This is a genomic window from Pseudonocardia oroxyli (genome assembly GCF_900102195.1).
GTDB lineage: Bacteria > Actinomycetota > Actinomycetes > Mycobacteriales > Pseudonocardiaceae > Pseudonocardia > Pseudonocardia oroxyli.
Window position 1 is genome coordinate 111,114 of record NZ_FNBE01000012.1, and the last position, 106,178, is coordinate 217,291.

A 106,178-nucleotide genomic window follows, 5' to 3' on the forward strand; every position below is an offset into this window, starting at 1 on the left:
GACATCTGCACCCGGGACTCGCTGCGCGAGCTGGCCACCCCCGGCCTGCTGGCGATCTTCGCGCCGATCGCGGTCGGCTTCGGCCTGGGCGTCGGCCCGCTCGCGGGCTACCTGGCCGGGGCGATCGCCTGCGGCACCCTGATGGCGATCTTCCTCGCCAACTCCGGTGGTGCCTGGGACAACGCGAAGAAGCTCGTCGAGGACGGCAACCACGGCGGCAAGGGCTCCCCGGCCCACGAGGCCACGGTCATCGGCGACACCGTCGGCGACCCGTTCAAGGACACCGCGGGCCCGGCCATCAACCCGCTGATCAAGGTGATGAACCTGGTCTCGGTGCTCATCGCGCCCGCCGTCGTGCTGTTCAGCGTCGGCGACAGCGCCTCGGCACCGGTGCGGATCATCATCGCGCTCGTGGCCGTCGCGGTGATCGTCGCGGCGATCACGGTGTCCAAGCGGCGCACCTCCTCCATCCAGGAGACCCCGGCGGACAGCCCCGTCGCCTAGGCGGATCACACCTGCCCGTTCGGCGACCGATGAGGCCGCTCGTCCCGCTTCGGGGCGGGCGGCCTCGTTCGTCCGGGTCGCCCCCGCTACCGTCCGGGTGCCGAACAGCGGGGGGCGGACTCGGAGGACGGATGACGACACGGTGGGCCCGTAGGACCGCGACGGCGGCGGTGGTCGCCTGTGGTCTGCTGGTCGCGGGCTGCGGCGGCGCGGACGAGCAGGCGACGATCGACTGGACGAACGGCCTGTGCGGCTCGTACGCGACGTTCCGGGAGGCCGCGCTCGTCGGGCCCGCCCCGGCGACCGATCCGGAGGGCCAGGCCCGCAGCCTCGCGGCCTACCTCGGCGACACGGCCTCGGCGCTGGACACCTCGCTCGCGGACCTCGACGGCCTCGGCGCCTCCCCCGTCGAGGGCGGGGACCAGGCGGTCACGAAGTTCCGCGACCAGCTCACCCGCTACCGGGACGCGTTCCGCCAGGCGCACACCCAGGTCCAGGGACTGGACCTGGACTCGCGGACGCTGCCGCGGGACATGGAGGGCGCGGTCGCGCCCGTCCTGGCGTTGCAGGACACCGATCAGGACCCCCTCGCCGGCCTGGACTCGGCGGTCACGAACGCCGCGGCCAAGGCTCCCGCCTGCCAGGACCTCTCCCGGCTCAGCGGCAGCTGAGCCGACGGGCGCTCGCGAAGGCCGCCCGCCGTGGCCTAGTGTCGGGCGGCCCACTCGTCACCGGAGGTTCTCGTGCAGCGCCCGTCCCGGCTCGTCGCCGCAGTCCTGCTCGGCGGACTGCTGTCCGTCGGCGGGTGCGCCAGCGCCGTCGCCGGTGTGCCCCGGGCCGATCCGGCCCCCCAGCCGACCGCGGGCCGCGGGGCCGATCCCGTGGCCTGGGTGGACAAGGTGTGCGGCGCGGTACTCACGTTCACCGGGCCGGTGCTCGCCCAGCCGAACTTCGACGGGGCCGACCTGCCGGGCATCAAGCAGCGGCTGTCGGACTACCTCGCGGGCGCCGAGACCGGCCTGCAGCAGAGCCGCGACCAGCTCGGGCAGGTCGGGTCGGCGCCGGTCGGCGGCGGCGACGACATCGTCGCCCGGGCCACGGCGGGCCTGGAGAAGCTGCAGAGCGACATCAGCGCCGCGAAGGCCAAGGTCGACGCGTCGGACCCGAACAACGTGCCCGCCTTCCAGGCCGCGCTCGGCGAGACCCAGACCAGCCTCGCGCAGGTCACGGCGCCGGACGTGCTCGGTGACCTGCGCACCTCCCCGCGGCTGGCCAAGGCCGTCGACCAGGCCCCGGCCTGTGGGCAGCTGCAGGCGGCCAGCACCCCCCGGTAGCGCTCGTTCGAGCGAGTCCCGCGACACGGATCGAACAGATGTTCTAGTCTGCGCGACGTGTCGCAGCTGTCGCTGTTCTCGGCGGAGGCCCGGCCGACGTCGCTCGCCGACCTCGGCGGGCTGCTCTGCGGGCCGGCGCGGGTGCTGCGGTTCGGCGGTGGGGTCACCGCCCGGATCAGCCTGGACGCCGCCGACCCCGGTCGGGAGCGGGCGCTGCGCGCCGCGGCGGCGCCGTTCGGGCTGACGTTCGAGGCGGGCGGGCACAGCTGCGTGGGCCGTGAGCTGCGGACCGCCTACCGGCGCGACCTCGCCGGACTGGCCGGCGCCTGGACGGACCCGACGGGCCCGGACCACAAGCGGGTGCCTGCGGACTTCCAGCTGGACGGCACGGCGCTGCGGCTGTGGGTGCTGGCCGCGGGGCGTCCCGACGGGCGCGGCGGCTATCTCCTCCCGCTCGACGGCGGAGCGCCCGGCACCCACGACCGGCTGATCGCCGGGACCACGCGGCTCGGGCTGCCGCCCGCTCGCGTCCAGCTGCCCCGGTGCCCGGCCTGCACGGCGCGCGCGGACGCGGAGAAGGAGCCACCCGAGGAACCGGTCGAGCGGGTCCCGCCCCCGGCTCCCGTGCGCCGGGAGCGGCGGGATCCGGCGGACCCGGACACCCTCCTGGATCCCGACGACCTCCCCGTCGTCGATCTCCACGACCTGCACGATCTCCCCGAGCTCCCCGGCCCCGAACCCGTCACGATCTGCCGGACCCACCACCGGACGGGGGAATGCCGGGCGGCCGGACCGGCGTTGCGCATCACAGGAGCCCGGAGGATGCACCGCCTGGTGGAGCTGGTCGGCCCCCCGCCGGAGGGCGTCGATGCGGCCGAATGGCCGCGGTACTGGGGTCGAAGCCGCACTTGACCATCGGGCTACGCTCCGCTCGCTCCCCGACACCGCGGGAGGGTGTGAGGGATGCGACAGCGGTCGTCGATGTGCGACCGTGGCGGCGCGGGGCCGACGGAGAGCAATACTGTCGGCCCAGGGTCGAACCGGGAGTTACCGTAGGTGACGCTCCGGACATGACAGACCCGGAGGACGGTGGCGGCCGGTACGAGACCGGCGGCGCTGCCGGAGGGATGGAGTAGGACCAACGTGGCAACCGGAACGACGAGCACCGAGACCGACGAGCCGACCGAGAAGAAGGCCGCCGGCACCTCGACGCGTCGCAAGAGCGCCGCGGCCGGGGGTGGTCGTCGCAACGGGACGGGATCGACCACGGCCGCGGGCGGCCGGGTGCGCCGCCTGGTGATCGTCGAGTCGCCGACCAAGGCGAAGAAGATCCAGCCCTACCTCGGCAACGACTACGTGGTGGAGTCGAGCGTCGGGCACATCCGTGACCTGCCGCGCGGCGCGGCGGACGTACCCGCCAAGTACAAGGGCGAGCCGTGGGCCCGCCTGGGCGTGGACGTGGACAACGAGTTCCACCCGCTCTACATCGTCACGCCGGAGAAGAAGTCGAAGGTCTCCGAGCTCAAGGACCTGCTCAAGGACGCCGACGAGCTCCTCCTCGCCACGGACCCCGACCGCGAGGGCGAGGCGATCGCCTGGCACCTGCTGGACACCCTGCGCCCGAAGATCCCGGTCCGCCGGATGGTCTTCCACGAGATCACCGAGCCCGCGATCCGCGCGGCCGCGGAGAACACCCGCGAGCTGGACCAGGACCTGGTCGACGCACAGGAGACCCGGCGCATCCTGGACCGCCTCTACGGCTACGAGGTCTCCCCCGTGCTGTGGAAGAAGGTCATGCCGCGGCTCTCGGCGGGGCGCGTGCAGTCGGTGGCGACCCGACTGATCGTGCAGCGCGAGCGCGAGCGGATGGCGTTCGTCTCCGCGGGCTACTGGGACATCGCCGCGACCATGGACGCGGGCGCGGACGCCACGCCGCGCCAGTTCGGCTCGCGGTTGGTCAGCGTGGACGGCAGCCGCGTCGCCACCGGACGGGACTTCGGGGCCGACGGCAAGCTCAAGGGGCGTGACGTCACCGTCCTCGACGAGGCCGGCGCCCGCCGGCTGGCGGAGAGCCTCGAGGGCCACGACCTGACCGTCGCGTCGGTCGACTCCAAGCCGTACACCCGCAAGCCGTACGCCCCGTTCATGACGTCGACGCTGCAGCAGGAGGCGGGCCGCAAGCTGCGGTTCTCCTCCGAGCGCACCATGCGCAGCGCGCAGCGGCTGTACGAGAACGGCTACATCACCTACATGCGTACGGACTCGACCACGCTGTCGGAGTCCGCGATCCAGGCCGCCCGCGCGCAGGCCCGGGAGCTCTACGGCGACTCCTACGTGCCCTCGGCCCCCCGGCAGTACACGCGCAAGGTCAAGAACGCGCAGGAGGCCCACGAGGCGATCCGCCCCGCGGGCGACACCTTCCGCACCCCGGGCGAGATCGCCCGCGAGGTCGACGGGGACGACTTCCGGCTCTACGAGCTGATCTGGCAGCGCACCGTCGCCTCGCAGATGGCGGACGCGCGCGGCACCACCGTCTCCATCCGGATCAACGGCACGGCGGCCACCGGCGAGGAGGTCGTGTTCGCCAGCTCCGGCCGCACGATCACCTTCCCCGGGTTCCTCAAGGCCTACGTCGAGACCGTCGAGGAGAGCTCGAACGAGCAGGCGGACGACGCCGAGTCCCGGCTGCCGAACCTCACCGAGGGCCAGGCGCTCACCGCGGCCGAGCTGAGCCCGGAGGGGCACTCCACCAACCCGCCCGCCCGCTACAGCGAGCCGAGCCTGGTCAAGCAGCTCGAGGAGCTGGGGATCGGGCGGCCGTCGACGTACGCGTCGATCATCAAGACCATCCAGGACCGCGGGTACGTCTGGAAGAAGGGCTCCGCGCTCGTCCCGAGCTGGGTCGCGTTCTCGGTGGTCGGGCTACTGGAGCACCACTTCGGCAGGCTCGTCGACTACGACTTCACCGCCGCGATGGAGGACGAGCTCGACGCCATCTCCTCGGGCAACCTCACCCGCAACGCCTGGCTCACCGGCTTCTACTTCGGCGACGGCACGTCCGCCGAGGGGTCGGTGGCGCGCGAGGGCGGGCTGAAGAAGCTCGTCGGCGTCAACCTCGAGGAGATCGACGCCCGCACGATCAACTCGATCCCGCTGTTCACCGACAGCCAGGGCCGCGAGGCGGTCGTGCGCGTCGGGCGGTACGGGCCGTACATGGAGCGTCCGACGGACGAGACGGACGCCGAGGGCAAGCCGAAGACCCAGCGCGCCAACCTGCCCGAGGACCTCCCGCCGGACGAGCTCACCGAGGAGATCGCCGAGAAGCTGTTCTCGGTGCCGCAGGAGGGCCGCACGCTGGGCACGGACCCGGTGACCGGGCACGAGATCGTCGCCAAGGAGGGCCGCTACGGCCCCTTCGTCACCGAGCTGCTGTCCGAGGAGGAGGCGGCCGCGGCGAAGAAGGCGAAGACCAAGCCGCGCACCGGGTCGCTGTTCAAGGACATGTCGGTGGAGACCGTCACCCTCGACGACGCGCTCAAGCTGCTCAGCCTGCCCCGGATCGTCGGGACCGACCCGGAGTCCGGGGAGGAGATCACCGCGCAGAACGGCCGCTACGGCCCGTACCTGAAGAAGGGCACGGACTCGCGCTCGCTGACCAGCGAGGAGCAGCTGTTCACGGTGACCCTCGACGAGGCGCTGGAGATCTACAAGCAGCCCAAGCAGCGCGGCCGCCGCACCGCCGCGGCCACCCCGCCGCTGCGCGAGCTGGGCAAGGACTCCGCCACGGACAAGCCGATGGTGATCAAGGACGGCCGCTTCGGCCCCTACGTCACCGACGGCGAGACCAACGCCTCGCTCCGCAAGGGCGACAGCGTCGAGGAGATCACCGACGAGCGCGCCAGCGAGCTCCTCGCCGAACGCCGCGCCAAGGCCCCGGTGAAGAAGGCCCCGGCCAAGCGCAAGGCCCCCGCGAAGAAGCCCGCGGCGAAGAAGGCCCCGGCCAAGTAGCCCGTGCGCGGCGATGGTCGCCCTGGCGACCATCGCCGCTCACGAGTTCACAGCAGGGACCGCACCGCGGTGCTCAGGCGCTTGCCGTCCGCGCGACCGGCTGCGGCGGCGGTGGCCTTCTTCATGACCAGGCCCATCTGACGCGGCCCGGGGGTCTCGCCGGTCTCCGCCGTCACCTCGGCGACGGCGGCGGCGGCGATCTCGCTCAGCTCCGCGTCCGTGAGCTGCGTGGGCAGATAACCGGCCAGGACCTCGCCCTCGGCGCGCTCCTGCGCGGCCTGCTCGGTGCGCCCCGCGGCCGCGAAGGCCTCGGCGGACTCCTCGCGCTTCTTCTGCTCCTTCGCGATGACCTTGAGGACCTCCTCGTCGGACAGGTCGCGGTGCTCGGTCCCGGCCACCTCGGCGTTGCCGATCGCGGTCAGGGTCAGCCGCAGGGTTGCCTTGACCAGCTCGTCGCGGGCCTTCATGGCCGCGGTCAGGTCGCTGCGCAGCCGCTCCTTCAAGGTGCTCACAAGGCAGCAACGTACCCTGGCCGCCGTGCATCCTCTCGCGCGTTTCGCCCTGGGCACCGCCACCACGGGCCTGGCGGGCGTCGCCTATGCCGCCGGGTACGAGTCGCGTCGGTGGACCCTGCGCGAGGCCGCGCTGCCGGTGCTGCCGGAGGGCAGCAGGCCGCTCCGGATCCTGCACGTCTCCGACCTGCACCTCACACCGGGGCAGGAGAGCAAGAAGCGGTGGGTCGCCGAGCTCGCCGCGCTGGAGCCGGATCTCGTCGTGAACACCGGGGACAACCTGGCGCACCCCAAGGCCGTGCCCGCAGCGCTCGCCGCGCTCGGCCCCCTGCTGGACCGGCCCGGGCTGTTCGTCTTCGGCAGCAACGACTACTTCGGCCCCACCCCCAAGAACCCGGCCCGCTACCTGCGCCCCTCGCAGCGCCGGATCCACGGAGCGCCGCTGCCGTGGCGGGACCTGCGCGCCGGGTTCGTGGAGCACGGCTGGCAGGACGCGACGCACCAGCGCCTCTTCCTCGACGTCGACGGGCGCCGGATCGGCGTCGTCGGCGTGGACGACCCGCACCTCTCGCTCGACCGCTACTCGAGTGTCTCGGGTCCCATGACGGCGGACCTGCGGCTCGGGCTGACCCACTCGCCGGAGCCGCGGGTGCTCGACGGCATGGCAGCGGACGGCGTCGACCTCGTGCTGGCCGGTCACACGCACGGTGGTCAGCTCCGGCTGCCCGGCTACGGCGCGATCGTCACCAACTGCGGTATCGACCGGTCCCGGGCGCGCGGGGCGTCGCGCTGGGGCACACACACCTGGCTGCACGTGTCCGCCGGGATGGGCACCTCGCCGTACACGCCGGTCCGGTTCGCCTGCCCGCCGGAGGTCAGCCTGCTGACCCTGCTGCCCCGCCCGGCGGCCCCCGCGCGGTCGAAGGCCACCCCCGCGCAGGCGTCGGAAACGGTCGGGTAGAGTTCTCCACGGTTCATCGGGGTGTGGCGCAGCTTGGTAGCGCGCTTCGTTCGGGACGAAGAGGTCGCAGGTTCAAATCCTGTCACCCCGACCATCACAGAAGGCCCAGGTCGCTCCGACCTGGGCCTTCTTGGTGTCCGGGTGCCCGGCCATCCGAGCGGCGTCGGACCCGGTGGGGGCTCCACCCCACGTGGCTCAGGTTCCAGACCGTCCGGATCCCCGACCATCCGAAGGGCGTTGGACCCGACAGGGCCTCCACCCCACGTGGCTCAGGTTCCAGATCGTCCAGGCTGCGGACCATCCGAGAGACGCAGGGGCCGACGGGGGCTCCGCCCCGCTCAGCTCAGGTTCCTGATGGTCAGGCAGCCGGGCCATCCGAACAGCGCCGGACTTGAAGGAGGCTCCACCGCGGGTGGCTGAGATTCCTGATTATCCAGATCCCCGACGATCCGAGCGGCGCCAGACGCGACAGGGGATCCCCGGCGTGGCTCGGGTTCCGGATGATCCGGGGCCCGGATCATCCGGAGTCGCATCCTTCGAGCACCTGATCATCAGGAAACTGAGCCACGCACGCCGGCCCGCCCGCCAAGTCGGAGGGGCGCCGGATCGCCCGGCCACCGGACCGTCAGGAACCTGCGCCATGCACGGCGACCCGGTCTCCCGGTCCTGCAGCCGCCGGATGGCCCGCCCACCTGACCATCAGGAACCTGAGTAGTGCGCCTCGGGACGTACCGGGCGGCCCGTCGTCCGACCTACTCGCAGGCGATGCCGTCGCCGTCTCGGTCCAGCTTGGTGCTGTAGCCCGGCTCGCCTCGGTGGAGCGGGGCGGCGCCTGCGTTCCGTGCCTCGGTGCAGTTCTTGTAGGACGCACCGCTCGACGACGACGCCGGGGCGGGGTCCGCGGCCCGCGGGGCGGGGGCCACCAGGGGCTGCGGGGCGCGGGCGGCGGGTGCCTGGGCCGCGGGTGCCCGGGTGCCCGGGGCCACGGCGGCGGGTGCGGGTGCGGGTGCCGCGGCGGGCACCGCGGGGGCGGGCGCGACGACCGGCGGCTCGGCCGCCTCGCCCAGCGTGATCGGGTCCGTGGCCGAGGCCCGCGCACCGGTCCCGGGGAGCTGTGCGGTCACGGTCCCGGCCGCGACCCCGGGCTGCGCTCCGGTGGACGGGCCCATCACCACGGTCGAGAAGCCCGCGGCCCGGAGGGTGTCGCGAGCCTGCACGTCACTCATCCCGACGACGTTGGGGACGACCAGCAGGACCGGCGCGGGCGGAACAGCGGCGACCGGGGCGGGAGCGGCGACCGGCCGCGGCTCCGCCGAGGCACCGCCCGCGATCGCGACGACGGTCATCACCACGCAGATCGCCGTGCCGACGACGCCGAGCACCATCCCCGCCGTGCTGCGGCCTGCCGTGTCCGCGGCTCCGCTGCGGAAGCGCCGGCGGCCGGTGCGGGAGATCAGCAGCGCGGGCACCGTCACGATCAGCCCGACCACCGGGATCCAGCCCGCGACCAGGCCCAGCACACCCAGCACGAACCCGGTCGTCGCCGGCCGGTTGCCCGTGGGCTGGGTGGGCGGGACGGAGGAGGTCCAGTGCTGCGTGGCGGTCATCGGTTCCCCTCGTGGCGGTTCAGTGAGCTGAACGGCCTATCGGAGGGACGTCGACGGCATTACCCGGCATCGTCAGTTCTGACGAGCGGGCACCGGGATCCGGCCGGTGAGGATCAGCAGGAGGTCTCCGATCGGGGCCTCGACGGGCTCGCCGGCACCCCGTCGCCACTCGACGTCCGTGGCGACCAGTTCCCGGCCGCGCACGCGGTCCCGGGCACGGAAGGGGAAGGCGCGGCGCCACACCAGATCGGCGGCGACGGTGGCGGGCTCGGCCGGGATCGCGATGTCGAGGCCGAGGGGGCGGGCGATGTCCTGGGTGTGGACCAGCACGTCGTTCAGCGGGTCGGCGGGCACGGTGCCGGGCGGGCGGCGGCGGACCCCGACCAGGCCCCGCACCTCGTCGGCGAGCTGCGACGTGGGCACCGCGGCGTGCGCCCTGGCGGTCGCATCGACCATGCGGTCGAACCGGAACCCGCTGCGCACCATGGCGGCGACCTGTGTCAACGGCGACTCCGCGGTGAGCGCGACGTGCGCCGCCACCTCCCGCACCCGCCAGCCCGCGCACAGCGACGGCTGCTCCCACTGCGCGGGGGTGAGTCCCGCGAGCAGATCGGCCAGCTCGGCGCGGGCGGTGTCGATCCAGGCATCCATCACGGCCCCCAGTTAGTCAGCTTCCCTGACCAATAGTAGTCAGGAAAACTGACTACACTCAACCCGTGAACGTCGGAAACCTGCTGTTCATCCCCTACCGGGCGATGGAGACCGAGGTGATGCACGCCCTCGCCGAGGCGGGCCACGGCGTGCTCACCCTGGCCCAGGCCCGGGTGTTCCAGCGGATCGCGCCCGGCGGCAGCAGGCTGACCGACCTCGCCGACCAGGCGCAGGTCACGAAGCAGACCGCGGGCGTGCTCGTCGACCAGCTCCAGCGCGCGGGCTACGTCCAGCGCGTCCCGGACCCCTCCGACGGCCGCGCCCGGCTGGTCACCTTCACCGACCTGGGATGGCGGGCGTGCGTGGTGGCGAACGACACCGTCGCCCAGATCGAGGCGCGCTGGGCCGACCACCTCGGCGACGACATGCCCGCCCTGCGCCGAGCGCTGACCCGTCTGCGCGAGATCACCGATCCGTACGCGACCTGAGCTCCGAGAGACCTCAGGCCAGCGGGAAGCCCTTAACCCACTTCGCCACGCGGTTGCGCGGCCCGACGACGCTCACCGCGAGGTAGTCGGGTTCCTCGGTCCGGCCGATCTCGTCGACGTACTCGTCGTAGACGCGCAGCCGCTGCCCCGCCCCGGGCATGTCGGCGACGAACACGTCCTCGGCCGCACCCGCCCGACCGCGCAGGACGGCGAGATCGGCCGCGGACGCCGTCAGCACGGTGCACCCGCTCCAGTGGAGACCGGGATGCACCGCGCCGGTCGAGTCCTTCACCTCCGGCCCGAGCAGACCCTCGACCTCGCACGGCGGACGAACCGGGACATCGCGGCGGCGGTCGGGGTCTCGCCGACGACCGCGTTGGACCGCACCCGGGCCCTGCGGCGCCGCGGGGTGATCCGCGGCGCGCGGCTCGACCTCGACCTCGCCGCCGTCGGACGCCCGGTGCAGGCGCTCATCGCCGTGCGCGTCCGGCCGCCGAACCGGCGGGTGATCGAGACGTTCCGCAACTGGGCCGTGCGGCTGCCGGAGACCCTCGGCGTCTTCGTGACGACGGACACGGAGGACTTCCTGCTCCACATCCCCGTCCCGGACAACGAGGCCCTCTACTCCCTGGTGATCGACAAGCTGACCCAGCGCCCGGAGATCGCCGACGTGCGCACCACGGTGGTCGACGAGCACCTGGTGTCCGACGTCATTCCGGACGCCCGTCCCAGACGCTCGTCTTGATCTTGCGATGGGTTAGGGTCGCCGCCCATGGGACATCGCGAGGACCTGCTGGACGGCGCCGCCGACTGCCTGTACACCAAGGGTTTCGGCCGGACGACCGCCCGGGACGTCGTCGCCGTGTCCGGCACCAACCTCGCCTCGATCGGCTACCACTTCGGGTCGAAGGACGCGCTGCTGACCGAGGCCGCCGTGCGCAGCGCGGGCGAGTGGGCGGGGGTGCTCGACGCCGCCCTGGGCCGGGTGGACCCCACCGCCACGCCGGACGAGCGGGTCCAGCAGACCTGGAGGTCCGTCGTCGACCTCTTCCACAGCGAGCACAAGCTGTGGATCAGCTACGTCGAGTCGCTGGCCGAGGCCGCCCGCTCGCCCCGCCTGCACGACGCGCTGGTCGGCGCCCAGCGGGACACCCGCGAGGAGCTCGCCTCGATGTTCCACGCGCTGCCGGACGACCCGCGCGAGGCCGACCACCGCAGCCGCGTCCTCGGCGGCTTCTACCAGGCCCTGCTCACCGGCCTGATGGTCCAGTGGGTGGTGGACCCGGACACCGCGCCGACCGGTGACGACGTCGCCGAGGCCCTCCGGATGCTCGTCGGCTCCGCCGAGCTGGCCTGATCAGTCCCGCTTCGGGCGCCCGATCCCGAAGGCGTACAGGGTGCCCAGGACGGCCAGGGGCGGCACGCCCGTCCACAGGAACCAGGGGTAGACGGCCTCGCCGTTCGTGATCGTGACCAGGCCCCAGACCACCAGGTTCACCACGGCGATCGAGGTGAAGACGATCGTCAGCACCCGCATGGCGGTGCCGCCGCCGGTGTCGGCGAAGACGCCCGGCCTGCGCGCCTCGACGGCCGCGGGGACCGCGGGGAGGTCCCGGACCAGCCGGTCCAGCTCTCCCCGGGTCGTGGCGGCGTAGAGCGCGCCGGAGCGGGTGTCGAACTCGCCGAGGTCCAGCAGGCCCTCGCCCTGCGCCCACTGCAGGTGCCGGGCGGTGACCGCCCGGTCGGCGTCGGAGACCCGCATGTCCTCGGGGCGGATCGGCTCGGTCACGACGCCCATCGTGCCGGCCGCCACGGTGCGGCGGATCCGGGTCATCCCCGATAGTGCCTGCATGCCCACCCTGGCCGAGTTCAACGCCCTGCCCGACGCGGTCGCCGTCCTCCTGCCGGTCTGCGCCTCGACCACCTGGGCGGAGGCCGTCGCCGCGGGCAGGCCCTACGCCGACCTCGACGCGCTGCTGGCCGCCGCCGACGCCGCCCCCGTCGACCTGGCCGACGCGCTGGCGGGGCATCCGCGCATCGGCGACCGGGTGCACGGCGGGTCGTCGGCGAAGGAGCAGGCGGGCATGGCCACCGCCTCGGACGCGGTGCGGGCCGCGATGGCGGAGGGCAACGCCGAGTACGAGCGTCGGTTCGGTCACGTCTACCTGGTCTGCGCGTCCGGCCGCAGCGCCGACGACCTGCTCGCCGTCCTGCGGGAACGCCTGCAGAACTCGGCTCAGGAGGAGGCCGCGCGCACCCGTCACGAGCTGACCGCGATCAACCGTCTGCGGCTGACCGGGCTCATCGTGCAGGATCGGTGAGGTGAGCACGCACCCCGCCGCGGCAGTCCCGGAGACCCTGTTCGACGACGAGCGCGAGCAACGCTGGCGGGCCCGGTTCACCGCAGTGCGGATGTCTCGGCCGCACTGGGCGCTCGATGCCCCGGACCGCTGCGTCTACACCTCCAACGCCAGCGGCACCACGCAGATCCACCTGTGGGACCGGGCCTCCGACGAGCACCGACAGCTCACCGACCGCGCCGCGGGCACGTTCCTCGCGACCCTGTCCCCGGACGGCGAGGACGTGTGGTGGTTCGCCGACACCGACGGCGACGAGTTCGGCCACTGGGTGACCCAGCCGTTCACCGGCGGCCCGGTCGGCACGCCGCTGCCCGCCGTCGAGGACGGCTACTCGGCCGGTCTGGACATCGGTCGCGAGCACGTCCTGGTCGGCACGTCCACGGACGAGGGCACCACGATCTGGCTGGACGAGCAGGTCCTCTACCGCCACCCGGAGGACGCGGGCGTCGGCGGGCTCAGCGAGGACGAGACGCTGGTCGCGATCAGCCACTCCGAGCACGGCGACTCCCGCCACCCGGCGCTGCGGGTGCTCACCCGGGACGGCGAGACCGTCGCCGAGAAGTGGGACGGTCCCGGGAAGGGCCTGGGCGCCATCGCCTTCTCCCCGGTCCGCGGCGACCAGCGACTGCTGGTCGGGCACGAGCGCCGCGGCCGCGAGGAGCTGCTGCTCTGGGACGTCGCGACGGACACCGAGACCGAGCTCGACCTCGACCTGCCCGGCGAGCTCGAGGCGGACTTCTACCCCGACGCCTCGGCCCTGCTGGTCTGGCACACCCACGCCGCCCGCACCCGGCTCCACCGCTACGACCTCACGACGGGCGAGCTCGCCGAGCTGCCGACGGCGCCGGGTTGCATCGGATCGGCGGACGTCCGACCGGACGGCGTCCTCGAGTACACGGTGACATCCGCCGCGCACCCGTCGTCGGTCCGTGCGCTCGGCCCGGACGGCGACCGCGTACTGGTCAGCCTCGGCGCGCCCGCGCCGGACTCGGTCCCGGTTCGGGACCTCTGGGTCGGTGACGTGCACGCGCTCGTCGCCGCGCCCGCGCAGACCGGCCCCCTCCCCACGATCTTCACGCTCCACGGCGGCCCGCACGCCGCGGACGAGGACCGCTTCTCGCCCGTGCGCGCGGCGTGGGTGGACGCCGGTTTCGCCGTGGTCGAGGTCAACTACCGCGGCTCGACGGGCTACGGCTCCGCCTGGCGGGACGCGATCGAGGGCAGGCCGGGGCTCACCGAGCTCGAGGACGTGGCGGCCGTGCACTCCGCCGTCGTGGCGTCGGGGCTCACCGATCCCGCGCGGTGCGTCGTCGAGGGGTGGTCCTGGGGCGGCTATCTCGCACTGCTCGCGGCGGGCACCCAGCCCGAACGCTGGGCCGCGGCGATCGGCGGGGTGCCGGTCGCGGACTACGTGGCCGCCTACGAGGACGAGATGGAGCAGCTGCGCGCCTTCGACCGCGCCCTGTTCGGCGGGTCGCCCGAGGAGGTGCCGGAGACCTACCGGGTCGCCTCGCCGCTCACCTACGTCGACCGGGTGCGGGCGCCCGTGCTGATCCTCGCGGGCGAGAACGACCCGCGCTGCCCGATCCGGCAGGTCGACACCTATCTGGACGCCCTGGCCGACCGGGCGGACCTGCCGTACGAGGTCGCCCGCTTCGACGCGGGCCACGGCAGCCTGGTGGTCGCGGAGACCCTGCGCCACATGGCCACGGAGATCGACTTCGTGCGGCGGAGCCTGGCGCGGATCACAGTTCCCAGCACCTAGGCGTCACCTCCGCGTAGCGATCCCGTAACGCGGCGGGGCCAGTGTGGGTGAGGACTCGGGCAAGGAGGCGGTCATCGTGGCGCTCTGGCGCGTGCACGTGGAGCTGGAGGATCGGCCCGGCCGGCTCGGCGAGCTGGCCACGGCGGTCGGCCGCTCCGGGTGCAACATCCTCTCGCTGCACGTGGTGGGGGAACCGGCGGACGACGGGTCGGTCACCGACGAGCTGCTGGTGAAGGTGCCGGAGGGGATCGAGCCCGCGGGCATGGTCGCCGCGGTGGAGCAGGCCGGGATCCCGTGCTCGCTGCTGGTGCGGGCGGACGCCACGGAGCTCGCGGACACCGCCACCACCGCGTTGGCGTTGGCGCGGATGGTGGCCGCGGACCCCGGCAGCGCGCCGCAGGCCGTCGCGACCCTGCTGCGGGCCCGGATCGTCGAGCCGGGCACCCCCGGCGTGCACACGCTGCGGGTCGGCACGGCGCAGGTGCACCTCACCCGCACCTGGCCGTTCACGGCGACCGAGCTCTCGCGGGCCGCGGCGCTGCTCGAGCTGGCGGCGCAGCTGTCGCTGGCCGGGGCCCCGTCGCCGACGGCGTCCCGGCTGGACCCGATCCTCCTGCTGCGGGACGGGTCCGAGGTCCGGCTGCGTTCGGCCACCCCGGCGGACGTCCCGCTGATCGCGGCCATGCACGCCCGCTCCTCCCCCGAGAGCCGCAGCGCGCGGTTCCTCACCGCGGCCCGCAGGCTGGAGCCCGAGGAGCTCGACGAGCTCACCGGCCCGCACTCGGTGCTGGCCCTGACGATCGACGGCGGCAGCGCCGTGGGGATGGTCAACCTGTCGCGTCGGTCCGCGTTCGCGGTGATCGTCGAGGACGCCTGGCAGGGGCGCGGCCTGGGCACCGCCCTGGTCCGGCGCGTCGCCGACCTGGCGGCCGACCAGGGCGCCTCCGAGCTGACGGCGGTCACCCACACCCAGAACATGAAGGTCACCCGGCTGCTCCGCCGGGCGGGCCTGCGCCCGACCGCCGAGATCAGCGGCGGCATGCTCCACGTCCGCGCCCCCCTGACCGCGACGCACGCCACCCTCTGACTGCGCTAGTCGAGTAGGTCGAGGACCGCCTCGGTGGGGCGGCCTACTGTGGCGCGGTCGCCCCGGATCACGATGGGGCGCTCGATCAGGATCGGGTGGGTCGCCATCGCGTCGAGCAGGGCGCCGCGGTCCGCGGTCGCCAGGCCGAGCTCCGTGTACAGCTTCTCGCCCTTCCGCACGATCGCCCGCGGGTCGTCGGTGCCGAGCTTCACCAGCACCGCCTCCAGGGTCGCCCGGTCGGGCGCGGCGTCCAGGTAGCGCACGACCTCCGCGTCCACGCCCTCGGCCTCCAGCAGCGCGAGGGCCTGCCGGGACTTGGTGCAGCGCGGGTTGTGCCAGATCGTGACGTCGCTCATGCGCTGCAGCCTAAGCCCCGCGTCGGACGTCGTCGGGCGCGATCACGAGCCGGACCAGCGGCTCCGCGACCATCGCCGCCAACGCCGCCGCCTTGTCGGGCTCGGCGAGGTCCCAGTACGTCGCGGCGAGGTCGCGGGCCAGGTCGGCGGCCCCCTCGGCCTGCACCGTGACGGCCCCCGAGACCGCGACCCAGCGCTCGGCCTCGCCCTCGGGTGCCGCCACCACGAGCGACGCCCACGGGTCCTCCTGCACCCGGCGCACCTTCGGCGAGCGGGCGAGGCTGAACACCTCCACGCCCGCGTCGGTGAGCCCGAACCAGACCGGCCGGGTCACCGGGCGCACGCCCGGGCGGGGTGCCACGGTCAGGTAGCCGTGCAGCGGGCGGCGCAGCAGGTCCCGGTCCTCGTCGGTCAGCATGGCTCCTCCTCGACTTGGTCACTTGACTGTGATCGGCCGGCGCGCGGAAGTCCGGCGTCCGCTCCGCCCAGGCCTGGAGCTCGAGCTGGGCGGCCTGCAGCCCCGGCTCGGCGGCGGTCCAGTCCCGGAACAGCCCGCCTCCTCCGCGATCCGACGCGTGGTGGCCCGGGCCACCCCCTCCCGCGCGATCACCCGGATCGCCGCCGCGACGAGCTGCGGTCGGCGTTCCTCCTGCGGGACGTGGGGCACGGGACGACACTAGGCCCGTGACCGTCCCGACCTCCGGCGTCCTCGTGTTCGACGGCGAATGCGGCTTCTGCACCCGCGCGCTCGGCTGGCTGCGGCTGCTCGACCGCGAGGCCCGGCTCGTCACGCTCCCGCTGCAGGGCCCCGGCGTGCCGGCCCGGGTGGGGGCCACGCCCGCGGCCTGCAAGGAGGCACTGCACTTCGCGGCGGACGGCCGGGTGCGGACCGGCGCCGCCGCCGTCAACGGGGCGCTGGCGGTGGCCCTGCAGCGGCGGTTCCCGGAGTGGATCTACGCGCGGACGGCGCGCACGCAGGAGCGGGTCTACGAGTGGGTGGCGCGTCACCGCGGCCTGCTCCCGGGCATGACCCCCTGGTGCGAGCGCTACCCGGCGGCCTGCGCCCCGACGGCCGACCCCCGGAGCTGAAGCCACGCTGAGTGACGCGGCCGGGTGCGCCCCGCGCTCGGGCAGACTCGTCCTCGATGAGCATCGAGCCCCCCACCGAGCGCCTCCCGGTCGTCCCCCCGCCACCGGCCGCGCGGCGTCCGCGCGGTCTGGCCGGGCGGATCGTCGGCGCGGTGGCGTTCGCCCTGATGGTGTCGGTGTTCCTCCTCCCGGACCTGTGGTTCGGGTTGGACCGCTGGAGCCCGTTCACCCAGCTGATCGCCTTCCGGCCGGTCCTGGTGGTCGGGGTGGCGGTGGTCGTCGTCGTGCTGGGGCTGGTCACCCTGGGCATGCGACGGGCCTGGCCGTTCCCGGTGGCGATGCTCGTGGTGCTCGGGATCGGCGTGTCGATGCTGGTGCCGCGGATGCTGGCCGACCCGCTCCCGACGGGCGGCGAGGCCCTGAAGGTCCTGTCGTTCAACGTCTACACCGGAGACGCGGACGTGAACGCGCTCGCCGACACGATCCGCCGCGAGCGCCCCGACGTGGTGTCGCTGCCGGAGGCGGGCGAGCGGTACCGGGCGCGACTGATGCCGCTGATCGAGGATCTCGGCTACACGAGCCGGGCGTCAGTCGGCGAGCGCTCCCAGGACGTCAACGGCGTGGTCGCGCTGGTCTCACCCCGCTTCGGCGACGTCGACTTCACCGTGGGTCGGGTCGACGAGAACTCCCCGTTCCCCTACGTCGTGGTGACCGGCGGCGGTCTCGGTGACCTGCGCTTCGTCGCCTTCCACTCGGTGGCGCCGACGGCGGGTTCGGTGTCGCAGTGGCGGACCGACCTCGCCGGGGCGGGCGGGTGGTGCCGCGGCGACACCCCGACCGTGGTCGCGGGCGACTTCAACGCGAGCCTCGACCACTCCGTGCTGCGGGAGGCGATGGCGTCCTGCGGGGACGCGGCCTCGCAGCGCGGATCGGCGCTGACGGCGACGTGGCCCACCTCGCTGCCGCGCTGGCTCGGGTCGGAGATCGACCACGTCTTCTCCACCACCGGCACCGCCGAGTCCTTCGAGGTCCTCGACCTGCCCGGCAGCGACCACCGCGCGGTCCTGACCACCCTGCGGCTCGCCTGAACGGCGCGTTCGCTCACCCAGGTGTGAGCGGACGCGCCGTCCGTCGGCAGGGTCAGACGGGGTCGAGGGCGAAGGTGTCCAGGTCGAGGACGAAGCCCTTGACCTCCATGTCCGGCACCGTGAACGGGCTCTCCCGCAGCCGCGCCACGCCCGCGCGCACGCTGTCGGCGGGGTCCGCGAAGGAGCCGGGGGCCCACTCCGGGGTGGCACCGCACTCCGACTCCAGCTTGGCGACGAGCTCGGGGTCGGTGAAGGTCGCCATGCCGCAGCCCTTGTGCTGCACCACGTAGACCGTGCGGGTGCCCAGCTCGCGCTGGCTGATCGTCACCGATCGCACCACGTCGTCGGTCACGATGCCGCCCGCGTTCCGCAACACGTGGGACTCGCCGGGCTTGATCCCGAACAGCGCGACGGGATCGATCCGGGCGTCCATGCAGGTGACGATCAGGGTGTGCAACGAGGGCGGCGCCGGAAGACCCTTGGCGGCCTCGGCAGCCGAGGCGGCGCCCCCGTCCTGATGGCGAATGAGGAGTTCGTCGGTCACGAGGCGAATTCTCCCGCGATGGTCTCGGCGATCTCGTAGGTGTTCAGCGCGGCGCCCTTGCGCAGGTTGTCGCCGCAGAGGAACAGATCGAGTGTGTTCGGGAAGTCCAGCGCCTGCCGGATGCGCCCGACGTGCGTGGCGTCCTTGCCCACCACCGCGGCGGGGGTCGGCCAGACCCCGGCGGCCGGGTCGTCGTCCAGCTCGATGGTCGGCTGCGCGGCGATCACCTTCTGGGCCGCCTCGACCGACACCTCCTGGGCGAAGGTGGCGTGCACCGCGAGCGAGTGGGTGGTGACCACCGGGACGCGGACGCAGGTCGCGGACACCTTGAGGTCCGGCAGGCCCAGGATCTTGCGGGACTCGTTGCGCACCTTGAGCTCCTCGGACGACCAGCCGTCGTCCTTGAGCGAGCCGGCCCACGGCACCACGTTCAGGGCCAGCGGCGCGGGGAACGGCGAGTCGTCGCCCAGCGGCGCGACCGCGGCGGCCACGTCCCCGGACACGGCCCCCAGGTCCTTGCCCGCCACCGCGGACAGCTCGGCCTGCAGCCGGTCGACGCCGGCCTGCCCCGCCCCGGACGCGGCCTGGTACGAGGCCACGACGAGCGCCTCGAGCCCGAACTCGCGGTGCAGGGCACCCATGGCCGCCATCATCGACAGCGTGGTGCAGTTGGGGTTCGCGATGATCCCCTTCGGACGGTCGGCGGCCTTGTCCGCGTTCACCTCGGGGACCACCAGCGGCACGTCCGGGTCCATCCGGAAGGCGCCGGAGTTGTCCACGGCGACCGCGCCGCGCGCCGCCGCGATCGGGGCCCACTCGGCGGAGACCTCGTCCGGGACGTCGAACAGGGCGATGTCCACGCCGTCGAACGCCTCGGGCGAGAGGACCTGGACCTCGACGCCGGCGCCGCGGATCTGCAGGACCTTGCCCGCCGAGCGCGCGGACGCGATGGGCCGGATCTCCGCCCACGGCACCGTCTCGCGGGCGTTGATGATGTCGATCATCGTGGTGCCGACGGCGCCCGTGGCGCCGACGATCGCCAGAACCGGAGCCATCGCCTACCGTCCCGTCCCGGCCGCGACCACGACCTCTTCCTCGGAGTCCAGCTCGAAGGCCTCGTGCAGCGCGCGCACCGCGTCGTCCAGCTGGTCGGACCTGCAGATCACGGAGATCCGGATCTCGGAGGTGTTCATGGTCTCGATGTTGATCCCGGCGTCCGAGAGGGCCTCGCAGAACTTGGCCGTGACGCCCGGGTGGTTGCGCATGCCCGCGCCGACCAGCGAGACCTTGCCGACCTCGTTGTCGTAGATGAGCTCGGTGTAGCCGATCTCGGCCTTCGAGCGCTCCAGCGCGGCGACGGCGGCGGGGCCGTCCGCGCGGGGCAGCGTGAACGTGATGTCGGTCTTCTTGTCCGCGGCGTTGGAGATGTTCTGCAGCACCATGTCGATGTTGATCTCGGCGTCGGCCACGACGCGGAAGATCCGGGCGGCCATGCCGGGGGTGTCCGGCACGCCCGTCACGGTGATCTTGCCCTCGGACCGGTCGTGCGCCACCCCCGTGATGATGGGGTTCTCCAACGGAATCTCCTCGATCGAGCCGGCCACGAGCGTGCCGGGCTTGTCGTTGTAGCTGCTGCGGACGCGCAGGGGGACGTTGTAGCGGCGGGCGTACTCGACGGCCCGCAGGTGCAGCACCTTGGCGCCGCACGCGGCCATCTCGAGCATCTCCTCGTAGGTCACGGTGTCCAGGTGCCGTGCCTTCGGCGCGATGCGCGGGTCCGCGGAGTAGATGCCGTCCACGTCGGTGTAGATCTCGCAGACGTCCGCGTTCAGCGCGGCGGCCAGCGCGACGGCGGTGGTGTCCGACCCGCCGCGGCCCAGCGTGGTGATGTCCTTCGAGTCCTCGGACATCCCCTGGAAGCCCGCGACGAGGACGATCTGCCCCTCGGCCAGCGCGTTCTTGAGCCGGTACGGGTTCACCTCGACGATGCGGGCGTCCCCGTGCTTGCTCGTGGTGAGCATGCCCGCCTGCGAACCGGTGAACGAGCGCGCCTCGGCACCCAGCGAGTGGATCGCCATCGCGACGAGCGCGTTCGAGATGCGCTCGCCCGCGGTGAGCAGCATGTCCATCTCCCGCGGCGGCGGCGCCCCCGTGGAGACCTGCTCCGCCAGGTCCGTCAGCTCGTCCGTGGTGTCACCCATCGCGGACACGACCACGACGACGTCGTGACCCTCCTTGCGGGTTCGGACGATGCGCTCCGCGACCTTCTTGATCCGCTCCGCGCTCTCGACCGACGATCCGCCGTACTTCTGCACGACGAGGGCCACTCCGACCTCCTACTGCCTTCGGCTCTCTGTGGTCGGAAGTCGAGGCTACCCGGACCGAGCTGCCGAGTTAACCCGTTTGACCGACACCACAGGGGTGTTTAGGGATCGAGCCGTTCGGGCAGGGCACCCGCCCGTCGCGGTCTCGCGTCACGGGAGGATGACGCCGCTGTCGCCGGAGCGCGGATCCGCGGGGGTCGGTGTCGACCCGCAAGCTGCACGCGACCTACCAGGGCGCCGACCTGACCTACGCGCAGACGGTGCTCGCGATGCGGGTGACCGGCTGCGCGCGCGATCTCGCCGCGGACGACCGGAGCTCGTTGAGCGACCTCGCGGCCCGGCGGGGGTTCAGCGACCTCTCCCACATGAACCGGGTGTTCCGCGCCCACCGCGGCTGCCTGCCGTCCGAGTACCGCGCGGGTCGCGCAGGACGCGCCGAGGGGCGGCGGGGCCCCTCCCCCTGACGGGGCCGCGCCCGGGGTCAGCCGATGCGGCGCACCAGCCGCACGACCACGGCCGTGATGATCAGCCAGATGATCGCGGCGGTGCCGTAGTTCAGGGTCACCGCGAGCTTGGGCTCCGCGGGCAGGAACAGGTTGTCCAGCCCCAGGTTGAAGTAGGTCGCGAGATCGCGGACGAACTCCGTGAGGAAGTTGGCCGGGTTCGCGTCGAGCAGGGTGAGCACGATGTGGACGACCAGGACCGCCACGATCAGCATGCCGACCAGGTTCAGCACCCGGGCCAGCAGACCCGCACCCCGCCGCACGTTCGTCCCCACCGCCATGTTGTCCTCCACGACCCCGCAGTTACCGAGGAGTATGGCATCGACCGGCCCGGCCCACCGGGTCCCGCGCCGCGCCCGAACGAGTGGCGGTTGCGGGGGACCGGGGTCGGGGGGTTAGAGTCGAGGGATGGCGCGCCTGCTCCTTCGCCGCCGCGGCGGGGTCTGACCGACCGGCCCCTCGTCGCGGGTTTCTGGCGTGCGCCGGTCTCACCCTGAAGACCACGCTAGGAGCACCGTGATGTCCCTGTCTCCCGACGCCTACACCGCCTCGTCGTCGTCGAAGATCCGTACGCCCTCGGTACCCGCGCCCGCGGGCCAGGCGCCGTGGAACCGCCAGCAGGGCAGCCATATGCCCTTCGGCCGGTACAAGCCCTTCCACGAGCTGGTCGAGCCGGTGTCGCTGCCGGACCGCACGTGGCCGGACAAGCGGATCACCACGGCGCCGCTGTGGTGCGCCGTCGACCTGCGAGACGGCAACCAGGCGCTGATCGACCCGATGAGCCCGCAGCGCAAGCGCCGCATGTTCGACCTGCTGGTCCGCATGGGCTACAAGGAGATCGAGGTCGGCTTCCCGGCCGCCTCGCAGACGGACTTCGACTTCGTCCGCGAGATCATCGAGCAGGACGCCATCCCCTCGGACGTCCGGATCCAGGTGCTGACCCAGGCCCGTCCGGAGCTGATCGAGCGCACCTTCGAGGCGTGCGAGGGCGCGCACAGCGCGATCGTCCACCTCTACAACTCGACGTCCGCGCTGCAGCGTCGGGTGGTCTTCCGCCAGGACCGGGCGGGCATCACCAAGATCGCCACGGACGGCGCCGAGTTCGTGCAGCAGGTCAGCGAGAAGTACCCGGACACCGACTGGCGCTTCGAGTACTCGCCCGAGTCCTACACCGGGACCGAGCTGGAGTACGCGGTCGAGGTCGTCAACGCCGTCTCCGCGATCTGGCAGCCCACGCCGGAGCGGCCGATGATCGTCAACCTGCCCGCCACCGTCGAGATGGCCACGCCGAACGTCTACGCGGACAGCATCGAGTGGATGCACCGCAACCTGGCCCGCCGCGACGGGATCATCCTGTCGCTGCACCCGCACAACGACCGCGGCACCGGCGTCGCCGCCGCCGAGCTGGGCTACCAGGCGGGCGCGGACCGCATCGAGGGCTGTCTGTTCGGCAACGGCGAGCGCACCGGCAACGTCGACCTGGTCACCCTGGGCATGAACCTGTTCACCCAGGGCATCGACCCGCAGATCGACTTCTCGGACATCGACGAGGTCCGCCGCACCGTCGAGTACTGCAACCAGCTGCCCGTGGCCGAGCGGCACCCGTGGGGCGGCGACCTGGTCTACACGGCCTTCTCCGGCTCGCACCAGGACGCGATCAACAAGGGCTTCGACGCCATGCGGGCGGACGCCGAGGCGGCGGGCCACGAGGTGGACGAGCACCCGTGGGAGGTGCCGTACCTGCCGGTGGACCCGAAGGACATCGGCCGCACGTACGAGGCCGTGATCCGGGTGAACAGCCAGTCCGGCAAGGGCGGCGTCGCCTACATCATGAAGACCGAGCACGGCCTGGACCTGCCGCGTCGGCTGCAGATGGAGTTCTCCAAGGTCATCCAGGAGGTGACCGACACCGAGGGCGGCGAGGTCTCCCCCAAGGAGATCCGGGACGTCTTCGAGACCGAGTACCTCAGCCGCGAGACCCCGCTCAAGCTGATCCGGCACCGGCTGACCAGCGACGGCGAGGGCCGGGACGAGATCGTCGCGACCGTCCGCGTGGAGAACGACCTGCACGAGATCACCGGCAGCGGCAACGGCCCGCTGGCCGCGTTCGTGGACGCGCTGGCCGGCATCGGCTTCGACGTCCGGGTCCTCGACTACCACGAGCACGCCATGGGCGGGGGCGACGACGCCCGGGCCGCGGCCTACGTCGAGTGCACCGTCGAGGACAAGGTGCTCTGGGGTGTCGGCATCGACTCCTCCATCGTCTCCGCCAGCTTCAAGGCCCTGGTCTCGGCCATCAACCGGGCTCTGCGCTGACGCACCCGTGCGTGGTGAGTGGTGCCAGAGCACCACTCACCACGCACGAGCGGCGGAGCTGCCCGCCTCGAAGAACGTCCGCAGGGTCGCCTCGTCCGTGAGCTCGTGCACGGCGCCGAAGTCCGCGTTCCAGAACGGGCCGGACCGCGGCGTCCACGGCCCCACGTAGGCGTAGGGCTCCGGGTGGCCGGCGTCCCCCGGTGACACGCCGTAGTTCACCTCGTCCTTCGCGATCGCGAGATCGAAATGCTCGGGCCACAGCACGGGCTCGCTCTCCGGCGCGAACGCGCGCAACGCCCGCTCCCCGGTGCCGAACCAGCCGAGGAGCAGGTGGGTGGCCGCCTCGTCGACGACGATCTCGTCGTCGAGCGCGGCGCCCGAGTGGTCGGAGTACACCCCCTCCGGCACCCCGGGCTCCACTCCCGCCCGCGCCGCCAGGTCGCGGTAGTTGCCGCGCAGCGGCGCCCGCCCGCCCTCCCACACCAGCTCGGTCCCCGAGACCCGCAGTGACCCGCTGACCTGGCCGAACCCACCCGGCACCACGCGCAGCCGGATGGTCCCGGCCGCCCGGAACTGCGGGCCCGCGAGCAGCAGCTCGGCCACCCCGTGCAACGCGTGCCTGGTCCCGCTCATGCGGCACCGAACGCGGTGAACGCGGTGTGCAGGACCAGGCCGTGCGGGTCCTCGACGTCCACGGCCGCGCGGGCCGCGTGCACGGCGTCCGCCATCGTCGCACCGCGGGCCAGCGCCCGGTGCAGGTCGAGGGAGAACCCGACGGTCACCGCGTCCCCGATCGGCGCGATGCTGGCCGCCACCGCGGCCGCCCCGCGGGCCATCAGGGCGCCGACCAGGCCCAGCACCTCATCACCCTCGACGGGCACCCCGGCCGCGGACTCGCAGACCGCGAGCACCGTGCGGCGCGGGGCGGCACCGAGCAGGTCGAGGCGGTGCACCGTCATGTCCCCGTCGGCCAGGCGCACCGCGGAGAAGATCGGGTTGTCGGCCCGGACGAGCCCGTGGCAGGCGAGGTGGGCGAGCTCCGCCCCCGCCAGGGTCGCCGTGACGGCGGCGACGCTCGCCACCGGCGGCACCAGCACGTCGGCGTCCGGGTGGAGTCCGTGCAACCGGGTCACCTCCTCGACCGCGCCGGGCAGCCCCGGCCCCGCCACCAGGACGGTCCGGCCGCCCGCGGCCGGGGTGCCCGCCGTCCGCGCCCACAGCGACATCGAGGGTGCGGCGGAGACCGGCCCCGGGTGCAGGGCCGACCACGGCACCTCCCGGGTGGTCGGGTCCGGCACCACGACGACGGGGGCCTGCGGATCCAGCCCCAACGGCGCGACGAGCAGCTCCCGCAACCGGCCCACCGCGTGCCGGGCCGCGGCGGGAGCGGACCGCGAGGGCCTGCCGGGGCGCCCCAGCCTGCGCAGCGCGGCACCGAGCGCCTCCGCCTCGACCGCCACGTCCGCCCGGGCGCCCAGGCCCACCAGCTCGGTGCGGCGGGGCCGGACCACGACCGCGAAGACCCGGCCCCCGTCGGTCCCGTAGGCGACGAGCGGGCGCCCGGCCAGCAGCCGTCGGACCTCGGAGAGGGAGGCGGTGCCACCCCGCCCCGGCTCGGCCGCACGACTGCGCCAGGCCGCCTTGCGCACCCGGACCTCCAGGGTGGCCTGCTCGGCGAGCAGCGTCGCGGGTTCGGCCGCACCGTCTCGCCGCAGCTGGGCGAGCTCGGCCTGCACCGCCGCCAACGCGGCGCGCGGCGCGCGGACCTCCTCCTCCAGCGGCGGCGCCGAGGTCAGCAGGGCCGCCGCCCGGATCCGGTCGAGCCACCGCAGCACGTCCGCGGGCGGTGCCGACCGCAGCAGGGCCCGCAGGCCGAGCCTGCCGAGCTCCACGCCGTGCCCGGAGGCGAGGGCGCGCAGCTCGGTCGAGCCGAGGGTGTCGCGGTGCCGGTTGAGGTCCAGCAGGCCGCCGCGGGCGTGGCGGACGACGCCGGCGTCGTCTCCCTCGGTGTGGGCGGCCAGCGCCCCGGCGAGCCGGGCCTGCGCCCTGACCAGCACCGATCCGCGTCTCCCCTCGGTCAGCGCGGCGGCCAGGTGGGCGCGGGCGACGGGCCGCCTGCTCAGGGCCAGTGCGGCGCGGCCTGCGGCCAGGTGGCCGTCGACGAGCGCGGCACGCTGCCCGTTCGCGGCGAGGGTGCGGACGGCGCGGCGGGCCGCCGCCAGGTCCACGGGCTCGACCCGGCCGACCGCGAGCAGCGCCGTCACCCGGACGATCTCCGCCCGGGCCACCCAGGCCGGGCGCCGTTGGGCCCGGAACGCGGCGGTCGCCGCGGCGGCCGGGGCGAGCGCGGCCTCCGGGTCCCGCCCGCGGGCCTCCACGTGCGCGAGCCGGAGCAGGGCCTCGGCCCCCATCAGGCCCGCCCCGCCCGCCGCGAACGACTCCTGGGCGCGCCGGGCGGAGGTGCGCGCCTCGGCGGTCAGCCGCAGGTCGAGGAACGTGTCGAGCTGTTCGAGGTGGAGCTCGCCCTCGGCCAGCCCGACCGCGCGGTAGCGCTGCTCGGCGGCGTCGAAGGCGCGCAGGCTGTCCGCGAGGCGGCCCGCCCGCGCGAGGACCCACCCGCGGGAGCAGGCCACGAGCGCCCCGAGTGCCGGCCCGGCGAGGGCGTCGGCGCGGTCGAGCAGGCCCAGCGCGACCTCCGGGCGCCCCAGCTGCGCCTCGATCATGGCCAGGTTGTTGGCCACCTTCGCCTCGGTCTCGCGGGTGGTCCGGGGGTCGGCGAGCACGCGGCGGCAGATGCGGGCGGCGTCGGGCAGCCTGCCCACGTTGTAGAGCACGGACGCCCGCTGCAGCTCCAGCTCGGTGTCCCCGCCCGGCGCCGCCTGCGCGGCGGCGTCGAGATCGCGCGCGGCGGGCGCGAACCGGCCCCGCTCCAGCTGGACGACGGCGCGGGACACCAGGACCTCGTGCAACCGCTCGGCCAGCCCGGCCGCCCTGGCCAGCCGGACCGCCTCGTCGAGCAGCCGTTTCGCGGAGTCGTGCGCGGTCCGGGACCGCTCGTAGGCGGCCTGCGCCCGCAGCGCGACGACGAGCGCCTCCCGCGCCACCGCGGCCCGGCGGGCCTCCGCGACGAGCGCGGGCACGGCCGGACCCGCGCTCCGCGGGTCCGCCACGACGTCCGCGTGCAACGCCACAGCACGTATCACGAGATCAGTGGACACGTCCTGATTCATGACACCGCCTGCCGCCCCGGGGTGGAGGCAGGTTACGACGGCGCGCACGCAGGAGGCACCCATGGCTTGGGGAAAAGAGTTCGCGATCGCGGACACCGACACCGGATACGTCCGGACGGCGGAGCAGCGGTTGGTCGACCGGCAGGGTGTCACCGCCCAGGCGGCCTACTTCGCGAGTCCCGGCGCGGAGGCCTACCAGAACGCGCTGCTACGGGAGATCGACGAGCGCGCGGGCGAGCGGGGGCCGTGCACCTGCACCGTCCGCCGGGGGGACCGCTCGGTGCTGGCCGCGCCGGACGAGCTGCTGGTCCGCACCACCCAGCTGGACGCCAACGTCCGCGCGCTGCTCACCGAGCTGGACTTCGAGGCGGGTGACACCGCGCTCGACGGCCGGGTGACCCGGCTGCGCTCGCTCGTGTCGAACCTGCCAGTCGAGCGGCTCGACGAGGTGCTGCTGGTCCTGCAGAGCCGCGGCGTCCCGGCCTCGCTGAACCACCTGACCCCGCTCGGCCCGTGGGCGAAGGGGCAGGGCGGACCCGAGAACACCACGGGTCGGGTGCAGCCGCCGCCTGCGCCCGTCGACGACCGCCCGCTGGTGGCGGTGATCGACACCGGGGTGAACACCGACGAGCGCACCGACGGCTGGCTGTCCCGCCTGGAGCTCGCCGAGAAGGACCTGCTGACCGAGTTCGGCAAGGACCGCACACTCGGGTTCGCCGCCGGGCACGGCACGTTCGGCGTCGGCGCCCTGCTGCAGGTGGACCGGGGGGCGCGGGTGCGGGCCTACAAGGCGCTCAACTCCGACGGGATCGGCACCGAGGTGGAGGTGGCCGAGGCCATCGTCCGGGCCGCCGCGGACGGCGCGACGGTGATCTCCCTCTCCCTCGGCACCCGCACGCTCGACGACCAGCCCCCCGTGGCGATCGACGTCGCCCTGGAGTCGCTGCCCGCCGAGGTGGTCGTGGTCGCCGCGGCGGGCAACTACGGGGACGAACGCCCGGTCTGGCCCGCCGCCTTCAGCCGCGTGGTGTCGGTCGCGGCCCTGACCTCGACCGGCCACGGCGCGCCCTGGTCCACCCGCGGCTTCTGGGTGGACTTCTCGGTGGTGGGCGAGGGCGTCGTCGCGCCCTACCCGGTGGGGACGGAGTCGGCGTTCATCGACCCGGAGCCGGACACGTTCGGCCCGAACGCCTGGGCCGTGTGGAGCGGGACGTCCTTCGCGGCGCCCCAGCTCGCCGGGCTGATCAGCCGGCTCACCCCGCAGTGCGGCGGCAGCCCGCACGCGGCGCTGGCCGAGATCACGCGCCACGCGGTGCGGCTGCCCGACTACGGCCGTGCGCTGCAGATCCTGCCCGGTACCTAGTGGCCCGGGACTAGACCGCGATCCGTCCGCTCACGATCACCCGGCCGCCCGGCAGGGTGATCGTGAGCGACAGCGCCACCGTCTCCACGGGCAGGTCGGCGGCGAAGCGGCCCAGCTCGTCCGCGGTCAGGGCGAGCGACTCGCCCCCCAGGACCAGCTCCACCGCGGCCCCGCCGCCGGGCGCGAGCTGCCCGACGAGCCGCCTGCCGTCCAGCCCCGGCACGACCTCGATCTCGATCTCCACGTCGCCCGCCTCGAAGGCCAGCGCGCGCGGTCCGGCGGCTCCGCGCACCACGCCCTCGAGCCCGTCGACCAGGGAGTCGTAGGTGAGCGCGGCGAGCTCGGCGTCGACGGTCCGCCACGCGAACAGGCCCTTGGCGGCCTCCACCACCTCGCGGGGGGCCCGGCGGTCGGCGAGGGCCGCGGCGAGCTCGGCGGCCAACTCGTCGTCAGTCATCGCTGCCCACCCCCTCCGGCAGCAGCGCGCGCAACCGGTCCAGGCACCGCGCCCGGGTCGGCCCGATGCTGCCGATCGGCATGTCCAGCACCGACGAGACCTGCGCGTACGGCAGCGCGAGCACCACGACCAGCTCCAACAGCCGGGCGCAGCGCTCGTCGAGCGCCTCGAAGGCGGCCCGGACCAGGCGGGCCCGCTCCCCGTCGAGCGCGCGCTCCTCCGGCCCCGGCTCGGTCGCCGGGGCGTCGGGCTCCGTCTCCGTCGGCGACTCCCGACCGGCCCGCCGGGCCAGCCGCCACGCCTCCCGACGGGCGGTGGTGGCCAGCCAGCCGCCGATCGCCTCGGGTTCGCGCAGCGTGCCCAGGTTCTCGACCAGCCGCAGGAACGTCATCTGCACGGCCTCGCCCGCGTCCGGCCTGCCCAGACCCTGCCGCAGGGCCACCGACCAGACCAGCGAGGAGAAGTCCTCGACCAGGCGGTGCCAGGCCGACTCGTCCCCGTCCGCGGCGCGACGGACGACGTCCGCGACGTCCTCTCGGTCCACGCTCGCCCGTTCCTCCTCGGTCACCCCATGTGGTGAGGAGGAACCTATCCGACCCAGTGCCGACCATCCCAGACCTTCCCCGACGCGCATCTGTCGTGAGGAGGCGATCCGGGCCCGGGGCGATACGACTCCGACCGGGCGACGGCGGGTCACCCGCAGTGACCGGGCTGCGGGGTCGCGTACGGTCGAGCCGTGGTGTTGCCCGTGGCTCCCCTCGCCGCCTACCTGTTCCTGCTGTGCTGGTCGGCGATCCCGTTCGCACCGGCGGAGCCCGTGCTCCTCGCGGGTGGCGCGGTCGCCGGGGCGGGTGGCCTGCTGCTGCCGGTCGCGATCGGCGCGGCGGCACTCGGGTCGCTGGTCAGCGACCTGGTCAAGTACGCGCTGGGGCGCAGCGCCGGTCCGGCCCTGCTGCGCAGGCTCTCCCGCTACCCCGCGGGGGCGCGGGCGGTGCGGTGGATCGAGTCGCGCATGCTCGCGTCGGGGGCGTGGGTGATCGCGCCGTCGTACTTCGTCCCGTTCGGGGTCGTGACGGCCACGCTGCTGTCCGGCGCCCTCCGGCTGCCGTGGCGCAGCGTGGTCCTGGCCTCCGCGGTCGGGGCGCTGGTCTGGGCGACGGTGTTCCTCGGACTCGGCTTCGTGGGCACCGCGGTGACCGGCAACCCGTGGTTCGGCCTGGCGATCGCCGCCCCGGCCGCCCTGGTCATCGGCCTGCTGGCCAAGCGCCGCGTCGCCCGGGACTGCACCTGCGCCCCGGAGGCACACGAGTCCCCCTGCCCCCTGGCCGCCTGACTCCCCGCGTCCCTCCGCATTGTGGAGCCACCACTGTCGAATCCGGTCCCGTTATCGGCCGAGGATCTCCTGGACGCTGCTCGCGTGGTCGGGCCCGTCCACCGGGAACCCCGCGGCCTCGTCCACCAGGGTCGCGTCCACCTCGTGCGGGCGGATCGTGCCCGCCTTGATCGCCTCGGCGTGGTGGCAGGCCACCCGGTGCCCGGCGGGTGCGCCCTCGAGCTGCCGCAGCTCCGGGCGTTCGGTGGCGCACCGGTCCGCCTGCCTCCACGGGCACCGCGTGTGGAAGCGGCAACCGCTCGGCGGGGCGGCGGGCGACGGGAGGTCACCGGCCAGCAGGATCCGCTCGCGCCGGTCCTCGGCCTCGGGGTCCGGCGTCGGGACGGCCGAGAGCAGCGCCTTCGTGTACGGGTGCTGCGGGTCCGCGTAGAGGTCCCCGGCGGGCGCCTCCTCCACGATCCCGCCGAGGTACATGACCCCGACCCGGTCGCTGACGTGCCGGACGACGGCCAGGTCGTGCGCGATGACCAGGTACGTCAGGCCCAGCTCGGCCTGCAGCCGCGACAGCAGGTTGAGCACCTGGGCCTGGACCGAGACGTCGAGCGCGGAGACCGGCTCGTCGGCCACGATCAGGTCCGGCTCCACGCACAACGCGCGCGCGATCCCGATCCGCTGCCGCTGCCCGCCGGAGAACTCGTGCGGATAGCGGCGCAGCGACCCCTTCGGTAGCCCGACGGCGTCGACCAGCTCCTGCAGCCGGGCGTGCCCGCCGGTCAGCCCGTGGGCCTTCATGCCCTCCTGCAGCAAGGACTCCACGGACTGCCGCGGGTCGAGCGAGGACAGGGGGTCCTGGAAGACCATCTGGAAGCGGCGCCGCGCCTTGCGCAGCTCCTCGCCCTTCAGCGCGGCGACGTCCCGCCCGTCGAACCGCACGGATCCCCGCGTCGGCTCGGTGAGCTTGAGGATCGCCCGGCCGAGCGTCGACTTGCCGCAGCCCGACTCCCCGACCAGCCCGTACGTCTCGCCCTGCTCGATCGTCAGCGAGACCCCGTCGACGGCGTAGACGTGCCCGACCGTCCGACTGACGAGCGTTCCCTGCGTGATCGGGAAGTGGACGGCGAGATCCTCGACCTCCAGGAGACTCATCGCTCTCCCTCGCTGCGCGAGCTCGGCGCTTCGCTCGGGCGCTGTGTCGACGGTTCGCTCGCAAGCTCGCTCACGACGCCCCCACCGGGTTGTGGCAGCGGAGGAAGCGGCCGTCCTCGACCGGCGCGGGCGTCACGGACGTGCACACCTCCAGTGCGTTCGGACACCGCGGCGCGAAGGCGCACGCGGACGTCCACGGCAGGTTGTCGTTGACCGAGCCCTTGATGGCGGCGAGGTCCTCGCCCGGCGGGCCGTCCAGCCGAGGGATCGAGCCGAGGAGCCCGTGCGTGTACGGGTGGCGCGGGGCGCGGAAGAGCTCGTGCCGCTCCGCGCGCTCCACGATCCGGCCGCCGTAGAGCACGTTGACCCGGTCGCACAGCCCGGCGACGACGCCGAGGTCGTGCGTGATCATCACCAGCGCCGTCCCGGTCTCCGCGACGAGCTGTTTGAGCAGGTCCAGGATCTGCGCCTGGATGGTGACGTCCAGGGCCGTGGTCGGCTCGTCGGCGATCAGCAGCCGGGGCGAGCAGGCCAGCGCGATCGCGATCAGCGCCCGCTGGCGCATCCCGCCCGAGAGCTGGTGGGGGTAGGCGTCGAGCCGCCGCCGCGGGTCGGGGATCCCCACCCGGTCCAGCAGCTCGACGGCCTCGGCGCGCGCCGCCTTCTTGTCCATCCCCCGGTGCCGGGTCAGCACCTCGGTGATCTGCAGGCCCACCGTGATCACCGGGTTCAGCGAGCTCAGCGGGTCCTGGAAGATCATCGACAGGTCCCGGCCCCGGCGTTCCCGGAGCTGGCCGTCGGACAGGGCGGTCAGCTCGTCGCCGTCCATGCGGATCGAGCCCGTCACGCGGTTCCCACGCTCCGGCAGCAGCCGCATGATGGCCAGCGAGGTGACCGACTTGCCGCAGCCGGACTCCCCCACCAGCCCGACGATCTCGCCGGGCTGCACGTCGAAGCTCACCCCGTCCACGGCCACCGAGTCGGGCTCGCCGCGGCGGGTGAAGGCGACCTTGAGGTCCTCGACCTCCAGCAGCGCACTCATGTCACCGCCTCCCCTTCGGATCGAGCGCCTCGCGCAGTGCCTCGCCGAGCAGCGTGAACCCGAGCGCGACCAGGATGATCGCGATCGCCGGGTAGAACGCCAGCGCGGGCCGGACGTCGAGGTAGGACTGGGCGTTGGCGAGCATGAGCCCCCATTCGGCGCGGGCGGGGTCGCCGTCCCCGAGCCCGAGGAAGGACAGCGCGGCGGCGTCGAGGATGGACGTCGCGAGGGTCAGCGTGGCCTGAACGATCACCGGCCCCATCGCGTTCGGCAGCATGTGCCGCACCACGATCGCACCTCGCCGCACCCCCAGCGAGGTCGCGGCGAGGACGTGGTCGGACTCCCGCTGGGCGAGCATCGCCCCGCGCAGCAGCCGGGCGAAGATCGGCACGTTCACCAGCGCCACGGCGATGATCACCGTGGTCTGACTGGGCCGCGCGGCCAGCGCCGCGATGGAGATCGCGAGCAGCAGCGACGGGATGGACAGCAGCACGTCGGTGACGCGCATGAGCACCGTGTCCACCCACCCGCCGAAGGCCCCGGCGATCGCCCCGATCAGCACGCCGAACACCAGCCCGATGAGCGTGGCGAAGACGCCGACGAACAGGGTCTGACGCGAGGCGAGGAGCAGCCGGGAGAAGAAGTCCCGGCCGTTCTGGTCCGAGCCGAGCGGGAAGCCCGGCAGGGCGCCGGGGATGGAGTCGGGCCGCAGGTTGCGCTGCAGCTCCGGGAACACCTCGGCCGGGCCGTGCGGGGCGAGGAGCGGCGCGAAGATCGAGACCAGCACGAACAGCCCGACGATCACCGCCCCGACGATCGCCACCGGGTTGCGGCGCAGCCGGATCAGCGCGTCGGCGGTCAGGGAGCGCCCGCCGAGGTCGTCGATCTTGTCCCGACGGCGGGTCAGCAGGCTCGTCATCGCACCCTCACCCTCGGGTCGATGATCGCGTAGGAGAGGTCGACGAGCAGGTTGACCAGGACGTACACCAGGGCACCGAGCAGCACGACGGCCTGCAGCCGGGGATAGTCGCGGCGCTCGATCGCCTGCGCGAGCAGGGTCCCGAGCCCGCCCCACACGAACACCTTCTCGGTGAGCACGGCGCCCGCCAGGAGCAGACCGGTCTGCAGGCCGATGGTGGTGGAGACGGGGAGCAGCGCGTTGCGCAGCACGTGTCGCTGGCGGACGGTGCCGGGGGCGAGGCCCTTGGAGTTGGCCGTCCGGACGAAGTCGGAGCCCATGACGTCGAGCACCGACGCCCGGGTGATCCGGACGATCACGGCGAGGGGGATCGTGGCGAGGGCGATCGCCGGCAGCACGAGATGGGTCAACGCATCCCAGCTGGCGTCGAACTCCCTGGTCAGCAGCCCGTCGAGGACGGCGAACCCGGTGACGTGGGTGGCCTCGATGTCGACGGCCTGCCTGCCGGACGGCGGGAACCAGCCGAGGTCCACGGCGAACCACTGCTTGAGCAGGTAGCCGAGGAAGAACACCGGCACCGCGACACCGACGAGCGTCCCGATGATCGTGGTGGTGTCCAGCGGGCGGCCGCGGTAGCGGGCGGCGAGGTAGCCCAGCGGGATGCCGAGCACGACGGCGATCAGCAGGGCCGCGACCGACAGCTCGATGGTCGCGGGCAGCGCGCGGGCGATCTCGGTGGTGACGGGCTCACCGGTGATCAGCGAGTTCCCGAAGTCGCCGGTGATCGCCCGGCCCAGGAACTTCACGTACTGCACCGGGATGGGCTGGTCGAGCCCCAGGACGGTGTTGAGCTCGGCGATCTTCTCCGGGGTCGCCTTGTCCCCCAGCAGCGCCGCCGCGGGCCCACCCGGCAGCGAACGCAGCCAGGCGAACAACAGCACGGACAACAGCAGGAGGGTGGGGACGACCTGGATCAACCGCCGCACGATGAAGCGCAGCATGGTGGCCTTTCACCCCGCCCCCCTGAGCGCATTATGGAACCTTAATGCGCTCAGGAGGGCGGTTTTCGCGCATTATGGTTCCATAATGCAGCTTCGGGCGGGTCAGCTCTGGGTCTTGCTGACGGTGTTGAAGCGCTCGTCGGTCAGCGGACTCGGCACCAGACCCTGGATGCTCGGCCCCACGACGATCGCGGGCGGGCTGCTGCTGATCGGCACGGCCGGCAGGTACTTGGCCATGATGTCCCGGTTGGCCTGCTCGTACTGCGCCTGTTTCTGCGCCTGGTCCGGGTTGGCGTCCGCGGCGTTGATCTCCGCATACATGGCCGGGTCCTCCGCGCCGAACTCCGGCTTCTCGCGACCGAAGAAGGTCCCGATGAAGTTGCCGGCGTCGTTGTAGTCGCCCGTCCAGCCGAGCAGGTGCAGGTCCTGCTTGCCCGCGGTCTGCACGTCGTCCTTGAAGCCGCCGTTCCACGGCCGCGGCACCGGGTTGACCGTGATCCCCACCTGACGCAGGTTCTCCGCGATCAGCTGGAAGATGTCGGTCGGGTTCGGCATGTACGGCCGGGAGACCTCGGTGGGGTAGTAGAAGTTCAGCGTCAGGTTCGACGCGCCGGCCTGCGCCAGCAGGTCCTTCGCCTTCTGCGGGTCGTACGGGTACTGCTGCACGTCGGCGGCGTAGCCCGCGACCGTCTGCGGCATGAACTGGGTGGCGACCTCGGCCCCCTCGGGCAGCTTGGTCTGCACCAGCGCCTGGCGGTCGATGGCGTAGGCCAACGCCTGGCGCACCCGGAGATCCCGCAGCGCCGGGTTGTTCTTGGTGTTGATGCCCATGTAGAGCACGTTGAACGGGTCGCGGATCAGCACCTGCTGGCCGGACGACTTCAACGACGCGTAGTCCGCCGGGCTCGGCAGGTCGTAGCCGTCGATCGTGCCCGCGGTCAGCTCCTGCTTACGGGCGTTCTCGTCCGGGATCACCCGGAAGACCAGCTTGTCGAGCTTGGCCTTCTCACCCCAGTACTGGTCGTTGCGAACCAGCGTGATGGTGTTGGCCGTCCGGTCGTAGGACTCGAACTTGAACGCACCGGTGCCCGTCGGGTGATCGGTGGCGTAGGCCGGGTAGGAGAACGAGTCCCCGGACTGCGTGACGTTGTCCGCGTCGTACTGCTTCAGCGCCGTCGGGCTCGAGATCGAGAACGCGGTGAGGCCGAAGGCGGCCGGGAACGCGCCCTTGTTCTTGGTCAGCGTCATGACGGCGCTGGTCGGCGAGGCCGCCTGGCAGCTGTCGTAGATCCCGCCGTTGCCCTTGAAGCCCTCGAAGACGTCCGCGTAATAGATCATGTTCGACTGCGCGGCATCGCCCTGCATGTTGGCCCAGCGATCGAAGTTCGCGCAGACCGCGGCGGCGTCGAGCGGGGTGCCGTCGGTGAACGTGACCCCCTCACGGATCGTGAAGGTCCATTGCTTGCCGTCCGGCGTGGACTCCCAGGCGGTCGCGAGACCGGGGGTCAGCTCGGTGGTCCCCGGCTTGTACGTGATCAGCGTGTCGTACATCTGCCGGATCGGGCGGAAACTCTCGCCGTCGTCGTTGAAGATCGGGTCGAAGTTCTTCGGTGCGCCTGCGGCACCGAAGACCATCGTTCCGCCGGTCGCTCCGGCCTGCGCGTCGCCGCCTCTTTCCGAGGTCGCGCACGCCGCGAGCGAGACGGAGAGCGCGCCGGCGGCGATGACGGCGAGCAGACGTCGTGTGGTGGGCATTCCTGTGACACCTCGAGGTCGTCGGGGTTTCAGATGGTGGGACACGCTACGCATCCCACCTACCCACGGGTAGCCCTAGACGTCACGTTTGGGGCACAGCTAGCTCAAGTGGACCTCAAATGCGTGAACCGCACGTAACATGCTCACGCTGTGTCACGGGGTGGGGAAGTCGAACTCCCCCGCCTTCACCCCCGCCACGAAGTCCGCCCACTCCACTCCAGTAAAAGCGAGCCGAGTCACCGGGTCCTTGCTGTCGCGAATCCGGACGGTTTCGCCCGGGCCGTGAGACACCTCGACACAAGACCCCGCGGAACAGAAGCTGCTGCGCAAGAAATTCTCATGATCCACAGATCGTCACCTCGAGACCATGATGCCCGAGGCGTCAGCGTGGGACTAGCCGTCCAGCAATACCAGAGGGCCTTCAGGCGTGGAGGTCGAACTCGCCGTTCTTGACGCCGCTCACGAAAGCGCGCCACTCCTCAGCGGTGAAACTCAGGGCTCCTGCCGCCAGATCCTTGTTGTCCCGGACGAGGACCTGTCCGGACTCGGAGACCGCGACCTCGACGCACGCTCCTGCCGAGCAGTAGCTGCTACGCACGAACTCGGACTTCAACACGCGGGCGACCTCCATGCGCGGGCGTCCCCATCCGGGACGGCATACACGGATGACGACCGACGCGGGCTCAGGTTGCTGAGCCTTGCACCCGATCCCCCGAAAGTGACCCGAAGATCGGCGAGCGCGCCAGAACAGCCGGTGAATGGACGGGCACGGGGGACCGACCGCATCGGGCCCCTGCTTCACCCGCCGATGACGTCACGGATGTAGTCGACGGATTCGACCGGCCCCAGGGTCCGCTCCCGTGCCTCATCGTAGATCGACTTGAACTTCTCTACCCCGAAGTCGCCTTCGAGGTAGGAGTTGCCGGCGTGGTTCTCCACGAAGATCGCGTCCTGGTCCTGCGACTCTTCGAATTCCAAGACCACGAAGTTGCCGAGCGCCGCCCTGACGAAGCCCGCAGACAACGGCAACACCAGCAGATCGACGTTCGGCAGCCGCATTCGCTGGATGAGCTGGTCGACCTGCTCCGCCCTGACCTGCGCCTCGAGCGCTCGCATCCTGAGCAGGACGCTCTCGTCGACGATCGCGTCCACCCGCAGGGGGAGCTCGGCACGGGTCAGGACGCTCTGCCGGCGCATGCGGAACTCGACGAGCTTCGCAATCTCCTCGGGCGAGTGGGCGGGCAGCATGATGTCGAGGATCGCCCGCGCGTAGGCCTCCGTCTGGAGCAGACCGGGCAGAGCGGAGTGGTCGAAGGTGCGGATCGAGGTCGCCCCCGCCTCCAGCGCCGCGTAGCGGTCTGCGCCGTCGAAGACGAAGGGGTCGGACGCGAGCAGGTGCGTGTACTCCTGCCACCAGCCGGCGCGCGCACCCTCCTTCGCCAAGCGGAGAAGCCGTTCGAGACTCCGCTCCGCCTCCTTGCCGTAAAGACGAGCCAGGTCACGGACGTCGCGTTGCTTGGGTAGGCCCTTGCCGGTCTCGAGGCGGGAGATCTTCGACGCGGAGCACTCGAGCGCGGAGGCCGCTTGCTCCAAGGTCAGGCCCGCCTCGTCGCGGAGCCGCTTGAGTTCCGAGCCGAGCCTCCGCCGAGACACCGCCTGCCCCTGGCTCATCCCACTCATCCCCTTGTGCAATTGCACCACGGCGTTGCATCATCGAATTGCGCAGCGCGACAGAGGTGTCACGGAGCGCGGCAGGAACTGGGCGTCCACGTCTGGACGTCGGGAACCGGCACGGAGGCTGTCACAGATGGACAGCGCCCGAACGTAGCCCTTGAAATTGCACGGTGCAAGTCCCTTCGGCATGGCGTGTCGCGGCGACCTCGCGAACCGCCGGAGAGGGCCCGGCATGGCTACCGGTTGGATCATCACGCTCGGACTCGCGGCACTGGTGCTGCTCGGGGTCGGGGTCGGCGTCCTGCAGGCGCATGCACAGCGGCAGGCGTGGCGGTCGATTCTCGGCGAGTCCCCCGCGCCCCGCCGGGAGCGACCGCCGCGGGCCCGCCGCGAGGAGTGCCGCACCTGTCGCACCCTCACCGTGGTGCTCGACGAGCACGTCCGGCGCACGCACTGACCCCGGTCACGCTCCGAAGTTTGAGCAGGATTTGAGTTGCTGCAATTGCACCACGGGAATCCATACCCCACACTGAGTTCAGCGAGACCCCGAGTGGTTCGCCTCACCTCCACCCGGGGTCCAGGGAGAGGAGGGCGCCCGTGACCAGCAGGAACGGCAGCCGCCCCCGCCCGCGTCCGCACCCCGACCCGAATTCTTCGGGTCCACTGCACTCACGGCGAACCGCCGTCGAGGAACACACAGGAAGGTGTCTCCAGATGAGCTCGATTCGAGCTGTTCGGCCTGCCGGATCCGTGTCCAGCAAGGTCGCCCGTCGTCGATCGGGGAGGTGGTCTCCGTGAGTGTCCTGGTTGTCGCCCTGGTCGTCGGGCTGGGTCTGTTGGCCGTCATCGGGGTCGTCGTGGGCGTCATGGACGCCGCACAGGCCCGCGCGTGGCGGCGGGTCGCCGCAGAGCGGCGTCGCAGCTGGGAGGTCCGCCACGGCGGCGGGTACTACGACTCCTGGGGCGACGACGACAGCGACTGACCGCGCAGTGCCGGGGGGTTTCTGCGCCGTCCCCGGCCCGACCACGTAGGGGAGGGACCATGTACGCCGTGATCGTCGCGATCGGCCTCGTCGGGCTGATCGGGCTGTCGGTCTCGATGGGCTTCAGCATCGCTGCGGAGCGCGTCGAGGCCGACCGGAAGAAGCTCGTCGAGCGCGAGTGGACCGTGTGGCTCCGCGAGCACGAGATCATCGGGGTGGCCGAGATGACCGGGTGCCCGTGCTGTGCGCTGCTGCGCGCCCGCGCGGAACTCCAGTCCGCTCCGCCCGCCTGAGAGCGGTACCTCCGGGGAGACCCGGAGGTACCGGTCAGCTCAGGGCGCGGCGCCCCGCCAACGCGCGTCCCAACGTCATCTCGTCGGCGAACTCCAGGTCGCCGCCCATCGGGAGCCCGGACGCGAGGCGCGTCACCGAGAGGCCGGGGAAGTCCTTGAGCAGCCGGACCAGATAGGTCGCGGTGGCCTCGCCCTCGGTGTTCGGATCGGTGGCGATGATGACCTCGCCGATGTCGCCCTCGTCGCTCGCGGGGCCGGTGCCCCCGAGCCGCGCCAGCAGCTCGCGGATGCGCAACGCGTCCGGACCGATGCCGCCCAGCGGATCGAGCGCGCCGCCGAGCACGTGGTAGCGGCCCTTGAACTCGCGGGTGCGTTCCACGGCGAGGACGTCCCTGGGCTCCTCGACCACGCAGACGATCGTGGGATCGCGGCGCGCGTCCGCGCAGTAGCGACAGCGTTCGCGTTCGGAGACGTTGCCGCAGACCTCGCAGAACTGCACGCCCTCCTTCACCTTCTGCAGGACCTCCTGCAGCCGGGTGACGTCCGCCGCGTCGGCTGCGAGCAGGTGGAAGGCGATGCGCTGGGCACTCTTCGGCCCGACCCCGGGCAGCCGCCCGAGCTCGTCGATGAGGTCCTGAACGGGTCCTTCGAACAACTCAGGCGCCCGGCAGGCCCAGGCTGCCGCCGAGGTCCCCGAACCCGCCCGTGAGCGGCCCCATCTTGTCCGCCTGCAGCTGCTGCGCCGCGCGGGCCGCGTCCTGGATCGCGCCGACGACGAGGTCCTGCAGCGTCTCGACGTCCTCCGGGTCCACGACCTTCGGATCGATCGTGACGGCGCGCACCTCACCCGCCGCGGTCTGTGTGACCGTGACGAGGCCGTTGCCCGCCTGCCCCGTCACCTCGGCCTCGGCGAGCTCCTGCTGGGCCCGCATCAGCTGCTCCTGCATCTGCTGCGCCTGCTGCAGGATCATCGCCATGTCAGGCTGACCACCCGGTTGCACCACAAGACTCCTCGCCGTGTCGCCCACTCGAACCCAGCGTAGCCGTGTCAGGGTGGGCGCCGTGTCCGCCCCGCGCCGCGTCCTCGTCACCCTCGCGGCGGGGCTCGTCCTCGTGGCCTGCTCGGCGGGGGGCGTGGCCGCGCCGGCGTCGTCCGCCCCGGTCCCCGTCGCGACGACGTCCGCACCGCTCGCACCCACGCCGCCCGCACCCGCGCTGACCGGACGGACCGTCGTCCTCGATCCCGGGCACAACGGCCGCAACGGCTCCGGCGCGGCCCGCGCCGAGGTCACCAGGCAGGTGCCCGACGGGCGCGGCGGCACCAAGGCCTGCAACACCACCGGGACCAGCACGAACGCCGGCTACCCCGAACACGCCTTCGCCTGGGACCTCGCCCGACGGGTCCAGACCCGGTTGGAGGCCGCGGGCGCGCGGGTCGTCCTGACCCGCCCCTCCGACGACGGCGTGGGGCCCTGCGTCGACGTCCGCGGCCGGGCCGGGCAGGAGGCGGGCGCCGACCTGATGGTGTCGCTGCACGCCGACGGCTCGGCCGCCCCCAACCACGGCTTCCACGTGGCGTACAGCTCGCCGCCGCTCAACCCGTCCCAGGCCGGCCCGGCCGTGACACTGGCGACCGACCTGCGCGACGGGCTGGTCGCAGGCGGCTTCCCAGTCAGCGACTACATCGGCCGCGACGGTCTCTCGCCCCGCCCCGACCTGGCGGGCCTCAACCTCGCCACCGTCCCGGCGGCGCTGGTGGAGTGCGGGAACATGCGCAACGCCGACGAGGCCGCGGTCCTGTCCAGCCCGGAAGGCCGGGACCGGTACGCCGCCGCGATCGCCCACGGCATCGAGCGCTTCCTCAGCTGAGTCAGCGCTGGTCGAGCGCCTTCGCACCGAGCTGGGAGGACAGCAGCTCGATCGCGACCTCCTCGGGATCGCGGCGCACGGAACGTTCGGCCCGGGAGGCGTCCGCCTCGGCGATCATGGCCTCCTCGTCGTCCGGCGGCGGCTCCTCGTCCGGCGGCTCGGGGGGCAGCGGAACGCCCTCGTCGCCGCGGCCGCGACCACCCGAGGGACGGCGGAACCCACCGGACTCGGGCCGGCCCGGACCACGGTCGTCCGCGGGCGGGCGCGGCTGCTCGGCCCGCTGGGGTCGTTGGTATTCGCCCCGCTGCGGGGCCGGCCGCGGCGCCTCGGGCTCGGGCCGCTCCGCCGGGGCCGGGTCCTCACGACGGGAGGGCCGCTGCGGCGCCGGGCGCTGCGGTGCCTGCCGGGGGGCGGCCTGGCGAGCCGGACCCGCTCCCCCGCCCTCGCCGGCCTCCACGCGGACCCGCCACTGCACCCCCAGCACGGCGTGCAGTGCGGCGCTGATGACGTCCGTGTTCCGGGTGTCCTGCAACCGGCGGGCGAGCGGCGGCGACCCGATGGCGAGCACCAGCGTGTCCCCCTCGACCGCCCGGACCGTGGAGTTGACCATCAACGCCTCGGTGCTGCGGCTGCGTTCGCGGGCCGCGGCGAGGATCTCCGACCAGACCCGGCGCACCGCGCTCGCGTCGAGCCCGGCGGCGACGGGCTCCTGCTCCTCCGCCGCGGGCTGCTCCGGCGCGGCGGCGGGCTCGGGCGCAGCGTCCACCGCGGGGCTCTCGGGCTCGGCCGCGAAGGCCCGCTGCGGCTCCCGCGACGGGCGTTCGGCCGCATGCTCGGGCTCTCGCACGGGATCCGGCCGCTGCCCGCGAGCGGTCTGCCCGGACTCCTCGGCGGCCGGCGGCTGCTCGGCAGACCCCGGCGCGCCCGCGGCACCCGAGGCGTCGGCCTGTGCCGCGCGGCCGGCGGCCGACTCCGACCCGTCGGTGGTGGACCTCGGCTGCGCCGGGTCCACGGTGTCCGACGGGGTCGCGACGTCTGCAGCCTGCGGCTCGGCCGCACGACGTTCGGTGGCGGGCTCCGTGCCAGGGCGCTGAGGCGCGTCCGCGGGCGGAGCGGCGCGATCGGCGACAGGGCTCGACGGCCCTGCGGCAGGCTCGGTCGCCTGTCCCGCAGGCTGTTCCGCGGGCTCGGCCGCCGGTCCGGCAGGCTGTCCCGCCGGCTCAGCGACCCGACCCGACGGCGCAGGCTCCGCCACCCGACCCGACGGCGCTCCGGCGGGTTCGGCGACCCGACCAGAAGGCGCCTCCGGACGCTCCGCCACCCGACTCGCGGGCGCTCCGGCGGGTTCGGCGACCCGGCCCGACGGCGCTTCCGCGGGCTCCGCAGCGCGGTCCGACGGCGCAGGCTCGTCCTGTCGCTGCGACGGCCGCACGAACTGCGGCTTCGCCGGTTCCGCCGCCCCCGACGCCCCCGCCGCGAGCGGCTCCGCGGAGATCGCGTTCCGCCGCTCGACCCGCTCCAGCCGCTCGAGCAGCCCGGCGTCCGAGGTGGTGGCCGCGGGCAGCAGCATGCGGGCGCACAGCAGCTCCAACAGCAGCCGCGGCGCGGTGGCGCCCCGCATCTCGGTGAGGCCCGCGTGCACGATCTCGCCGTAGCGGGCGAGCGTGGCGGGCCCGAGCCGCGCCGCCTGCTCGACCATGCGCTCCAGCTCGTCCGACGCCGCCTCGACCAGCCCCTGGCTGCCCGCCTCCGGCACCGCCTGGACCAGCATCAGGTCCCGCAGCCGCTGCAGCAGGTCCTGCGCGAACCGGCGCGGGTCGTGGCCCGCCTCGACCAACCGGTCGACGGCCTGGTAGACGGCCGCGCCGTCGCCCGCGGCCAGGGCGTCCACCACGTCGTCGATCAGGGCGACGTCGGTGACCCCGAGCAGCGCCATGGCGCGCTCGTAGGTGACCCCCTCCGGCCCGGCGCCCGCGAGGAGCTGGTCCATGACCGACAGGGTGTCGCGCGCCGAACCGCCGCCTGCCCGGATGACCAGCGGATAGACGGCGGACTGGACCTGCACGCCCTCGTCCGCGCAGATCCGCTCGAGCAGCGAGCGCAGCGTGCCGGGCGGGATGAGCCGGAACGGGTAGTGGTGGGTCCGCGAGCGGATCGTGGGCAGGACCTTGTCCGGTTCGGTGGTCGCGAACACGAAGACGAGGTGCTCCGGCGGCTCCTCCACGATCTTGAGCAGGGCGTTGAAGCCCTGCGTCGTGACCATGTGCGCCTCGTCGACGATGAACACCCGGTACCGCGACTCGGCCGGCGCGTAGAAGGCCCGGTCCCGCAGCTCGCGCGCATCGTCCACACCACCGTGGGACGCCGCGTCGAGCTCGACGACATCGATGTTCCCCGGCCCCTCCGGGGCCAGTGCGACGCAGGAGTTGCAGACCCCGCACGGATCGGGCGTGGGCCCCTCGACGCAGTTCAGCGAGCGGGCCAGGATCCGCGCCGACGACGTCTTCCCGCAGCCCCGGGGGCCGGAGAACAGGTACGCGTGGTTGATCCGCCCCGCCGCGAGCGCCGTGCCCAGCGGTTCGGTGACGTGCTCCTGCCCGACCACCTCGGCGAACTTCGCCGGGCGGTACTTGCGATACAGAGCCAGCGCCACGGATCCGAGGCTACCCACCGCCCCCGACAGGACCGGGAGGGGGAGAAGAAAGGGGACCCCGCGCACCCGCCAGAGCCCGCTGACCCTTGCTGCCTTCCGGCCCTGGGGGAGTTCACAGGATGGACGCCGCGCGGGATCCGGGGACGAGTGTAGTCACGTCGGCGACCCGGGTCCCGCCTCGGGGGTCCCGAACCCGGTCCCGTAAGATTCTCGCCGGAGGATTCGCCTAGTGGCCTAGGGCGCACGCTTGGAAAGCGTGTTGGGCGCAAGCCCTCAGGGGTTCGAATCCCCTATCCTCCGCTCTCACCGAGCACAGGGAACGCCGGGCGGCATGCCGCCCGGCGTTCTCGCGTTCCGGGGTCATGATCGTCGAAAGTGTGCGCTCAGCGTGGCACCCACGACCCTGAGCGCACACTTTCGGTGATCATGCCGCAGTGAGCGCACGAAACGCGCGGTCACGACCGCCGCCCCACCACCTCCGCGGTCGCGAAGCCGCGGGCGCCGGGGGCGAGCATCGCGAGGGCGGGGGCGACCACGCACACCACCGCGCAGGCGACCAGCACCGGTGAGACGCCGAAGGTCGCGATGGCCGGGGCGATCAGGGCCAGGCCCAGCGGCGCCAGGCCGTAGGAGAACAGGAAGTCCAGCGACGACACCCGGGCCAGCTTGTCCGGCGCCACCTCGCGCTGGACGGCGGTGAACCAGGGGACGTTGAACAGCTCGATCCCGATGCCGCACACCACGTACGCGCCGACCACGACCCACACGGGCAGCTCGGACAGCAGCGCCAGCGGAGCCACGGCGTAGACCGCCAGCCCGGCGAGCGCCGCCCGGCCGGGGGCGCGGGGACGGATCCGCGCGATGAGCAGCCCGCCCAGCAGCGCTCCGACGGTGTACCCGGTCAGCGCGGCGGCCAGGACGGTCGCGCCGCCGTAGACCTCGGCGCTGACCAGCGGCAACGCCACGCCGGTCGCCGAGTACCCGGTCGCGATCACCGCGGTGAGGGCGCCCAGCCCGGCGAGGAACCAGGGGTGCCTGCGTGCCTCGACGAGTCCCTCCCGGAAGTCCGCGAGGAACCGCGCGGTGGCCCTTCCGGCCGAGTCCCGAGCGGCACCCTCGAGACGTTCCGGGTCCCGACTCCGCACGATGCCGCGGGGCGGGACCGCCGCTGCGACCACCCAGAGCAGCGCGATGCCCAGGGCCAGCCAGCCGATCTCGACGACGGTGGCGAGCAGCGCCGTCAGGGCCGGGGCGATCAGTGTGGTGGCGCGGACGGCCACCGTGATCGCCGCGTTGGCGGACTGCCGCTTCTCCTGCGGCACCACCTCGGCGACGAGCGCCTGGAACGCGGGCCTGCACGCCCCCTGCCCGGCCCCGGCCAGCGCCGCGCCGACCAGGAGCACCGCGAGCTGCCCCAGACCGGCGGCGACCAGCACCGTCCCGAGCGCCGCGGCCGCGCCGGACCATCCGACCGTCGCGCGGCGGGAGTACCGGTCCGCCAGCACGCCGCTGATCGGCACCGCCACCAGGAACCCGGCCGTGCGCACCCCCAGCGCGAGCCCGAGCTCCACCGCGGACAGCGACCCGTCGACCACGCCCAGCCCGAGCACGAACGGCAACGCCCAGGTCGCGAGCCCGGACGCCGTCGTCCCGGTCCACAGTCGAGCGAACCTCACGCGAGCCCCCGCAGGTACGCGCCGAAGCGCTCGGCCCCGTCGATGACGCGCGGGCCGCTGATCGCCTCGTTGTAGTCGAGCACGAAGAAGCGGTCGTTCTGCACGGCGGGCACGCTGCGCAGCGCGGGCAGCGACTTCAGGAAGGCGATCTTGTCCTCGGCGCTCTGCGTGCCGTAGTCCATGATCATGATGACCTCCGGTCGGCGTTCGACGACGGTCTCCCAGCCGACGTCGGTCCAGCGGCCGTCGACGTCGGCGAGGATGTTCCGCCCGCCCGCGACCCGCATGATGTCCGTGGGCGGCACCTGGTTCGCCGCCGTGGCCGGGCGTTCGGTGCCCGAGTCGTAGAGGAAGACCGGGATCTGCCCGTCCGGTGCGGCCGCCTCGACCGCCGCGATCCGCGCTCGCATGTCCGTGATCAGCGCGGCCGCCCGCTCGGGCACCCGGAAGATGGCGCCCAGCCTGCGCAGGTCCTCGTAGAGTCCCTCGATCGGCGGCACGCGCTCGGGGAAGCCGGGATAGTTCCAGCAGCTCTCGGTGTGCATGGCCGACTGGATGCCGAGGCCGTCGAGCAGGGCGGGGGTGATGCCGCGCTCGTCGGAGAACCCGGAGCGCCATCCGGCGACGACGAGATCGGCGCGGGCGTCGACGACCAGCTCGCGGTTGAGCAGGTCGTCGCTGAGCATCTCGACCTGCGCGTACTCCGCCGCGTAGGGGGACTCGGTGACCGGTGGGTTGGCAGGCGGCATGACGTAGCCGAGGACGTGGTCGGTCAGCCCGAGCGCGAACAGCTTGTCGGCGCTGCCGCCCTCGTAGGCGACGGCCCGCTCGGGCATCCGGTACTCGACCTGCTCCCCGCACCGGGCCACCGTGACGGTGTCGCCCGCGGGGGCGGCGACCTGCGCACCACAGCCCGCCAGCAGCGGGATCAACAACACGGGAACGAAGCGGCGCAACGGATCTCCTCAGAAGGTGTACAGCAGCTGGGGGCGGCCGGTGGTCGGGTGCGCGACGATCTCCGCCTCGACCCCGAACACCTCCCGCAGGACGGTCGGGGTGAGGACCTCGCGGGGCGGCCCGACGGCGACGAGGCGGCCGTGCGCCAGCACGCCGATCCGATCGCAGACGGCTGCGGCGAGGTTCAGGTCGTGCAGCACGACCAGGACGGTGAGCGCGGTGTCGCGCAGGGCCGCCAGCAGGCCGATCTGGTGGGCGATGTCGAGATGGTTGGTGGGTTCGTCGAGGACGAGGACCTCGGGCGTCTGGGCCAGCGCGCGGGCGGCCAGCGCGCGTTGGCGCTCGCCGCCGGACAGGGTCAGCACGCCGCGGTCGGCCAGGTGGTCCACGCCCACCCGCTTCATGGCCTCGCGCACGATCGTGGGGTCCCGGTCGCCGTGCGGCGCCCGACCCAACGCGACGAGCTCGGAGACGGTGAAGTCGAGGTCCGAGCCGTTGTCCTGGGTCATGGCCGCGATCCGACGGGCGCTGTGCCGCAACGGGAGCGTGCTCAGGTCGGCGTCGTCGAGCCGGACGGTGCCGCGGACCGGCCGCAGGGCCCGGTAGACGCAGCGCAGGGCCGTCGACTTGCCGCTGCCGTTGGGCCCGACGAGCCCGACGACGGTGCCGGTGGCGACGTCCAGGGACAGCTCGCGGACGATCTCCCGGCCGCCGAGCGCGACCGCGATCCCGTGCAGGGACAGCGTCATCGGGTGCTCCCGAACACGTACGCCCGGCGCCGGAGCAGGACCAGGAAGACCGGCACCCCGACCAGCGCGGTGACCACGCCGAGCGGCAGCTCCCGCGGCGCGACGACGGTGCGCGCCAGCAGGTCCACCCACACCGCCAGCACCGCGCCGACCAGCGGGGCGAGCACCAGCACCCGGCCGTGCACGGCGCCGGTGACCATGCGGACCAGGTGCGGCACGATCAATCCCACGAACCCGATCGCCCCGCTGACCGCCACCATCGCGCCGGTCATCAGGGAGGTGAGCAGGAACAGGCGGGTGCGCAGGGCGCGGACGTCGAGCCCGGAGCTGACGGCGGTCTCGTCGCCCAGGGCGAGCAGGTCGAGATCGCCCGCCCACCGCCGCAGCACGACCAGGCCCGCGACCACCAGCACGGCGACGACCGGCAGGGCGCCCCAGGTGGCGGCGCCGAACCCGCCGAGGGTCCAGTAGAGGACGGTCGCGGTCGACTCGCCCTGCGGGACGAGATAGACGAGCAGGGCCATGGCGGCCTGGAACGCGTAGGCGAGGGCGATCCCGGTGAGGACCAGGCGCAGCGGGCTCGCGGTGCGGGCCACGAGATGGACCAGCGCCGCGGCGGTCAGCGCGCCGAGGAAGGCCCCCAGCGACACCGCGTAGACCCCGACGACCACACCCGTGACCAGCACCGTCACCGCGCCGACCGACGCACCCGAGGAGATCCCGAGGACGAACGGGTCGGCGAGGGCGTTGCGCACCAGGGCCTGCACCCCCACCCCGACGGCGGCGAGCCCGGCCCCGACGACGGCCGCGAGCAGCACGCGCGGGGTGCGCAGCTGCCAGATGATCTCGTAGACGGGCACCTCGTCGAGGGCGATCGTGCCGCCGGTCAGCGCGGCGCCGAGGTAGCGCAGCGTGTCCTGCGGCGGGACGGCGGCGGGGCCGAGCCCGATCGCCACGACGATCGAGAGCAGCAACGCGAGGCTCAGCCCGAAGGCGCACTTAGTGAACATGATTGTCATGAACGTCTACCGGACGAACCTCGCAAAAGCCAGCGTGACCGTCGGCACCCTGTCGTCCGCTTAATGAAAATGATACCCATTTAAGCCATGCCCTCCCCCCTGACCGTCCCCTCCGTCGCCGACCTGTTCGCGCAGTCGACCGACCGGGTCGCCACCAGCGTGTTCTGGATCGGCCACGGCACCCGGCTCGCGGGCGGCGCGGTGACCTACCGCAACCACTACGTGCTGGTCCGCTGCGGCCGGGCGTTCGGCGCCGCCTCGGTGCGCGCGGGTGAGCTCGATCCCGCGGCCTGCCAGGACCTCTCCGGCAGCCCGATCACCACGTTGCTCGAGACCGCGCCCCATCCCGTGCGGATCGCCGCCCTGGACGCGCTGCTCGCCGCCGAGCTGCCCTTCCGCGACGACCCGGTGCCCGAACGCGTCACGCTGCCGGACGGGACGCCCGAGGAACGGGCCGTGGCGCGGGACGCCGCCGTCGCGGGCCTGCTCGACGTGCCCGAAGGCGCCAGGGTCGCGCTGATCGGCGTGGTGAACCCGCTGGTCGCGGCGATCCGCGACCGCGGCGCCGAGTGCCTGCCGTGCGATCTCGACCTGCGGACCACGCAGTGGGGAGACGTCGTCTCGGACTCGGCCGAGGAGGTCATCGACCGGGCCGACGCCGTCGTCGCCACCGGGATGACGCTGGCCAACGGCACCTTCGACGGGATCGTCGCGCAGTGTCGGGCGCGCGGGATACCGCTGACGATCTACGCGCAGACCGGCGCGGCCGTCGCGCGGGCGTTCGTCGGCCGGGGCGTCACCGCGCTCTCGGCGGAGCCGTTCCCGTTCTCCCAGTTCAGCGCCGACCCGACCGTGCTCTACCGCTACCGGGCCCAGCCGTGAGCGGGTCCTGTCCGTGTCACCACGGCGAGCTCCTGCAGGGCGCCTTCCGCGGCGCCGACGGCGTGCTCCGCCCCGGCCTGGTCACGCTCCCGTACCCGGGCCGCCGGGTGCACGCCCGCTTCGAGCCGGGGCCGGGCCCGAGCATCACGGTCGGCCCCGGGCACCGTCCCAAGGCGGCACGCGCCGCGGAGCTGACCCGCGCCCGCCTCACCGACGGCGTCGGGGGGCGGGTCGTGCTGTCCGGCGGCGTGGCCCCCGGGCTGGGGATGGGTTCCTCGACCGCGGACGTCGTGGCGACCATCCGGGCGGTGGCCTGCGGCCACGCGGTCGAGCTCGCCGCCGCCGAGATCGCCCGGATCGCCGTGGCGGCGGAGGCCGCGAGCGACCCGCTGATGTTCGACGACGTCCGGGTCCGGCTCTTCGCCCCCCGCGAGGGCCACGTGCTGGAGACCCTGGCCGACGCGCTGCCGCCGCTGCGGGTCGTCGGGTCGATGCTGGGCGGGCCGGTGGACACCCCCGCGACCGCGCCGCCGCTGCGGCACGAGCGCGCCTACGCGATCCTGCTGGCCCGGCTGCGAGCCGCGCTGGACCGCGGCGACGCGGCGGGCGTCGCGCGGGTGGCCACGGCGAGCGCCCGGCTGAACCGCTCCGACCTCGGTCCGCTGCTGCGGGCCGCGGAGCGGGCGGGGGCGCTGGGCGTACAGGTCGCGCACAGTGGGAACGTCGCCGGGCTGCTCCTCGACCCGGCCGACGACCCCGGACCCGCCGCGGCCGCGCTGCGGGCCGAGGGCCTGCCCGTCACCGAGGCGTTCCTGGTCGGCGACCTGGTGCCCGCATGATCGACGACCACGCGGCCGACGCGCTCGGCCGACCCGACCTGATCCGCCTCGCCCCCGACCTGCTCTGCCTGCGCTTCGAGACGATGAAGGTGCTCAGTGCGGACGCCGCCGTGCGGCACCTGCTGGACACCGGCGCGGTCGCCCCCGGGGACGCGGTGGTGGACAGCTCGTCGGGCATCTACGCGGTGGCCCTCGCGCTGGCCTGCCACCGCCACGGGCTGCGCTGTCACATCGTCGGGTCGACCACGGTGGACCGGCCGACGGAGCTCCAGCTCGGCCTGCTGGGCGCCACCCTGGAGCGGATGCCGCGCTCGACGGACCTCAAGCTCGACCAGTCCCGGCGGGTGGCCCGGATCCGCGAGCTCCTGGCCGCCGACCCGCGGCTGCACTGGATGCGCCAGTACCACGACGAGATCCACTACCTGGGCTACCGCGCGGTCGCCGAGCGCGTCCGCGCGGCGCTGGGCCCGACCCCGCTGACGCTGGTCGGCGGGGTCGGGTCGGGCGCCTCGACCGGCGGGTTGGCCTGCTATCTGCGCGAGACCGGGCCGGTCCGGCTCGTGGGCGTGCAGCCCTTCGGGAGCGTGACGTTCGGCAGCGAGAGCGTGGCCGACCCGGACATCCTGATCGCGGGCATCGGCAGCTCGATCCCGTTCGGGAACGTCCGGCACCGCGCGTACGACGTGATCCACTGGACGGGCTTCGGCGCCGCGCTGTCCGGCGTGGTGGCCCTGCTGCGGGAGCACGCGGTGTTCGCGGGGCTGTCGTCCGGGGCGGCCTACCTGGCGGCCCGGTGGGAACGCTCGGCCGAGCGCACCACCGTGTTCGTCTCCCCCGACACCGGCCACCGGTACGTCGAGGCGGTGTTCGCGCGGCACGCCGAGGCGGTCCCGCTGGACCACCTCGCCCCGCACGAGGACCGCCTCGCCCTCCCCTGGTCCCGTCGGGAGTGGGCGGGCGCACCCGCGCCTGACGGCGCCCGTGCGTGGTAAGTGGTGCCAGAGCACCACTTACCACTCACGACCTCGGGTGGCCTCCTTCTCCGCGTCGGCCTGTTCGGCCTGTTCGGTCTGTTCGAACTGCGCGGCCTTGCGGGCCCTGTCCTGCTTGACGCTCGTCATCGTCGCCCGCACCGTGACCAGCACGATCAGGCCGAGGGTGACCCACAGCGCGTACCGGTCCACGAGCAGCACGACGTCCACCGCGTGCTGCCCGATCCCGTATCCGAGCCCGGCGACCAGGCCGGTCATCGCCAGGGCCCCGAGCGCGTCCGCCAGCAGGAACGGGATCACGCGCATGCCGGAGAGCCCGGCCACGGCGAACACGGCGGGTGCGGGGATGCCCGGCAGGGCCGAGGCCGCGACGGCCAGCGGCATCGCCCAGCGCGGCCAGGACCGCACCCGCGCGACGAACCGCTGCGCGAACGCGCCCGGCGCCCACAGCGTGATGATCTTCTCGCCCCAGCGCCGCCCCGCCAACCAGAACAGCCAGTCGAACTTGACCATCCCGAACACGCCCGCCGCGACCACCAGCCACAGGTCGCCCTCGCCGATCCGGGCGAACGCCGCACCCGCGCCGACCGCGGAGAGGCTGCCGGTGACGGCGCTGAGCGCGATGGGGTGCTCCGCGATCAGGAAGGGGCGGAACGGCATCGACCCGAGCATCAGCACGAGGACGGCGAGCGTCGAGAACACGAGGACCTTGTCGCCGCGCGACATCGGGTGGTCCCAGGGCATGGCCTCCCGCCACGCCCGCTTGGCCTCTTCGATCTCCTCGGGCGAGTAGTCCTTGCGCCGCCTTCTCCCCGTCATGCGGACCAGTTCACACCATGCCGCTGCGGCACGGTCAACGAGCGGCCGTCCGTGAACCCAGCGTCGACAGGAGGTCCTCGCTGATCTGCGCCAGGTCCGCGCCGCCCTCGGGCGCCTCGAGCCACTGTTCGTAGGCCGTCAGGAACACCTGGACCCCGACCCGGGCCGCGACCCGCGCCGCGCGCTCGTCGCCCCCCCGCCGCGCGAGGGCGTCGGCGAACCCGAGCGCCATCACGTGCTGCTTGACCAGGTCGCGTTCGAGGAGCTCCGAATTGGCCGCGATGACGGCCTGCCGCTCCCGCAGGGAACGGCGCGGAGCGAGGCCCTCCCAGTCGTGCCGGGCCAGCACCCGGACCACCGCCCGGAGCGGATCCGCGACATCGGGCACCTGCAGGAGCCGCTCCACGAGGGCCGCGCGCAGGCCGTCCGCGTCGGCGAACAGGACCTCGCGCTTGTCGGAGAAGTAGCGGAAGAACGTGCGGTTGGTGACCCGGGCCTGCCGCGCGATCTCGACGACGCTGGTGTCCTCGAACCCCTGCTCGCGGAACAGCTGCAGGGCGGCTGCCCGCAGTCGCTCCTCGCTGCCCTGCTCCCACCTCGGCACGGGTCGACGGTACAGGGTGATGACACACCACGACATCAGCAGTACGGTGATGTCACATCACGACATCACATCCCGCGTGCCTTGTCGCTCGACGATCCTGGGGGTCACCGTGAACTACCTCGTGAAGGCGACGCCGACCGGAGAACTGTCCACGCTGTCCGCCGAGGAACGCGACGAGCTGATGGCGCGGGAGCGCGAGGTCGCGACGGCGCTCATCGGCTCGGGCACGATCGCGTGGCTGTGGCGGCTCCCCGACAGCGGCACCAGTGTGGGGATCTGGAACGCCGAGAGTCCCGAGGCGCTCGATGCGTCACTCCGGACGCTGCCGATCTTCCGCTACCACTCGATCGAGATCACCGCGCTGGCCGCCCACCCGGCGTTCCCGACCTCGCTGCGCGCCACCGCGGGAGCTGCATGACGCGCCGAGACGCAGGACGCCCCTCCTGGGCGCGGACCGAGACCGGAGACGAGAACGCCGGGCGCTCCCGCGTGGGAGGCCCGGCGTTCGCCCTGGCAGGGCTGGCGGTAGCGGTGGGATTTGAACCCACGGAGGCTTGCACCTCACGCGCTTTCGAGGCGCGCTCCTTCGGCCGCTCGGACACGCTACCGCCGACAAGGTTACAAGCCCGGCCGCTCAGTCCCGCAGGCCCCCCGCGAAGAACCCGCGCAGCAGGTCGGCGGCCTCCTCGGCCCGGACCCCGCCCACGACCTCGGGTCGGTGGGTGAGCCGCCGGTCGCGCAGGACGTCCCACAGCGAGCCCGCCGCGCCCGTCTTCGGCTCCCAAGCGCCGAACACCACCCGCTCGACCCGGGCGAGGACGAGCGCGCCCGCGCACATCGTGCAGGGCTCGACGGTCACCGCGAGGGTGCAGCCGGCCAACCGCCACTCCCCCCGCACCGCCGCCGCCGCGCGCAGGGCCAGCACCTCGGCGTGGGCGGTGGGATCGCCGAGGGCCTCCCGGGCATTGGCCGCGGCCGCGAGCTCGCGGCCGTCGGCGTCGACCACCACGGCCCCGATCGGCACGTCGCCACTGGCGAGGGCCCCCCGCGCGACGTCGAGGGCGCGGCCGAGCAGCGCCACGTCGGTCGGGGTGGGGTGCACGCGCCCATGATGCCGCGCGTCCGACTCGCACCGCCCCGATGTCCGACTCGCGTGTTCGAGAGGGGACTCCCGCGTGCGGGAGTCGCGGTCAGCGCCCGACGAGGGCGGCGAGCTGGTCGCCGAACCCGCAGCGGCGGCCGATCACGGCCAGCTGCTCGTCCGGGTAGAGCTCGAGCTCGCCCGCGAGGATGTGCAGCTCCTCGGCGGGCAGGCCGAAGTCGGCGAGGATCGCCAGGTCCCCCTCGGGCCAGGGGTCGTCGTCGAGGGCGTCCTCGTCCGGGGGGAGGTCGATCCGCAGCAGGTCGAGCACGTCCGCGGCCACGTCGTAGTCCAGGGCGGCCGCGGCGTCGGACACCATCAGGGTGACGCCGCCGGGGACCGGGCGCAGCAGCACGAAGAACTCGTCGTCCACGTCCAGCAGGCCGACGACCGCGCCGGTGGAGCGCAGCCCGCGCAGCTCGGTGATCGCCGCGTCGAGGTCGACGAGCGCGTCCGGTTCCAGGCGGACACAGCGCCAGCGCCCCTCCTCGCGGATCGCGGCGACCGCGTATCCGGGCAGCGACGAACCCTTCACCTGGGTCGGCGCCTCGACGCTCTGCACGGGCATGTCCCCACGGTAGGCCGCTTTCCGGTGTGGTACAAACCACAATTCGGGTGGACGTCACCGCGGTGACAGGATCGGGGGATGCCCGACCTCCAGCGCGCGCTGCCGAGTTCACCGGCCGCTCTCCTCGGCGCCGCCCGGGCGTTGCAGCCGCGCACGGTCGCGTTCCGCAGGGCGCTGCACCGACAGCCCGAGCTCGGGCTCCGGCTGCCGCACACCCGCGACCTGCTGATCGCGGAGCTGGCGGACCTGCCGTTGACCCTGCACCGGGGCCGCGACCTCACCTCCGTGGTCGCCGTCCTCGACGGCGCGCGCCGGGGCCGGACGACGTTGCTGCGCGCGGACATGGACGCGCTGCCGGTACAGGAGGGCGCGGGCGTCGCGTTCGCGTCGGAGGTCCCGGGCCGGATGCACGCGTGCGGCCACGACCTGCACGTCGCGATGCTGGCGGGCGCGGCGCGGCTGCTCTGCGAGCGGCGGGAGGAGATCTCCGGCCGGGTCGTGTTGATGTTCCAGCCCGGCGAGGAGGGCTTCCACGGCGCCCGCCACATGATCGACGAGGGGCTGCTGGCGCGGCACGGTCCCGGCGGACGTCCGGACGCGGCGTTCGCGCTGCACGTCAGCGCGACCATGCCGACCGGTGAACTGCACCTGCGGCCCGGCCCGATCATGGCGGCCGCGGACGTCCTGCGGGTCACGGTCACCGGCCGCGGCGGGCACGCCTCGGCCCCGCACCACGCCGTCGACCCGGTCCCGGCGGCCGCCGCGATGGTCGGCGCGCTCCAGACGATGATCACCCGGAAGGTGGACGCGCACGATCCCACCGTGCTCACCGTCAGCCGGATCACGGCCGGGACCACGGACAACGTCATCCCGGAGACCGCCGAGCTGGAGGGCACGCTGCGGACGATGGCCGAGCCCGTCCGACGGGCCGTGTGCCGGGAGATCGAGCGGGTCTGCACCCACACCGCCCTCGCCCACGACTGCACGGCGCAGGTCGCGATCGAGCCCGGCTACCCCGTCACGGTCAACGACCCGGCGGCCACCGCGCGGCTCGCGGACACCGGCAGGCGGCTGCTCGGCGACACCCGGGTGCACACCATGCCGACCCCGATCATGGGCGCGGAGGACTTCGCGTACGTCCTGCAGAAGGTGCCCGGCGCGCTGGCGTTCCTGGGTGCCTGCCCGCCCGGGACCGCGCCGCACGAGGCCGCGCCCAACCACTCCGCCCGCGTCCGCTTCGACGAGTCGGCCATGCCCGCCGGGGTCGCCCTCTACGCCGCCCTCGCCATGGGGTGAGATCGGGGTGTGCTGAGCGTCCGCGATCTGTCCCTGGCCCTGCGTTCCGGGGAGCTCTCCCCCGTCGAGCACGTGCGCGAGACGCTGGCCAGGCTCCGCGACGACCCGCTGAACGCCGTGGTCGCGATCGCGCCGGACGCGGAGCGGGTGGCCGAGGAACGGGCCGCCGAGCTGGCCCGCCACGAGTGGCGCGGCCCGCTGCACGGGGTCGCGGTGGGGGTGAAGGACCTGTTCGACGTCGTCGGGCTGCCCACGCGGGCGGGCTCGGCCGTCACCGCGGACACCCCCGCCGAAGGCGAGGGCCCCGTGATCACCCGGCTGCGCGAGGCGGGCGCGGTGATCGTCGGCAAGCTCGCGACGCACGAGTTCGCCTACGGCACCACCGGGGACGTCTCGGCCGCGGGCCCGACGCGCAACCCGCACGACCCCACCCGGATCACCGGCGGCTCGTCCTCCGGGTCCGCGGCGGCCGTCGCGGCCGGGTACGTGCCGCTCGCGCTCGGCACCGACACCGGCGCCAGCGTGCGCACCCCCGCCGCGCTCTGCGGGGTGGTCGGACTCAAGCCCGAGTTCGGCGTGCTGTCGACCGAGGGGGTGTTCCCGCTGGCCGAGACCCTGGACACCGTCGGGGTCCTGGCCGCCGACACGCACTCGGCCGCGGTCGCGTGGGACGTGCTGTCCCGCCCGGACGGGACCGGCGGCGGCATCCAGCCGCCCGGGATCTCCGGCGCGCACGTCGGCGTGCTGGTCGACGAGTACTGGCACGCCCACGACTTCTCGCTGGACGCCTCGATCCGGCTGCTCGAGAAGGCGGGTGCGGAGATCTTCGAGATCCGGACGCCCTTCGTCGCGGAGCTCGCCGGGGTCTATGCGGACATCGTCAGCGCCGAGGCCTACGCCACGCACCGCCGGTGGCTCGCCGACGGCGCCCCCTACCAGCCCGAGACGGCGGAGCGGCTCGGCGCGGTCGCGGACGCACCCGCCTGGCGGTACGTGGCGGCCCAGCGCACCCGTCGTCGGCTGACGGCCGAGTTCGCGGCGGCCACCGCCGACATGGACGTGCTGATCGCCCCGACGACGCGGCTGCGCGCGACCCCGATCGGCGAGCGGCGGACCCCGCAGGGCCATCCGGTCCGCACGGACCTGCTGGACCTGACCTGCCCCTTCAACCTGACCGGCTGGCCGGCGATCTCCGTCCCGGCTCCGGACGAGGGCCTGCCCGCCGGTGTCCAGATCGTCGGCCGCCGCCTGGAGGAGCGCGGGATCCTGCGCGTCGCGGGCGTGCTCGAACGCTGAGCCAGTGATCGACCTCACCGCGTAACACCGTTGCTGCTGTTGCATTGAGCAACGTTTCGTCTTGCAATCGAGTAACACAGGCGTAACAGATTGCGACGAAAGGCGGCAGGCATGTGCGGCATCTGCGGGTGGGTCGACTTCCGAGCGGACCAGCGCGCGCCGGAGCGACGTGCGGTCCTCGACGCGATGACGGCGACGATGTCCTGCCGGGGCCCGGACGCCGAAGGCACCTGGGTGGACCGGCACGCCGCCCTCGGCCACCGCAGGCTCGCCGTGATCGACCTCCCCGGCGGCGCGCAGCCGATGCGGCTCGACGCGCGCCGGGACGGTGAGCCCGAGCTCGCGATCGTCTACTCCGGAGAGACCTACAACTTCCGCGAGCTGCGCGCGGAGCTCGGCGGCCCGTGGCGGACCGACAGCGACACCGAGGTCGTGCTCCGCGCGCACCGCGACTGGGGTGCCGACGCGGTCCGCCGCCTGAACGGGATGTTCGCCTACGCCGTCTGGGACCCGCAGGCGGAGGAGCTGCTGCTGGTCAGGGACCGACTCGGCGTCAAGCCGCTGTACTACCTGCCCACCGCCGACGGCGTCCGGTTCGGCTCCGAGCCCAAGGCGATCCTGGCCGACCCGGCGGTGGAGCGGCGGGTGACCCGCGACGGTCTGCGCCGGTTGCTGAGCTGGGTCCACGACCCGTCCAACGCCGTGTTCGCCGGACTGCGCGAGGTCCCGCCCGGTCACCTGGTGCGGGTGTCCCGCGCCGGGGTCCGGGAGGAGCGGTACTGGCAGCTGCAGGACACCGGCCACACCGACGACGTCCCGACCACGGTCCGGCGGGTGCGCGAGCTGCTCGACGACACCGCGAAGCGCCAGCTGATCGCGGACGTCCCGCTGGGCACGCTGCTCTCCGGCGGCCTCGACTCCAGCGCCCTGACCGCGCTCGCCCAGCAGTACACCGACGGCGCCGTGCGGTCGTTCGCGGTGGACTTCACCGGCTACGAGGAGGACTTCACCCCCGACGACGTCCGGGGCACGCCCGACGCTCCGTACGTCCGCGAGGTCGCCGAGTACGTCGGGACCGACCACACCGACATCCGCCTGACCACCGACCAGCTGATGGACCCGGCCGTCCGGTCCGCGACGCTGCACGCCCGCGACATCCCGGCGGGCATCGGGGACATGGACTCCTCGCTCTACCTGCTGTTCAAGGCGGTCCGCGCGCAGTCGACGGTGGCGCTGTCCGGCGAGTCCGCCGACGAGGTCTTCGGCGGCTACCGGGACTTCCACGACGCGGACACCGTCGCCGCGGACACCTTCCCGTGGATCGCGGGCCGGATGATGAAGCAGGGCCCGAGCCTGCTGGCGGTGGATCTGGACCTCGACGACTACGTCGATGCGCAGTACCGCCGCGCGCTGTCCGAGGTTCCCGAGCTGACCGGTCCCGCGGCGAACGATCCGCACGAACGCCGGATGCGCGAGATCTGCTACCTCTACCTGACCCGCTTCCTGCCCACCCTGCTCGACCGCAAGGACCGGATGAGCATGGCCGTGGGCCTGGAGGTGCGCGTGCCGTTCTGCGACCACCGGCTCGTCGAGTACGTGTTCGGCACGCCGTGGTCGCACAAGACCTTCGACGGCCGCGAGAAGAGCCTGCTCCGGCACGCCACGAAGGACCTGCTGCCGGAGTCGGTGGTGCAGCGGGTGAAGAGCCCCTACCCGTCCACCCAGGACGAGACCTACGAGAAGGCGCTGCGCGAACGCGCCGCCGACCTGCTCCGCCACGGGTCCCCCGTCGAGCCGCTGATCGACCGGGCCCGGGTCGCCGCCCGCATCGACGGTCCGATGACGGGCACCCACGACATGGGCGCCCGCACCCAGCTCGAACGCGTCCTCGACCTGGACGCCTGGCTCCGCGACTACGACGTGCAGCTCGACCTCACCTGAACCCGTGAGCGGCGGCCGGGGGTCGGCAGCCGCCGGAGGCGGCGGGGTGGGCGAGCGGAGTCGCTAGAGCGACCATCGCCGCTCACGGCTCGATGACGGGTGGGCGCTACGCTGCTCCGCCATGCGGGCGCTGTGTGTCGTCGGGACCGGGCTGATCGGCGGATCGTTGATGCGGGCCGCGGCCGCGGCGGGTCGGGAGGTGTGGGGCGTCGCCTGGTCGACCGGCACGGCGGCCGCCGCGCAGGCGGACGGGTTCGACGTCGACACCGACCTGGACGCCGCGCTGCGCAAGGCCGCGGACGCCGACGCCCTGGTCGTCGTCGCCGTGCCGCTCCCGGCCGTCGAGCAGATCCTGACCCGGGTCGACGCCGTCGCCCCGACGGTCCGGCTCACCGACGCCGTGAGTGTGAAGGTGGCGGTGCAGGACCTGGTCACCACCTACGCCCCGCGGGCCCGGTACGTCGGCGGGCACCCGATGGCCGGAACCTCGGAGTCCGGTTGGGCCGCGGGGGACGGCGCGCTGTTCCGGGACGCCGCATGGGTCGTCATCGCCGACGACGGGGTGGACCTCGAGGTGTGGCGGGACGTCGCCGAGCTGGCCTGGGCCTGCGGGTCCCGGGTCGTGCCCGCGGCGTCCGACGAGCACGATCTCGCCGTCGCGCGGATCTCGCACCTGCCGCACCTGCTCGCGGCGGTCCTGGCGAGCGTCGGCGCCGGGGACCCGGACGACGACCTGGCGCTCGCCCTGTCCGCGAGCTCGTTCGCCGACGGGACCCGGGTGGCGGGCACGCGGCCGGAGCTGACCCTGGCGATGTGCGAGGGCAACCGGCCCGCCCTGCTCGCCGCGGTCGACGAGGCGCTGGGCCGCCTCGGCGTCATGCGCGGGGCGCTGGCCTCCACGGGCGGGCTCAAGGCGACCGTCGAGGCGGGCTACCTCGCGCGGCAGCGCTGGAAGTCCACCCGCGAGCCGCTCGGGCTCGCCGTGTCGCTCGAGGGCCCGAACGCCCTGGCGGAGCTCCGCGAGCTCGGCCGCCGGGGAGACGTGGTCAGCGGCTGGAAGTAGCGGGCTCCCCGCTCGCCGTCACCCGGGCGGTCAGCTCGACGCCGAGCCGCCGCGGGAACAGCCGGTGCAGGTTCGAGGTCACCCGGTTGACCCGACCCGACACCACGCTCGGGGTCGAGCGGCCGTCCAGGGCGTGCAGGGCGGTGGCCACGACCTGCTCCGGGGTCTGCATCGCCGTCGCCCGGCCCGCCGCGGCGTCCCCCGCGACGTCGAGGAACTCGGTGCTGGTCAGCCCCGGGGACAGGCACAGCACCCGCAGGTCGCTTCCCCTGGTCTCGTACCAGAGCGCCTCGGTGAAGCTCAGCACGAAGGCCTTCGACGCGGCGTACACCGCCATGTTCGGGATCGGCTGGTACGCGGCCACGCTCGCGACGTTGACCAGGTAGCCCGTGCCCGCCCGCAGCCGCGGCAGGAACGCTCGGCTCAGGCCCACCAGGGTCCCGACGTTCAGCTGCACCATCTGCTGCAGCCGGTCCGGGTCCTGCGCGTGGACCTGCCCGTGGTCGCCGAACCCGGCGTTGTTGACCAGCGCGGTGACCTCGATGCCGCGCCGGTCGACCTCGGCGAGCAGCTCCGCGGGCGCCTCGGGTCGGCCGAGGTCGAGGGGGATGACGTGCACCGTGACGTCGGACAGCTCGGCGGCGAGGGCCTCGAGGCGCTCGGCCCGACGCGCGACGAGCACGAGGTCCGACCCGCGACGGGCGACCTCGCGCGCGAAGGCCGCGCCGATGCCCGAGCTGGCGCCGGTGATGAGGACGGTCTGGCTGCGGTGATCCATGTGTGCACTGTATGCCCGCCTGACACTGGGTGCCAGGTTGGCATCGTGAGTTACGCTGGGGTCGTGAGCTTGTGGGAGCAGACCCGGCGGACCGTGCAGGACGACATCGCGGCGGCCGCCATGGACCTGTTCGTCGAGCACGGGTTCGACGCGGTGACGATGGACGAGATCGCGACCCGCGCCGGCATCTCGCGGCGGTCGCTGTTCCGGTACTTCGGCACGAAGGAGGACCTCGTGCTGCGCTCCGTCGCGGGCACGGGCGAGAGCATCGCCGCGGCGCTGCGCGCCCGCCCGCGCACCGAAGGGCCGTGGGCGGCCGTGCTCGCCGTGGCGGACGAACTGGAGTCGGCGCCGGAGTGGGACCCCGCGCGGGAGCGGGCCATCGGCCGGATGTGCGTGGAGACCCCGGCGCTGCGGGCCCGGCGCGCCGAGAAGCACCAGGGCTGGGTGGACCTGTTCACCCCGGAGCTGGCGGCCCGCCCGGAGAGCGCGCCGGTGGGCGAGTCGGCGGCGGGCGCGATCGCCGCCGCGGCGCTGGCCTGCCTGGACGTCGCGACCGACCGGTGGGTCGCCGAGGGCGGGGTCCTCGCCGCCCACTTCGCGCAGGCCGTGGCGGCGGTGCGGAGCTGACCCGGGCGGCCGCGCGGGCTACGCCGTGGCCGCGTCCACCCGCTCGCTGGACAGCAGCGCGGCCAGACCGGGGTAGGAGATCACGAAGCCGTCGACGTCCACCGCCAGGTCCGCCGAGAAGTCCTCCCAGGTGAACCCGACCTGCGCCGGGACGTCACCCGCACCCACCCGCAGCGTCCGGTACTCCTGCACGGCCGTGGTGACCGTGAGGTCCGGCAAGGACACGAACACCATCGGCACCTCGACCGCACCCGCCTCCCGGTGCAGGCCCAGCCTGCGGATCGGCAGCGAGTTGAACAGCGGGCTGAACTCCAGGTCCAGGTCCACGGCGCCGTCGAAGTCCGCGCGGGTCGAGCCGGACCCGTCGTCGAGCAGCCAGAAGCCGTCGTCGGTGCGCTGGATCGTGAGGTGCTTCTCGGCGGCCATCGTGGCCGCGGTGACGGACAGCCGCAGGAGCGTGCCGTCCTCGCGCACGACGAGGTTGTAGGAGGCCGTGAGGTCGCCGGAGGGATCCGGGCGCACGATCCGGCCGAGCGCCCGGAACCCGAGCGGGCCGGGACCGAAGTGCACCCGGACCCCCTCGAGGCCCGGCCTGCCCTCGGCCTGCCAGGTGAGCATGGTCGTCATCGACACCACCGTAGGGAGCGGGAGGCCCGGGCGCACCGCCCGGGATCGGCCGAGTGTGGCTAGGACGCGGGCTGGTCGGGGACGAAGTCCTTGATCTTGTCGACGACCGCGTCGACCTGCTCGGCGTGCCCGAACCTCTCCTTGACGATCTCGCCCACCTTCTCGGCACCCTGCTCGATCGCCTCGCCGTGCTCGTTCACCAGCTTCTCGGCCTGACCCTTGAGCGCGTCGAAATCCACCACGGTGGTGCCCCCTTCTCGAGCATTCGTGATCGTGCGCCATCAAACACCCCGGCGCCCCCGAGGCACTAGCCCTCCCGGCGGACCTCCTCCGGCTCGACGTCCGCCCGCACCCCCCGGAAGGCGGGCTCGCGCAGCCTGCCCTCGGCCGTCCAGCCCAGGTGCGCGACCTCCACGGCGACGACCGGCTCGTACCAGTGCACCCCGGCCGCGTCCGCCCGCGGCGGCCGCTCGGCGAAGGGCGCGGACGCCCGCTCACTGCCGCTGAGCAGGTCGGACAGGGTCTGTTCGGCGGTCCGGGCGTCGACCCGGCCGACGTAGGCGAGCGCGTCGCCGTCGGGCACGCCCAGGAGCAGCACTCCCCGCCCCGGCCGCCAGCCGCCGACCAGGCAGGTCTGGGTGTGGCGGTGGGTCACCTTCACCCAGCCGGGGCCGCCGTAGGGCGCGTCGCGCCGCTTCGCCACGACGCCCTCCATGCCGCGCCGCGCGGTCGCCTCCCACAACGCCCGTCCGTCGGTATAGGTCGGTGACAACGCCAGGGTGGGGACGCCCGAGGTGTCGAGCCGCTCGAGGGTCGCCCGGCGTTCGTGCAGCGGACGCTCCTCGATCGGGACCCCGTAGAGCCGCAGCACGTCGAACACCATGAAGGTGACCGGCGTGCGCGGGCGCGGGACCGGCCGGTGCAGCCGGTCGGCCAGGGCCGCGAAGCTCGGCACGCCGTCCTGCAGGAGGACGACCTCGCCGTCGAGCAGCACGTCCGGTGCGACCGTGGTCAGCGCCGCCAGCTCCGGGAAGCTCGCGGTGACGTCCCGCCCGCCCCGGGTGAGCAGGTGCAGGACCCCGTCGGCCACGTCCGCGAGCAGCCGCATGCCGTCCCACTTGACCTCGTAGACCCACTCCGGCCCCGTCGGGAGGGTGCCGGGAGTGGCGAGCATGGGCTGCACCCCGTCATGCTGTCACCATGCGTGCGATGTGGAGCGGTGCCGTGTCTTTCGGGCTGGTCTCCGTGCCCATCAAGCTGTACTCGGCCACGACGAACCACGACGTCCGGTTCCACCAGGTCCACGGCGCGGACGGCGGCCGGATCCGCTACAAGCGCACGTGCACCGTGTGCGGCGAGGTCGTGGAGTACGCGGACATCGTGAAGGGGTACGAGACCGAGGACGGCGAGCTCATCACGCTCGACGAGTCGGACCTCGACTCGCTGCCGGTCGCCTCCGGCCACGAGATCGACGTCATCGAGTTCGTGCCCGCGGACCAGATCGACCCGATGCTGTTCGACAAGGCCTACTACCTCGAGCCCGAGACGAAGGCCGCCAAGCCCTACGCGCTGCTGCGCGAGGCGCTCGCCGAGACCGACCGGATGGCGGTCGTGCGGTTCGCGCTGCGGCAGCGGGAGTCGCTCGCCCTGCTGCGGGTGCGGGACAAGGTGATCGTGCTGCAGACCATGCTGTGGCCGGACGAGGTCCGCGAGCCCGCGTTCGACATCCTCGACCAGGACGTCGACCTCAAGCCGCAGGAGCTCAAGATGGCGTCCTCGCTGGTCGAGAGCATGGGCGCGGACTTCGACTCGGCCGATTTCCACGACGAGTACCGGGACGCGGTGCTGGAGCTGATCGAGTCGAAGAAGGAGCACGGCGACGCCCGCCCCGCCCCCGTCGAGGCGAAGAAGGAGGACGAGGGCGACTCCATGACCGACCTGCTCTCCGCCCTCCAGGCCAGCGTCGAGGCGGCCAAGGGCAAGGCGGGGGCGAAGGCCGACCCGGAGCCCGAACCCGAGCCCGAGAAGAAGCCCGCGCGCAAGCCCGCGGCGCGCCGGAAGAAGGAGTCCTCCGAGGAGGACAAGCCCGCGACGACCCGCAAACGCCGCACCGCCTGACCCCCGTGAGTGGCGATGGTCGCTGGAGCGACTATCGCCACTCACGGGCCGTGGGCGGACTCCGGCGGGGTCTGGTCCTTCTGCAGGCTGTCGAACAGCTGGCTCGCCCGGTCCCGGTCCCACCTGACCACCGACTGGCCGCCGATCGTCGGGGTGCCGCCGACCGGGACCGTGGTGGCGACGCCGCCGTTCGTCACCCCGCGCATGGCCAGGCCGAGCTGCGCGATGTTCCAGATGTGGTCGCTGGAGTCGACCGTGATCAGGCCCGTCATGGCGTCCGCCAGCGGCACGACGCGGAACGGGTTGACCAGCGTGGTGGGGCTCGTGGCCTTCGCGATCAGCGCCGACAGGAACTCCCGCTGGCGCTGCACCCGGTCGAAGTCCGAGCCCGCCGTCGCCCGGGTGCGGACGTAGCCGAGCGCGGTCTGCCCGTCGAGCTCCTGGCAGCCCGCCTGGATGTCCAGGGCCGCCTTCGGATCCTTGATCGCCCGCGGCACGCAGAGGTCCACCCCGCCGATGGCGTCCACGGCGTCGACGAACCCGCCGAACCCGATCTCGGCGTAGTGGTCGATGTGCAGGCCGGTGGCGGCCTCCACCGTCGAGATCAGCAGCTGCGGGCCGCCGAAGGCGTACGCCGCGTTCAGCTTGTTCGTCCCGTGCCCGTCGATCGGCACGTACGAGTCCCGCGGCAGGCTGACCAGCACCGATCCCGAGCTGCCGGAGTGCAGCAGCATGATCGTGTCGGTGCGCTGGCCCGCGGCGTCTCCCGTGCCGAGCCGCTCCTCGTCCTCCGCGGAGAGGTCCGCGCGGCTGTCGGAGCCGACGATCAGCCAGTTCGTGCCGGACGACTCCGCCGTCGACCCCGCGGGCAGCGCCTCGACCCGGTTCATGTTCTGGTCGAGGTACACGCCCCAGCCCACGAGCGCGACCAGCAGCGCCAGCGCGATCCACTTGATCCGCCGCCCCCAGCGGCGGGGCTTGCGCACCTTCGGCGCCCTGGTCTGCACCGGCGGCCGATACTCCTGGCGGGGCGGCGGGCCGGAGGGCATCACCCGGGTGTGGGGCGGCGGCTGGTTCGACGGGATCCGCCGCGTCGGGCCCTCGCCCTGGTACCCGGGCGGCGGGCCGGGGCGGCGGGGCGGCTGGTTCGTCCACCCCGGACCCCCGCCACGGCGCGGCGGCGGGCCTTGGGGTCCGCGAGGTCCGGTCATGGCGCCCTCTCCCGACGTCTGGTGGTCCCGGTGCGAGCCCACGGTAGCGAGACGGCCGTACCCGTCCCTCATCCCTAGGACGCGCGAACCACCCGCCGGTTGCCCGGTGTGTCGGAATCAGCGCCCGCCGGTCCCACGGCTCAGCCGAGCAGCGGCTCGCCCTCGAAGCGACCGAGCTCCTCCCGGTAGAACTCCAGGCCCACCCCGTTGGGATCCCGGATGTAGAGACTGTTGTCCACGCCACGGTCCGGGCCGAGGTACTCGATCCCCGCCGCGTCGAGTCGGGCCTTGGCCTTCTCGAACTCCTCGGGCGAGGTGGACAGCGCGAGGTGCTGCACGGCCCCGATCGTCTCGCTGAACGCCGGGTGGTCGTGGCCGGGGAAGTCGAAGAACCCGAGCAGGTTGCCCGCCCCGATGTCGAAGAAGAAGTGGCTCGACCCCGCGTAGTCCCGGTTCTCCACCAGCTCGACGAGCGGGAAGCCCAGCACCTCCTGGTAGAACCGGATCGTCTCCTCGACGTCCTTGCAGATCAGCGCGATGTGGTGGACACCCTGCACCGTCGTCGGCGCGCGGTCGGCGGGCGCCTGGAGGTACCTGTCGCGCAGGTCCTTGCGCCGGGCGCGGACCGCCTCGAGCTCGGCTCCCTCGGGCTGCGGCATCGGACTCCCCTTTCGGTCGTGGTGTCGTCGTCAACGGTAGTTGCACGCGCAACATTCCGCCCGACGTCGACGACCCACCGTGCCGGCTCGCGCACGAGACCGTCACCCGAGCCCGCCGGATGCGACGATCTCCGCGTGGACCTCCCCCTGCTCGAGGACGACCTGGGCCGCCCCGCCCTGCTCGACCCGCACCGCGTCGTCCCGCGCGGGGTGACCCTGCCCGAGCGGGCGGTGCTCTGCTTCTTCCCCGAGGTCGTCGCGGCCGTGGACCCGGTCCGGACGGTCCACCTGTCCTCCGAGCTCGGCCCGTGGCCGGTTCACGTCGTGGAGGTCGACGGCGCGGAGGTCGCGGTCGTGCAGCCCGGCGTCGGCGCCCCGCTGTCGGTGATCTTCTTCGAGGAGCTGGTCGCGCTCGGGGTGCGCGCCGCGGTGGCGGTCGGCGGCGCGGGGTCGCTCGTCCCGGAGCTCACGGTCGGGCACGCGGTCGTCGTGGGGTCCGCATTGCGGGACGAGGGCACGTCCTTCCACTACCTGCCCGCGGGCCGGGTCGTCGAGGCCGACCCCGCCGGGATCGCGGCACTCGTCGCGGCGCTCGGGAACGTCCCGCACGTCGTGGCCCGCACCTGGACCACGGACGCCGTCTTCCGCGAGACGCGCAGCCGCGTCGAGCGGCGGGTCGCGGAGGACTGCGTGGTCGTCGACATGGAGGCGTCCGCCCTGATCGCCGTGGCCCGCCACCGCGACGTCCGCCTCGCGCACCTGCTCTTCGCGGGCGACTCGCTCGCGGGCGAGGAGTGGGAGCACCGGGGCTGGACCCGCGCCGCGGACGTCCGCGCAGCCCTCTACGGCATCGCCTGCGACGCGGCGACCATCCTCTGACGAGGCATGATGGAGCGGTTACTTGCGGCCGCCTCCGAGCAGGCCGCCGAGGAGATCGCCCAGGCCGCCGCCCAGCACACCGCCGCCCTGCTGGCCGCCGCCCGCACCACCCAGGATCCCGCCGAGCAGGTCGCCCAGGCCGCCGCCCGCGCCGCCCCCGGCGCCGGGCAGGCCGCCGCCGCCCTGCGCGCCGCCCGCCAGCTTCTTGGCCAGGTAGGACATGACGATCGGGGCCAGGATCGGGAGGAGCTTGGCGATCAGCCCGGAGCCGCCCTCGCCGCCGAGCGCGCCCTGCGCCTGGGCGGGCGCGGCACCCGCCGCACCGCCGAGCGGCCCCAGGCCACCCAGCTGGTTGACGACCTGCGAGCGCTGGTCGCCGAACACGTGGCCGACGATCTTCTCGCCGTCCGCGGTGTCGACGTCGGCGAGGTCGACCCCGCCGTCGATCAGCGTGTCGTCGTGCTGCTGGACCGCGGCGGCGAACGAGGCGGCCCGGGCGGGATCGCCCGCGTTGGCCTGGATGCCGCCCAGGAGGGCGGGCAGGGCCGATCGTGCGGCGGACTCCGCGGTCGCCTCGTCGACGCCCAGTCGGGCGGCGAGATCGCCGAGCGACACCTGGCTGAGGATCTCGTCCACAGGGCTCATGAGCAGGACATTAGCGTGTCGATCATGGGGCGAGAAGTCGTATCGTCGACGGCATGGCGTACGAGTCCGCGGTCGAGAAGGCGATCCGCGAGGCAGTCGAGCGGGGCGAGTTCGACGACCTGCCGGGCAAGGGCCGTCCGCTCGCCGGCCTCTCGGACACCTCCGAGGACTGGTGGGTGCGGCGGTACGTCCGCCGCGAGGGCGTCCCGTCGGACGCGCTGCTGCCGGTCGGCCTCCAGCTGCGCAAGGAGCTCGAGCGGCTCCCGGAGACCGTGCGCGACCTGTCGAGCGAGCGCGCGGTGCGCGAGGTGGTGGCCGAGCTGAACGGCCGGGTCGTGGACTACGTCCGAACCCCGCGGGGGCCGGTCCTACCCCTGCGGCGGGCGGACCCCGAGGACGTGGTCGCCCGGTGGCGGGCCGCCGGGTCGGGCGGTCCTGATCTACGGTGACCGGGTGCCACAGCGTTGGGGTATCACGGTGCCGTTGTCCGGTGTCCCGCTGCGAGAGCAGCGCGAGCTGATCCGGGCGCTGCCCGATCTGGGGTACACGGACGTCTGGAGTGCCGAGGCGGACGGGGCCGACGCCTTCACCCCACTCACCCTCGCGGCGGAGTGGGCCCCGACGCTGCGCCTCGGGACCGCGATCGTGCCCGCCTTCACCCGCGGTCCGGCGCTGCTCGCGCAGTCCGCGGCCACCCTCGCGAGCCTGGCGCCGGGCCGGTTCGCGCTCGGGATCGGCACGTCCTCGGACGTGATCGTGGAGCGCTGGAACGGGATCCCGTTCGTGGAGCCCTACAAGCGGGTCAGGGACCTGCTGGACTTCCTGCGCCGGGCCTTCACCGGCGAGAAGGTCACCGGCGAGTGGGACTCCTTCTCCGTGCAGGGCTTCCGGCTCGCCGAGGCCCCCGAGCCCGCGCCGCCGGTGCTGGTCGCGGCGCTGCGGCCGGGCATGCTCACGCTGGCGGGCCGGCACGGCGACGGGGCGATCGTCAACTGGCTGACCAGCGCGGACGTCAAGGCCGTGGCCCCACACGTCCGGGACTACGGCAAGCCGGGGGCCGAGATCGTCGCCCGGATCTTCGTGCTGCCGGACGTGCCCGCCGACGAGGCCCGCGCCATCGCGCGGCGGGCGATCGCGGCCTACCTGAACGTGCCGGTCTACCGGGCCTTCCACGAATGGCTCGGCCGCACCGAGCTGACGCCGATGTGGCGGGCCTGGGCCTCCGGGGACCGGGCCGGGGCGCTCGCCGCGATCCCCGACTCGGTCGTCGACGCCCTGGTCCTGCACGGCCCCGCGGAGTCGGTGCGCGAGCAGGTGCGGGCCTACGTGGAGGCGGGCGTGACCACCCCGGTCCTCGCCCCGCTCGGCGGCAGCGCGGCCCGGGTCATCGAGTCCCTGGCGCCCTGAGCCCGTCCATGATCAGGTCGAGCAGGCGGCCCGCCTGCTCGCGGTCGGCCGTGGTGAGCGTGACCCCGGAGACGGCGGCCAGCACGTCCGCGGGGTCGACGTCCGCCCGGAGCGTGCCCGCCGCGGCGCCCGCGCCCACGAGATCCCCGACGGCCGTGCGCAGCCGGCCCTTGGTCTCGGTGAAGGGGTCCCCGCCGGAGGCGATGATCGCGCGCAGCGTGTCCAGCATGCCGCGCTTGGCGGTCATGTACTCGACGAACCGGTCCATCCAGGCCCGCATCGCGACCTCGGGCGGCGCGTTCTCCAGCAGGCCGGGGACGGCGTCGCAGAGCCGCGCGACCTCGCTGCGGTAGGCCGCCTCGACCAGCGCCTCCCGCGTGGGGAAGTGCCGGTAGAGGGTGCCGATGCCGACGCCGGCGGCCTTCGCGATCGCCTCGAGGGAGACGTCTCGCCCCGGCGTCGAGAAGGCCTCGACCGCCACCTCCACCAGCCGCTCACGGTTTCGGCGTGCGTCGGCGCGGAGGGGCTTGGTCACGGCCTCGTCAGTGTGACCCACGCCACTTCACCACCTCAAACGGAATCGCCTCCGTTTACCCGGGGTTGGGATCGGAGGCAGCTCCGGATGCGAGTCTACGCGCCGAGCGATCTCAGCCCTGAGGAGAAGCGCCATGACCACCTTCCTCACCCCGCCGATCGTCCACCCCAGCACCAGCCGCTTCGTCGGCCCGTTCGACCGCCGCACCACCGCCGCCGAGGTCGTCCGCGGCCTGGACCTGGGCGGACGGCGGGCCGTCGTCACCGGCGCCGCCTCCGGGATCGGGCTCGAGACCGCCCGCGCGCTGGCCGCCGCCGGAGCGTGCGTGACGCTCGCCGTGCGCGACGTCGACGCCGGTGCCGCCGCCGCGGCCGCGCTCACCGCCGCGACCGGCAACGAGCTCGTGTCCGTCGCGCCGCTCGACCTCACCGACCGCACCTCGATCCGGGCCTTCGTCTCCACCTGGGACGGCCCGCTGCACATGCTGGTGAACAACGCCGGCGTCATGGCCACCCCGCTGACCCGCACGGCGGAGCGCTGGGAGCTGCAGTTCGCCACGAACCACCTGGGCCACTTCGCGCTGACCACCGGCCTGTTCCCGGCACTGCTCGCCGCAGGCGACGCCCGCGTGGTGTCCGTGTCCTCCGGCGCCCACCTGCGCGCCCCGGTGGACTTCGACGACGTCCACTTCCACGGCCGCCCCTACGACCCGTGGCTCGCCTACGCCCAGTCCAAGACGGCGAACGTGCTGTTCGCGGTCGAGGCCAACCGGCGCTGGTCCGGCGACGGCATCCACGTCAACGCGGTGATGCCCGGCGGGATCCGCACCGGCCTGCAGCGCCACCTGGACGCGCGCGAGCTCGCCGCGATGGACGCCCGGGCGGGCGACCTCTGGAAGACCCCCGAGCAGGGCGCGGCCACGAGCGTGCTGCTCGCGGCCTCGCCGCTGGTCGAGGGCATCGGCGGGCGGTACTTCGAGGACTGCGCCGAGGCCCTGCCCGCGACCGGCGTGTACGGCCGCGGCGTGGCTCCCTACGCCCTCAACCCCGAGGCCGCCGAGCGGCTCTGGGACTTGTCCGTGGCGACCCTGCGCGCCTGACCCCGGAGGGCTCAGAGCCCGTGGCGGGACAGGAAGTCCAGGGCCCGGTCGGCGACCTCCCGCCAGCTGCTGTCGACGGCGTAGGAGTGGCCCCGGTCCGGGAAGGCGGCCCACTCGGTGACCCCCGGGCTCTTCGCGAGGATCGTGTAGGCGGCCCTGCTGGTGGCCTCGGGCACCGTGCGATCCCGGCCCGCGCCGATCACCAGCACCGGCCCCCGCGCGCGGTGCACGTCCACCGTGGCCTCGCTGTGCAGCGCGAAGTTCGCCAGCGCGGCCTGGAACAGCGGGCGCATGGGGGACGGGACCGCGTAGGAGTCGTACAGCGCGTCCGCCTCCGCGCGCGGCACCGCGTTGGCGAACCCGGCGGCCCACGAGTCCTTCGTGTGGATCCAGCTCTTCGTCCGCAGTCCGGGCCTGCTCAGGACCGGGAAGGCCGTCTTGAGCTGGGCGGGCGGCAGCGCGAGGTTGCCCTTGAACTGCGCCGGCGAGATCGCGACGCACGCCCGGGCGCAACCCTGTCCGATCAGCTTCTCCGCGATCAGCCCGCCGAAGGAGTGTCCGATCACGATCGGCTTCTCCGGCAGCTCCTCGATCAGGGCCGCGTAGTGGTCGGTCACGGCGGAGATGCCCTGCCCGGCCACGGCGTCCGGGTCGGCCCTGGCCGCCTCGGCGGTGCCGGGCTCCCCCGGCCACCCGGGCGCGACGGGCGCGTAGCCCTTCTCCGCGAACAGCTCGACCCACGGGGTCCAGCTCGAGGCGTGCAACCACAGGCCGTGGACGAAGACGACGGGCGTTCCGGGCACGCTGACCTCCACAGGGTTCCGCCGAGTCGAGCGTAGCCGGCGTGTCGATCACCCGAACGCCGCAGCACGCGCGGCCGGCCCCGTGCAGAATGCGGCCGTGGACCAGTTCTACTCGGCCTACCGACACGGCTTCCTGCGCGTGGCGGCGGCGACCATCCGCACCACGCTCGCCGATCCCGCCGCGAACGCCGCCGCCGTCCTGGAGTCGGCGCGCGAGCTCGCGGCAGACGGGGTCGGCGTGGCGGTGTTCCCCGAGCTCACGCTGACCGGGTACTCGCTGGAGGACGTCGTCATGCAGGACACCCTGCTCGACGCCGCCCTCGCCGGGCTCGAGGACGTCGTCGCGGGCTCGGCCGACCTGCTCCCCGTCCTGGTGGTGGGCCTGCCGATCCGGCACCGGCACCGCATCCACAACTGTGCGGCGATCATCCACAGGGGACGGGTCCTCGGCGTCGCACCCAAGTCGTACCTGCCGACCTACCGCGAGTTCTACGAGCGCCGCCAGATGGCCCCCGGGGACGACGTGACCGGCACGCTGCGGATCGGCGACCAGGACGTCCCGTTCGGCCCCGACCTGCTGTTCACCGCCTCCGACGTGCCCGGCTTCGTGCTGCACGTCGAGATCTGCGAGGACATGTGGGTGCCGATCCCGCCGTCCGCCGAGGCGGCGCTGGCGGGCGCGACGGTGCTGGCCAACCTCTCCGGCAGCCCGATCACCGTCGGCCGGGCCGAGGACCGGAAGCTGTTGGCGCGCAGCGCCTCCTCCCGCTGCCTCGCCGCCTACGTCTACGCCGCGGCGGGCGAGGGCGAGTCCTCGACCGACCTCGCCTGGGACGGCCAGACGATGATCTACGAGAACGGGGTGCTGCTCGCCGAGACCGAGCGGTTCCCGAACGGGCCCCGCGCCTCGGTGGCGGACGTCGACCTGGACCTGCTGGCCAACGAGCGGCTGCGGATGGGCACGTTCGACGACAACCGCCGCCACCACGCCCCCGAGTTCCGGTGCGTCTCCTTCGCGCTGTCCCCGCCGTCGTCGGACATCGGGCTCAAGCGCGAGATCGAACGCTTCCCCTTCGTCCCCGCGGACGAGAGCAGGCTCGAGCTGGACTGCTACGAGGCCTACAACATCCAGGTCAGCGGCCTGGAGCAGCGGCTGCGCGCGATCGGGCAGCCCAAGATCGTGATCGGGGTGTCCGGGGGTCTGGACTCCACGCACGCCCTGATCGTGGCCGCGCGGGCGATGGACCGGCAGGGCAGGCCGCGCAGCGACATCCTCGCGTTCACGTTGCCCGGCTTCGCCACCGGCGACCACACCAAGGGCAACGCCTACCGGCTCGGGAAGGCCCTCGGCGTGACGTTCGAGGAGATCGACATCACCGAGACGGCCCGGCTGATGCTGGCCAACCTCAAGCACCCGTTCTCCGCGGGCGAGCCGGTCTACGACGTCACGTTCGAGAACGTCCAGGCCGGGCTGCGCACCGACTACCTGTTCCGGGCGGCCAACCAGCGCGGCGGGATCGTGCTGGGCACCGGGGACCTCTCCGAGCTGGCGCTGGGCTGGTCGACCTACGGCGTCGGCGACCAGATGTCGCACTACAACGTCAACGGCGGCGTGCCGAAGACGCTGATCCAGCACCTCATCCGCTGGGTGATCAGCTCCCGGCAGTTCGACGACGAGGTGGGCGAGGTCCTGCAGTCCGTGCTGGACACCGAGATCACCCCCGAGCTCGTGCCCTCGGACGCGGGCGAGGTGCAGTCGTCGGAGGCCAAGGTCGGGCCGTACCCGTTGCAGGACTTCACGTTGTTCCACTACCTGCGGTGGGGGTTCCGGCCCGCGAAGATCGCCTTCCTCGCCCACCACGCGTGGGGTGACGTCGACCGCGGCGACTGGCCCGTCGGCTTCCCGCCGGAGAAGCGCGGGGTGTTCACGATGGCGGAGATCCGGAAGTGGTCGGAGGTGTTCGCGCAGCGCTTCTTCTCCTTCGCGCAGTTCAAGCGCAGTGCGCTGCCGAACGGCCCGAAGGTCTCCGCGGGCGGGTCGCTGTCCCCGCGCGGGGACTGGCGCGCGCCCAGTGACATGTCGGCGCGGATCTGGCTGGAGGAGATCCGCCGCGAGGTTCCTCAACAATAATGACGATTACTGGGCCGGACGGCGTAACGATTGGCGCTGCGTGACGACATCTCGGGCGAGTAACCCGTTCGAGGGAGCACGCCGTGTCCGACCGTTACGCACCGTTCGGCTACAACGCTCGCGAGCCGTGGGCCCCGCCGCAGTACACCGGTGAGCCGACCGCCGCGGAGCGCGCCCCGGGCGGCACCGCGACCCTGGTCGCCCTGGCCGTGCTCTTCGTGCTGATCGGCGGCGCCGCGTACCTGTATGGCGCCCTCGCGCTGCTCTGATCTGCGGCTCCGCCGCCCGTGAGTGGTAAGTGGTGCTTGAGCACCACTTGCCGCGCACGAGCGCCGGAGGCGCAAGTCGCGCTTAAGCGGCGCCGCGCACAGTGCTGCCATGACCACCACGGAGACCACGCCCGACCTGCTCGGCATGCGCTACGCCCACCGGATGATGCGCTTCGACCTGCACCGCTTCACCGATCTCGCCCGCCGCCTCGCCGCGGGCGAGCCGTGCGACGACCGCCGGGCCGCGGCGATCGTCGCCTGGCTGCGCACGCTGCGCCAGGAGATCCACCACCACCACACCGTCGAGGACGAGCTGTGCTGGCCGCTCATCGAGCGCAGCGCGGGCGCCGAGATCGACCTCGAGGTGCTCAGCGAGGACCACCGCGCCCTCGACCCGCTGCTCGACCAGCTGCACGCCGCGACCAGCGCGTTCGCGGCCGGGCCCGATCGTCGGGCCGCGGCGGGGCCCCTGCTCGCGATCCTGACGACCATCCGGGACGAGCTCGACGAGCACATCGAGTCCGAGGAGGCCTCGGTGTTCCCGGTGGTCGAGCGGTACGTGTCGGCGCAGGACTGGGCGGAGCTGGAGAAGGCGATCCGCAAGGGTGGGCCGCCGATCGGGTTCGTCCTGCCGCGTTTCGAGGCCGTCATGCGGCCCGAGGAGCGTGCGCAGGTCCGGGCCGCGGCGGGTCGGGTCATGTTCGCCCTGCTCGCCCTGCTGCGACCGGGGTTCAAGCGGAAGGAGCGCCTGGTGTTCGGGGGCTGACCCAGCCGACGCGGGCCGCGACCGCCGCGGCCCGCGCGCGATGCTCCGCGGCGGGCCCGCCCAGGAACTGCGCCAGCTCGCCGAGGAAGTGGGCGACCGGACCGAGGGTGAGCGTGCCGCTGCCGAGCCCTGCCATCTCGTCGGCGAACGGGAGGAGCTCGCGGTAGGTCTCCTCGGCGATCTCCCGGTCGTCGAGGGCGATCGCCACCTCGGCCCGCAGCGCCATGAAGATCTGCCAGTAGTAGCTGCGCGGCGGCTGTCGGTCGCGCTGCCACACCGCGCGGGCCTCGTCGACCCGGCCGAGAGCGAGCAGCGCCCGCGCGGTGGGATCGGCCATCCCGTCCGGGACGACCTCGACGGCGAGGTACTCCTCGGCGATGTCCGCCAGCGCGCCCGCGACGTGGCGCACCCCGAAGCGGGCGAACGTGCCCATGACCTCGGCGTTCACCGCGCCCGCCGCCGTCAGCGCCGCCTGCACGGCGGCGTACCCCGCCTCCGCGCCCGCGATGTCCCCGGCGACCAGCCTGCGCAGCGACGCGAAGATCGCCGCCCAGCCCAGGGACTGGCCGAGCTGCCCGTTCGAGGCCAGAGCGATCGCCGAGTCGGCGTGGCGCTGCGCGGCGTCGAGGTCCAGCTGCTCGGCCTCGACCATGAACAGCAGATGGTGGCCCTCGGACTCGTAGCCGGTCAGCCCGGCCCGCGCGGCCGTGTCGATCAGCTCGCGGCCGATGCCCGCCAGCTCGCCGCGCCGGTCCGGGCCCAGCGCCGTGAAGGACCGGGCGTTGAGCGCGACGCACCGCAGCAGCGGGTCCCCCACCTCGGCCGAGAGCGCCATGGCCTCGGCGGTGACCTCGGCGGCGCGGTCGTCGTCCGCGGACTCGACCTCGAAGCACAACGCGACCAGCAGCCGACACCGCGCGACCGGGTCGTGGGTCACGGCGAGGGCCCCCTCCAGCACGGCGACGAGCTCGGCGTCGACCGCGACGTCCTGCCGGATCGTCCACGAGATCGGGGCGTCGTAGCTCGTCAGGGCGGCGACGAGCGCGTCGGTGCCGCGGGCGGCGGCGACCGCCCGCCTGCGCTCGTCGACCGCGGCGCCGACCTGTCCGGAGTGGGCCAGCGCGGACACCAGCGCGCACCGCAGCTCCACCTCCCGCTCGGGCCCCGCGAGGTCCAGCCCGGCCCGCCAGAGCCGGGCGGCCTCGCGGTACCCGCCCGTCGCCACGGCCTCCCGTGCGGCCCGCTCCACGTGCCCCCACGCCACCTCGGGCGCCACCGCGGGCCCGGCCTCCAGGGCGTGGCGGGCCAGGACCGCCGGGTCGGCCGGGCCGACCGCCGTCAACGCGGCGGCGTGCAGCCTCGTGCGGCGCAGCCGGGGGAGGTCGGCGTCGAGGGTGTCGCGGACCAGGGCGTGCGTGAACCGGACGCGCCCGGGGGCCGGTTCGGTCAGCAGGCCGGACAGCACCCCGAGCTCGAGGGCGTCGAGCACGGTGTCCTCGTCCGCGGTGGCCAGGCGCACCACCGTGTCGACGGTGAACTCCCGCCCCAGCACCGCGGCCTGGCCGAGCACGGTGCGCGCGGGCGCAGGGAGCCGGGCGACCCGGCGGCGCAGCACGTCCCGCACGCCCGCGGGGACGGCGTCCGTCGCCGCGGCCGGGCCCTCGACGGCGATGAGCCGGGCGGTCTCGCGGACGAACAGGGGGTTGCCGTCGGTGCGGTCGGCGACCAGGGCGACCGTCGCGGCGTCCGGCTCCACGACGCCGTGTCGCCGCAGCAGGGCGCGGACGTCCGGCCCGGTCAGGCCCGGCAACGGGATCCGGTCGACAATCGGGCCCGCCAGCGCGGCGAGCGTGGCCGCGAGGTCGGGGCCGATCTCCGCGGGCCGCACGGTGGCGACGACCAGCACCGACCCGGCCTCGAACCGGGTGCCGACCACGGCCCGGAGCAGCTGCAACGTCTCCTCGTCCGCCCGGTGCAGGTCGTCGAGCACGAGGAGGACGGGGGCGTGCGCGGCCACGAGCTCGACGACCGCGCGGGACAGCCAGAACGTCTCCCCCACCGCGCGCCGCTCGCCGCGCAGCGGGGCGAGCCTGCCCGCCAGGTCCGAGCCGGGATCCGGCAGCCCGTCGACGATCTCCGACCACGCCCACGCGGGGGGCGCGCCGTCGACCTCCGGGCAGCGACCGACGACCGTGGTCCACCCCGTCAGCTCCGCGCGGAACGCCTCCACCAGGGCCGTCTTGCCGCCGCCCGCGTCCGCCTCGACCAGCACCAGCCCGTGCCCGCGCGCGGCGGCGGCCCGCAGCCGCGCCAGCTCGCGCTCCCGGCCCACGATCGTCGGCGCCGGGGTCGGCGCCGCCACGGCGACGGGTGTGGGGTCGGGTCTGCCCAGGACGTGCTCGGCGTGGCGCAGCACGTCCTGTTCGAGCGCACGCAGCGCGGGGCCGGGGTCGACACCCAGCTCCGCGGCGAGGCGCTTGCGGGCCCGGGCGAGCACGGCCAACGCGTCCGCCTGCCGCCCGCTCCGGTAGAGCGCGAGGGCCAGCAGCCGCACGGCGCCCTCCCGCAGCGGATGGTCGCGCAGCAGCACCTCCAGGCCGGGCACGGCGTCTGCCGGGCGGCCGCGCGCGAGCCGCGCCTCGGCCAGGCGTTCGGTGGCGACGAGCCGGAGCTCGTCGAGCCGCGCGACCTCGGGGGCGGCCCACCGCTCGTCCGCGAACTCGGCGAGCGTCGGCCCGGTCCAGGCGGCGAGGACCTCGACGAGCGCCTCCTCGGTCTGGTCCGACCCGGCCAGCACCGCGGCCACCCGCCTGCTGTCCACCGCGTCCCGCGGCAGCCGCAACGCGTACCCGGGTGGCTCGCTGACCAGGACCGACGCGGGTGTCCGCGGCGCCCGGTCCGGTTCCAGGATCCGGCGCAGGTGCGAGACGTGGACCTGCAGCGCCCCGAGTGCCCGCGGCGGCGGCTCGCCGCGCCACAGGTCGTCGATCAGGGTGTCGGTGGAGACGACCTCCCCGCCCGCGACGGCGAGCCGGGCCAGTACCGCACGCTGTCGGCGACCCCCCAGGTCGGCGGGGGCACCCGCGACCTCCGCCCGCACGGGGCCGAGGACCGCGACCCGGACCGACTGCACCCCGGCAGTATGCCGTGCACCGCCGAAAACAGTCGGCCCTGTCGGGAAGTAGGCTGGGTCGATGGCCGCTCCGATCCCGCCCACCCGGCGCACCCAGGGCGAACGCCGCGCGAGCAGCCACCAGCTCATCCTCGACGCCGCCGTGGAGAGCCTGGTCGAGGACGGGTACGCCGGCGCCACCACGGTCACGATCCAGGCCCGGGCCGGGGTGTCCCGCGGGCGGCTGCTGCACCACTTCCCCTCCCGTTCGGCCCTGCTGGTCGCCGCGGCCCAGCACCTCGCCGTCGAGCGGCTGGTGGACGTGGAGACCTGGCCGCACGCGGACACGACGGGGCCGGAACGCATCGACCGGGCCGTCGAGCAGCTGTGGTCGACCTTCTGCACCACCTACTTCTGGGCGGCCATGGAGCTGTGGATCGCGGCCCGCAACGACGAGGCCCTGCGGGCGGAGCTGCTGCCCCAGGAGCGCGGGCTCGGCGCGGCCATCCAGCGGGTCGTGGTCACCCTGTTCGGCGCCGCGCACGCCGCCCACCCCGCGTTCGACGACGTCCGGGAGCTGTTGTTCACCGGCATGCGCGGCGTCGCGCTCACCTACGCGCTCGACCCGCGGGACCCGCGGACCGACCCCCATCTCGCGCTGTGGAAGCGCACGGCGCGCCGACTCCTGGCTACTCCTGAGTAATCTCGCCGGCATGGACTTCGAGACGCTCACCGTCGAGACGAAGGACGGGGTCGCCCGGCTGCGCCTGAACCGACCTCAGCAGGCGAACGCGCTCGACGCCACGGCGTGGCGCGAGCTCCGCGAGGCCGTGGACGCGCTGGACGCCGACCCGACCGTGCGGGTGGTCGTGCTCGGCGGGACCGGGGCGCACTTCTGCGCGGGGATCGACCTGTCGATGCTCGGCACCCTGCTGCAGGGCCGGGAGGACCGCGCGCGGGCGACCGAGGACCTGCGCCGCACCATCCTGGACCTGCAGGACGTGATCACGAGCGTCGAGCGGTGCCGCGTGCCGGTGATCGCCTCGGTGCACGGCGCCTGCGTCGGGGCGGGGCTGGACCTCGCCGCGGCGTGCGACCTGCGCTACGCCACCGCGGACGCCCGGTTCACGATCAAGGAGATCGACATGGCCGTGGTCGCGGACGTCGGGGTGCTGCAGCGGTTGCCGCGGATCGTCGGCGAGGGCGTCACGCGGGAGCTGGCCTACACGGGCCGCACCGTGTCCGGCACCGAGGCGCACGCGTTGCGGCTGGTCAACGGCGTGTTCGACTCGACCGACGCGCTCGAGGCGGGCGTCACCGAGCTGGCCGCCGCGCTCGCCGCGAAGCCCCCGCTCACCCTGCGCGGCACCAAGTACGCGATCACCTACGCCCGCGACCACACGACGGCGGACAGCCTCGAGCAGGTCGCCACCTGGAACGCGGGCATGCTCGCCTCGCACGAGCTCACCGAGACGCTCACGGCACTGAAGGAACGCCGCCCCCCGGTCTACCGCGACTGACGCCGCATTGTGGAGCCACAACTGTCGGGTCAGGCCCTCCACACGACAGTGGTGGCTCCACACTGCGGTCGGGGGTTCAGCGGGGGTCGCGCCAGGCGATCCACTCCTTGAGCAGCGACAGGTCGTAGTCCGGGCCGCCGTCTTCTTCGCCGATCGCGACGCGGCTGGTGGACTCGGCCCAGGCGCCGAGCATCGTCCAGCGCTCGAAGTGCTTGCCGTCCGGGTCGCCGTAGAGCGGGAAGAAGTGGTCCCAGTTGAAGACCACGTCCACGCCCGCGTCCTCGGCGGCCCGGAGGGCGTCGCGGATCTGGGAGTACTCGGCGTGCTGCGGCTGCAGTTGCAGCCCGATGCGGATGCTCACGCCTCCAGCATCCTCCTACGCGAGGTGGACGTACTCGTACTCGAAGGGCTTGCCGTTGATCCCGTTGGTGGGCGGGGCGATCCAGCCGGCGATCTTGCCGGGCTCGTAGACCGGGCGCATCAGGCTCTGGACGTGGACCTTGTCCGCCTCCGACGGCAGCCAGGAGTCCTTGCGCGCCTCCCACGCGTCCGCACCCACGAGTTCCCCCGAGGGGGTGACGTGGTGCTCGGCGAACAACCCCACCTGCCGGTTGAACCCGACGTGCGGCAGGTAGAGCCGGTCGTCGAAGCCCTGCTTCTCCAGGATCCGGTTCCACCGCTTGAGCCCGGACTGGCAGTCCTTCACGTACTCGTTGCGCAGATCCAGGTTCAGTGCCAGCAACGCGGACACCTCGTCGGTGACCACCCGGCCGTCCTTGACCGTGTCGATGGTGAACGCGTCCTCGGTGAGGCGATGGTCGTCCTTGCGCCGTTCCTCCTGCCAGCGGCCCTTGAGCCCCGCGGTGAAGTAGTTGGCCGCGTTCGTGGACTGCTCGGAGCCGAACAGGTCCAGGGACACCGTGTAGTGGAAGTTCACGTACTTCTGGATCACGTCCAGCGGCACCCCGCCGTGCGGGGCGATGTCCGCGGTGTCGTGTTCGCGCATCAGCTCACAGGTCCGCGTGACCACCCGGTCGATGCCGGTGGTGCCCACGAACATGTGGTGCGCCTCCTCCTTCAACATGAACTCGCAGGTGCGGCTCAGCGGGTCGAAAGCGGACTCCTTCAGCGTGCCGAGCTGGTACTTGCCGTCCCGGTCGGTGAAGTAGGTGAACATGAAGAACGACAGCCAGTCCGGGGTCTCCTCGTTGAACGCCCCGAGGATCCGAGGGCTGTCCAGATCACCGGAGTTGCGGTGCAGCAGCGCCTCGGCCTCCTCGCGGCCGTTGCGGCCGAAGTAGGCGTGCAGCAGGTACACCATCGCCCACAGGTGCCGGCCCTCCTCCACGTTGACCTGGAAGAGGTTGCGCAGGTCGTAGAGCGAGGGCGCGGTCTCCCCCAGCCGCCGCTGCTGCTCCACCGACGCCGGCTCGGTGTCGCCCTGGATCACGATCAGCCGCTGCAGGTCCGCCCGGTACTCCCCGGGCACCTGCTGCCAGACCGGCTCGCCCTTCTGCTCGCCGAACGCGATCCGCCGGTCGTCTCCCCGCTCGGCCAGGAACACGCCCCAGCGGTACTCCTCCATCGCGACGTGCCCGAACTGCGCCCAGCCCTCCTTGCCCACGTCCACGGCCGTGCGCAGGTACACGTCCTGCGTCGGGACGGCTGGGCCCATGGTCTTCCACCAGCTCAGGAAGTTGGGCTGCCAGGACTCCAGCGCGCGCTGCAGCCTGCGGTCGCTCGCCAGGTCGACGTTGTTGGGGATCTTCTCGCTGTAGTCGATCGACATGTCAGACCCTCTTCCGGTCGAACTCGGCCTTGCGTCCCGTGCCGTACCTGCGCAGCGCGCCCGCCTCACCGGAGGCGTTGGGCCGCACGAAGATCCAGTTCTGCCAGGCGGTGAGCCGGGAGAAGATCCGCGACTCCATCGTCTCCGGCCCGACGAACCGGTGGTTGGCCTCCATCCCGGTCAACGCGTCCGGGGAGAGCGAGGCCCGCTCCTCCAGCATGATCCGGATCTCGTCCTCCCAGTCGATGTCGTCCGGGGCGTCGGTCACCAGCCCCATCTCCAGGGCCTCCGACGCCGTGATCCGCCGGTCGGTCTCCTGGCGCAGCTTGGCGACGTGGTCGTCGTCGCCGTAGAACCGGCTCCCCAGCCGGGACAGCCCGTTCGCCATCGGGAACGTGCCGAAATTACTGGCGGACAACATGATCTGGGCCTCGTCGCCCTGCTCGTCACCCTCGATGGTGCCGTCGAGCATGTACTGGCGGTCGCACGCCAGCGCCAGCTCCAGCAGGGCACCCGCGAAGCACGACCCGGGCTCGATGAGCGCGATCAGGCTGCGCGAGGTGACGTCGAGCCGCTTGAGGACCCGCTTGAAGTAGTGCCGGATCTCGTTGACCAGCCAGTCGTCCCTGCTGTGCTGCTCGATGACGCGCTCGAACGCCAGGGCGTCCTCCACGTCGCCCTTCGTCCGGATGATCCACGTGCCCAGCTCGAGCTCGTTGGCGCGCAGCCGCAGGATCAGGTCGTCGAGCTCGCGGGTCATGGCCAGCGGCCAGAACTCGTCACCCAGCTCGTGCACCCGCTCCAGGGACTCCGGGACCCGGCCCTCCGGACCCAGGACGGTGATCTCGACCAGGCCGTTCTGCCGGTCGAGCTCGGCCTTGACGTGCCGGTAGTGGTAGCCCTCGGGGGCCAGCGGCCGCAGGGGGATCCCCCGCTCCCCGGACCGGGTCGACCCGGCGGCCGCCTGCGCGGCCCGCTCGGCCACGGTCTCCGACCACACCCGCTTCGGGACGACCTCGTCGACGAGCTTCCACTCGACGGCCTGCCTGCCGCGGATCCCCTCCGACCGGGTGGCGAACAAGTCCGCCCGGTCCTTGCGCACCCGCCGCTTGTCGATCACCCGGGTCAACCCACCGGTCCCGGGCAGCACGCCCAGCAGCGGCACCTCGGGCAGCGAGACGGCCGAGGAGTTGTCGTCGATCAGCAGGATCTGCTCGCACGCCAGCGCCAGCTCGTACCCGCCGCCCGCCGCGGTGCCGTTCACCGCCGCGATCCACGTCTGGCCGGAGTTCTCGGTCGCGTCCTCGATGCCGTTGCGGGTCTCGTTGGTGAACTTGCAGAAGTTCACCTTCCACGGGTGCGAGCTCTGGGCCAGCATCCGGATGTTCGCGCCCGCGCAGAAGTTCTTGTCCTTGCCGCTGGTCACGACCACGGCCCGGACGCCGGGATGCTCGAACCGCAGCCGCTGGGACGCGTCGTACAGCTCGATGTCCACACCCAGGTCGTAGCTGTTCATCTTCAGCTCGTAGCCGGGGACGATCCCGCCCGCCTCGTCGATGTCCAGGGTCAGGGTGGCGACGGGCCCGTCGACGTCGAGTCGCCAGTGCCGGTACGCCTCCGGCGAGGTGCCGAACGAGACCTCCATCGGTCGCTCCTGTCGTCGCTGTCAAGAGAAGTGGCGGGAGTAGCCGACAGTCTACAACATCAACCACCCGCGTCAACTTTGCGTAGAACGTCAGCCCACCCGACCCGCCCGCCGAAGATCGGCTATCGTCGATTCCGGAATCGCCGTTTCGTCCCGACCGTTTCGGGGCGTAATTGCCATTTGTGAGGCCCGTTCACCGCGCGGAAACGGCGTCGCACTCCTGGGTGAAACAGATCGGCCCGAGCATTCCCGCCACGACGCGACCGAGCGGGAGGCACATCGTGGTGAACACCGGGGACACCGCCTGGGTGTTGGCGAGCGCGGCGCTCGTCATGTTGATGACACCGGGCCTGGCCTTCTTCTACGGCGGCATGGTGCGCAGCAAGAGCGTGCTGAACATGCTGATGATGAACTTCATCTGCCTGGGCGTCGTCGGCGTGCTGTGGGCCCTGTTCGGCTACAGCTGGGCCTTCGGCGACGACGCGTTCGGCGGTCTGGTCGGAAATGGGGAGTTCGCCGGACTCGCGAACACGATCGGACATTTCGTCGGCGTCGGATCCGATTCCGCACCCTGGCCCGGAGGCGACGCGCTCCCCGCGCTCTCCTTCGTGATGTTCCAGCTGATGTTCGCGATCATCACCCCCGCACTGATCTCCGGAGCCATCGCGGACCGCACGAAGTTCTGGGCCTGGACGCTGTTCGTCGCCGGCTGGGTGACGCTGTGCTACTTCCCGGTCGCGCACTGGGTGTTCGCCTTCGACGGCTTCACCGGCGCGGACAACGTCGGCGGCTGGATCGCCAACACGCTCAAGGCCGAGGACTTCGCGGGCGGCACCGCGGTCCACATCAACGCCGGTGCCGCGGGCCTGGCCCTCGCGATCGTGCTCGGGAAGCGGAAGGGCTGGCCGCGCGAGCGGATGCGCCCGCACAGCCTGCCGTTCGTGCTGCTCGGCGCCAGCCTGCTGTGGTTCGGCTGGTACGGGTTCAACGCCGGGTCCGCGCTCGGCTCGAGCGACCTCGCGGCGGTGGCCTTCACCAACACCACGCTCGCCACCTGCACCGCCGTGCTCGGATGGCTGGTGGTCGAGCAGATCCGAGACGGCCGCCCGACCACGCTCGGCGCGGCGTCGGGCGCCGTGGCCGGACTGGTGGCCATCACCCCGGCCTGCGGCTACGTGGACCCCATGGGCGCCTTGGCGATCGGCGTCATCGCCGGTGCCGTCTGCGCCCTCGCCGTGGGCCTCAAGTACCGCTTCGGCTTCGACGACTCGCTCGACGTCGTGGGCGTCCACCTCGTCGGCGGCATCATCGGCACCCTGCTCATCGGCTTCTTCGGCGACAACAGCGTGAACTCCGCGGCCCTGGGCGACAACGGCCTGTTCTACGGCGGCGGGGCGATCCAGCTCGGCAGGCAGGCCCTCGCCGCGGGCGCGGTCCTGCTCTACTCGTTCGTCATCGCGACCGTGCTGGGCCTGATCATCAAGTCCACCATCGGCTTCCGGGTCGCCGAGGAGGACGAGGTCACCGGCGTCGACGAGACCGAGCACGCCGAGACCGGCTACGACTACAGCTCGCTCGGCGGCGGCAGCGGCATCGCCCACGCGAACGCCCCGACCCGGGTGGACGCCCCGTGAAGCTGGTGACCGCCGTCGTCCAGCCGTTCACGCTCCACCACGTCCGAGAGGCCCTGGAACACCTGGCCGTGCTCGGCATGACCATCACCGAGGCCAAGGGCTACGGCCGCCAGAAGGGGCACACCGAGATCTACCGCGGCTCCGAGTACGACGTCGACCTCATCCCGAAGATCAAGATCGAGGTCGTGGTCCCGGACGAGCTCGCGGACAAGGTGCTCGACGCCGTCGCCGCGGCGGCGCGCACCGGCCGGATCGGCGACGGGAAGGTCTGGGTCACCGCCGTCGAGCACGTGGTGCGGGTCCGCACCGGGGAGCGCGGGGCCGACGCGGTGTGATCGCCGGCCCGCTCGCCGTGGTCGAATAGCGACCGTGGCCGAACCGGAACAGCTTCCTGCACCCGAGGCCCTCCTCACCGCACCCGGGTACGTCGCGCGGCGGCTGCACCACGCGTACACCGCCGCGTGGCAGCGCTACGTCGACCCCGTCCTGACCGGCCCACAGTTCGCCGTGCTGACCGCCGTGGACGCCTACCCCGGGGTCGAGCAGGGCTCCCTCGCGCGCGCCGTCGCCCTGGACCGGTCGACGATGGCGAGCATCGTCAAGCGCCTCGAGGACCGCGGGCTGATCCGCCGCGTCACGCCGCCCGAGGACGGCCGCAAGCGCCTCCTGCACCTCACCGACGAGGGCGCGGAGGTCCTGCGGGCCGCCTACGAGAAGACCCGCGAGCTGGACCGACTCCTCATGCGCGACATGGCCGAGACCGACGAGACGACCCTGCTGACCAGGCTGAACGGCATCGCGGAGCACTGGGAGTCACTCGTCGAGGATTGAGGTTTCCGGAGCGTTAAAGCTGCGTGCACCCCTTGCGCTCGGAGATAGTCAGTGTTCGGATTATCTCCGTCGTCATCCGGACGCGGGAGGTTCACGTGGCAAGCCAGTCGTTCACCGTCACCATCGCGGGCGGTGGGCTCGGAGGTCTCACCACCGCGCTCGCCCTGCGGCGGAAGGGTCTGCGGACCGTCGTGCTCGAGCAGGCGCCGCAGCTCGGCGAGGTCGGGGCGGGCATCCAGACCGCGCCGAACGCCAGCCGCATCCTGTTCGGCCTCGGCCTGCGCAGGCAGATGGCCGCGATCCACACCGAGCCCACGGACCAGGTCCGGCGCCGGTGGGCGGACGGCTCGATCATCGCCTCGCTCCCCCTCGCGGACCGGGTGAAGCGCGAGTACGGGGCCCCGTACTGGCACTACCACCGCGCCGACCTGCACCGCATCCTGCTCGCGGCGTGCACCGACCCCGACGGTCCCGGCCCGGTCACCGAGGTGCACACGGACTCCGGGGTGGTCGACGTGGACCGGTCCGAGCCCGACCGCCCGGTCGCGGTCACGGCGGACGGGCGCCGGTTCGCGGGCGACGTCCTGATCGGGGCGGACGGCATCCGGTCGCGGGTCCGCGACGCGTGCGACTTCGACGACACGCTCGTCTTCTCCGGCGAGATGTGCTTCCGCGCGCTGATCCCCGGGGACAAGATCCGGGCCGATCCCACCACGCGTTTCCTGGCCGACCGGTTCCACTCGACGATCTGGTACGGCCCGGACCGCCACCTCGTGCACTACTTCGTCCGCGGCGGGGAGTACCTCAACGTCGTCGCCGTGGTGCCGAACACGCTCGACACCACGGACGCCTGGACCCTGCCCGCCACCGCCGCCGAGCTGGTCGACGCCTTCCCCGGCTGGGACGACCGCGTCGCCGCCGTGCTGGCCAAGGCGGACGACGCGTCGAAGTGGGCGCTGTTCCGCCGCCGTCGGGACCCGGTGTGGGTGGACGGGCGGGTCGCCCTGCTCGGAGACGCCTGCCACGCCATGCTCCCCTACCAGGCCCAGGGCGCGTCCCAGGCCATGGAGGACGCGGCGGTCCTGGCCGAGGAGCTGGGCGCCGCGACCCGGGACGGGATCGACGGCGCGCTGGTCCGGTACGTCTCCCGCCGGGCGACGCACGCCGGGATGGTCCAGGATGCGTCGCTCGAGAACATGCGCTTCTACCACCTGCCCGACGGCCCCGAGCAGCGGGAACGGGACGAGCTCCTCCGGGACTTCCGGGGCGAGTCCGACCTGTCCTACGACTGGCTGTGGGGCGGCTCGCCGCTCCACGACCCCGACACCGAGTCCCTCACCTACCCCTTCGCTCGTTAAGGAGCACCCCATGCGTACTGGCGACCAGGTCGTCCAGGACCTCCCGTGGAAGTGGGGGGTCCAGGGCAGGATCTTCGTCATCGGCGGCCTCGGCTACATGTTCGACGCCTGGGACGTCTCCCTCAACGGGTTCCTCACCCCGCTGCTGGGCACCGAGTTCGGCCTCTCCACCGGCCAGCGCGGCCTCGTCGCGACGGCAAACCTCATCGGCATGGCCGTCGGCGCCATCGCCTGGGGCACCATCGCGGACCGGATGGGCCGCAAGAAGGCCTTCTCGATCACGCTGATGATCTTCGCGTTGTTCTCCGTGCTCGGTGCGCTGTCGCCGAGCTGGGAGGTCTTCCTCGTGCTGCGGTTCCTCGCGGGCGTCGGCCTCGGGGGGTGCATCCCGGTGGACTACGCGATCGTGTCCGAGTTCTCGCCACGCAAGCAGCGCGGCCGGGTGCTGGCCGCGATGGACGGCTGGTGGCCGATCGGCACCACGCTGGCCGGCGTCAGCGCCACGTTCCTGGTCCCCGTCACCGGCAACTGGCGCTGGATGCTGGCGCTGATGGTGCTGCCCGCGATCCTGCTGTTCTGGATCCGTCGTGGCGTGCCGGAGTCCCCGCTCTACCTGGCCCGCACCGGCCGCGAGGCCGAGGCCCGGGCCGTCATCGACGACATGGTGATGCGGACCGGGGCCACCCCGGAGCCCTACGAGATCCCCGCGCCGGTCGCCGTCGAGAAGCAGCGGTCGCGGGGGATCGCCGCCGCGTTCGAGCAGCTCAAGCTGGTGTGGGCGTTCAACCCGCGGATCACCGGGGTGGCCTGGGCGTTGTTCGTCTCGGTCATGGTCGTCTACTACGCGGCCCTGTCCTGGATGCCGTCGATCCTGCGCGCCCAGGGCATGGGCGACGTGGCGGCGTTCGGCTCCACGACCGTCATGAACGCCGTGGGCATCCTCGGCGTGCTCACCTCGGTGCTGCTGGTCGAGGTCGTCGGGCGCAAGTGGGTGATCGGGGTGGCCGCGCCGCTGGCCGCCGTCTCGCTCGTCGTGTTCTCGCTGGTCCTGGGCTCGTCGACGGCGGCGATCGTGATGATCGCGGTGTTCGGCTTCTTCGCCCTCGTCGTCATCCCGGTCATGTACGCCTACGTCTCCGAGCTGTACCCGACCGAGCTGCGGGCCTCCGGCTTCGGCTGGGCCTCGTCGATGAGCCGCGCGGTGACCGGCTTCGTGCCGCTGGTGTTCGGCACGCTGCTCTGGCCGGTGCTCGGCCTGCCGCTGACGTTCGCGCTGATGGCGGTCGTCGTGTTCGCCGCCGTCGCCTACATGGCCTTCGGCGCGCCGGAGACGAAGGGCCGGGAGCTCGACCGGATCGCCGGTGCGGAGGTCCCCGCCGCCGCCGACAAGCAGGTCGTGTGAAGCCCGCCGCCTTCGAGTACCACCGCGCCCGCACGCCCGCGGGCGCGGTGGGGCTCCTCACCGAGCTCGGGGACGACGCCAAGATCATCGCAGGCGGCCAGAGCCTCGTCGCCATGATGAACTTCCGGCTCGCCCGGCCGGAGCACCTCGTCGACATCACCCACGTGGACTCGCTGCGCGGGATCGCGGTGTCGGAGGGCGAGATCCGCATCGGCGCCCTCACCACCCACCGCGAGGTCGAGAAGGCCGGGCTCGGGGTGCTCTCCGCGGCCATGCGTTGGGTGGGACACCTGCCCATCCGCACCCGCGGCACGGTCGGCGGGAGCATCGCGCACGCCGACGCCACCGCCGAGTGGTGCCTGCTCGCCGTCCTCTTCGACGCCCGGATCGTCGTGGAGGGCCCGTCGGGGGTTCGCGAGATCCGGGCGTCGGAGTTCTTCCTGGGTCCGTTCACCACGGCCCTGGGACCCGACGAGCTGATCACCGCCCTGGTCTTCCCCTCTCCGCCGCCCCGGGCCGCGCTCACCGAGTACGCGGACCGCCGCGGCGACTTCGCGCTGGTCGCGGCCGCCGTCGACCTCGACGCGGACCGGGTCGTCCTCGGCGGCGTCGGCGCCGTCCCGACGCTCGTGAGTGGTAAGTGGTGCTCTGGCACCACTTACCGCGCACGGGCGGCGGCAGCCGCGGGGTCGCTGGAGCTGCGGGACGAGCCGGGGATCAGCGCGCACTACCGGCGCGGGCTGGTCCGGACGTTGGTCGAGCGCGCGTACGAGGAGGCCGCGAATGGCTGAACGTTTCCCCAGCTCAGAACCCGTGAGTGGCGATAGTCGCCAGGGCGACTATCGCCACTCACGGGTGGTGGGGGCCTCGGTGCCGCGGCGGGAGGACCCGCGGCTGCTGGCCGGGCGCGGGCGGTTCGTCGACGACATCGCGTTGCCGGGGATGCTGCACGCACAGTTCGTGCGCAGCTCGGAGGCCTTCGCGGAGATCGTGTCCGTCGACCTGTCCGAGGTGCGCGCGGTGCCCGGGGTGGTGGCGGCCTACGCCGCCGCGGACCTGGACCTGCGCGACATCACCGCGCTGCTGGACCGGCCCGCGCACGAGTTCGTGCCGACCGCCATGCCGGTCCTCGCCCGGGACACGGTGCGGTATGTCGGCGAGCCGATCGCGATCGTCGTCGCGACGGACCCGTACGCGGCGGAGGACGGCGTCGAGGCGGCGGTCGTCGAGTACGCGCCGCGGGAGCCGGTGGTCAGCGACCTGGGCGCGCTGGCGGAGGGCGCCCCGCTCGTGCACCCCGAGGCGCCCCGCAACACCCTCGTCGACGTGTCGCTGTTCGCCACCGAGGGGATCGACGCCCTGTTCGAGGCGGCACACACCGTCGTCGAGGTGCACACCAAGACGGGACGGCAGAACGCGCTGCCCCTGGAGACCCGCGGCGTGGTCGCGGACTGGGACGACCGGGACGAGCAGCTGCGCGTGCAGACCTGCACCCAGGTCCCCCACCAGGTCCGCACGGTGCTCGCCGCCTGCGTCGGGCTCGCCGAGAAGCAGGTGCGGGTCACCGTGCCGGACATGGGCGGCGGGTTCGGGCAGAAGTGCGTGGTGGGGCGCGAGGAGATCGTCGCCGCGGCCGCCGCGCTGCGCCTGCGCAGGCCCGTCAAGTGGATCGAGGACCGGCGGGACGCGCTCACCGCGGCCTTCCTCGCCCGCGAGCAGCGGTACGCGGTGCGGGCCGCCTTCTCCGAGACCGGCGAGATCCTGGCCCTGGACGCGGACGTCGTGTGCGACATGGGCGCCTACTCCTGCTACCCCTTCACGGCCGGGATCGAGCCGCTGATGGCGTCCGCCGAGATGCCGTCGGTCTACACGGTCCCCGCCTACCGGGTGCGCGGCCGCGCCGTCACCACGAACAAGGCGCCGACCGCGCCCTACCGCGGGGTGAGCAGGCCGCAGTACGTGATGGTCATGGAGCGGGTGATGGAGAAGGCCGCCCGCGCGCTGGGCCTCGACCCGCTCGAGGTGCGCAGGCGCAACCTGATCACGGTCTTCCCCTACACCGGGGTCAACGCCATCACCTACGACCCGGGCTCCTACCGGGAGTCGCTGGACCTGTGCGAGCAGACGCTGCGGGACGAGGGCTGGTTCGACCGCCGCTCCGACGGGGTGATCGGCATCGGGTTCGCCTGCTTCTCCGAGCGCACCGGCTACGGCTCGGGCGCCTTCGCCCAGCGCCGGATGCAGGTCGTGCCGGGCTTCGACCTCTCCGAGATCCGGATGGACCTGGACGGGACGGTCTCCGTCACCACCGGCACCCTGTCGCACGGCCAGAGCCACGAGACGACGATGGCCCAGATCGTCGCGGACCGGCTCGGCATCCCCTACGACCGCGTCAAGATCGTGCAGGGCGACACGGACCGCATCACCTACGGCTGGGGCTCCTTCGCCTCCCGCTCCATCACCATCGGCGGCAGCGCCGTGGCGGCGGCGTCGGTGAAGCTCGGGGACCAGCTGCGCGAGATCGCCGCACACCTCCTCGGCGGCGACCCCGCGGCCGCGGTCCTCGAGGACGGTGGGGTGCGGCTGGAGGACGGGCGGCTCTCGTTCCCCGAGATCGCGGACGTGGCCTACCTGAGGTCGCACCTGCTGCCGAAGGGCGTCGGGCCGGGACTCGCGGCCACCGCGAGCTTCGACGTCGCCGGGGACGGGACCTTCTCGAACGCGACGCACGGCGTGGTCGTCGAGCTGGACCCGGGGACCGGCGGCGTGGAGATCCTGCGCTACGTCTGCGTCGAGGACTGCGGCGTGGCGATCCATCCGCAGGTCGTGGAGGGGCAGGCGCGCGGCGGGATCGCGCAGGGCATCGCGGGCGCGCTGTTCGAGGTGGTCCGCTACGACGACGCGGGCCAGCCCCTCGCCCCGTCCTTCATGGAGTACAAGGTGCCCACCGCCGCCGAGATCCCGGACGTGCGCATCGAGCACCTCGAGACCCCCTGCGCCTTCACCGAGAACGGGGCCAAGGGCGCCGGGGAGGGCGGCACGATCGGCGCCCCCGCCGCCGTGCTCAACGCGATCAACGACGCCCTGCGCCACACCGGGGTCGAGCTGGACGACACCCCGATCCCGCGCGAGGCGATCTTCCGAGCCCTGGAGGCCTCATGATCCAGCTGGTGGAACTGTCCGTGAACGGCGAGCGCCACGACCTCGCGATCGAGCCGCGGCGCACGCTGGTCGACGTGCTGCGTCACGACCTGCGGCTCACCGGCACGCACGTCGGCTGCGAGCACGGCATCTGCGGCGCGTGCACCGTGCTCGTCGACGGGCAGCCCGCGCGGGCCTGCCTGCTGTTCGCCGCGCAGGTCGAGGGCGCGGACATCCGCACCGTCGAGTCGTTGTCGGAGGGCGGCGCGCTGAACGACCTGCAGCAGTGCTTCTCCGAGCACCACGGCCTGCAGTGCGGCTTCTGCACGCCGGGGATGCTGATGCTCGCCGAGGGCTATCTCGCGGACGAGCCGGACGCCACCAAGGAGGAGATCCGCGAGGTGGTGGCGTCCAACCTGTGCCGCTGCACGGGGTACCAGACCATCGTCGAGGCGATCGACGACTGCGCCTCCCGCCGTCGGGCGGCGCTGCAGGACCGGCTGGACAGGAGTGCGTCGTGAGCGTGCACGGATCGTCGACGGACGCGACCTACGACCAGGCGGGCTTCGGTGCGCCGGTGCGGCGCGGGGAGCGGCCCGCGATCGTGGTCGTGGACCTGACGACGGGCTTCACCGACCCCGCCTTCCCGACGGGCGCGGACCTGACGGACGTCGTGGAGGCGACGACCCGGCTGGTCACCGCCGCACCGGACGTCCCGGTCGTCTACACCACGATCGCGTACACGCCCGCCGAGCTGGACACGGTCGCGTGGCTGTACAAGGCGCCGGGGATGCGGGCGCTCGCGGTCGGCTCCGAGGCGGTGGAGATCGACTCCCGGCTGCCGGTGACGGACGCCGACCACCTGATCGTCAAGAAGGGCGCGTCGGCGTTCTTCGGGACGGGCCTGGCGGCGCTGCTCGCGGCGCTCCGGGTGGACACCGTGATCGTCTGCGGCGCCACGACCAGCGGCTGTGTGCGGGCCACGGCGGTCGACGCCATGCAGTCCGGCTACCCGGTCCTGGTCCCGCGGGAGTGCGTCGGGGACCGGGCGGACGGGCCCGCGGAGGCGAACCTGTTCGACATCCAGGCGAAGTACGGCGACGTGATCTCCCTCGACGACGCACTCGCCTACGTGGGAGGGCTCACGTGACCCGGGTCGTGCGGCAGGACGCCCTGGCCGACCTCGCGGACGTCCCGGCGACCTCGCGCTGGGCCCGCAACGGCGCGGTCCGCCTGCACCTGCTGGACTACGGCGGGGACGGCGTGCCGCTGGTGATCCTCCCCGGGATCACCAGCCCGGCGATCTGCATGGACTTCGTGGCCCGCGCGCTCACCGACCTCGTCCGCCCCGTGGTGGTCGACGTCCGCGGGCGCGGCCTGTCGGACTCCGGCCCCGGGTACACGCTCGCGGACTACGCGGGAGACGCCCTCGCCGTCCTCGACCTGTTCGAGGACCCGCTGCTGCTGGGGCACTCGATGGGCGCCCGGATCGCCGCGGTCACCGCCACGCGCAGGCCCCTGCGCGGCACGGTCCTCGTCGACCCGCCGATGAGCGGGCCCGACCGCGGTCCGTACCCCACGACCCTCACGGCGTTCCTGGGCCAGCTCGACCAGGCCGTGGCCGGCACGACGGCGGACGAGGTCGCGCTGTCCTGGCCGCGCTGGCCCCGCCGGGAGCAGGAGCTGCGCGCGCGGTGGCTCTCCAGCTGCGACCGCGAGGCCGTCGCCGAGACCCACCGGGGCTTCGAGACCGAGGACTTCTTCGCGACCTGGTCGCAGGTCCCCGCCCCCACGACCCTCCTCTACGGTGCCGACTCCCCCGTCGTCACCGCCGCGGGAGCGAAGGAGGCGGCGGAGGCGAACCCCGCCGCGGCGCTGGTGGAGATCCCCGACGCGGGCCACATGGTGTTCTGGGACACCCCGGAGGCCGCACTCGACCTGCTCCGCAAGGCCCTGGTCCCACTTCTCTGAGCGTCGGTCCGGCCGACGGGTGATGGCCGTAACGCTGCGTGGTCGGCGCCGACGTACCTGATGTCTCGCGCTCCCCACGCATCGGAGATGTCATGTCGTCGCGCCCGCCGTCGGACCGCGCCCCGAACCGGACCACCGGGGCCTCTCGAGGTCGTCCCCGTCCCGCCGCCGAGCCCGCCACCGTCCCGTTCGTCGTCGTGCCGCGGCAACGTTCCGCGCCCCCGCCGGTCGGCCGCCCCACCAAGCTCGTCGTGCCCGGCCAGCGAGGGCCGCAGCCCCGCAAGGGTTCCCGACGGCCGGTGCTCGTCATCGGCGCGTGCGTCGCCGCGGCGCTGATCGGGCTCACCGCGGTGACGGGCCTGGTGTCCGCGCTGTCCTCGCCTCCGCCCGTCGTCGCCCCCACCTCCGCGACCACGACCACCGCACCCTGATCACGCGCCGTAGGTGAACCGCCCGGCCGGGCTCCAGGGGCCGCCGTCGTAGTGCCACAGGGCCAGTGCCACGACCCGTGTCTCCACCTCGGGTCGGGAGGCGAGCGCGGCGTGCAGCGCCCGCGCCGCCTCGGGCGTGACCTTGTTCTGCACCGTGACGTGCAGCTCCCGCTTGCCGCGGTCCTGGGCCGTCAGCTGGGCGCCCCACCGCTCGACGGCGGCGGCCCGCCAGCCGAGCACGTCCGGTGCGTCGACCCGGAGGGCGACCCCGCGTCCGAGCAGCCGCGGGGGTCCGACGGACGCGTGCGGCGGATCGCGGCGCACGGCCGCGGCGAGCTCCGCCGCGACCTCGGCTCCGAGCTCGCCCGGCAACGCGTGGAAGACGGTGACGTGCGCGTCGAGGTGGTTGCGCTCCGGCGGGAAGTGCCGGGCGCGCAGGGCGTTCAGCTCGGACTGCACCGGCTCGGCCAACACCGCGGACACCACGAGCGGACGCACCGCCCGAGCCTCCCCCCTCCGCCGCGGTGCCGCACGCTCAGGCCAGGAAGCGGTCGATCTCCGCCGCGGTCGGGCCGGTGGCCGGGCCCGCCTTCGTGACGGCCAGGGCGGCGGCCGCGTTGGCGCGGCGCGCCGCCTCGAGCACGTCCTCGCCGCGGAGGAGGGCGGCCGCCAGGACGCCGCAGTGGGCGTCTCCCGCGCCGTTGGTGTCCACGGCCTCGACCGCGAACCCGGGGACGACCTCGACGGCGCCGCTCCGGGCGACCAGGCACCCCGCGGCGCCGTCTCGGACCAGCACGATCGCGCCCTCGTGCAGCCGCGTGCCCAGCTCCAGCGCCGCCGCGGACAGGTCGGAGCGGCCGGTGAGCAGCCGGGCCTCGCGGGCGTTCGTGCTCAGCACGCAGGTGCGGGCCAGGGCGCGCGACCACGGGTCCGGGTCGATGTCGGCGACCAGCGGGCCCGGGTCCAGCAGCACCGCGCCGCCGGAGACGGCGAGGATCTGCTCGGCCTTCTCCGGGACGAGCAGGCTGTACCCCGAGACGTACAGCAGGTCCGCCGCGCTGACCTGCGGCAACGAGCCGGACACCGCGGTCTCCGCGCCGCTGCCGGTGACGAAGGTGCGCTCGCCGGAGTCGTCCACCAGGACCACGCAGATCCCGGTGTCGACCGCCGAGATCGGCGCCGAGGTCGTCACCCCCTCGGCGGCCAGGGCCGCGCGGGCCAGGTCGCCGTGTGGGCCCGTGCCGTGCCCGCCGGTGTAGACGACCGCCGCGCCGTCCCGCGCGGCGGCGGCCATGACGTTGAACCCGCCGCCCGCGGCGAGCGTGGTCGACGAGGCCATGACGTCCCCGCCCGCGGGCGGGAGCGCGGGGACGCGCAGCACCAGGTCGACCACGACCTGTCCGGTGTGGACGAGCCTGCCGATCACGAGAGCGGGATGGACTCGGTGCGCCGCGCACCGCCCAGGGCCGCGTAGACCCCGGCGGCGACGACGAAGGTGATCACCCAGGCCAGGCCGTTCTCGCCGAACCAGGTGCCCGCGAGCGGGCCGGTGAACCAGGGTGCGGACGACGGGCCCAGCGTGGCGAACAGGTACCCCCCGACGATCGCGAGGAGCCAGGCCAGGAAGGCCCGCGGCTCGACGCCCGCGCGATACCAGTAACCGCTGCTGCGGGAGGTGTCCATCAACGCCACGGGGTCATAGTGGTGCCGGCGCAGCATGTCGACGGCGATCACGCCCACCCATGCGGTGATCGGCACCGCCAGCGCGCTGATGAACGCGATGAAGGGCCCGTAGAAGCCGTCCGCGATCAGGATGAAGTAGATCGCGCCGACGAACGTGACGACGACGTCCACCACCACCGCGTAGACGCGCCGGACCCGGATCCCGAGGGTCAACGTGGTCAGGCCCGCCGAGTAGACCGAGAGGTGGTTGCTCAGCAGCAGCCCGCCGAACGCGGCGATCAGGTACGGCACGGCCATCCACGTGGGGAGCATGGCGCGGATCGCGGCGACCGGGTCGCCCGCGTCCGCCAGGCTCGGGTCGCCCGCGGCGAGCATGCTGCCCAGCGAGATCAGCAGGACCAGCGGGATGCCCGCGCCCGCGGCCGCGCTCAGCACCAGCTGCCCGGCGCGCACCGCCGGTGCCTGGTAGCGGGACATGTCGGCGGACGCGTTGGCCCAGCCGATGCCGGTCCCGGCGGCGATCACGCCGATCCCCGCGATGACGACGCCGATCGGGGCGGGCACGGCCGCGCCCACCGCGGACCAGTCGATCGTCGCCACGAGGAACCCCCCGACCACGATGTTCAGCGCGCCGAACACCCAGGTGGCCCACCGCTGCACGGAGACCAGGAACGCGTGCCCCAGGCCCGCGACCACCACCGTGAGCAGCACGAACACCAGGATGCAGACGATCGTCAGCACCGGGTGGTCCTTGGCCTCGGGGCTGGTCCCGAACAGGATCGTGGCCAGCGAGAGCAGGGCGAACGCCGCCGTCGTGGTGTTGACGGTCTCCCAGCCGAGCCGGGACAGCAGCGAGACGATGGTCGGTCCGATGTTGCCGCGGGCGCCGAAGACCGCCCGGGACAGGGTGAGGCCGGGCGCGCCACCGCGCCTGCCGGTGATCGAGACAGCCCCGACGATCGCGAAGGACCCGACCGCACCGACGACCGCGGCGATCACCGCCTGCCAGACGGTCATCCCCATCGCGACGAGCGTGGCCCCCAGGGGCAGGCCGAGGATCGAGATGTTGGCCGCGAACCAGACCCAGAACAGCTGGGCCGGCCGCCCCTCCCGCTCCCCGGCGGGCACGGGTTCGATACCGCGGGTCTCCAGTGTGGACTCGGACGCCGCCGGGTTCCGGGGCGACCGGGTGGAGGCCGGGGGACGGTCGGCGGCGGAGCCGCCGGGGTGGGTGGGTGGAGTCGCCATCGTCGTTCTCCCTCTACGGTCGAGTGCGCAGGGCGAGCAGGCCGTCGACGACGGGCTCGAGGTCGAGATCGTTGGCGGCCCGGACCTGGGCGAGCAGGTCCGCGGGCAGCCCGGACGCGCCGTGGTGTGCGCCGAGGATCGCGCCGCAGATCGCGGCGACGGTGTCGGTGTCGCCGCCGAGCGAGGCGGCCGTGGTGAGCGCGGTGCGGGGGTCGTCGCCGTAGGCCTCGACCAGCGCGAACGCGGCGATCACGGACTCGTTGGCGGCCACCGAGGTCCCCACCACGTCGGCGATGTCGTCGACGGGCGGGCGGGTCGCGCGCACCCACCGGAGGCGAGCGGCGATCGTGCCGCCCGCCACCCAGTGACCACGCGCGGCTCCGGCCGCGGCGGCCCGCTCGGCGGCGTCCAGCGCGTCAGGGAGCCCCGCGCCGGACACGCCTGCGGACACCGCGGCGGCCACCGCCGCCGCCGCGGCGATGCCGAGGGTCGTGTGGTGGGTGACCACGCTGGACGAGACGACCGCGTCCAGCAGGTGCGGCTCCGCGAAGGCGATCCCCACCGGCGCCACCCGCATGGCCGCGCCGTTGGTGGTGCCGTCCCGCCCCGTCTTCTCGACGGCCTCGCCCTCCCGCAGCCGGGTCAGCGCGCGGCGCGTGGAGGGGCCGAGGAGGTCGAGCGAGCCGCGGCGGATCATGTCCGCCTCCCACTCCTCGAGCGCGGCGGCGAAGGCGTGGGGCTCGACGGTCCCCTCGCCCTCGATCAGCAGCCGCGCCAGCAGCAGCGCCTGCTCGGTGTCGTCGGTGATCGACCCGGCGGGCATGTTCGGGGCGATCGGCTGGTCGGGGGCGCCGTCGAGCAGACGGTCGACCACGCCGTACCGGGCCGTGATCTCACTGCGGGACAACGACTGGGTGGGCATCCCGAGCGCGTCCCCGATCGCGAGTCCCCACAGCGCTCCGAGCGCACGGTCCCTCATGACGAGAACCGCAGGTGGAAGCGGAACCGTTCGGGGTCGAGCAGGCTGGTGACCTGCTCGACGAGGGCGCCGTCCGCCGCCCGCGTGACCCGGACGGCCTGCAGGAACGGCGTGCCGGGGGCGCGGTCGAGCAGCGCGGCGTCCGCGGCGTCGAGCGGCACCACGGAGATCGTCTGCTCGCCCTCGACCCCGCGCAGGCCCGCGGCCGCCAGCGTGGCCGTGATCGAGTCGTCGACGAGTCCGGTCGCGGGCACCGCCGAGGCGGGGATCAGCGCGGTCTCCAGCGAGACGGGCCGCCCGGCCGCGCTGCGGCGGCGGCGGACCACCACGAGACCGTCCGCCTCGGCGAGGTCGATGCCCAACAGCTCCACGGTGGCGTCCGCGCCGCTGTCGGCCAGCGCCCGCGCCCAGCCGATCTCCTGGTCGAGCGGCGCGCCGTCGAACGTGACGAACGAGCCGACCCCGGTCTCGGTGGTGATCAGGTCCTGTTTCTGCAGCTCGGCGAGCGCGCTGCGCACGGTCCCGCGGGACACGCTGTACCGCGCGGCGAGCTGGTTCTCCCCCGGGAGGCGGTCGCCGCGGGAGAGCCGCCCCGAGCGGATGTGCGCGGCGAGGTCGGAGACCAGCCGCGAGCGCTTGGAGTGGCGGACCTGTTCGGGCACGACACTGTTGTACATGAACCTGTTCATACCTGTCTACTGTCAGTGGAGGGATCGGCAGAACGCAGGAGACGAGCCGTCCAGGTCGCGAGGCGAAGGGTGTCTCGAGCACGGCACCTCGCGTCAGTCCTTCTCCGGGCTGCGCAAACGCGCTCGCGAGGAAGGCCCCGCGGCGTGCTCGAGCCCCGCTCCAGGCGGCCGCCTTCGAGCCCGTCGAAGGCGACCGAGCGGGTCAAGGCCCCTGACGGTCGCGGTGCAGGCGACACTGGAGGCGTCCGGGCTCGACCACGACCCGAAGCTCATCACCGACCACTCCCGCTACGCGGTCGCCTTACACGCCGCGCCCGGAGAGACAGCCCGCGATGCGATCACCGTCTTCGACAAGACCGTGGCCGCTCACGGTGTGCCGCAAAGGCCTCTCTCGGACAACGGGCTCGCACTCAACCCGTCGCGTCGCGGCCTGGTCGGACAGCTCGTCTCACAACCCCTGGCCGGCACGTTGCCCCAGATCCAGGCCCGGATCGACGCATCTCACCACATCGACACCGGAAGCCCCCACCAGGGACTCCCGGGCGCACCACACCGGCGACCGCGTGGGAGGCCACCTCGAAGGCCGACCCGCCCCGAGCACGCGTTCGGACAGGTCCTGGTCGTCAGCGACGGCGACCAGCCCGGCGACACGATCATCATCACCGACCTCGACGGCGAGATCCTCGCCGAACGCACCAGACCCGCGGCATCAGCTACGTCGGGAACGGCCGCCCACGCGGCCGCCGCCCGAAGTACCGGAAACCGTCACCGAGGTCCTGGCTCTGGCTCAGAAGCGGTGGTGCGGCGGGTCAGCTGAGCAGGATGTGTCGGTGGAGCAGTGCGAAGCCGGCTCGGCCGTACATCTGTCGCTTGAGCAGTTTGACCTTCGTGTTCGTGCCCTCGATGGGGCCGTTGCTGTAGGGCAGGGTCAACCCGGCGACGACTGCGGGAAGGTCCTTGCGCAGCCCACGGACGAACCCGTGGAGGGCGGGAAGGTCGCTGTCGTCGACGGCGCTCATCCAGCCGTGTAGGTCTTCACCGCGCCGTTCGGTGAGCAGCGCCGCGAAGTCGCGGACGCGCCCGAGCGATGACCATGGTCATGTAGCGGCGGCCACGACACAGCGCCACGTCGTCCACGCTGAGCACCGGCGGGACCGGGCTGGTGGTCTCCGGCAGCGGGAGCGTCATCAGAGTCCGCAGGACCGTCGAGCGGGACACCGTGACCCCGAGCAGGCCCAGCACCGCGGAACCGGCCCGTCCGGCGAGCCGGACCGCGGTCTGCCCGATCATCCCGGTCAACCGGACGGTGCGTCGCGCATAGCGGGCCGCCAGCAGGGGGACCTGCTCCCTGAACGTCCGCTGCGGACAAGTCCGCCCGGTGCAGACCAGCCGCCGCACGCGTAGCTCCACCGCCATCGGTCGACCCGCGACGGGCAGGTCGCTCAGATGTCGGAGCTGCCAGGCGTGCACCCGCCGTGACCGCGTCCCGCAGGACGGGCACGGCGCTTCCGCCCCCGCACTGCGGGCTCGCACCCGCACTACCGCGTCGGCGAGGGCCAACTCCTCGACCACCAGCGAGGACAACCCGGGGAACAGGAGCTCGTCAAGATCACGACCGCACCTGGGCCACACTCACAGACCGTGCCGGTTCACCCGTCCGTGACACGCCACAGGACGCACCACCGCTTCTGAGCCAGACCCGGAGTCCTGACACACCAACCGTCACAGATGTCCTGATGCAGAACCGTCACCCATGTCCTGACACATCCCGACACGACGGGCGGCGACTCGCTCCACAATTCGAACATATGTTCGCTTTAAGCGCTATGAGCTGCTATGATGTCCGCATGACCACGACCCTCGCGGACCCTCCCGCAGCGACAGGCACCATGCCGTCGCGGGAGGAGCGGGCCGCAGGGTTCGGGCGGATCGAGCGGCTGGTCGCGCTGCGGAACCGGATCGACGCGGAGATCGCCGAGGAGGTCCGGGCGGCGGCGCAGCGGGAGGTCGAGGCCCGGCTGGAGGAGGCGCTCGCCGATCCCGAACGGGCCGAGGCGGGCATCGTCGGGCAGGTCGGGCTCGCGTTGCGGGTCTCACCGACCCGGGCGCGCACCCAGTTGCGGCTCGCCCGCGATCTGCACGCCGGGTTGGACAAGGTGCGGGAGGCGTTCTCCGCGGGGGAGCTCGACGAGCGTCGGGTCGCCGCGATCGTCGCGGCCGCCAGACACCTCGACCCGACCCAGCGCGCCGAGCTGGACCGCCGGCTCTCCGCCCACGACCTGCCGATGCTCGGCGTGCGCAAGGTTGCGGACCTCGCCCGGACGGTTGCGGCGGCGGTGGCACCGGAAGCCTTCGCCGAACGCGCCCGTGCCGCCCGCCGCGACCGGCACGTCGCGATCAGCCCGGCCGAAGACGGGATGGCGGTGTTGCGGGCATTGTTGCCGATGGAGCAGGCCATCACCTGCTACGCCGCGCTGCGCAAGGCGGTCACCGAACACTGGGTCGGGGCCGAGCCGGTCACCCGCACCCGCGGACAGATCATGGCCGACACCCTCGTCGAACGCCTCACCGGAGAGTCTGTAGCCACACCGACGCAGGTGGAGATCCAAGTCCTCGTACCGGTCGAGTCCCTCCTCGACCGCGACTCCCCGCTGCCCGCCGAAATCCCCGGGTTCGGGCCCACCACTCTGCTGGACGAGGCCACCTGTGTGGGGTGGCGGCGGCTGGTCACCCGGGACGGCATCGTGATCGGCGGTGACTCCCGCCGTCGCGCCTTCGGTGGGGTGCTGGCCGACTGGATCCGCGCCCGGGACCGCGGCCGCTGCACCGAACCCGGTTGTGACGCCCCCATCGAGCACCTCGACCACCGCAGACGCTGGTCGGAGGGTGGCGCGACGAGCCTGGACAACGGCCGCGGCACCTGCGCGTTCCACAACCAGCTGCGTGAACAACCAGGCTGGCACCTCACCGACCACACCACCACGACCCCCACCGGCCGCCGCTACACCCTCCGCACGTAGACCCGGCGCCGAGAGCGCAAGATCATGCCCAAGCGTCTCGCCCGCGTGCTCCGCGCAGCGGGTTCCGCAGCTGCGTGTACCGCGCGGGCCGGCAACGGCGCCCGCGGGCGACTGGTCCCGCGAGTCCCCGCCGCCTGATCGTGGCGCGCTGGCTCGGTGGTTGGCCCGCGCCCCGTATCGCCGAACAGCTCGGCATCTCCCGGGCCACCGTTCACAAGTGGATCAACCGCTACCGGGCCCAGGGATGGGACGGGTTGGCCGGTCGCTCCTCCCGCCCGCACCACAGCCCCACCCGCACCCCGGGCGAGGTCGAGGACCGGGTCCTGGCCCTGCGCGCCACGGCCCGGCGCGGGCCGGTGTTCCTCGCCCGTGAGCTCGGCATGGTCGCCTCCACCGTCGGGCGGATCCTGCGCCGCCACCAGGTGATGCCGCTACGCGCACTCGACCCGATCACCGGGGCTCCGGTCCGCCGACAGCACCCCGGGCGCCGCTACGAACACCCCCGACCAGGAGATCTGGTCCACGTCGATGTCAAGAAACTCGGTCGAGTCCCCGACGGCGGTGCCTGGCGACTGCACGGGCGCAGCGAGCAGGTCCGCGGCCGCAAGGTCCACGGCCGAGCACTCGGCTACTACTTCCTCCACGTCGCCGTCGACGACCACTCCCGGCTCGCCTACGTCGAAGCCCTGCCCGACGAACGCGACCTGACCTCGGCCGGGTTCCTGCGCCGCGCCACCGCCTGGTCCGCCGGCCACGGCGTGACCGGGCAGCGGGTCTTGACCGACAACGCCCGTGTCTACCGGGCTGGACCCACGCGTGTGTCGAGCTCGGGATCCGGCGGCGTTTCACCCGCCCGCACCGCCCGTGGACGAACGAGAAGGCGGAGCGGTTCAACCGGACCCTGCAAGACGAGTTCGCCTACGCCCGAGCATGGCTGTCCAACACCGAACGCCTCGCCGCACTCGACAGCTGGGTCCAGGACTACAACACTCGACGAGCCCACTCCGCCCTCGGCGGCCACCCACCCATCACCCGGCTCACCACCTGAGCCGGTCGACAACCTGATGGGTCACCACACCTAGAGCCGGCGGACAGGTCGCGGGGTGCGTCGGCGCGCCGAGAGGCGCACCATCGAGCCGTGACCACCACCCTCCCGCAGCTGCCGTTCGATCGTCCGGGGGTGCTGGATATCGCCCCGCTCTACGCCGAGCTGCGCGAACGCGCCCCGGTCACCGCCGTGCGCACCGCGACCGGGGACCCGGCCTGGCTGGTCACCGGCTATGCGGAGTGTCGGGCGCTGTTCGCCGACCCGCGGCTCGGCCGGAGCCACCCGGACCCCGCGAACGCCTCCCGGGTGTCCGGCTCCGCGATCCTCGGCGGCCCGATGATGGGCGACCCCGAGACCGAGCACGCCCAGCACCAGATCATGCGCAAGCTCCTCGCGCCCGCCTTCTCGGCGCGGCGGATGCAGCGGCTGCGCGGGCACGTGGACGCACTCGTCGCCGCGACGCTCGACGACCTGCAGGCCCACGGGTCCCCCGCCGACCTGCACGAGCTCGTCTCGCTGCCGATCCCGATCCTGGTCATCTGCGAGCTGCTCGGCGTGCCCTACGCCGACCGGGACCGGTTCCGCGCCTGGTCAGAGGGCGCCGGGCGGCTCGACGACCCCGCGTTCGCCCAGAAGTCGCTGTACGCGCTGGTCCAGTACGTGCAGGGGCTGATCGAGCGCAAGCGCGCCGACCCGGGCGAGGACGTCCTGACCGACCTCGCCGCCGCGGGCCCCGAGCACGACGGCCGCAGCGCCGGGCTGGCCGCCGCCCTCCTGTTCGCGGGGCACGAGACCACGGTGACCCGCATCGACGTCGGGACCCTCCTGCTCCTGCGACAGCAGCGGTGGGAGCCCGCGGGCCCGGAGGTCGTCGAGGAGATCCTGCGCCTGGCCGCCCCCGGCGGCAGCGGGCTGCCCCGCTACGCGCACGCCGACGTCGAGATCGCGGGCGTGACGATCCGCCAGGGGGACTGCGTGGTCCTCGCCCCCGCCGCGGCGAACCGGGACCCGGGCACCTTCGCCGCGCCGGAGGCGTTCGAGCCCGGCCGGGACACCGCGCACCTGTCCTTCGGCTACGGCCCGCGCTTCTGCATCGGCGCGAGCCTCGCCCGGGTGGAGCTGCAGGCCGTGTTCACGGCCCTGCCCGCCCGCTTCCCCACCCTCCAGGTGGTCCCGGGCGAGCTCCGCCTGCGCGCGGACCTCCTCACCGGCGGCCTGGACGCCCTCCCCGTCACCTGGTGATCAGGTCATCACCACGCCGCCGTCGACCGAGAGGGTCTGGCCGGTGACGTTCGCGGCGCGGTCGGAGAGCAGGAAGGCGACGGCCTCCGCGACGTCCCCGGGAGTCTGCGGCCTGCCCATGGGCACCATCGCGCCCACGAACCCGTCGAAGATCTGCTGCGGCGTCGCGTCCGCGTAGGCGGGGTCGTTCGCGCGCAGCCACTCGCTCGTCGTGCGCCACATGTCCGTCCAGACCAGACCGGGCATCACGCAGTTCGCCCGGATCCCGGTCGGCGCGCCGACGCGGGCGAGGACGTGGGTCAGCTCGATCACCGCCGCCTTCGACGGCCCGTAGTCGGCGAGCATCTCCATGCCGAGCCGCGCCCCGATCGACGCGACCGTGGCGATGGCGCCGGGCCTGCCCGCCCGCCGTCGGACGAACTCCTGGCAGGTCACGAACGTGCCGCGGGTGTTCACGGCGGACGTGCGGTCCCACTGCTCGTCGGACAGCTCGGCGAACGGCACGAAGAGCCCGACGCCCGCCACCGTGGCCACCGCGGTGACCTCGCCGGGCAGCCGGTCGGCCTGGTCGAAGGCCGCGCGGACCGAGGCCCGGTCGCGGACGTCGCAGACGGCGTGGGCGACCGTGGCACCCTCCGCGGCCAGCTTCCCGGCGATCTCGGCGAGCCGGTCGCCGTCGAGATCGGTCAGGAGGACCGGCTGCTCGGTGGCGAGGCGGGCGGCCACGGCGGACCCGAGCCCGCCCGCGGCCCCGGTGACGAGAACGGTCACGGGATCTCCCGCGCGATCTCGGGGGCCAGCAGCTCGGCCGCGCGGGCGGCGGTGATCACGTCGACGGGGTCGACCTCGGTGACCTGGCGGGAGGCCCCGTCCTCGTACACGTGCTCGCCGATCAGCCTGCCGTGCTCGTCGTAGGGCCAGACGAACGCGAGGGTGCGCTGGAGCAGGACGACGTCCCCGCCGGACCGCACCGAGCCGAAGACGCTCTCGCCGAGCATGGCGCTGGGCACGAACTGGCGGAACACGACCTCGCCGGAGAACCCGCGGTCGTTGACCGCGATGTCCTGCTCGGCGACCCACATGACCAGTGCGTCGGCCGCCACGAGGGACTCGTAGAAGGCGGTGACCTCGGCCATGCCGTCGATCACCAGCGACTGGCCGCCCTCGTGCAGGCGGTACACGGGCTCCTCGACGGTCATGGTCGGGGCGAGCAGCTCGTGATAGCGGCCCGCGACCTCGAGCAGGCCGTGCAGCCGGTAGTTCTTCAAGATCGCGCGGTGGCGGGGGTTCTCGGTGTTCTCGAGCTGCTTCTCCAGACCGGCGAACATGGTGGTGAACTCGTGGTCGTAGCGACTCATGCGGGCTCCTCGTCGAGCGTTCGGGACGCCGACCACGGTCGCCCGCCCCTGCCGCCGCGGTCCATGACACGAACCGGCCACAGCGTGAACCGATCGGCTAACGCCGCAGGTCACAGGGTCGCGCTGACGTGACGCGGGCCACTATGCTGGTCGCGATGGACCTCAACCTGCACCAGGCGCGCTACCTCGTCGCAGTGGTCGACGAGGGCCACTTCGGGCGCGCGGCCGAGCGGCTGTTCGTGAGCCCGCCCGCGTTGAGCAAGCAGGTGCGGGCGCTGGAGCGTGCACTCGGCGCGGAGCTCGTCGACCGCACCGCGCACCCGGTCCGACCCACCGCCGCGGGCGAGCTCTTCCTCGCCGAGGCACGCGATGCCCTCGCCGCGGCGGACCGCGCGATCGCCGCGGTGCGCCGACACCGGCAGGAACGGGCGGGCACGCTCCGGCTCGGGTTCATGACGGCCTCGGCCGGACAGGCCGTGCAGCAGGTGCTCGACCAGGTCCGGCGCGCCACCGAGTGCACCGTCCGCCTCGTCCAGCTGGGTTGGTCCGAGCAGGTCGAGGCGGTCCGCGCGGGCCGGGTCGACGCGGCGGTGGTGCGGCCGCCCTTCGCAGACACGTCGGGACTCCGGCTGGACGTGCTCCGGCTGGAGCCCCGTGTCGTCGCGCTGCCCGTCGGGCACCGGCTCGCGGCGCGGGCCTCGGTCCGCCTCGCCGAGCTCGACGGGCTGCCCCACGTCGCGGACGACGAGGTGGACCAGCGCTGGGTGCGATGGTGGGCGTGCGACCCGCGGCCGAGCGGTGTGCCGGTGCGCTACGGGCCCGTCGTGCACACCATGGACGAGCTGCTCGAGGTCGTGGCCGCGGACCAGGCCGTCGCGATCACCGGAGGGTCGGTGCCGGACGGTCACCGACACCCCGGCGTCGCGTTCGTCCCGGTGCAGGACGTGGCCCCCTGCCCGATCTCGCTGTGCACGCGCGCAGGTGACCGGGCGCCGCCCGTGGTCGCGCTGCGCCGCGCGGTGCTGGAGTCAGCCGGCCAGGAGCCGCCCGGCGTTCGGGACGACCGGGGGTAGCCCCAGCTCCTGGAGGATGCGGTAGGTCGTCGCGGTCGCCGCGGAGAGCACGGGCAGGCCGAGCTCGTCCTCCACGGGTTGGATCGAGGGCAGGGACGGCATCTGCACGCAGGCGGACAGGACGAGTGCCTCGGCCCCGCTCAGGTCCAGTCGCGTGTAGTGGTCGCGCAGGTCGGCGGGGTCGAGCCGGGCCACCGCGAGGTTGTCCGAGACCTCCAGCGACAGCGCGTCCACGACCTCGATCCCGGCGTCCGTCAGGTAGTCCACGACCGCCTGCGTGAGCGGCTTCAGGTACGGCGTCACGATCGCGACCCGCCGCGCGCCGAGCGCCTCGATCCCGGCGATCAGCGCACCCGCGCTGGAGATCACCGGTGCCTTCGAGCCCTCGGCCCGCAGCGCCGCCGAGATCGAGTCCTCGGCGGTGCAGTGGTAGCCGGGGCCCTGGGCCATGATCGCGACCAGGCAGGCGGTGGCGACGACGTCCGGGCGGGCGTCGGCGAGCTCGGCCGCCGCCCGCTCGGCCTGCGCGTTCATGGCGCGCAGCTGTTCGGGGGTGACGTGCTGCATCCGGGCCCGGGCGGCGTGGAAGACGAACCGGTCCTCGGGGTGGGCGTCCTCGCGGGCGCGCAACATCCGGGGCAGCTCGGTCTCCATGGTCAGGTTGGAGCTGGGGACGATCATCCCGATGTGATGGTCGGTCATCGCTTCTCCACCGGCTTCATCTCCGGGACGGTGAGCTCGCCCGCGTCGACGATCAGCTCGTCGTCGAGGTAGAGACTGTTGCCCCGCATCGGGATGTCGAAATGACACGCGGTGTCGTTCGGCCCACCCAGCTCGTTGTTCGGGCCGATCGAGAACATCACGTTGCCGTAGAAACTACGCAGCTCCATCCCCATGCCGCCACCGAACTGGGTCAGCCCGTGCCAGTGCGCACGCTCGTCCAGACCCCACCCCACATGCGACATGCCGTAGCCGCGCGGGTCGTCGAACGAGCGGATGTACGAGCTGAGCAGGTCCGCGTCCAGCCCACCCCGGATGTCGCGGATGAACCCCTGCTCGATCGTCAGCTCCACCGGCGCCTGCACATAGGTGTTGAACGGCAACAACACATCCCCCGGCGCCAACACGATCCTCCCGTCCACCCCGTCGTCCGCCCCACCGGTGAACACGAACGCCGCAGGCCAGTGATCCCACCGACCCGGCTGGTCGGTGTAGCCGTACTCCGACAACGTCGGATACACCCCCAACCGGTAGGTCACATCCGTACCGTGCGGACTGGTGATCCGCATCGTCTGCGCCTTCGCCAACAACTCCGCCCCGATCTCCACCCGCTCCCGCAACTCACGAGTGGGCATCAACCGAGCCAACAACGACGCCGGCTCCACCGCGG

114 protein-coding genes, 3 tRNA genes, 1 other RNA gene and 2 pseudogenes (1 of these 120 only partly in view) are annotated in these 106,178 nt (G+C 73.2%); 59 read left to right on the forward strand and 61 right to left on the reverse strand.

Annotation, left to right across the window (positions count from 1 at the left end; translation table 11 throughout):
- The 5 genes from BLS43_RS18635 to topA all read left to right on the forward strand — a co-directional run.
- Positions 1-504 carry the 3' end of a sodium-translocating pyrophosphatase gene (locus BLS43_RS18635; protein WP_093086858.1) on the forward strand. It extends 1,803 nt beyond the left edge of the window, so only the last 504 of its 2,307 coding nucleotides appear in the window; its start codon lies beyond the left edge, outside the window; the stop codon is at positions 502-504.
- Between the two features lie 131 nt (positions 505-635).
- The gene (locus tag BLS43_RS18640; RefSeq protein WP_143030120.1) at positions 636-1,175 is read left to right on the forward strand and encodes a hypothetical protein; all 540 of its coding nucleotides are present in this window, start codon (positions 636-638) and stop codon (positions 1,173-1,175) included.
- Between the two features lie 72 nt (positions 1,176-1,247).
- Positions 1,248-1,838 (forward strand): hypothetical protein, encoded by a 591-nt coding sequence (locus BLS43_RS18645; RefSeq protein WP_093086577.1) that lies wholly within the window; start codon positions 1,248-1,250, stop codon positions 1,836-1,838.
- 57 nt (positions 1,839-1,895) lie between these two features.
- Positions 1,896-2,750 (forward strand): hypothetical protein, encoded by an 855-nt coding sequence (locus tag BLS43_RS18650; protein WP_093086579.1) that lies wholly within the window; start codon positions 1,896-1,898, stop codon positions 2,748-2,750.
- A 372-nt stretch (positions 2,751-3,122) separates the two neighbouring features.
- Positions 3,123-5,846, forward strand: coding sequence for a type I DNA topoisomerase (topA, locus tag BLS43_RS18655; protein ID WP_425438557.1), 2,724 nt, complete (start codon positions 3,123-3,125; stop codon positions 5,844-5,846).
- A 47-nt stretch (positions 5,847-5,893) separates the two neighbouring features.
- Here topA and BLS43_RS18660 read toward each other — a convergent pair whose 3' ends face one another.
- On the reverse strand, positions 5,894-6,358 hold the full coding sequence (locus BLS43_RS18660; protein ID WP_093086582.1) for a GatB/YqeY domain-containing protein: 465 nt from the start codon (positions 6,356-6,358) through the stop codon (positions 5,894-5,896).
- Positions 6,359-6,383: 25 nt separating this feature from the next.
- Between BLS43_RS18660 and BLS43_RS18665 the strand changes: the two genes are divergently transcribed.
- Both BLS43_RS18665 and BLS43_RS18670 read left to right on the forward strand, forming a co-directional pair.
- Entirely contained in the window at positions 6,384-7,319 is a 936-nt protein-coding gene (locus tag BLS43_RS18665; protein ID WP_245707575.1) for a metallophosphoesterase, read from the forward strand.
- A gap of 17 nt (positions 7,320-7,336) precedes the next feature.
- Positions 7,337-7,413 (forward strand) — tRNA-Pro (locus BLS43_RS18670).
- 658 nt (positions 7,414-8,071) lie between these two features.
- Here BLS43_RS18670 and BLS43_RS31230 read toward each other — a convergent pair.
- Both BLS43_RS31230 and BLS43_RS18680 read right to left on the reverse strand, forming a co-directional pair.
- The gene (locus BLS43_RS31230) at positions 8,072-8,926 is read right to left on the reverse strand and encodes an excalibur calcium-binding domain-containing protein (protein ID WP_245707578.1); all 855 of its coding nucleotides are present in this window, start codon (positions 8,924-8,926) and stop codon (positions 8,072-8,074) included.
- Between the two features lie 72 nt (positions 8,927-8,998).
- Positions 8,999-9,577: a maleylpyruvate isomerase family mycothiol-dependent enzyme gene (locus tag BLS43_RS18680; RefSeq protein WP_093086588.1), complete on the reverse strand. Its 579-nt coding sequence runs from the start codon at positions 9,575-9,577 to the stop codon at positions 8,999-9,001.
- Between the two features lie 65 nt (positions 9,578-9,642).
- Here BLS43_RS18680 and BLS43_RS18685 point away from each other — a divergent pair, with 65 nt between their 5' ends.
- Positions 9,643-10,065: a MarR family winged helix-turn-helix transcriptional regulator gene (locus BLS43_RS18685; RefSeq protein WP_218129891.1), complete on the forward strand. Its 423-nt coding sequence runs from the start codon at positions 9,643-9,645 to the stop codon at positions 10,063-10,065.
- A gap of 13 nt (positions 10,066-10,078) precedes the next feature.
- On the opposite strand, the gene BLS43_RS18690 is transcribed toward BLS43_RS18685, so the two are convergent.
- Entirely contained in the window at positions 10,079-10,357 is a 279-nt protein-coding gene (locus tag BLS43_RS18690; RefSeq protein ID WP_176921411.1) for a DUF2000 family protein, read from the reverse strand.
- Between BLS43_RS18690 and BLS43_RS18695 the strand changes: the two genes are divergently transcribed.
- Entirely contained in the window at positions 10,331-10,810 is a 480-nt protein-coding gene (locus BLS43_RS18695) for an Lrp/AsnC family transcriptional regulator (RefSeq protein ID WP_093086869.1), read from the forward strand. The two genes, BLS43_RS18690 and BLS43_RS18695, sit on opposite strands and share 27 nt — an antisense overlap.
- A gap of 27 nt (positions 10,811-10,837) precedes the next feature.
- Positions 10,838-11,422, forward strand: coding sequence for a TetR/AcrR family transcriptional regulator (locus BLS43_RS18700; RefSeq protein WP_093086591.1), 585 nt, complete (start codon positions 10,838-10,840; stop codon positions 11,420-11,422).
- Here the strand turns inward: BLS43_RS18700 and BLS43_RS18705 are convergent, their stop codons facing one another.
- Positions 11,423-11,917 carry a DUF1707 SHOCT-like domain-containing protein gene (locus tag BLS43_RS18705; RefSeq protein WP_093086594.1) on the reverse strand — a complete coding sequence of 165 codons (495 nt, stop codon included), beginning with the start codon at positions 11,915-11,917 and terminating at the stop codon, positions 11,423-11,425.
- Here BLS43_RS18705 and uraD point away from each other — a divergent pair.
- Genes uraD through BLS43_RS31710 form a run of 3 tightly spaced genes read left to right on the forward strand, consistent with a single transcriptional unit; the run spans position 11,916 to position 15,277 of the window.
- Positions 11,916-12,386 (forward strand): 2-oxo-4-hydroxy-4-carboxy-5-ureidoimidazoline decarboxylase, encoded by a 471-nt coding sequence (gene uraD / locus BLS43_RS18710; protein WP_093086597.1) that lies wholly within the window; start codon positions 11,916-11,918, stop codon positions 12,384-12,386. The two genes, BLS43_RS18705 and uraD, sit on opposite strands and share 2 nt — an antisense overlap.
- Before the next feature lies 1 nt (position 12,387).
- Positions 12,388-14,190: a S9 family peptidase gene (locus BLS43_RS18715; RefSeq protein WP_176921412.1), complete on the forward strand. Its 1,803-nt coding sequence runs from the start codon at positions 12,388-12,390 to the stop codon at positions 14,188-14,190.
- Positions 14,191-14,233: 43 nt separating this feature from the next.
- Positions 14,234-15,277 (forward strand): GNAT family N-acetyltransferase, encoded by a 1,044-nt coding sequence (locus tag BLS43_RS31710; protein ID WP_093086600.1) that lies wholly within the window; start codon positions 14,234-14,236, stop codon positions 15,275-15,277.
- A gap of 5 nt (positions 15,278-15,282) precedes the next feature.
- On the opposite strand, the gene arsC is transcribed toward BLS43_RS31710, so the two are convergent.
- From arsC to BLS43_RS32085, 3 genes are read right to left on the reverse strand one after another with little or no spacing between them, the layout of a single operon-like run.
- On the reverse strand, positions 15,283-15,633 hold the full coding sequence (gene arsC, locus BLS43_RS18725; protein ID WP_093086603.1) for an arsenate reductase (glutaredoxin): 351 nt from the start codon (positions 15,631-15,633) through the stop codon (positions 15,283-15,285).
- A 10-nt stretch (positions 15,634-15,643) separates the two neighbouring features.
- Positions 15,644-16,051, reverse strand: a complete 408-nt coding sequence (locus BLS43_RS18730; protein ID WP_093086606.1) for a pyridoxamine 5'-phosphate oxidase family protein — start codon at positions 16,049-16,051, stop codon at positions 15,644-15,646.
- An 18-nt stretch (positions 16,052-16,069) separates the two neighbouring features.
- Positions 16,070-16,300, reverse strand: coding sequence for a TetR family transcriptional regulator (locus tag BLS43_RS32085; protein WP_093086609.1), 231 nt, complete (start codon positions 16,298-16,300; stop codon positions 16,070-16,072).
- Positions 16,301-16,317: 17 nt separating this feature from the next.
- On the opposite strand from BLS43_RS32085, the gene BLS43_RS18740 reads away from it, so the two are divergent.
- Both BLS43_RS18740 and BLS43_RS18745 read left to right on the forward strand, forming a co-directional pair.
- The gene (locus tag BLS43_RS18740; protein ID WP_093086612.1) at positions 16,318-16,722 is read left to right on the forward strand and encodes a thiol-disulfide oxidoreductase DCC family protein; all 405 of its coding nucleotides are present in this window, start codon (positions 16,318-16,320) and stop codon (positions 16,720-16,722) included.
- A 56-nt stretch (positions 16,723-16,778) separates the two neighbouring features.
- The gene (locus BLS43_RS18745; protein WP_093086615.1) at positions 16,779-17,810 is read left to right on the forward strand and encodes an endonuclease/exonuclease/phosphatase family protein; all 1,032 of its coding nucleotides are present in this window, start codon (positions 16,779-16,781) and stop codon (positions 17,808-17,810) included.
- Between the two features lie 52 nt (positions 17,811-17,862).
- Here BLS43_RS18745 and BLS43_RS18750 read toward each other — a convergent pair whose 3' ends face one another.
- The 3 genes from BLS43_RS18750 to BLS43_RS18760 are packed head-to-tail and all read right to left on the reverse strand — an operon-like array spanning position 17,863 to position 20,681.
- Positions 17,863-18,354 (reverse strand): beta-class carbonic anhydrase, encoded by a 492-nt coding sequence (locus BLS43_RS18750; protein ID WP_245707581.1) that lies wholly within the window; start codon positions 18,352-18,354, stop codon positions 17,863-17,865.
- Positions 18,351-19,409 carry an aspartate-semialdehyde dehydrogenase gene (locus BLS43_RS18755; protein WP_093086618.1) on the reverse strand — a complete coding sequence of 353 codons (1,059 nt, stop codon included), beginning with the start codon at positions 19,407-19,409 and terminating at the stop codon, positions 18,351-18,353. The genes BLS43_RS18750 and BLS43_RS18755 overlap by 4 nt, the downstream gene beginning before the upstream one ends.
- 3 nt (positions 19,410-19,412) lie before the next feature.
- Complete coding sequence (locus BLS43_RS18760) at positions 19,413-20,681, reverse strand: aspartate kinase (RefSeq protein ID WP_093086621.1); 1,269 nt, start codon at positions 20,679-20,681, stop codon at positions 19,413-19,415.
- Between the two features lie 197 nt (positions 20,682-20,878).
- Between BLS43_RS18760 and BLS43_RS18765 the strand changes: the two genes are divergently transcribed.
- On the forward strand, positions 20,879-21,142 hold the full coding sequence (locus tag BLS43_RS18765; protein WP_093086624.1) for a helix-turn-helix domain-containing protein: 264 nt from the start codon (positions 20,879-20,881) through the stop codon (positions 21,140-21,142).
- A 17-nt stretch (positions 21,143-21,159) separates the two neighbouring features.
- Here BLS43_RS18765 and BLS43_RS18770 read toward each other — a convergent pair whose 3' ends face one another.
- Positions 21,160-21,462, reverse strand: coding sequence for a hypothetical protein (locus BLS43_RS18770; RefSeq protein WP_093086879.1), 303 nt, complete (start codon positions 21,460-21,462; stop codon positions 21,160-21,162).
- 238 nt (positions 21,463-21,700) lie between these two features.
- Between BLS43_RS18770 and leuA the strand changes: the two genes are divergently transcribed.
- Positions 21,701-23,497 carry a 2-isopropylmalate synthase gene (gene leuA, locus BLS43_RS18775; RefSeq protein ID WP_093086627.1) on the forward strand — a complete coding sequence of 599 codons (1,797 nt, stop codon included), beginning with the start codon at positions 21,701-21,703 and terminating at the stop codon, positions 23,495-23,497.
- A gap of 36 nt (positions 23,498-23,533) precedes the next feature.
- Here the strand turns inward: leuA and BLS43_RS18780 are convergent, their stop codons facing one another.
- Together BLS43_RS18780 and BLS43_RS18785 are read right to left on the reverse strand one after the other, a co-directional pair.
- Positions 23,534-24,130: a hypothetical protein gene (locus BLS43_RS18780; RefSeq protein WP_093086630.1), complete on the reverse strand. Its 597-nt coding sequence runs from the start codon at positions 24,128-24,130 to the stop codon at positions 23,534-23,536.
- Positions 24,127-26,715 carry a CHAT domain-containing protein gene (locus tag BLS43_RS18785; protein WP_143030121.1) on the reverse strand — a complete coding sequence of 863 codons (2,589 nt, stop codon included), beginning with the start codon at positions 26,713-26,715 and terminating at the stop codon, positions 24,127-24,129. The genes BLS43_RS18780 and BLS43_RS18785 overlap by 4 nt, the downstream gene beginning before the upstream one ends.
- A 73-nt stretch (positions 26,716-26,788) precedes the next feature.
- On the opposite strand from BLS43_RS18785, the gene BLS43_RS18790 reads away from it, so the two are divergent.
- Positions 26,789-28,090 (forward strand): S8 family peptidase, encoded by a 1,302-nt coding sequence (locus BLS43_RS18790; RefSeq protein WP_176921413.1) that lies wholly within the window; start codon positions 26,789-26,791, stop codon positions 28,088-28,090.
- A 10-nt stretch (positions 28,091-28,100) separates the two neighbouring features.
- Here BLS43_RS18790 and BLS43_RS18795 read toward each other — a convergent pair whose 3' ends face one another.
- Positions 28,101-28,547 (reverse strand): hypothetical protein, encoded by a 447-nt coding sequence (locus tag BLS43_RS18795; RefSeq protein ID WP_093086637.1) that lies wholly within the window; start codon positions 28,545-28,547, stop codon positions 28,101-28,103.
- The gene (locus BLS43_RS18800; protein WP_176921414.1) at positions 28,540-29,091 is read right to left on the reverse strand and encodes an RNA polymerase sigma factor; all 552 of its coding nucleotides are present in this window, start codon (positions 29,089-29,091) and stop codon (positions 28,540-28,542) included. Before BLS43_RS18800 ends, BLS43_RS18795 begins: the two co-directional genes overlap by 8 nt.
- 192 nt (positions 29,092-29,283) lie before the next feature.
- Here BLS43_RS18800 and BLS43_RS18805 point away from each other — a divergent pair, with 192 nt between their 5' ends.
- The gene (locus tag BLS43_RS18805; RefSeq protein ID WP_093086642.1) at positions 29,284-29,880 is read left to right on the forward strand and encodes a DedA family protein; all 597 of its coding nucleotides are present in this window, start codon (positions 29,284-29,286) and stop codon (positions 29,878-29,880) included.
- Between the two features lie 51 nt (positions 29,881-29,931).
- Here the strand turns inward: BLS43_RS18805 and BLS43_RS18810 are convergent, their stop codons facing one another.
- From BLS43_RS18810 to BLS43_RS18845, 8 genes are all read right to left on the reverse strand, one after another.
- The gene (locus tag BLS43_RS18810) at positions 29,932-31,026 is read right to left on the reverse strand and encodes an ABC transporter ATP-binding protein (RefSeq protein WP_093086645.1); all 1,095 of its coding nucleotides are present in this window, start codon (positions 31,024-31,026) and stop codon (positions 29,932-29,934) included.
- Positions 31,027-31,096: 70 nt separating this feature from the next.
- A complete protein-coding gene (locus BLS43_RS18815) occupies positions 31,097-32,068 on the reverse strand; it encodes an ABC transporter ATP-binding protein (RefSeq protein WP_093086648.1) in 972 nt (323 codons plus the stop codon).
- 1 nt (position 32,069) lies between these two features.
- Entirely contained in the window at positions 32,070-32,987 is a 918-nt protein-coding gene (locus tag BLS43_RS18820) for an ABC transporter permease (protein ID WP_093086650.1), read from the reverse strand.
- Positions 32,984-33,988 (reverse strand): ABC transporter permease, encoded by a 1,005-nt coding sequence (locus BLS43_RS18825; RefSeq protein WP_093086653.1) that lies wholly within the window; start codon positions 33,986-33,988, stop codon positions 32,984-32,986. Before BLS43_RS18825 ends, BLS43_RS18820 begins: the two co-directional genes overlap by 4 nt.
- Positions 33,989-34,090: 102 nt before the next feature.
- On the reverse strand, positions 34,091-35,743 hold the full coding sequence (locus BLS43_RS18830; RefSeq protein WP_093086656.1) for an ABC transporter substrate-binding protein: 1,653 nt from the start codon (positions 35,741-35,743) through the stop codon (positions 34,091-34,093).
- Between the two features lie 153 nt (positions 35,744-35,896).
- On the reverse strand, positions 35,897-36,091 hold the full coding sequence (locus BLS43_RS18835; protein ID WP_093086659.1) for a DUF397 domain-containing protein: 195 nt from the start codon (positions 36,089-36,091) through the stop codon (positions 35,897-35,899).
- A 73-nt stretch (positions 36,092-36,164) separates the two neighbouring features.
- Entirely contained in the window at positions 36,165-36,374 is a 210-nt protein-coding gene (locus BLS43_RS18840; RefSeq protein ID WP_093086662.1) for a DUF397 domain-containing protein, read from the reverse strand.
- A gap of 167 nt (positions 36,375-36,541) precedes the next feature.
- Positions 36,542-37,414 (reverse strand): helix-turn-helix domain-containing protein, encoded by an 873-nt coding sequence (locus BLS43_RS18845; protein ID WP_176921415.1) that lies wholly within the window; start codon positions 37,412-37,414, stop codon positions 36,542-36,544.
- Between the two features lie 235 nt (positions 37,415-37,649).
- Between BLS43_RS18845 and BLS43_RS18850 the strand changes: the two genes are divergently transcribed.
- From BLS43_RS18850 to BLS43_RS18860, 3 genes are all read left to right on the forward strand, one after another.
- Positions 37,650-37,874: a hypothetical protein gene (locus tag BLS43_RS18850; protein ID WP_093086668.1), complete on the forward strand. Its 225-nt coding sequence runs from the start codon at positions 37,650-37,652 to the stop codon at positions 37,872-37,874.
- A gap of 337 nt (positions 37,875-38,211) precedes the next feature.
- Positions 38,212-38,400 carry a hypothetical protein gene (locus BLS43_RS18855; RefSeq protein WP_143030122.1) on the forward strand — a complete coding sequence of 63 codons (189 nt, stop codon included), beginning with the start codon at positions 38,212-38,214 and terminating at the stop codon, positions 38,398-38,400.
- A gap of 59 nt (positions 38,401-38,459) precedes the next feature.
- Positions 38,460-38,693 (forward strand): hypothetical protein, encoded by a 234-nt coding sequence (locus BLS43_RS18860; protein ID WP_093086674.1) that lies wholly within the window; start codon positions 38,460-38,462, stop codon positions 38,691-38,693.
- A gap of 34 nt (positions 38,694-38,727) precedes the next feature.
- Here the strand turns inward: BLS43_RS18860 and recR are convergent, their stop codons facing one another.
- Positions 38,728-39,348, reverse strand: coding sequence for a recombination mediator RecR (recR, locus tag BLS43_RS18865; RefSeq protein WP_093086677.1), 621 nt, complete (start codon positions 39,346-39,348; stop codon positions 38,728-38,730).
- 1 nt (position 39,349) lies between these two features.
- The gene (locus BLS43_RS18870) at positions 39,350-39,670 is read right to left on the reverse strand and encodes a YbaB/EbfC family nucleoid-associated protein (RefSeq protein WP_218129892.1); all 321 of its coding nucleotides are present in this window, start codon (positions 39,668-39,670) and stop codon (positions 39,350-39,352) included.
- Between the two features lie 85 nt (positions 39,671-39,755).
- On the opposite strand from BLS43_RS18870, the gene BLS43_RS18875 reads away from it, so the two are divergent.
- Complete coding sequence (locus BLS43_RS18875; protein WP_093086884.1) at positions 39,756-40,562, forward strand: N-acetylmuramoyl-L-alanine amidase; 807 nt, start codon at positions 39,756-39,758, stop codon at positions 40,560-40,562.
- 1 nt (position 40,563) lies between these two features.
- Here the strand turns inward: BLS43_RS18875 and BLS43_RS31240 are convergent, their stop codons facing one another.
- Positions 40,564-43,215 carry a DNA polymerase III subunit gamma and tau gene (locus BLS43_RS31240; RefSeq protein ID WP_093086680.1) on the reverse strand — a complete coding sequence of 884 codons (2,652 nt, stop codon included), beginning with the start codon at positions 43,213-43,215 and terminating at the stop codon, positions 40,564-40,566.
- Between the two features lie 47 nt (positions 43,216-43,262).
- Positions 43,263-43,357: signal recognition particle sRNA small type (gene ffs / locus BLS43_RS18885), an RNA gene on the reverse strand.
- Positions 43,358-43,430: 73 nt separating this feature from the next.
- Here ffs and BLS43_RS18890 point away from each other — a divergent pair.
- A tRNA-Ser gene (locus BLS43_RS18890) sits at positions 43,431-43,515 on the forward strand.
- 155 nt (positions 43,516-43,670) lie between these two features.
- On the opposite strand, the gene BLS43_RS18895 is transcribed toward BLS43_RS18890, so the two are convergent.
- The 4 genes from BLS43_RS18895 to BLS43_RS18910 are packed head-to-tail and all read right to left on the reverse strand — an operon-like array spanning position 43,671 to position 47,616.
- Positions 43,671-44,891, reverse strand: coding sequence for an MFS transporter (locus BLS43_RS18895; RefSeq protein ID WP_093086682.1), 1,221 nt, complete (start codon positions 44,889-44,891; stop codon positions 43,671-43,673).
- Entirely contained in the window at positions 44,888-45,847 is a 960-nt protein-coding gene (locus BLS43_RS18900) for an ABC transporter substrate-binding protein (RefSeq protein ID WP_176921416.1), read from the reverse strand. Before BLS43_RS18900 ends, BLS43_RS18895 begins: the two co-directional genes overlap by 4 nt.
- A gap of 9 nt (positions 45,848-45,856) precedes the next feature.
- Positions 45,857-46,597 (reverse strand): ABC transporter ATP-binding protein, encoded by a 741-nt coding sequence (locus BLS43_RS18905; RefSeq protein WP_093086685.1) that lies wholly within the window; start codon positions 46,595-46,597, stop codon positions 45,857-45,859.
- Entirely contained in the window at positions 46,594-47,616 is a 1,023-nt protein-coding gene (locus BLS43_RS18910) for a FecCD family ABC transporter permease (protein ID WP_093086688.1), read from the reverse strand. The genes BLS43_RS18905 and BLS43_RS18910 overlap by 4 nt, the downstream gene beginning before the upstream one ends.
- An 87-nt stretch (positions 47,617-47,703) precedes the next feature.
- Here BLS43_RS18910 and BLS43_RS18915 point away from each other — a divergent pair, with 87 nt between their 5' ends.
- Genes BLS43_RS18915 through BLS43_RS18925 form a run of 3 tightly spaced genes read left to right on the forward strand, consistent with a single transcriptional unit; the run spans position 47,704 to position 50,329 of the window.
- Positions 47,704-48,498 (forward strand): Rossmann-like domain-containing protein, encoded by a 795-nt coding sequence (locus BLS43_RS18915; RefSeq protein ID WP_093086691.1) that lies wholly within the window; start codon positions 47,704-47,706, stop codon positions 48,496-48,498.
- Positions 48,495-49,337, forward strand: coding sequence for a GHMP family kinase ATP-binding protein (locus BLS43_RS18920; RefSeq protein ID WP_093086693.1), 843 nt, complete (start codon positions 48,495-48,497; stop codon positions 49,335-49,337). Before BLS43_RS18915 ends, BLS43_RS18920 begins: the two co-directional genes overlap by 4 nt.
- Positions 49,334-50,329 (forward strand): pyridoxal-phosphate dependent enzyme, encoded by a 996-nt coding sequence (locus BLS43_RS18925; protein ID WP_218129893.1) that lies wholly within the window; start codon positions 49,334-49,336, stop codon positions 50,327-50,329. The genes BLS43_RS18920 and BLS43_RS18925 overlap by 4 nt, the downstream gene beginning before the upstream one ends.
- An 18-nt stretch (positions 50,330-50,347) precedes the next feature.
- Here BLS43_RS18925 and BLS43_RS18930 read toward each other — a convergent pair whose 3' ends face one another.
- Complete coding sequence (locus tag BLS43_RS18930) at positions 50,348-51,148, reverse strand: DedA family protein (protein WP_176921417.1); 801 nt, start codon at positions 51,146-51,148, stop codon at positions 50,348-50,350.
- Positions 51,149-51,182: 34 nt separating this feature from the next.
- Positions 51,183-51,752 carry a TetR family transcriptional regulator gene (locus BLS43_RS18935; protein ID WP_093086695.1) on the reverse strand — a complete coding sequence of 190 codons (570 nt, stop codon included), beginning with the start codon at positions 51,750-51,752 and terminating at the stop codon, positions 51,183-51,185.
- 109 nt (positions 51,753-51,861) lie between these two features.
- On the opposite strand from BLS43_RS18935, the gene BLS43_RS18940 reads away from it, so the two are divergent.
- The gene (locus BLS43_RS18940) at positions 51,862-52,170 is read left to right on the forward strand and encodes a muconolactone Delta-isomerase (protein WP_176921418.1); all 309 of its coding nucleotides are present in this window, start codon (positions 51,862-51,864) and stop codon (positions 52,168-52,170) included.
- 102 nt (positions 52,171-52,272) lie between these two features.
- On the opposite strand, the gene BLS43_RS18945 is transcribed toward BLS43_RS18940, so the two are convergent.
- The 3 genes from BLS43_RS18945 to BLS43_RS18955 all read right to left on the reverse strand — a co-directional run bounded on the left by BLS43_RS18945 (position 52,273) and on the right by BLS43_RS18955 (position 53,461).
- A tRNA-Ser gene (locus BLS43_RS18945) sits at positions 52,273-52,360 on the reverse strand.
- A 26-nt stretch (positions 52,361-52,386) separates the two neighbouring features.
- Entirely contained in the window at positions 52,387-52,854 is a 468-nt protein-coding gene (locus tag BLS43_RS18950) for a nucleoside deaminase (protein ID WP_093086700.1), read from the reverse strand.
- An 88-nt stretch (positions 52,855-52,942) separates the two neighbouring features.
- Positions 52,943-53,461 carry a tRNA adenosine deaminase-associated protein gene (locus tag BLS43_RS18955; RefSeq protein WP_093086702.1) on the reverse strand — a complete coding sequence of 173 codons (519 nt, stop codon included), beginning with the start codon at positions 53,459-53,461 and terminating at the stop codon, positions 52,943-52,945.
- Between the two features lie 78 nt (positions 53,462-53,539).
- On the opposite strand from BLS43_RS18955, the gene BLS43_RS18960 reads away from it, so the two are divergent.
- From BLS43_RS18960 to BLS43_RS18975, 4 genes are all read left to right on the forward strand, one after another.
- Positions 53,540-54,757: a M20 metallopeptidase family protein gene (locus BLS43_RS18960; RefSeq protein WP_093086704.1), complete on the forward strand. Its 1,218-nt coding sequence runs from the start codon at positions 53,540-53,542 to the stop codon at positions 54,755-54,757.
- Positions 54,758-54,766: 9 nt separating this feature from the next.
- Positions 54,767-56,053, forward strand: a complete 1,287-nt coding sequence (locus BLS43_RS18965) for an amidase (RefSeq protein ID WP_093086706.1) — start codon at positions 54,767-54,769, stop codon at positions 56,051-56,053.
- A 111-nt stretch (positions 56,054-56,164) separates the two neighbouring features.
- Positions 56,165-57,994, forward strand: a complete 1,830-nt coding sequence (asnB, locus tag BLS43_RS18970) for an asparagine synthase (glutamine-hydrolyzing) (protein WP_093086709.1) — start codon at positions 56,165-56,167, stop codon at positions 57,992-57,994.
- A gap of 121 nt (positions 57,995-58,115) precedes the next feature.
- The gene (locus tag BLS43_RS18975) at positions 58,116-59,057 is read left to right on the forward strand and encodes a prephenate dehydrogenase (protein ID WP_093086712.1); all 942 of its coding nucleotides are present in this window, start codon (positions 58,116-58,118) and stop codon (positions 59,055-59,057) included.
- Here the strand turns inward: BLS43_RS18975 and BLS43_RS18980 are convergent.
- Positions 59,041-59,835, reverse strand: coding sequence for an SDR family NAD(P)-dependent oxidoreductase (locus BLS43_RS18980; RefSeq protein WP_093086715.1), 795 nt, complete (start codon positions 59,833-59,835; stop codon positions 59,041-59,043). The genes BLS43_RS18975 and BLS43_RS18980 overlap by 17 nt on opposite strands.
- A 63-nt stretch (positions 59,836-59,898) precedes the next feature.
- Here BLS43_RS18980 and BLS43_RS18985 point away from each other — a divergent pair, with 63 nt between their 5' ends.
- Positions 59,899-60,465, forward strand: coding sequence for a TetR/AcrR family transcriptional regulator (locus BLS43_RS18985; protein WP_093086717.1), 567 nt, complete (start codon positions 59,899-59,901; stop codon positions 60,463-60,465).
- A gap of 18 nt (positions 60,466-60,483) precedes the next feature.
- Here the strand turns inward: BLS43_RS18985 and BLS43_RS18990 are convergent, their stop codons facing one another.
- The 3 genes from BLS43_RS18990 to BLS43_RS19000 form a co-directional block, all read right to left on the reverse strand.
- Positions 60,484-61,092 carry a putative glycolipid-binding domain-containing protein gene (locus tag BLS43_RS18990; protein WP_093086720.1) on the reverse strand — a complete coding sequence of 203 codons (609 nt, stop codon included), beginning with the start codon at positions 61,090-61,092 and terminating at the stop codon, positions 60,484-60,486.
- A gap of 59 nt (positions 61,093-61,151) precedes the next feature.
- Entirely contained in the window at positions 61,152-61,334 is a 183-nt protein-coding gene (locus tag BLS43_RS18995) for an Rv0909 family putative TA system antitoxin (RefSeq protein ID WP_245707583.1), read from the reverse strand.
- A 65-nt stretch (positions 61,335-61,399) separates the two neighbouring features.
- A complete protein-coding gene (locus tag BLS43_RS19000) occupies positions 61,400-62,266 on the reverse strand; it encodes an ATP-dependent DNA ligase (RefSeq protein ID WP_218129894.1) in 867 nt (288 codons plus the stop codon).
- Positions 62,267-62,316: 50 nt separating this feature from the next.
- Here BLS43_RS19000 and ku point away from each other — a divergent pair, with 50 nt between their 5' ends.
- Positions 62,317-63,210, forward strand: coding sequence for a non-homologous end joining protein Ku (gene ku, locus BLS43_RS19005; RefSeq protein WP_245707584.1), 894 nt, complete (start codon positions 62,317-62,319; stop codon positions 63,208-63,210).
- A 41-nt stretch (positions 63,211-63,251) separates the two neighbouring features.
- Here ku and BLS43_RS19010 read toward each other — a convergent pair whose 3' ends face one another.
- Entirely contained in the window at positions 63,252-64,421 is a 1,170-nt protein-coding gene (locus BLS43_RS19010; protein ID WP_218129895.1) for an LCP family protein, read from the reverse strand.
- Positions 64,422-64,561: 140 nt separating this feature from the next.
- Complete coding sequence (locus tag BLS43_RS19015) at positions 64,562-65,080, reverse strand: VOC family protein (RefSeq protein ID WP_093086731.1); 519 nt, start codon at positions 65,078-65,080, stop codon at positions 64,562-64,564.
- Positions 65,081-65,215: 135 nt separating this feature from the next.
- On the opposite strand from BLS43_RS19015, the gene BLS43_RS19020 reads away from it, so the two are divergent.
- Positions 65,216-65,959, forward strand: a complete 744-nt coding sequence (locus tag BLS43_RS19020; RefSeq protein ID WP_218129896.1) for a nucleoside phosphorylase — start codon at positions 65,216-65,218, stop codon at positions 65,957-65,959.
- Between the two features lie 18 nt (positions 65,960-65,977).
- On the opposite strand, the gene BLS43_RS19025 is transcribed toward BLS43_RS19020, so the two are convergent.
- Positions 65,978-66,604, reverse strand: coding sequence for a DUF937 domain-containing protein (locus BLS43_RS19025; protein WP_093086734.1), 627 nt, complete (start codon positions 66,602-66,604; stop codon positions 65,978-65,980).
- A 53-nt stretch (positions 66,605-66,657) separates the two neighbouring features.
- Between BLS43_RS19025 and BLS43_RS19030 the strand changes: the two genes are divergently transcribed.
- Both BLS43_RS19030 and BLS43_RS19035 read left to right on the forward strand, forming a co-directional pair.
- On the forward strand, positions 66,658-67,053 hold the full coding sequence (locus BLS43_RS19030) for a DnaJ family domain-containing protein (protein ID WP_093086737.1): 396 nt from the start codon (positions 66,658-66,660) through the stop codon (positions 67,051-67,053).
- A 4-nt stretch (positions 67,054-67,057) separates the two neighbouring features.
- Entirely contained in the window at positions 67,058-68,011 is a 954-nt protein-coding gene (locus tag BLS43_RS19035; RefSeq protein WP_093086739.1) for an LLM class F420-dependent oxidoreductase, read from the forward strand.
- On the opposite strand, the gene BLS43_RS19040 is transcribed toward BLS43_RS19035, so the two are convergent.
- Positions 67,989-68,546 carry a TetR/AcrR family transcriptional regulator gene (locus tag BLS43_RS19040; protein WP_093086742.1) on the reverse strand — a complete coding sequence of 186 codons (558 nt, stop codon included), beginning with the start codon at positions 68,544-68,546 and terminating at the stop codon, positions 67,989-67,991. The genes BLS43_RS19035 and BLS43_RS19040 overlap by 23 nt on opposite strands.
- Before the next feature lie 133 nt (positions 68,547-68,679).
- Between BLS43_RS19040 and BLS43_RS19045 the strand changes: the two genes are divergently transcribed.
- The gene (locus tag BLS43_RS19045; protein ID WP_093086745.1) at positions 68,680-69,645 is read left to right on the forward strand and encodes an SDR family NAD(P)-dependent oxidoreductase; all 966 of its coding nucleotides are present in this window, start codon (positions 68,680-68,682) and stop codon (positions 69,643-69,645) included.
- Positions 69,646-69,656: 11 nt separating this feature from the next.
- Here the strand turns inward: BLS43_RS19045 and BLS43_RS19050 are convergent, their stop codons facing one another.
- Positions 69,657-70,448, reverse strand: coding sequence for an alpha/beta hydrolase (locus BLS43_RS19050; RefSeq protein WP_093086896.1), 792 nt, complete (start codon positions 70,446-70,448; stop codon positions 69,657-69,659).
- A gap of 97 nt (positions 70,449-70,545) precedes the next feature.
- On the opposite strand from BLS43_RS19050, the gene BLS43_RS19055 reads away from it, so the two are divergent.
- From BLS43_RS19055 to BLS43_RS19065, 3 genes are all read left to right on the forward strand, one after another.
- Positions 70,546-72,579 (forward strand): NAD(+) synthase, encoded by a 2,034-nt coding sequence (locus tag BLS43_RS19055; protein ID WP_093086899.1) that lies wholly within the window; start codon positions 70,546-70,548, stop codon positions 72,577-72,579.
- Between the two features lie 83 nt (positions 72,580-72,662).
- The gene (locus tag BLS43_RS19060) at positions 72,663-72,848 is read left to right on the forward strand and encodes a hypothetical protein (RefSeq protein ID WP_093086748.1); all 186 of its coding nucleotides are present in this window, start codon (positions 72,663-72,665) and stop codon (positions 72,846-72,848) included.
- Between the two features lie 109 nt (positions 72,849-72,957).
- Positions 72,958-73,614 (forward strand): hemerythrin domain-containing protein, encoded by a 657-nt coding sequence (locus BLS43_RS19065; RefSeq protein ID WP_093086751.1) that lies wholly within the window; start codon positions 72,958-72,960, stop codon positions 73,612-73,614.
- On the opposite strand, the gene BLS43_RS19070 is transcribed toward BLS43_RS19065, so the two are convergent.
- Positions 73,580-76,747, reverse strand: a complete 3,168-nt coding sequence (locus BLS43_RS19070) for an ATP-binding protein (RefSeq protein ID WP_176921419.1) — start codon at positions 76,745-76,747, stop codon at positions 73,580-73,582. The two genes, BLS43_RS19065 and BLS43_RS19070, sit on opposite strands and share 35 nt — an antisense overlap.
- Positions 76,748-76,808: 61 nt before the next feature.
- Here BLS43_RS19070 and BLS43_RS19075 point away from each other — a divergent pair, with 61 nt between their 5' ends.
- Together BLS43_RS19075 and BLS43_RS19080 are read left to right on the forward strand one after the other, a co-directional pair.
- Positions 76,809-77,429 (forward strand): TetR/AcrR family transcriptional regulator, encoded by a 621-nt coding sequence (locus BLS43_RS19075; RefSeq protein ID WP_093086902.1) that lies wholly within the window; start codon positions 76,809-76,811, stop codon positions 77,427-77,429.
- A gap of 10 nt (positions 77,430-77,439) precedes the next feature.
- Complete coding sequence (locus tag BLS43_RS19080; RefSeq protein WP_093086757.1) at positions 77,440-78,246, forward strand: crotonase/enoyl-CoA hydratase family protein; 807 nt, start codon at positions 77,440-77,442, stop codon at positions 78,244-78,246.
- A 148-nt stretch (positions 78,247-78,394) separates the two neighbouring features.
- On the opposite strand, the pseudogene BLS43_RS19085 reads toward BLS43_RS19080, so the two are convergent.
- The 3 genes and pseudogenes from BLS43_RS19085 to boxC all read right to left on the reverse strand — a co-directional run.
- A pseudogene (locus BLS43_RS19085) lies at positions 78,395-78,607 on the reverse strand (LLM class flavin-dependent oxidoreductase); the annotation flags it as partial.
- Between the two features lie 15 nt (positions 78,608-78,622).
- Positions 78,623-80,035, reverse strand: coding sequence for a benzoyl-CoA 2,3-epoxidase subunit BoxB (gene boxB, locus BLS43_RS19090; RefSeq protein ID WP_093086760.1), 1,413 nt, complete (start codon positions 80,033-80,035; stop codon positions 78,623-78,625).
- Between the two features lies 1 nt (position 80,036).
- Complete coding sequence (boxC, locus tag BLS43_RS19095) at positions 80,037-81,680, reverse strand: 2,3-epoxybenzoyl-CoA dihydrolase (protein ID WP_093086763.1); 1,644 nt, start codon at positions 81,678-81,680, stop codon at positions 80,037-80,039.
- Positions 81,681-81,961: 281 nt separating this feature from the next.
- Here boxC and BLS43_RS19100 point away from each other — a divergent pair, with 281 nt between their 5' ends.
- The 11 genes from BLS43_RS19100 to BLS43_RS19150 all read left to right on the forward strand — a co-directional run bounded on the left by BLS43_RS19100 (position 81,962) and on the right by BLS43_RS19150 (position 92,448).
- On the forward strand, positions 81,962-83,314 hold the full coding sequence (locus BLS43_RS19100) for an ammonium transporter (RefSeq protein ID WP_176921420.1): 1,353 nt from the start codon (positions 81,962-81,964) through the stop codon (positions 83,312-83,314).
- Positions 83,311-83,649 (forward strand): P-II family nitrogen regulator, encoded by a 339-nt coding sequence (locus BLS43_RS19105; RefSeq protein ID WP_093086766.1) that lies wholly within the window; start codon positions 83,311-83,313, stop codon positions 83,647-83,649. The genes BLS43_RS19100 and BLS43_RS19105 overlap by 4 nt, the downstream gene beginning before the upstream one ends.
- Positions 83,650-83,683: 34 nt before the next feature.
- On the forward strand, positions 83,684-84,145 hold the full coding sequence (locus BLS43_RS19110; protein WP_245707585.1) for a MarR family winged helix-turn-helix transcriptional regulator: 462 nt from the start codon (positions 83,684-83,686) through the stop codon (positions 84,143-84,145).
- 95 nt (positions 84,146-84,240) lie between these two features.
- Positions 84,241-85,503 carry an FAD-dependent monooxygenase gene (locus BLS43_RS19115; RefSeq protein ID WP_093086771.1) on the forward strand — a complete coding sequence of 421 codons (1,263 nt, stop codon included), beginning with the start codon at positions 84,241-84,243 and terminating at the stop codon, positions 85,501-85,503.
- A 10-nt stretch (positions 85,504-85,513) separates the two neighbouring features.
- On the forward strand, positions 85,514-86,905 hold the full coding sequence (locus BLS43_RS19120; protein ID WP_093086774.1) for an MFS transporter: 1,392 nt from the start codon (positions 85,514-85,516) through the stop codon (positions 86,903-86,905).
- The gene (locus BLS43_RS19125) at positions 86,902-87,696 is read left to right on the forward strand and encodes an FAD binding domain-containing protein (protein ID WP_093086776.1); all 795 of its coding nucleotides are present in this window, start codon (positions 86,902-86,904) and stop codon (positions 87,694-87,696) included. The genes BLS43_RS19120 and BLS43_RS19125 overlap by 4 nt, the downstream gene beginning before the upstream one ends.
- Positions 87,689-90,067 (forward strand): xanthine dehydrogenase family protein molybdopterin-binding subunit, encoded by a 2,379-nt coding sequence (locus BLS43_RS19130; protein WP_093086779.1) that lies wholly within the window; start codon positions 87,689-87,691, stop codon positions 90,065-90,067. Before BLS43_RS19125 ends, BLS43_RS19130 begins: the two co-directional genes overlap by 8 nt.
- Positions 90,064-90,567 carry a (2Fe-2S)-binding protein gene (locus tag BLS43_RS19135; protein WP_093086782.1) on the forward strand — a complete coding sequence of 168 codons (504 nt, stop codon included), beginning with the start codon at positions 90,064-90,066 and terminating at the stop codon, positions 90,565-90,567. Before BLS43_RS19130 ends, BLS43_RS19135 begins: the two co-directional genes overlap by 4 nt.
- Positions 90,564-91,196, forward strand: a complete 633-nt coding sequence (locus tag BLS43_RS19140) for an isochorismatase family protein (RefSeq protein WP_093086785.1) — start codon at positions 90,564-90,566, stop codon at positions 91,194-91,196. The genes BLS43_RS19135 and BLS43_RS19140 overlap by 4 nt, the downstream gene beginning before the upstream one ends.
- A complete protein-coding gene (locus BLS43_RS19145) occupies positions 91,193-92,017 on the forward strand; it encodes an alpha/beta fold hydrolase (RefSeq protein WP_093086789.1) in 825 nt (274 codons plus the stop codon). The genes BLS43_RS19140 and BLS43_RS19145 overlap by 4 nt, the downstream gene beginning before the upstream one ends.
- 92 nt (positions 92,018-92,109) lie before the next feature.
- Positions 92,110-92,448, forward strand: a complete 339-nt coding sequence (locus BLS43_RS19150; RefSeq protein WP_093086792.1) for a hypothetical protein — start codon at positions 92,110-92,112, stop codon at positions 92,446-92,448.
- Here the strand turns inward: BLS43_RS19150 and BLS43_RS19155 are convergent, their stop codons facing one another.
- From BLS43_RS19155 to BLS43_RS19175, 5 genes are read right to left on the reverse strand one after another with little or no spacing between them, the layout of a single operon-like run.
- The gene (locus BLS43_RS19155; protein WP_093086795.1) at positions 92,449-92,946 is read right to left on the reverse strand and encodes a 2'-5' RNA ligase family protein; all 498 of its coding nucleotides are present in this window, start codon (positions 92,944-92,946) and stop codon (positions 92,449-92,451) included. It lies immediately after the preceding gene.
- A 37-nt stretch (positions 92,947-92,983) separates the two neighbouring features.
- Entirely contained in the window at positions 92,984-93,874 is an 891-nt protein-coding gene (locus BLS43_RS19160; RefSeq protein ID WP_093086798.1) for a PfkB family carbohydrate kinase, read from the reverse strand.
- Complete coding sequence (locus BLS43_RS19165) at positions 93,871-95,379, reverse strand: purine-cytosine permease family protein (protein WP_093086801.1); 1,509 nt, start codon at positions 95,377-95,379, stop codon at positions 93,871-93,873. The genes BLS43_RS19160 and BLS43_RS19165 overlap by 4 nt, the downstream gene beginning before the upstream one ends.
- Before the next feature lie 13 nt (positions 95,380-95,392).
- Positions 95,393-96,358 (reverse strand): ADP-ribosylglycohydrolase family protein, encoded by a 966-nt coding sequence (locus BLS43_RS19170; RefSeq protein WP_093086803.1) that lies wholly within the window; start codon positions 96,356-96,358, stop codon positions 95,393-95,395.
- Positions 96,355-97,035 (reverse strand): GntR family transcriptional regulator, encoded by a 681-nt coding sequence (locus BLS43_RS19175; protein ID WP_093086806.1) that lies wholly within the window; start codon positions 97,033-97,035, stop codon positions 96,355-96,357. The genes BLS43_RS19170 and BLS43_RS19175 overlap by 4 nt, the downstream gene beginning before the upstream one ends.
- A gap of 235 nt (positions 97,036-97,270) precedes the next feature.
- Here BLS43_RS19175 and BLS43_RS19180 point away from each other — a divergent pair, with 235 nt between their 5' ends.
- Positions 97,271-97,864: a hypothetical protein gene (locus BLS43_RS19180; protein WP_176921421.1), complete on the forward strand. Its 594-nt coding sequence runs from the start codon at positions 97,271-97,273 to the stop codon at positions 97,862-97,864.
- On the opposite strand, the gene BLS43_RS19185 is transcribed toward BLS43_RS19180, so the two are convergent.
- Complete coding sequence (locus tag BLS43_RS19185; RefSeq protein WP_093086809.1) at positions 97,857-98,066, reverse strand: transposase; 210 nt, start codon at positions 98,064-98,066, stop codon at positions 97,857-97,859. The two genes, BLS43_RS19180 and BLS43_RS19185, sit on opposite strands and share 8 nt — an antisense overlap.
- Before the next feature lie 16 nt (positions 98,067-98,082).
- Positions 98,083-98,679, reverse strand: coding sequence for a transposase family protein (locus BLS43_RS19190; RefSeq protein WP_093086812.1), 597 nt, complete (start codon positions 98,677-98,679; stop codon positions 98,083-98,085).
- A 215-nt stretch (positions 98,680-98,894) separates the two neighbouring features.
- Here BLS43_RS19190 and BLS43_RS19195 point away from each other — a divergent pair, with 215 nt between their 5' ends.
- The 3 genes and pseudogenes from BLS43_RS19195 to BLS43_RS19205 all read left to right on the forward strand — a co-directional run bounded on the left by BLS43_RS19195 (position 98,895) and on the right by BLS43_RS19205 (position 102,357).
- On the forward strand, positions 98,895-100,067 hold the full coding sequence (locus BLS43_RS19195) for an HNH endonuclease signature motif containing protein (RefSeq protein WP_176921423.1): 1,173 nt from the start codon (positions 98,895-98,897) through the stop codon (positions 100,065-100,067).
- A gap of 74 nt (positions 100,068-100,141) precedes the next feature.
- Positions 100,142-101,115: pseudogene (locus BLS43_RS19200) on the forward strand (IS481 family transposase).
- A 90-nt stretch (positions 101,116-101,205) separates the two neighbouring features.
- Positions 101,206-102,357, forward strand: coding sequence for a cytochrome P450 (locus tag BLS43_RS19205; RefSeq protein ID WP_093086817.1), 1,152 nt, complete (start codon positions 101,206-101,208; stop codon positions 102,355-102,357).
- Here BLS43_RS19205 and BLS43_RS19210 read toward each other — a convergent pair whose 3' ends face one another.
- Together BLS43_RS19210 and BLS43_RS19215 are read right to left on the reverse strand one after the other, a co-directional pair.
- The gene (locus BLS43_RS19210; RefSeq protein WP_093086819.1) at positions 102,358-103,128 is read right to left on the reverse strand and encodes an SDR family NAD(P)-dependent oxidoreductase; all 771 of its coding nucleotides are present in this window, start codon (positions 103,126-103,128) and stop codon (positions 102,358-102,360) included.
- Entirely contained in the window at positions 103,125-103,715 is a 591-nt protein-coding gene (locus tag BLS43_RS19215; RefSeq protein WP_093086822.1) for a hypothetical protein, read from the reverse strand. Before BLS43_RS19215 ends, BLS43_RS19210 begins: the two co-directional genes overlap by 4 nt.
- Before the next feature lie 128 nt (positions 103,716-103,843).
- On the opposite strand from BLS43_RS19215, the gene BLS43_RS19220 reads away from it, so the two are divergent.
- Positions 103,844-104,788: a LysR family transcriptional regulator gene (locus BLS43_RS19220; protein ID WP_245707589.1), complete on the forward strand. Its 945-nt coding sequence runs from the start codon at positions 103,844-103,846 to the stop codon at positions 104,786-104,788.
- Here BLS43_RS19220 and BLS43_RS19225 read toward each other — a convergent pair.
- Together BLS43_RS19225 and BLS43_RS19230 are read right to left on the reverse strand one after the other, a co-directional pair.
- A complete protein-coding gene (locus BLS43_RS19225) occupies positions 104,744-105,490 on the reverse strand; it encodes a maleate cis-trans isomerase family protein (RefSeq protein WP_093086825.1) in 747 nt (248 codons plus the stop codon). The genes BLS43_RS19220 and BLS43_RS19225 overlap by 45 nt on opposite strands.
- Positions 105,487-106,178, reverse strand: a 692-nt coding sequence (locus BLS43_RS19230) for a 2,5-dihydroxypyridine 5,6-dioxygenase NicX family protein (RefSeq protein WP_093086911.1), incomplete at its 5' end; no start/stop codon positions are given. The genes BLS43_RS19230 and BLS43_RS19225, both read right to left, overlap by 4 nt.

What these genes read in the sequence shown, in the direction of transcription:
- BLS43_RS18640 (WP_143030120.1), top strand. Translation starts at nt 636, where the DNA reads ATGACGACACGGTGGGCCCGTAGGACCGCGACGGCGGCGGTGGTCGCC.
- BLS43_RS31230 (WP_245707578.1), bottom strand. Translation starts at nt 8,926, where the DNA reads ATGACCGCCACGCAGCACTGGACCTCCTCCGTCCCGCCCACCCAGCCC.
- BLS43_RS18680 (WP_093086588.1), bottom strand. Translation starts at nt 9,577, where the DNA reads ATGGATGCCTGGATCGACACCGCCCGCGCCGAGCTGGCCGATCTGCTC.
- BLS43_RS18695 (WP_093086869.1), top strand. Translation starts at nt 10,331, where the DNA reads ATGCACCGCGCCGGTCGAGTCCTTCACCTCCGGCCCGAGCAGACCCTC.
- BLS43_RS18700 (WP_093086591.1), top strand. Translation starts at nt 10,838, where the DNA reads ATGGGACATCGCGAGGACCTGCTGGACGGCGCCGCCGACTGCCTGTAC.
- uraD (WP_093086597.1), top strand. Translation starts at nt 11,916, where the DNA reads ATGCCCACCCTGGCCGAGTTCAACGCCCTGCCCGACGCGGTCGCCGTC.
- BLS43_RS18705 (WP_093086594.1), bottom strand. Translation starts at nt 11,917, where the DNA reads ATGCAGGCACTATCGGGGATGACCCGGATCCGCCGCACCGTGGCGGCC.
- arsC (WP_093086603.1), bottom strand. Translation starts at nt 15,633, where the DNA reads ATGAGCGACGTCACGATCTGGCACAACCCGCGCTGCACCAAGTCCCGG.
- BLS43_RS18730 (WP_093086606.1), bottom strand. Translation starts at nt 16,051, where the DNA reads ATGCTGACCGACGAGGACCGGGACCTGCTGCGCCGCCCGCTGCACGGC.
- BLS43_RS18745 (WP_093086615.1), top strand. Translation starts at nt 16,779, where the DNA reads ATGAGCATCGAGCCCCCCACCGAGCGCCTCCCGGTCGTCCCCCCGCCA.
- BLS43_RS18755 (WP_093086618.1), bottom strand. Translation starts at nt 19,409, where the DNA reads ATGGCTCCGGTTCTGGCGATCGTCGGCGCCACGGGCGCCGTCGGCACC.
- BLS43_RS18770 (WP_093086879.1), bottom strand. Translation starts at nt 21,462, where the DNA reads ATGGCGGTGGGGACGAACGTGCGGCGGGGTGCGGGTCTGCTGGCCCGG.
- leuA (WP_093086627.1), top strand. Translation starts at nt 21,701, where the DNA reads ATGTCCCTGTCTCCCGACGCCTACACCGCCTCGTCGTCGTCGAAGATC.
- BLS43_RS18780 (WP_093086630.1), bottom strand. Translation starts at nt 24,130, where the DNA reads ATGAGCGGGACCAGGCACGCGTTGCACGGGGTGGCCGAGCTGCTGCTC.
- BLS43_RS18790 (WP_176921413.1), top strand. Translation starts at nt 26,789, where the DNA reads ATGGCTTGGGGAAAAGAGTTCGCGATCGCGGACACCGACACCGGATAC.
- BLS43_RS18795 (WP_093086637.1), bottom strand. Translation starts at nt 28,547, where the DNA reads ATGACTGACGACGAGTTGGCCGCCGAGCTCGCCGCGGCCCTCGCCGAC.
- BLS43_RS18810 (WP_093086645.1), bottom strand. Translation starts at nt 31,026, where the DNA reads ATGAGTCTCCTGGAGGTCGAGGATCTCGCCGTCCACTTCCCGATCACG.
- BLS43_RS18815 (WP_093086648.1), bottom strand. Translation starts at nt 32,068, where the DNA reads ATGAGTGCGCTGCTGGAGGTCGAGGACCTCAAGGTCGCCTTCACCCGC.
- BLS43_RS18820 (WP_093086650.1), bottom strand. Translation starts at nt 32,987, where the DNA reads ATGACGAGCCTGCTGACCCGCCGTCGGGACAAGATCGACGACCTCGGC.
- BLS43_RS18825 (WP_093086653.1), bottom strand. Translation starts at nt 33,988, where the DNA reads ATGCTGCGCTTCATCGTGCGGCGGTTGATCCAGGTCGTCCCCACCCTC.
- BLS43_RS18830 (WP_093086656.1), bottom strand. Translation starts at nt 35,743, where the DNA reads ATGCCCACCACACGACGTCTGCTCGCCGTCATCGCCGCCGGCGCGCTC.
- BLS43_RS18840 (WP_093086662.1), bottom strand. Translation starts at nt 36,374, where the DNA reads ATGGAGGTCGCCCGCGTGTTGAAGTCCGAGTTCGTGCGTAGCAGCTAC.
- BLS43_RS18845 (WP_176921415.1), bottom strand. Translation starts at nt 37,414, where the DNA reads ATGAGCCAGGGGCAGGCGGTGTCTCGGCGGAGGCTCGGCTCGGAACTC.
- BLS43_RS18850 (WP_093086668.1), top strand. Translation starts at nt 37,650, where the DNA reads ATGGCTACCGGTTGGATCATCACGCTCGGACTCGCGGCACTGGTGCTG.
- BLS43_RS18860 (WP_093086674.1), top strand. Translation starts at nt 38,460, where the DNA reads ATGTACGCCGTGATCGTCGCGATCGGCCTCGTCGGGCTGATCGGGCTG.
- BLS43_RS18870 (WP_218129892.1), bottom strand. Translation starts at nt 39,670, where the DNA reads ATGGCGATGATCCTGCAGCAGGCGCAGCAGATGCAGGAGCAGCTGATG.
- BLS43_RS18905 (WP_093086685.1), bottom strand. Translation starts at nt 46,597, where the DNA reads ATGACGCTGTCCCTGCACGGGATCGCGGTCGCGCTCGGCGGCCGGGAG.
- BLS43_RS18910 (WP_093086688.1), bottom strand. Translation starts at nt 47,616, where the DNA reads ATGACAATCATGTTCACTAAGTGCGCCTTCGGGCTGAGCCTCGCGTTG.
- BLS43_RS18915 (WP_093086691.1), top strand. Translation starts at nt 47,704, where the DNA reads ATGCCCTCCCCCCTGACCGTCCCCTCCGTCGCCGACCTGTTCGCGCAG.
- BLS43_RS18925 (WP_218129893.1), top strand. Translation starts at nt 49,334, where the DNA reads ATGATCGACGACCACGCGGCCGACGCGCTCGGCCGACCCGACCTGATC.
- BLS43_RS18930 (WP_176921417.1), bottom strand. Translation starts at nt 51,148, where the DNA reads ATGACGGGGAGAAGGCGGCGCAAGGACTACTCGCCCGAGGAGATCGAA.
- BLS43_RS18955 (WP_093086702.1), bottom strand. Translation starts at nt 53,461, where the DNA reads ATGCCCGTGCAGAGCGTCGAGGCGCCGACCCAGGTGAAGGGTTCGTCG.
- BLS43_RS18960 (WP_093086704.1), top strand. Translation starts at nt 53,540, where the DNA reads ATGCCCGACCTCCAGCGCGCGCTGCCGAGTTCACCGGCCGCTCTCCTC.
- asnB (WP_093086709.1), top strand. Translation starts at nt 56,165, where the DNA reads ATGTGCGGCATCTGCGGGTGGGTCGACTTCCGAGCGGACCAGCGCGCG.
- BLS43_RS18975 (WP_093086712.1), top strand. Translation starts at nt 58,116, where the DNA reads ATGCGGGCGCTGTGTGTCGTCGGGACCGGGCTGATCGGCGGATCGTTG.
- BLS43_RS18980 (WP_093086715.1), bottom strand. Translation starts at nt 59,835, where the DNA reads ATGGATCACCGCAGCCAGACCGTCCTCATCACCGGCGCCAGCTCGGGC.
- BLS43_RS18990 (WP_093086720.1), bottom strand. Translation starts at nt 61,092, where the DNA reads ATGACGACCATGCTCACCTGGCAGGCCGAGGGCAGGCCGGGCCTCGAG.
- BLS43_RS19000 (WP_218129894.1), bottom strand. Translation starts at nt 62,266, where the DNA reads ATGCTCGCCACTCCCGGCACCCTCCCGACGGGGCCGGAGTGGGTCTAC.
- BLS43_RS19010 (WP_218129895.1), bottom strand. Translation starts at nt 64,421, where the DNA reads ATGACCGGACCTCGCGGACCCCAAGGCCCGCCGCCGCGCCGTGGCGGG.
- BLS43_RS19015 (WP_093086731.1), bottom strand. Translation starts at nt 65,080, where the DNA reads ATGCCGCAGCCCGAGGGAGCCGAGCTCGAGGCGGTCCGCGCCCGGCGC.
- BLS43_RS19025 (WP_093086734.1), bottom strand. Translation starts at nt 66,604, where the DNA reads ATGAGCCCTGTGGACGAGATCCTCAGCCAGGTGTCGCTCGGCGATCTC.
- BLS43_RS19030 (WP_093086737.1), top strand. Translation starts at nt 66,658, where the DNA reads ATGGCGTACGAGTCCGCGGTCGAGAAGGCGATCCGCGAGGCAGTCGAG.
- BLS43_RS19045 (WP_093086745.1), top strand. Translation starts at nt 68,680, where the DNA reads ATGACCACCTTCCTCACCCCGCCGATCGTCCACCCCAGCACCAGCCGC.
- BLS43_RS19065 (WP_093086751.1), top strand. Translation starts at nt 72,958, where the DNA reads ATGACCACCACGGAGACCACGCCCGACCTGCTCGGCATGCGCTACGCC.
- BLS43_RS19075 (WP_093086902.1), top strand. Translation starts at nt 76,809, where the DNA reads ATGGCCGCTCCGATCCCGCCCACCCGGCGCACCCAGGGCGAACGCCGC.
- BLS43_RS19080 (WP_093086757.1), top strand. Translation starts at nt 77,440, where the DNA reads ATGGACTTCGAGACGCTCACCGTCGAGACGAAGGACGGGGTCGCCCGG.
- boxB (WP_093086760.1), bottom strand. Translation starts at nt 80,035, where the DNA reads ATGTCGATCGACTACAGCGAGAAGATCCCCAACAACGTCGACCTGGCG.
- boxC (WP_093086763.1), bottom strand. Translation starts at nt 81,680, where the DNA reads ATGGAGGTCTCGTTCGGCACCTCGCCGGAGGCGTACCGGCACTGGCGA.
- BLS43_RS19120 (WP_093086774.1), top strand. Translation starts at nt 85,514, where the DNA reads ATGCGTACTGGCGACCAGGTCGTCCAGGACCTCCCGTGGAAGTGGGGG.
- BLS43_RS19130 (WP_093086779.1), top strand. Translation starts at nt 87,689, where the DNA reads ATGGCTGAACGTTTCCCCAGCTCAGAACCCGTGAGTGGCGATAGTCGC.
- BLS43_RS19135 (WP_093086782.1), top strand. Translation starts at nt 90,064, where the DNA reads ATGATCCAGCTGGTGGAACTGTCCGTGAACGGCGAGCGCCACGACCTC.
- BLS43_RS19150 (WP_093086792.1), top strand. Translation starts at nt 92,110, where the DNA reads ATGTCGTCGCGCCCGCCGTCGGACCGCGCCCCGAACCGGACCACCGGG.
- BLS43_RS19165 (WP_093086801.1), bottom strand. Translation starts at nt 95,379, where the DNA reads ATGGCGACTCCACCCACCCACCCCGGCGGCTCCGCCGCCGACCGTCCC.
- BLS43_RS19170 (WP_093086803.1), bottom strand. Translation starts at nt 96,358, where the DNA reads ATGAGGGACCGTGCGCTCGGAGCGCTGTGGGGACTCGCGATCGGGGAC.
- BLS43_RS19175 (WP_093086806.1), bottom strand. Translation starts at nt 97,035, where the DNA reads ATGTACAACAGTGTCGTGCCCGAACAGGTCCGCCACTCCAAGCGCTCG.
- BLS43_RS19185 (WP_093086809.1), bottom strand. Translation starts at nt 98,066, where the DNA reads ATGAGCGCCGTCGACGACAGCGACCTTCCCGCCCTCCACGGGTTCGTC.
- BLS43_RS19195 (WP_176921423.1), top strand. Translation starts at nt 98,895, where the DNA reads ATGACCACGACCCTCGCGGACCCTCCCGCAGCGACAGGCACCATGCCG.
- BLS43_RS19215 (WP_093086822.1), bottom strand. Translation starts at nt 103,715, where the DNA reads ATGAGTCGCTACGACCACGAGTTCACCACCATGTTCGCCGGTCTGGAG.
- BLS43_RS19225 (WP_093086825.1), bottom strand. Translation starts at nt 105,490, where the DNA reads ATGACCGACCATCACATCGGGATGATCGTCCCCAGCTCCAACCTGACC.